A 115,343-nucleotide genomic window follows, 5' to 3' on the forward strand; every position below is an offset into this window, starting at 1 on the left:
TATCCCCTCTCTTTAGCTATGCTTTTAAAAATTAGAGACATAGCCTTAGTTGTTAATCCTCAGGATAGGGAGAGCTTTGAAAAGCTTTTTGGGGATGGTTCTCATTTAGGAATGAAGATTTCTTATATTATTCAAGAAAAGCCAAGGGGATTGGCTGAAGGATTAATCCTTGCTGAGAAGTTTTTAGATGGAAGCAGTGTTTTCTATCTTCTTGGGGATAATGTAGTTTTTGGGCATAATTTGCCTTTAGTTTTAGAAGAAGCTTTAAATGAGGTTTTAACAGAGGGTGGGGCTTTTTGCTTTGGCTATGCAGTGCCAGACCCTGAAAGGTTTGGTGTAGTTGAGTTTGATGCCTCTGGGAGAGTTCTTTCAATTGAAGAAAAGCCAAAAAAGCCAAAATCTAATTATGCGGTGATAGGAGTTTACTTCTTTGATGAGAAGGCACCTGAAGTGGCAAAAAGAGTTAAGCCCTCAAAAAGGGGAGAGTATGAGATAACTTCTGTGCTTGAAGAGTATTTAAAAGAGGGGAGTTTAAAGGTAAAGCTACTTGGAAGAGGTTTTGCCTGGTTTGATGCAGGAACTCATGATAGCTTTTTAGAAGCAGGGGAGTTTGTAGCAACGATTGAAAAGCGAACCGGACTTATGATTGGGTGTATAGAAGAGATTGCTTACAGAAACGGCTGGATTGATAGAGAAGCCTTGATTAAACTTGCAAAGCCTTTAAGCAAAACTGAGTATGGGAAGTATTTGTTGAAATTGGTTGATGAGTAGTCGCCAGGATTTTGGAATTACTTTTGAGGTTCCTTGAATTATGTTTAAATTTATGTATCTTATTACTTAGAAGCTAAATGAATATGCAAAAATGAAATCCCTCGAGGGAATTAAAAATTTTTCTAAAAAGCAACGAGATAATTTTTAAGAGAATTTAAAGCTAAAATCTCATTGATAGTTTAGGTATGAGTTAAACAAAAGAAGGAGGTGATTTGATGTTAATACGTACATTTACTGCTGTTATTTATAAAGAAGGTGATATTTACGTAGCAGAATGTCCTGAAGTTGGGACGGTAAGCCAGGGATACACAATTGAGGAAGCAATTGCTAATCTTAAAGAGGCAACTGAGCTGTATCTTGAAGAATGCTTATCAAAAGAAGGGTCATCAACTGGTTTATATATTAAAGAGTTTGTACTAAGAAAGAGCTCGAAGCCTATTATTTCTACTTTTGACACTACAATTAATGTTTAAACTAAAGAATATTTCAGGTGAAGAAGTTATAAGAAGATTAGAGAAATTAGGATTTTATAAAGTTCGTCAACGTGGCAGTCATGTAGTTTTAAAGAAGCAAACATCTGAAGGAGAAATTGTTTGTGTAGTTCCTTTGCACAAGGAGTTAGCAATAGGTACTTTACGTGGTATTTTAAGACAGGCCAAGCTTACAATTGAAGAATTTTTAAGTTGCGAATAAAATTTTTGATTAAAATCCTATGCCCTTTGAATTTATAAGACTTGAGATTCCAGATGTAGTGCTTGTTAAGCCTAAGGTTTTTGAGGATGATAGAGGCTTTTTTATGGAAACATACAAGGCTTCTGATTTCGCAAAGGCTGGGATAGATTTTTCTTTTTGCCAGGATAATCATTCTAAATCTAAAAAGGGTGTACTGAGAGGGTTACATTATCAGCTTGAGCCAAAGGCGCAAGGAAAGCTTATAAGGTGTATTAAAGGAAAGATTTGGGATGTTGCAGTTGACCTTCGCCTTGGCTCTCCTTGGTTTGGGAAATGGATTGCGGTAGAACTTTCCGAAGAAAATAAATGCATGCTGTGGATCCCAGCTGGCTTTGCCCACGGGTTTGTTGCACTTGAAGATTGTGAAATAATCTATAAATGCACTGAGGAATATGCACCAGAATTAGACCGAGGGATAATCTGGAATGATCCAGATTTAAACATTCCTTGGCCTATTAAAGATCCGATACTTTCTTCTAAAGATGCAAAGCTACCGAGGCTAAAGGATGCTGAAATAAATTTTTATTACAGAGGTTAGAAATGAAGCTACTTGTTACAGGAGGAGCAGGTTTCATTGGGAGTGAATTTGTTAGGCAAGCAGTTAGAAAGGGCTATCAGGTTGCGGTAGTTGACGCCCTTACCTACGCAGGCGACCTTGAAAGACTAAAAGAGGTTAAATCTAAGATAAACTTTTATCAAGTAGATATTAAAGATTATGCTTGTCTTGAGGAGGTATTTAAGCAGGAAAGACCTGATGCAGTAGTCCATTTTGCTGCAGAAAGTCATGTAGATAGGAGCATCCTTGAACCAAGAGCCTTTTTACAAACAAACATTGAGGGGACTTTTAATATACTTGAGCTTGCCAAGGCTTTTAAAGTTAAAAGATTTGTTAATGTGTCAACCGATGAAGTTTATGGCGAGCTTGGGGATGCCGGAAAGTTTACGGAAGATTCTCCTCTTAAGCCCAATTCTCCTTATTCGGTCAGCAAAGCAAGTCAAGACATGCTTGGAAGGGCTTATTTTAGAACCTATGGTCTTCCTGTGATTACTGTTAGACCATCAAATAACTACGGGCCTTGGCAGTATCCGGAAAAGCTAATTCCTGTAGTTATAGCTAAGGCATTAAAAGATGAGCCTATCCCAATATATGGCACAGGGCAAAACGTGAGGGAATGGTTATACGTTTCTGATTGTGCAGAGGCTATTTTAATGGTTTTGGAAAGGGGTATTCCAGGTGAGGTCTACAACATCGCAAGCGGGATTGAAAAGAGAAACATAGAGGTGGTAAAGGCAATACTTAAGCTCCTTGGAAAACCTGAAAGTTTGATCGAGTTCGTAAAGGATAGACCAGGACATGACTATAGATACGCGATGGATGCAAGTAAAATTAATAGGGAGCTTGGCTGGAAGGCAAAGACTGATTTTGAAACTGGACTGGCTCTAACAGTTAGGTGGTATTTGGAACACAGAGATTGGCTTGAAAGAAAGGTAGCTGAGCTTAAAGATTTCTGGAAGAAAGTTTACAAAAAATGAAATTTCTTATTACTGGGGCACGAGGACAGCTTGCAAGAGAATTTATATCCTATTTTCAAGAAAAAGGCTATGGTTTTGCTGCTTTCCCTAAGGACGAGCTTGATGTTTCCGACTTTGAGAAAGTTTATCAAACAATCAAAGAGATTAAACCAGATATTATTATTAATTGTTCAGCTTACAATCAGGTAGATTTAGCTGAAAAGGAAAAACATCTTGCCTATAAAGTAAATACTATCGGGGTTTATAACTTAGCCATCTCTGCAAGAGAAATTAAGGCAAAGCTTGTTCATTACTCAACGGATTATGTGTTTGACGGGACAAAGACAGGATTTTATACGGAGGAAGATCAGCCTAATCCCCTAAATGAATATGGAAAAAGTAAACTTTTTGGGGAATTCTTTATACAAGAAGTACTTGAAAATTATCTAATCTTTCGGGTAAGCTGGGTTTATGGAAAGGGTACTCAAAACTTTCTTTATAAGCTTGAAGAATGGGCTAAGAAACAGGAAGTATTAAAAATAGCGGTTGATGAGTTTTCGGTGCCAACATCTACCAGAACGATCGTTGAAGTAACCCTTAAGGCTCTTGATGAGGGATTGACCGGGCTTTCTCATCTAACAAATTCTGGCTATGCCTCTCGCTATGAGTGGGCAAAAGAGTATTTTAAGTTAAAAGGGATAAATAAGCTTATTTATCCTGCTTTGCAAGCTGATTTTAATCTTCCTGCTAAAAGACCAAAGTGGTCGGTGATGAGTAATGAAAAAATTAGCAAAGCCTTAGGGATCACTATAAGAGACTGGAGGGAGGAGTTAAAAAGTTTAATTAGATGAGTACAGGATTAGAGGGAAACTTAAGTGATTGGGAGCTCATAAATTTATTAAAAGTAAGCTTTATCTTATGAAAAAACAAGGAGATATTTAAACTTAATAGGTCTAAAGTTTAAACTCTTTTAATATATCTTCTGGGGTCTTACGACCTCTTTTTGTGCGATCAAAATCACTGTCAAAACTGACAATCTTAAGATCATAAAGTTCAGCTATGGTGTATTGATATGCATCATCAAAATCAAGATTAAATTGTTTAGCAACTTCTACCAATTGTTTAATATCTTTTGGAGCTAATTTCACTAAATGAATTCCATAAGTAAAGATAAGATCATCTACAAATCTTATAAATATGTCATATAATTTTTGTCTAAACAGTATAATGCCTACAGAATAAAGAGAGAATTCAGAAATATAAAGTTTTTCTTTTTGAGCAGAACGCAAAAATTTTTCAACATCATCAGCTTTTTCTTGATCAAGAATTAATTCCAAAAAGATATTAGTATCAAGAAGATACATCAATCATTCCACCATTCAAGAATTTTATGTTGTAAATCCACTGAAGTATATTTAGTACGCAAATCACGAAGAGCTCCTCTCCAATCGAGTTTTAATTTTTTTCTTTTCTCTTTCTTAAATTTAATTACCTTTTTTTCTAAAAGAAATTCTACAAAGTCTTGTACTTCTTGCTGAAGTTCAGGAGGTAATTGATCGATTAAATCTTTTAAATTGTTTTTAATAGTAGACATATTTTACTCCTTATTTTTGTATTATTTTCCTGCAAATTAAATTTGCTTTTATATTATCTTTTTTAAAAATAATACCACATGTTGCCCAATTTTCATCTAAAATATATATAAACATTTACCAAAACCCTTAATTTCAATTAAAAACTTCCAAAATTTTTTAAATTTAAGCAAAAAACTAAATTAAGAAAAAACTTTAGAACTTAATAAAATTCATAAGTAAAATAGAGTTTAATTCCTTTGCTTTCAGCATATTTCCTTATCTGAGGAGATGTTTGATGAGTTACACAAATAAGGACCTTTTCTTCAGGAAAGAATTTGCTTATTTTTTCAACTTTTTTAAGGAAATTATCTATATCTGACTTTTTAAGCTGACTTTTAGCTTCACCTAAAATTACTACAGATTTTCCGTTAATTTTGCCTTTGCCATAAATGTTTATCTCCTCATATTTATTAAGTGCAACTTCTATATAGTCTCTTATTAGTCTTCCTTCTATTTTTATATTAAAATCTCTTTGAAGAAGTGCAGGAAGATATTTATAAGCCTCATTTTCTATAAAATATCCAATACTATGAGCTAAACCACCAAGCTGTTCTCTTGTCTTTCTATGTTCATCTATAAGCTTTTCTAATTTTTCTTCGGTTCTTTTTTGAGCCTCGGCAAGTTCTGCAACTGTTTTTTTAAGCCTTGTTAATCTTTCTTCTGCTGATTTTTGAGCCTCAGCGAGTTCTGCAACTGTTTTTTCAAGTCTTGTTAATCTTTCTTCTGCTGATTTTTGAGCCTCGGCAAGTTCTGCAACTGTTTTTGTAAGTTTTTTAACTTCTTCATTTAGATCTAAAAAATCTTCCCTTCTTACAATCTCTCCCCAGTATTTTATTAACTTAAGAATAACAGCTTTTGTTTTGGGGTCTAACTCTTCTAAACTTTCGTAAAGGTCTATCGGAATAACTTGCATCGCCCTTTATCCCAAGATTTTTTATTTTTCAATTATACATCTTTTTTGCAAAAATTAAAAGAGTTCCAATTTTATAAACATACCCCTGAAAGGAGAAGATATTTGACTAAAGTTTAAGAATTATGTATAATATTTTACTTTAAAAATTAAGATTACATAGATAAAAAGGTGAAAAGATATTTCATATTTAAGAGACTTTTTGATATATTTTTAGCATCTATTGGGCTTATTCTTTCTTTACCACTTTGGCTTATTATTGCTATCGCAATTAAATTAGAAGATGGTGGCCCTATTTTTTATTCTCAAGAGAGAGTAGGTAAAGATGGTAAAATATTTCGGATTTTAAAATTTCGCTCAATGATACCTGATGCTGAGAAACAAGCTTCAGTGGCGTGGACATTTGAGAATGATCCTCGAATAACTAAAGTTGGGAGATTTCTTCGTCGCACTGCCTTAGATGAATTGCCAAGTTTACTAAGTATACTCAAAGGAGATATGAGTTTTGTTGGACCAAGAGCTCTGGCAGTTGAGGAGCAAAAGTTTCTTGAAAAAAAGATACCAGGCTTTGAAAAAAGACTTGCAGTTTGCCCTGGACTTACCGGTCTTTCCCAAGTTTACAACCCAGAAGATGATCCTTATAAAAAATTAAAATACGACTTAGAATACATAGAGAAAATGAGTTTTTGGCTTGATATAAAACTAATTTTACTTTCTTTTTATAATACCTTTACGCTTCGCTGGGATAAAAGGATTGGTAAGAAAAGACAAGAATAATTTTTCTAAAAATTCATACTGAGGAGAAAGGGAAATGAAGGAAGTAAGAAAGATATATGATGTAATTGTTATAGGAGGAGGACCTGCAGGTCTTTATACTGCTAAAATTCTTGGAGAAGCTGGATTAGATGTTTTAGTTTTAGAAGAAAAAGAAGAAATTGGGAAAAATATATTATGCACAGGGATAGTTAGCAAAGAATTTTTCGAAAAATTTGATATCTCAAAAGATTCAATTATAAGGGAAATTAGAACTGTTAAATTAATTTCTCCCTTTGGGACCTCAATCCTTTATACTCACTCATCACCCCTTGCTTATGTTATAGATAGAGGAAAATTTGATACCACCCTTTTTATAGATGCTAAATCAAAGGGAGTAGAATTTAGATTTTCTTACAAAGTATTTGATATAAATATTTTAAGAAACGGAGTAGAAGTAATTACCCAAAATTTGAAAGATTTTCAAGTTGAAAAATTTAAAGGCAAAATGATAATACTTGCAACAGGTTTTAGAATAAGGCTTTGTAAAAAACTTGGACTTGATTATCCTGTTAATTTTTTAAAAGGTGCTCAAAAGAAGGTAAAGTTAAAAGAAGATTTTGTTACCATAATAACTGGTTCTTCAATTTCTAAAGGAGGTTTTGGGTGGATTGTTCCTGAAAAAGAAAATTTTGCTCGAGTTGGGCTTATAACAGAGGGTTCTCCGAGAGAGGGGTTTAAAAATCTGGCAAAAAGTTATTTATTTACTGAAGATTTAGAAGAAGTCAGATATAAACCTATTGCACAAGGACTTGTTTCTAAAACTTTTGGTGAGAGAATAATTTCAGTTGGAGAATGTGCAGGACAAGTTAAAACAACTACGGGAGGAGGGATTTATTTTGGACTAATTTGTGCAGAGATTGCAGGAGAAGAGGTGTTAAAAGCTTTTAAAAAAGGAGATTTTAGCTCTGAAAGACTAAGTTCATATGATAAAAAATGGAAAAGCAAAATCGGAAATGAAATAAAAAGAGGCTACTTTTTAAGAAAAATGTGGGGAAAACTCACAGATGAGCAAATTGAAAAGCTATTTACTATGGTAAAATCAGATGGTTTTATAGATTACATCAGTAAAAAATTAAAATTTGACTGGCATTCTTTAACACTCATAAAGATACTCCAAAGAAAAGAGATAAGAGAAGTCTTTTTTCAACTTTTCAACTCTTATTAAAAATCTTTCTCTTAAAATTAATTTTCTTAAAATTAAAGCTAAAATTAAGGTAATTTTTTATTGTTTCAATCTTTTGCTTTTGTTCTGGGTCTTGGTTTATCTTTTCTATATATTCTTTAAAAAAGGCAATAAAAATAGAGAAAAAGAAGGCTGAAATAGTTGCAACAAGAACCATAATAGTTCTTTTAGGTTTAGCTTTTCTTTCAGGTGGGGTTGCTTTATCAATAACTGCAATTACTGGTGCATCTTTTGCTTCATCAAGTTTTGCTGCTTCATAAGCTTTTAAAAGAAATCCATATAGGTCTTCATAAAATTTTAAATCTCTCATTTTTCTTAAATATTCTTTACTTACTTCTGGAAACCTTTGAGTTGGTATAAGTGGATTTGGATTGCTTCCACCTTTAGCTTCAAGTCTTGAAAGTTCAGCTCTTAATGTTTTTAAAGCTTCTTCTGCTCTTTTTAGTTCAGGATTATTAGGTGTTGCATATGTTTTCATTGCTTTTATTTCAGCCTCCTTTGCTGCTATTTGAGCCCTCAAATTTGCTATTGAACCTATTACTGCTTTTGCCTGCTCTTCAACACTTACGGTACCAGTCTTTTCTTGGAATCTTTTCATATCTTCTTCTGCCTTTGCAAGTTCTTCCTTTACTTCTTTTAATCGCTCTTCAAAATAAATTCTTCTCTTCGATGCCTCAGTTATTCCTAAATTTTTAGTCAAATTTTTTAATTCTTCTACAAAAGCATTTGCCATATCAGCTGCTCTCTTTGGATCTTTATCATATACAGAAAGTTTAATAATACCGCTTTTTTTATCAACTGATACTTCAATATTGCTAAGAAGTTTTTTTCTTGCATCAACCCTGTAACTAACATCATAAACCTTCATTAGATCAAATTTATCAATTATTCCGTCAAGGATTGTATTACTTTTAAGAATCTCTGCATAAAGATCAGAAATACTCTTTACCCCTAACATTTCAGGAGCAATTCCAGTCATTTGCTCTACTGTTTGAGAAAGTAATTGAGAAGCAGTTAAACTTGATTGTTGAGGAGGGAGAAATTTTGTTTCTGCTTTATAGATAGGTGGGATTATAAGACTTATAATAGCTGTAATAATGGCAACTGTTAAGGTAATCCCTATTATAAGAGATTTTCTTTTAGCAAGAACTAAAAATAAATCAATAAGGTTTATTTCATCTTCTTCAATTTTTTTTATTTCTTCATTCATCTCTGTGCCCCTTTTTGTATCTTTTTATTATATCGAGCTTTTTATTATATCAAAAATTATATTTTATGCCAAAATTTAAAAGTTCTCCATTTTTAACAGGAATTTCTTCAAACCGAGCTTTAGTATATTTTAGATTAAAATCAAATTTTTTTATCCTTACGCTAAAATTTAATCCTACTTCAGTTTTTTTACTATTTGTAATATTATATTTTTCTCTATCATAAAAAATGGAAAATTTACCAATATCAGGAGAAAGGTAAGTTAATTCAAGATAAAGATCATTTGAGTCTCTTCCCATATGATGGCCGATAATCCATCCTTTATAAGTGTATCCACTTGTATAAATATGATGTATATACCAAACTGGGGAAGTTTTTGCATATTCTAATCTCAAACTTAATTCTTCAATATTTCCTATTCTTGGTAAGTAAATTCCATAAAGATATGCCCATTTATAAGGAAGTCCTCCTGCCTCATCTTCTCCATCTGCAGAAAAATAAGCTTGAAAAGGCTGTCTTTTCCAGGGAATAGTTATTTTAATATCACCCCCTGCTCTTTGATCGCCAGCTTCAACACCTGCAACATTTTCACCTTTTCCTGTAAAACTATAAAACCATGTTCTTAAACTTTCAGATCTTCCCTTTCCTCCAAGAAGTGCTGTTCTTTCAAAAGAAATTTCAGTATAAGGAGTAGGTTTAAAATTAATTCTTAAGCCCCACAAATAAGGTTCTGGTATATCTCTATCTTCTTCAAGTCTTGTTACAAAAAAATTAAACTTAAAAGGCCCAAGATATTTTAAAAAAGACGGAAGAAGAGTTGGCATAGGATTTGTAATATTTATCATAGTAAAAGGTGGAGCATTATTTGATAAAAGAATACTTCCATGAACACCAGGTCCCCACCATTGTGAATCCTTCCCAACTCTGATATCAATTCCATCAAAACCTAAAACCAAATAACCTCTTTTTATAATTAAACAATCTTTACTGTCTGAAGTTCTTAATTCAGGATTAAGATAATATGAAATATTATCTAATTTAGCCCTTGTTTCAAATCCTATTCTTAAGTTTGAACCTTTCTCTAATTTATCACCATCATTATTATAATTAAGTGATTGTAGATTTATGTCTTGGTAAAAATATTTTGTATATATTGAATCGACTGGTTTAATAAAATCAACTTTTCTGAATTCTTCATTAAATCTTTCTTTAAGTTTTTTTACAATCGATTTTATATATAAACTTTTATCTTTTGAATTTTCTTCAGCTTCTTTTATAAGTCTTGCAATTTCTTTTCTGCTCAATGGTTTTGTTGAAAGGAGCCCACTTTGAATTATACCTTCTGCCTCAAGCCTTTGAAGAAAAAAATAGGCTTCATCATCAATAGGGAGATATTCTTCTGCAAAGGAGTTTGAAACAATAATAAAGCTAATAAAAATCGCAAGGACGATTTTACTTACCAGCAGCAATCAACACTCCTGCTGTAACTGCCATGTGGAAGATTATTTCGGTAATATCTTTTATTTCTCTTAACCAGGCAATTCTTACAAGTTTTTCAGGAACAACTATTGTATCACCTGGTTCAAGTTCTAAATTATATTCCCATCTATAAAGAGATTTGCTCCATTTTAAACCAAAAAGACCTTTATTAGGTCTTACTGCAGAACCATCTACTTTAAGAACAAATACATTTTTCTTATCGGCATTTTGTGTATAGCTACCAGCAAGTTCAATATAATCTGAAAGTGTTTTATTTTTATCGTAGATAAAAGCCCCTTGATTAAAAACTGAACCTATTACCTGAATTGTTGCAGGTTTTTGAGGTATATAAATATAATCTCCGTCTTCAAGTTCTATATCAAAAGGGGTGCCTTTTAATTTCTCAGGTTCATCAATTTTAACAACCATTCTTCCTAAGGCTCTGAGTTGTCTTAATCTTTGTATAAATTGTCTTTTTTGTTCTGTCTCAACTTGCAAAATTTTTGCCTCTTCAGCTGTTAAAGCTCCTGCAATTGATGCAGAACTTATACTTAAAAGTTCTCGCTCAAGCCTATCAATCATTTCATCTATTTGTCTTTGTTGAATTTCTTTTACAGATGGTCTTATAAAAATAGCACCTCTTAAATAAGCTTTATCAGTAAATCCACCTGCTCTTTCAATAAGACTTGAAAGTTTTTCACCTTTTTTGATTGTATAGGTTCCGGGGAATTTAACTTCTCCTGCTATAGTAACAGTTTTATAAAGTTCCCATTCAGGAACAGTTCTTATAAAGATATAATCATCTTGTTGAAGTTTAATGTTATGTTCTGGATCTTCCTTAAGAGCTTTTTCTGGTGAAAAAATAATTTTTTCTGTTTTTGGACCTTGTGGGGTAGGGGTAACCCTTGTAAGTTCAGCTTTTTCTGTATAGGCATAATATTTAAATCCACCTGCCATCATTATAAGTTCACGAACTGTCATTCCTTCTTTAAATCCGTACTCACCTGGTCTTTGAATAGCTCCATAAATTCTTACAAACCTTTTATCTGGGAAAATTGGGAAAACTTTTACTATATCTCCTTTTTTAAGTTCATAATTTAAAGCTGATTCAAGGTCAGCTTCAAAAACTATTTGTCTTATATTATCAATAACTCTTTCTATTTGGACTCTCCCTTTAAATGCTATTTCAGTTAACCCACCTGCAAGCTTTATAAGATCTCCTACTGTTTTTTCATCTTTTAATTCATATATAGCTGGTACTTTTACACTTCCTGCTATTGCTACAAGCGGTCCAGCAGGTGGAATGAAAATAACATCCTCTGGCATAAGCCTAATATCTTTAGTTTTATCACCTTTAAGAAGAAATTCATACATATCAAAATGAACAATTGTTTTTCCGTTTCTTTTTACCTGTATATCTCTCATTGAACCTGTTTTACTTGGTCCTCCTGCTTCAAAAAGGGCATTTATAAGAGTAGAAAGAGATGAAACTGAATAAGCCCCTGGAGCTTTTGCATTCCCAACTACGTATACCTTTATTGTTTTGAGTTGTCCCATACTTATATTCATTTCAAAATTTTTAAAATATTTTGAAAATTCTCTATTAAGAACTTCTTTTAATTCTTTAAATGTAAGACCAGCAACATAAATAGTACCTACTTTTGGAAGATTAATATTTCCATCTCTATCAACTACAGAAACAAAATTACCTTCAATACTTCCCCATAAAGATACCCTTATTTCGTCACCCGGACCAATTACATACTCTGGTGAGACAGGAATTTTATCAACAGGAGCAAATGTTGAAGGCGGTTGTCTAAAAAAGTCATAACCAAATTGTTTAAGATCAGTAGAAATTACTACAGAATTTTTAATTCCTAAGGTTTTAAATGCAGTAGTTATTGCTTGTGAAGTTCCAATTAAAAATCCTGCATCTATTTCTAATGGAGTCAAAATTCCTTGTCTATCAACATATTTAACAACCTTTACTGGAACTGCAATTTTGCCAGATGGAGGTGTTGAGGTGTGAGAAAAACTGATATCATCCCATTTTTTAAGAACCTCCAATTGAGTATCAGTAATTATTATTTTTTCAGAAACATATTGTTCAAAATCTGAAGCTTCTTCAGGTAATTGGTAGGGTTGTAATACCTGAGGTTGTGTTAAACTTGTTTGAAAAAAAAGTTGAGGTGTCAATTGGTTTTGTGTTGATGTTTGAGGTAATGTTTGTTGTATTTGAGGTAATGTTTGTTGGGTTTGTAGTTGCTGATTTTGAATAAATGGATAAGATGTTAACGGAAATATTTGAATACCTTGTGCAAATGTAATACTTTGGGAAATTAAAAATATTAAATTTATTAATAAAGTTAAAAGATTGAAATATTTTGCTTTTCTCATAAAAATAGCTCCCCTTTCAAAATTATTGCTATCAGGTTACATATTAAAAAATTATATTAATAAAAAAAAAGTTGACAAGTAATTTTAAAAGTTTTTAATTTTTTTAATGTTATGAAAATATTGGAATAAAACCTCTCTAAGGATAAAAGGGAAAATAAGGGGGCTGAGGTAAAGGAAGATAATCTAAAATATGTTTTATTTCTTAGGCATAGATATAGCTGGGAGTAAAAATACCTGGGTTATAGCTTTAAAAAATGAGGATAAGATTTTAAAATTATGTCCTTTGCTATCTTTAGAAACACCCTCTTTCCCTTCTTATATTGAGGATTTTTCTTTAATAATAAATTTTTGTAAAAAAAACAAGGTTTTAGCAGTAAGTATTGATGCACCTTTAAGTTTTTCTTTTAAAGATAAAAAGGGACTTAGAATCTCGGATAAAGCTTTAAAAGAGCTTCTCCCGAAAAAGGCAAGATCCTGGGTAGTTTCTTATCATACCCTTATGGCTGTTCCTATAAGAGCACTTCTCCTTAGTGAAGCTTTATCTCCCTTTTGTGGAACTATTATAGAAACTCATCCAAGAGCAAGTTTTTATTTTTGTCTGCCTGAAAATAAAAAAGAACTTGCCTTTATTTATAAAAAAAGTTTACCAGAAGATGAAAAAAACTTTTTAATTGAATGGTTAAAAGAAAAATTTAACTTAAGCATAGATTTTGAATTTAATTTAACAGAAGGGATTTTAGATGCTATAATGTGTGCTTTAGCTTGTTACTTTTATCATAGAATGCCGGAAAAACTTATATTTCTTCCTGGAGAAGAAGCTCTTAAAGGTTTTGGGCCTTTTGTGGTTATATCCTTTTAAAATTTCAAAAGTAATTTAAAATTATTTATTAAAAATTACAATCTTTAGAGGTTAGAAAATATGTTATCTAAAATTTTTAATTGGCTTTCTAAGGATTTAGCTATAGATCTTGGGACAGCAAATACTTCAATTTATTTAAAAGGAAAGGGGATAATTCTTACTGAGCCTTCGGTAGTAACTGTAAAAGAAGATGGGAGATATAAAAGAGTTCTTGCTGTAGGAGAAGAAGCAAAAAGAATGCTTGGGAAAACCCCGGGGAACATTAAAGCTATAAGACCCTTAAGAGAAGGGGTTATTGCTGATTTTGAAGTTACTGAAGCTATGATAAAGTATTTTATCCAGAAGGTTTACAATAGAGGATATTTTCTTAAACCAAGAGTGATTATAAGTGTTCCCTCTGGAACTACTCAAGTTGAAAGAAGAGCAGTTAAAGAAAGTGCTGAAGGAGCTGGAGCAAGAGAGGTTTATTTAATTGAAGAACCCATGGCTGCAGCTATAGGTGCAGGGCTTCCTATTACAGAACCTGTAGCAAATATGATTGTAGATATTGGTGGTGGGACAACTGAGGTTGCTGTTATTTCCTTAGGTGGAATTGTAGTGAGCCATTCTATAAAGGTCGCTGGAGATAAAATAGATGAAGCTATCTGTCATTATATTAAAAGAAAATACAGTCTTCTTATTGGAGAAGCAACTGCTGAACAAATAAAAATCGCTATAGGTAATGTTTTACCAGAGGAACCTTATGAAACTATGGAAATAAAAGGAAGAGACTTAGTTACAGGAATTCCTAAAACTATTACTATAAATTCTAAAGAAGTTCAAGAAGCTATAAAAGAACCTGTAGATTTAATTTTACAAGCAATCAAACAAGTACTTGAAGAAACTCCTCCTGAATTAGCTGCAGACATAGTTGATAGAGGAATAGTTCTTTCAGGAGGAGGAGCCCTTCTTAGAAATCTTGATAAATTAATTGCCAAAGAAACAGGATTAGAAGTAAAAGTAACAGAAAATCCTTTATTTTGTGTAGCACTTGGAGCAGGAAAAGCCCTTGATGAAATTGATATTTTTAAAGAAGTTATGGCTGAGGTTTAGAAGTTTTCTGTAAAAATTCATATAAACATTTCTTTGAGCAAAAATAGTAGTCTTTTCCTTCAAATTCTACTTTTATTGCGGAATCTTTTTTCACATAGGTCTGACAATTCTCATCAAAAACAAATTCTTCATAAAGTTCCTTAGATTTATTGTAAGAAAGTTTTTTCTTTCTCTTTGAAAAATACCAGTAAACAAAAATTAAAAAAGCTATAAAAATTAAATATTTCATAACTTATCCTTTATAGTTTTGTATTCTTCATAAAGTTCTGCTATAGATTTTTTAAAAATTGGATGAAGAAAGGAGGGAGCAATTTCTAAAGAAGGTAGCATTACAAATTCCCTTTTATGCATATGAGGATGAGGAATAGTAAGGCTTTCTGAGCTTATTACCAGATTTTCATAAAAAATTATGTCTATATCTATAATTCTGTCTTCGTATAATTTTTCTTTTCTCAATTTTCTTCCCATTTTAGCCTCTATTTTTTTAATTTCTAAAATTAAAGCCCAAGGAGAAAGAGGGGTCTCTCCAAGTAAAACCATATTTAAAAATAAATTAGAGCTTTCAAATCCCCAGGGTTTAGTTTCGTAGATTTTAGAAGATTTTATTATTCTAAGAGGTAGCTTTTTTAAAGCTTGGCAGGCTTTTTTCAAATTTTTTTCTCTATTACCTAAGTTACTTCCTAAACTTAAAATAACTTTATTTAAAGTTGCAGGATAGAAAATCTTTGAATTGCTTCCTTTAATCTTTCCTCCTCTACAGTTAAAGCAATTCTGAAATAACCTTCTCCAGCTTTTCCAAATCCTGCTCCAGGAGTAATAACTACTCCCACATCTTGAAGAACCTTTTTGCAGAACTCTTGAGAAGAAAATCCTTTAGGAGTTTTCACCCAAAGATAAAAGGTAGCTGAGGGTTTTATAAATTGATATCCCAATTTTTCAAGTTCTAAAGATACAAGATCTCTTCTTTTTTTGAATACTTTTATTAAAGAAGGGACAATGTTTTCTAAATTATTTAAAGCATAAGCTCCTGCCTCTTGAATAGCGGTAAAAACTCCTGAATCAATATTGCTTTTTACTTTAGCCAGAGTTGAAACTAAAAAGCTATTCCCAACAGCAAAACCAATTCTCCATCCTGTCATACAAAAGGTTTTCGATAAACTGTGAAACTCTATAGCAACGTCTTTAGCTCCATCAATTTCAAAAATACTTATAGGTGGTTCTTCATAATACATCTCAATATAAGCTGCATCATGAGCAACTATTATATTATATTTTTTAGCAAATTTTATTACTTCTTTAAAAAAATCTTTTTTTGCAACAGCCCCTGTAGGATTATTAGGATAATTTAGCCAAATAATTTTTGCTTTTTCTAATATTTCTTGAGGAATTTTACCAAGATCAGGCAAAAACTCATTTTCCCAAGTAAGTGGCATATAATAAGGTATACCATCTGCAAATATGGTTCCTAAATAATAAACAGGATAGGCAGGATCAGGGCACAAAACCACATCTCCCGGATTTACAAAACCTATAGGAAAATGGGCAATTCCTTCTTTTGATCCTATAAGGGCTAAGATTTCCTTTTCTGGATCAAAGATTACACCAAATCTTTTCTTCATATAATCGGCTACTGCTTTTCTAAAAAATAAACTTCCTAAATTGGAAGGATATCTATGATATTCCTTTTTTTCTAAAGCCTTTTTAGCTACTTCTACTATTTCTGAGGGAGTAGGTATATCTGGATCTCCTATTCCAAGGTCTATAACATCAACTCCTTGCTCTTTTTTTTCGTTTTTAAGACGATCAAGTTCTACAAAAAGATAAGGTGGAACTTTTTTGAGCCTTTCACTAATTTTCATTCTTATCTCTCCCTTTTTCCTTCAATGAATTCTAAAACCATTTGTTTAGCAATATGATCTGGGAATTGCTTAGGGGGATGTTTCATAGTGTAAGCAGAGATAGAAATTAAAGGCCCCCCTATATTTCTGTCTTTAGCAAGTTTAGCACACCTAATAGCATCTATAGCTGAACCTGCAGAATTGGGAGAATCTTCAACTTCCAATTTTACTTCTACAGACATAGGAACACCACCAAAATGTTCTCCCTCAATTCTTATGTAAGCAATTTTTTTATCCTTAAGCCAAGGGACCCAATCAGAAGGTCCTATATGAATGTTTTCCCATCCTATATCATAGGGAATTAAACTTGTTACTGCTTCTGTTTTTGATATCTTTTTTGTTTTTAGTCTATCCCTTTCGAGCATATTTAGAAAATCTGTATTTCCTCCGAAATTAAGTTGATAGCTTCTTCTAATGGGGATACCTCTATCTACAAAAAGTTGAATCAAAGTTCTATGGAGTATTGTAGCCCCTAACTGAGATTTTATATCATCTCCAACTGCAGGAATACCCTCCTTTTCAAATTTCTCTCCCCAGAGAGGGTCAGAAACAATAAAAGTAGGCATAGCATTAACAAAAGCAACCCCAGCTTTTAAACAGGCTTCAGCATAAAATCTTGCTGCCATTTCTGAACCTACAGGAACATAGTTAATTAAAACATCAGCTCCTACATCTTTTAGAACTGCAACTACATCTTCTAATTCATCTTCTTTTTCAGAAGAGATTAAAAAAGTTTTATCTTGTGGGAAATTTTTCATATGATTTGCTACTCCATCAAGAATTTTTCCTTTTCTAACCTTTACTCCGAGCTTAGGAACATCTTTATAAAAAATGGTTGTACAATTAGGCAAACTAAAAATCGCTTCACTTACATCTTTCCCCACTTTTCTTTCATCTATATCCCATGCAGCAACAATTTCAATGTCAAAAGGTTTATATCCTCCTATATCAGAAAACATAATTCCTTCAATATTATCAAGCCCCTTTTCCTTATAATAGTAAATACCCTGAACCAAAGAACTAGCACAATTACCTACTCCTACAATAGCAAGACGCACTTTCTTAGACATAAATCCCTCCTAAGAGGCTTCTTTATTCTTAAAATTTTAAACAAAATAACATAAAAATTAATTATATCAATTTGTTTTTCTTTGAATTACTGAAATTCCTGTTATATATTCGCCAGGTAAAAGAGAAATTAATCTTACACCTCTGGTAGCTCTTTTTTGTTCTGGTATTTCTTTATCTTCAATCCTTATCGCTTTTCCTGAACTTGAAAAAATAATTATATCCTCTTCCTCTGTTAACCCTTTTGCTCCTGCAATATAACCACTTTTTTCAGTGATACTATGTCCAATTATTCCTTTTCCTCCTCTTCCTTGTATTCTAAATTCTTCAATAGGTGTCTTCTTCCCAAATCCCCTTTCAGTAATAGTAAATAAGTATTTTTTTTCTTTAGTTCCGATAATTTCTACCACTTCATCTTCCTTTTCTAATTTTATCCCTAATACACCTTCTGATTGTTTTTTAGTTATTCCTATACTTTTTTCAGAAAAATGAATAGTTAATCCCTTTTTAGTAACAATCAATAAATTTTCATCTCCATTGGTAACTATGCCACTTTTTAAATAATCATCCTTTCTCAATTTTATTACTAAAGAACCACTTTTTCTAAGATTTTTCATTTCTGAAATTTTTATTCTTTTTATTATTCCTTTAGCAGTGACAAGAACAAGAAAGGCATCTTCTTTATAAGGTAAAACAAAAGAAATATCTTCTTCAAGATAGGGAATAAAATTTTTTATATGGGTGCCCTTAGCTGTCTTTGTAGAAAAACCTATGTTTTCCAAATTTAAAGGGTATACTTTCCCTTTTTTGGTAAACACCCACAATTGAGAATCAGAGGGTACCTGTAGAGCTAATTTTAATGTTTCTTCAAGAGAAAAGGTAAGAGCCCCTTTACCACCTCTTTTTTGAGAAGAAAAAGCATCTAAACTTAATTTTCTAATATAACCTTCTTTACTTATTAAAACTAAAACAAACTCCTTAGGAACTCTTTCTTCTAAACTTAGATCTTCCTCTTTATCTTCTTCAATAATTTGTGTTTTTCTTGTATCTCCATATTTTTCCTTTATTTCCTTCAATTCCTCTTCAATTACTGTTAGTAATGTAGGTTCATGAGTAAGTATTTTTTTATAGTGACTTATAGCTCTTTTTAATTCCTCATATTCTAATATTATTTTTTCTCTTTCTAAGGCTGTTAATCTTTGGAGTCTTAAATTTAAAATTTCTTGAGCTTGTATAGGTGAGAATTCAAACTTTTTAATAAGTTTTTCTTTTGCTTCCTGAGGTGTTTCGGATTTTTTAATAAGATCTATTATTTCATCTATGTGAGATAGAGCTTTTAAAAAGCCTTCTAAGATATGAGCTCTTTCTTCAGCTTTTCTTAAATCATACTGAGTTCTTCTAATTATGACTGTTTTTCTCCAATTGAGAAAATTTTGAAGGATTTCTTTTAAATTTAAAATTTCAGGTTTTCCATTAACTAAGGCTAATAAAATAATTCCAAAGGTTGTTTGTAGAGGTGTTAATTCATAAAGTTTTTTAATAATAGTATGAGGACTCTCTGCCCACTCCCTTTTCAATTCCACAACAATTCTTATTCCCTCTCTATCAGATTCGTCTCTAACTTCAGATATTCCATCAATTTTTTTATCCCTTATAAGAGAAGCAATTTTTTCCACAATTTTAGCTTTACTTGTTTGATAGGGAATTTCAGTGAAAACAATTTTTAATTTATCCTTTTCTTTTTCTAACTTATATTTTGCTTTTAGCCTTATTAATCCCTTTCCTGTGGTGTAAGCAGATTTAATCCCCTCTTTACCTACAATAAAAGCACCTGTAGGGAAATCTGGTCCTTTTATGTATTCCATAAGTTCTTCAATGTTTAGGTCAGGATTTTTTAAAAGGGCAAGAAGTCCATCTATTACTTCAGAAAGATTATGAGGAGGTATGTTTGTTGCCATACCTACTGCAATTCCAGAAGAGCCATTAATTAAAAGATTAGGTATTTTTGAGGGTAAAACCACTGGTTCTTTTAAGGTGTTATCGTAATTGGGAATAAATTCTACAGTTTCTTTTTCTATATCAGCTAAGAGTTCATGAGCAATCTTTGCAAGTCTAACTTCAGTATATCTCATGGCTGCTGGAGCATCACCATCAACAGAACCAAAATTTCCCTGTCCATCAATCAAAGGATATCTCATAGTAAAATCTTGAGCCATTCTAACCAAAGCTTCATAAACAGGAATATCTCCATGGGGATGATATTTTCCTATGACTTCTCCTACAATTCTTGCACTCTTTTTATATGGTTTATTCCAGTCACTACCTGTTTCATACATAGCGTAAAGAATTCTTCTTTGAACAGGTTTTAATCCGTCCCTTACATCAGGAAGTGCTCTACCTACAATAACGCTCATTGCATAATCTAAATAGGACTCCTTTAATTCTTCCTCTAAAGGCACAACCACGATTTCTCCCATATTTATTCAACCTCCTCTTCTTTTTTAATTATTTCAAGTCCCCTTAAAATTCTTTCTCTTACTAATTGAGCCAACCTTTCTTTATCCTTTCCACTCAAATCCTTTGTCTCTATAGGTTCATCTATGTAAACTTTCACTTTTTTTCTTGAAGAGATTCTAAACCAAAGAGCACCCTTAGGTAAAATATCTCTGGTCCCCCAAATAGAAACAGCAACAACAGGGATCTTGCTTTTTAATGGAATTATAAAACCTCCCAGTTTGAAGGGGAGAAGTTCTCCTGTTGGACTTCTTGTCCCCTCTGGGAAAATTACAAGAGAAAATCCCTTTTTAATTCTTTCTATGCAAGCCAATACACTTTTTAATCCTTCTCTTGGGTCCTCCCTTTCAACAGGAACATACCCTAAAGCTTTTATCCCCCATCCAAAAAAAGGAATTTTAAAAAGGCTTTTTTTAGCTAAAAATCTTATATTATAAGGTTTTAAAACTTTTTCTAAAACTGGGATATCAAGCTGGCTTTGATGATTACTCATAAATATATAAATACCCTTAGGAAGTTCCTTATTTTTGATAACTTCTACCTTTATTCCAAGAATCTTTAGTAATCCTTTGCACCAGATATATGCCCAAAAATGTTTTCTTATTATAAGAGAAAATAAACCAAAAGTTGGGACTGTTAAAATAACATAAAGCCAAACTAAAAAATTTCTAAAAAATTCTTTTCCTTTCTTAAACATCTCCTTAATAGAGACTTAGAAAATTTCTTAAAAGAATAACCCCTTCTGGAAGGTTATTACTTTCAAAATCCCAATCCTTAGGAGGTGTTTTAAAAAATTGCCATCTTTCAAGAGAAGTTCCTATGGATTCTGGATGAAATTGTACTCCCTCTATCGGAAGTTCTTTATGTCTTATTCCCATAATTTCTCCATCTTCAGCTTTAGCTGAAATTTCAAAAAAAGGAGGTAAGGTTTCAAAATCTACTGCTAAGGAATGATACCTCATACCTGAAAAAGGATTAGGAAGTCCTGAAAAAATACCTTTTCCATCGTGAAAAATTTTGGAAGTTTTACCATGCATAAGTCTTTTAGCTTTAACAATTTTTGCTCCAAAAGCAGAACCTATACATTGATGCCCTAAGCAAACTCCTAAAATTGGAAATATTCCCTTTACTTTTTTAATAAGTTCTACAGAAATACCTGCTTCCTTAGGAGTACATGGGCCAGGAGAAATAATTATATGAGTTGGTTTTAAAGATAAAACTTCATCAGGAGTTATAGCATCATTTCTAAAAACTAAAACCTCTCCACCCCAGAGTTTCTCAAGCATAATACCCACTAATTGTACAAGATTATAGGTAAATGAATCGTAATTATCAATTACTAAAACCCTTTTCATTTTTAAGAAAACTCCTTAATTATTTCTACAGCTTTAAATAAAGCTTTAGCCTTATTTATAGTTTCTTCATATTCTCTTTCTGGGTCAGAATCTGCAACAATTCCTGCCCCTGCTTGAACATAAAGCTTTTTACCTTTTTGGAAAAAGGTTCTAATAGTTATACAAAAATCCATATTTCCAGAAAAGGAAAAATATCCTACTGCTCCAGCATAAGGGCCTCTTACTTTTTTTTCAAGCTCAGTTATAATTTCCATAGCACGTATTTTAGGAGCTCCTGAGACGGTTCCTGCAGGGAAAGTAGCTGAAAAAGTATCAAACATATCTGCCCCATCTTTTGCTTTTCCTCTAACACCAGATACCAAATGCATAACATGGGAATATCTTTCTACTACCATAAGTTCATAAACTTCAACACTTCCATATTTACAAACTCTACCAATATCGTTTCTTCCTAAGTCAACAAGCATTATATGTTCTGCTAATTCTTTTTCATCTCTTTTAAGTTCTTCTTCTAATTTTTTATCTTCCTCTTCTGTTTTGCCTCTTCTTCGAGTTCCTGCAATAGGTCTTGTTTCAATAACATCTTCTTCCATTCTTACAAGAATTTCAGGAGAAGAGCCTATTAAAATTTCATCCTCCAATTTTAGGTAAAAAAGATATGGTGAGGGGTTTACTTTCCTCAAAGCACGGTATATAAGAAAGGAGGGTAATTCTTCTTCAAGAAAAAATCTTTGAGAGAGAACAACTTGAATTACATCTCCATTTTCTATATACTCTTTTGCCTTTTTTACCATGGATAAAAATTCTTCCTTTGGAATTTCAGGGATAAAGTTAAGGGAGTAATTTGTAGGAACCGTTTCTTCTGGAACCTTTTCTTTTAAAATTTTATTTTTTAGACTAATTAAGGTTTCTACAGCAAGATCATAAAGATTTTCAGGATTTTCAAAGCTTTCTTTTATCCAGAGGTTATAAATAAGTTTTAAGGTATGAGCTAATCTATCGTGTACTAAAAGTATTTCTGGGAACATAAAATGTAAGTCTGAAAAAAAAAGACTATCTTCTCCACATGGGATATTTTCAAAAAATCTTACACTTTCATAACTTACAAAACCTACAGCACCTCCTGAAAATCTTGGAAGGTTTTTAAACACAGGGGATTTAAATTGATTTACAAGCTTTTTTAATTCTAAAAAGGCATTTTCAGATTCAAATATTCTATTGCTAAACCCATTTTTTTCTTTTTCTATTATATTAACTTTCTTTCCTTTACTTCTAAAAATTAAAAAGGGATCAATCCCTATGAAACTATATCTTGCCCATTTTTCAGCACCTTCAACACTTTCAAGTAAAAAGCCATAATCATTTTTAAAAACCTTGTAAAATAAAGATATAGGAGTATCAAGGTCGCAGGGAAGATCAAGTGAAATAGGAATGAGATTATAATGTTTACTAAGTTTTAAAAATTCGTTTTTTAATGGGTGTATATTAGGATTCATTTTTTATTTTTTTTAAAACTTTTGTAGAAAGATCTTCCCAATTTTTAAATTCTACTTCTTCTTGAATACTCTTTTTCATATTTCTTAATATAGCAGATTTTTTTTTAAGTTCTTCATCTCCTAATATGAGGGAATATTTTGCTAAAAGTTTATCAGCGTTTTTAAGCTGTGCTTTTAAAGATTTTTCTTCATAGGTTATTTCGCAACGTATTCCTTTTTTTCTTAAAAGTGTTGCTAACTCAAAACCCTTATTTAAAAGTTCTTTGCCTAAAAGAATGATAAAAAGATCTGGATTAAGTTTTTCTAAAATTTTTTTAGATTCTAAAATCCCTTTATTTTCTTCATCTCCAAAAATAGAAATAGCCCATCTTTCAAGCCCTATAGCAAATCCTATAGCAGGTAATTCCGGACCTCCCAATTCTTTTAGAAGATAATCGTATCTTCCTCCTGCAGCTACTGTATCTTGAGCTCCAAGCCCTTTGGCTTTAATTTCAAAAATTGTCCTTACATAATAATCAAGCCCTCTAACAAGCCTTGGATTTTCTATATATTTAATTCCAATAAAATCTAAAACTTCTTTAAGACTTATAAAATGATCTTTACACTCTTTACAAAGATATTCTGTAATAATAGGGCTTTTTGATACTACTTCTTTACAAGTTTCGTTTTTGCAATCAAGTACTCTTAAGGGATTCCTGGTAATTCTTTCTTTACAAGTTTCACATAAATTTTCTTTATTTTCCTCTAAAAATTTTAGTAAATCTTCTTTATACTTGATTCTACAGTTTGGGCAACCTAAAGTATTCAATTCTAAGGTATAAATATTTTTTTCTTGGGAGGAGAAGGGAGCTTTTAATATTTCCATAGCTAAAAAAATTAATTCAGCCTCTATATGAGGATTTAAAGGAGAGAATAATTCTACATCAATTTGATAAAATTCACGGAGTCTTCCTTTTTGAGGTCTTTCATGTCTAAACATGGGTCCAATAGTAAAGAATTTCAAAGGTTTTGGATTTACAAATAATCCTTTTTCTATAATCATTCTACAAATTCCTGCAGTTGCTTCAGGTCGTAAAGTTAAAAATTCTTTGTTTCTGTCCTGAAAGGTATAAGTTTCCTTTTGTACAATATCTGTGAATTCTCCTATAGATCTTACAAAAAGTTCTGTTTTTTCAAGAATAGGAATTTTAATTTCTTTATAATTGTAAGTTTTTAAAATATTTTTAGCTAATTTTATAAGGTACTCGTATTTAGCAAAATCTTCAGGAAGCCAATCTTTAAATCCTCTGACAGCTTGAATTTTCATTAAAATCTTTCTCCCCAACTTTTTGGAAGAACTATTCCTCCTAAAGCTACATAAACTCTTTCAAAACCTTCAGCAGAAAGCCATCTTGCAACTTCATAAGCTCTTGCTCCTACACTACAAACTACTATTAAATCTTTATCTTTCGGTAAATCCTTTATTTTATTCCTTGCAAATTGATAGGGGATATTTATCCAGTTAGGATATCTTTCGGTTATGTCTTTTAGTTCATTGGGGGTTCTTACATCTAAAATTAACATACTTTCATCCCTTTCTTTTAATCTTTTAATCACAGTTTCCCAATCTATAGGTTTAAATCTTTCATAAATAATATTTTCAGCAATGAAAGAGGTTACATGGATAGGATCTAAAGCTGTGTTAAAAGGTGGTGAATAGGGAAGTTCTAAGGAAGCAATTTCTTCTATAGTGGGTTTTAAAGGTAAAATGCTTGAAATAGCGTGAACCCTTGCTAAGGTTCCATCTGTAAAAGGTCCTATAGCTTGAAACCCCAGCACCTTAGTTGTTCTCTTATCAAAAACTAAGGAATAATAGGAACATCCTGTAGAGAAAAAATGAGCTCTTTCATGTTGTATATTTAAAGCATAAGTCGCATCTTTAAAACCTTCAGATTTTGCAGTTTCTAAACTTAAACCACATCCTCCTATAGCCATATCAAAACATTTAAGAATGAAAGCACCTACTGTTCCCTTAAAAATTGCATTTCCACCAGCAATATTTGTAGCAATGACCCTTCCTTGTCTATTAGCAAGAGAACCCATAGGCATGACAACTCCTTTACCACTAATCAAATGTCTTATTTCTACACAATCTCCACCTGCATAAATATCAGGATCTGAGGTTTGCATTCTTTCATTTACTACAATACCTTCTGTGGTTGGAGAAACTATTAATCCAGCTTTTTTAGCTAGTTCTGTGTTTGGTCTTACTCCAGTTGCTAACAAAACAAGATCTGCTGGATAAAAGTTATCTTCGGTTCTAACCCCTATTACTTTCCCATTTTCTCCAACAATTTCTTTTATCCTTACATTTAAAACTACATTTACTCCCTTTTCTTTCAAATGGTTTTCTATTATTCGTGACATAAAAGGATCTATAAGTCTTGGTAATACTTGAGGAAAATATTCTAAAAGTGTTACAGGAAGCTCCCAAGATTCTCCAAAAGCTTCAACTACCTCAAGCCCTATAAAACCTGCTCCAATGACTAATGGTCTTTCTACTTTTTTATTTACTAATCTTTCTTTTATTTTTATAGCATCATGTAAATTTGAAAGGGTAAAAACTCCATCAAGATGAGTTCCGGGAATAGGAGGAATTTTAGGAATAGAACCTGTTGCTATTACAAGTTTGTCATAAGGTATTTCTTCTTTTTTACCACTTTCTAAATATTTAACTTTAACTACTTTCTTTTTTCTATCTATCTCTTCTGCAAGAGTTTTAGTTAAAGTAATAATTCCTTTTATATTTTCAAAAAATTTTTTATCCCTTAAGATGTAGAAAGTAGTTCTTCTTAGTTCATCTATATGAGAAACATCTCCAGTAAGATAATAGGGCATTCCACATCCGCCATAAGAAATAAATTCATCTTTATCAATAAGAATTATTTCAGCATCAGGTCTTAATCTTTTAAGTCTACAAGCAGTTTTAGTTCCACAAGCAACTGCTCCAATGATAACAACTCTCATTAAATTAAGCTTCCTCCCAAAGATTAAAAAAATAATTTTCCTGAAATTTTACCACAAAAGATAAATTTAGAAATTTTAAAAAAGCTTAAAATTTATAAAAGATATAAGCCAAGCCAAAATAAAACTATATAACCAAAAGCCTAAAGCAAATTTCAAGTTCCCCTCTTTTGCCATTATTACAACTGTTGCAAAACAGGAATTATAAATCAAAACAAATAAAAGGAAAGATAATGCCTGTTTAGGAGTTAAAAGTTCTTTTATCTTAGCTTTTAATTCCCTATCTTCTAAATTTTGGTTAGTTTCTAAAGTATCTTTTTTTTCTTGCGTCATAATAACTCCCAAATTACTTATTATGGCTTCTCTTGCTAAAAAACCAGAAAGTATTGAGGTTGAAATTCTCCAATCCCCTAATCCTATAGGTTCAAAAATATAACTTAAGGTTTTACCTATTTTTCCTGCAAAGGTGTTTTCTAAATTTTCTTCTCCAAAAGGCAAATTTAAAAGAAGCCACATAACTACAGAAACTGTGAATATAATTGTTCCAGCTCTATAAACAAAATCTTTTAAATAAGCCTTGGTGATATTAAAAACTATTTTTAAGGAAGGGATTCTATAAGGAGGGAGATCCATAACAAAGTGGGATAATTTCTTTTCTAATAAAGTTTTTCTTAATACTAAACTGGTTAAAATAGAAAGAATTATTCCTATAAGATAAAGAATAAAAATTATTAAAGCAGGTTTTTCAAAAAAAATAGAAACAATAAATGAAAAAACTATTAATCTTGCTGGACAGGAAATAAAAGGAATCATAGAGATAACAAGAAGTTTATCTTTGGTATCTTGAAAAGTTCTTGTAGCAATAACTGCTGGAACATTACAGCCAAATCCAAGTATTAAAGGAATAACACTTTGACCGTGAAGTCCTATTTTATGAGTAAAGCTATCCATTAAAAAGGCTACCCTTGGTAAATAACCTGAAGTCTCAAGAAGAGTTAAGAGAAAGTACATAGTAAAAATAAGGGGGACAAAAGACAAAACTATACCTACCCCACCTATTAGTGCTCCTACAATAAAACTAATCAAAAAATGAGGAGCCCCTATATTTTCTAAGTTTTTAGTTATTATAGGTCCTAAAAAATTTTGTAAAAAATTATCAATCCAATCAATAAAAGGGAAGGAAAAATCAAAAGAAATCTTAAAAAAGAGATACATTATTAAAATAAAAAAGAAGATTCCTAAAAGAGGATGAAGAAAGAGGCTGTCTAAGGTTTCTGTTAAAGTTTTTTTATATAAAATTTTCTTACGAACTACCTCTTTGGTTAGACCTTTTGAAAAACTAAGTTGTTTTTCTTTTATAATTTTATATAATTCAGGATTTTCTTTTATTATTTCTTGAAGTTTCAGCCATTTAAAAGTGTTTTTTTCTTTAATTTTATTTTCAATCTCTTTGGGGTAATTTATAGTTATAGGTTTTGTATTTTTTTTGTAAACTTCTACTATAGCTGGTAGAATTTCCTTTATACCTTCTCCTGTTCTTCCATTAGTTTTAAAAACTTTCACATTTAAAAGCTCAGACAATCTTTCTACGTTAACTTCCATACCGTAACTTTCTGCCTCATCTATCATATTAAGTACCAAAATAAGAGGTTTTTCTATATCAAGGAGCTGGCAGGTTAAATAAAGATCTCTTTCTATTCTCGGAGTTTCTATAATATTTAATATGAGATCATAGTCTCTACTAACAATAAAGTCAAAAGCTATTTTTTCATCTTCAGAAATTATTTCTTCTAAGGTGTAAATTCCAGGAAGATCAATAAAGGTAATTTTATATCCATTAAAAAAAACATGCCCTTCTTTTTTTTCTACAGTAACTCCTGGCCAATTTCCAATCCTTAAATTTCCCTTAACTAAATGATTGAGAATACTTGTTTTGCCAACATTAGGATTACCAACCAGAACTACTTTTATTTCTTTATATTCTTTCATTTTTAATCCAAAATTTTTAGCTCCAAATCAATTTCTGAATAAATCTCCCCTCTTCCATTTTCTACAAATACTATATTTTCAAGTCTTATACCAAATTCATTAGGAAAATAAAGTCCTGGTTCTATAGTAAAAACCATACCATCCTCTATTACAGTGATATCATTTTTTCTTTTTTTATTATTAATCTTTTGATAATAAATTCTTGGAGGTTCATGGACTTCAATTCCTATTCCGTGTCCTGTAGCATGAAGGAAGAAATTGTCAACTTCTTTTGTTTTAAAATATTCTCTTATTGTTTTATCTATTTCAGAAACTAAAACTCCGCTCTTTACTTTTTCAAAACCTTTATACCAGGCAGTTTTTACAATTTCATACATTTTTTTAAATTCGGAAGCAGGGTTTCCTATGTATAAAGTTCTTGTAAAATCAGTACAATAACCTTTCCAGATCATACCCATATCTATTAAAAGTGGAGCATTCATTTGGATTTTGTTATTTGAGCTTTGCCAGTGGGGTAGAGCAGAGTTTTTCCCGCTTGCTACTATAGCAGGAAAACTTTCTCCTTCTCCTCCAAGTTCAAAAATTTTAGAAACTAAAAAACCTCTAAGATTTAACTCTGTTAAATTAAAAATTTCTTTATTTTTAAGAAGGTCTAATGCGTATTTATAAACTTCATCAGTTTTTTTAATACCTTCTTTTAAAAGCTTGAGTTCCTCTTCATCCTTAATTATTCTTAAGTGTTTAAGAACTTTACTAAAACCTTTGGTTTTTACTTTTTTTATTCTTAGCTTTTCTTTGAACTCATAGGTAATGGCATCTTTTTCAAATCCCAAGGTTTCAATTTTTAATCCCCGAATAAATTTTCTTAAAAAAGAGAGAGTATCATTTTTTATAAGAACCACTTCCCAATCTTTTAATTCTTCTTTTGCTTTTTTAAAATATCTTGCGTCTGTTAGAAAAAAGTTCTTTTCTTTGGTGATAATGATAAAGGCGTTGGAAGATTTAAAGCGAGTTAAATAAAAAATATTTGAAGGGGAGGTAAAAAGAAAGGCTGAAAGTTTGTTTCTTTCTAAAAAATCTCTTATCCACTCTAATTTTTTTATCAAATTCATATATTTACCTTATTTAGATATTTTTCAAATATAACCAAATTTTTTTGATTTTCAATCTCAATTGTAAGGGTTCAGGAAATTTTTTTAATTTTCTATCTTCTTAAAACTATATTCTTTTTTTGAGTAAAATGAAAGCTGTTTTAAAAACGCTTTATTTTTATTTGAGCTCTTTAATAAACTTATCCCAGCCAAGTTTTTCAATAATTGCCCCGAGTCTTTCTCCCTTTTGATTATATTTTTTATAAAGTTCTAAAATTTTATAAAAAAGTTTAGGTATTTCTTCTGCTTGAAAATAACCCAAAAAGGTTGCGAGCCGAGGATGGCGACCAAGCTTACCTCCCAAGTAAACTTTATATCCTTTAAACTCCTCATTTAAAGCTGATTCTGGGCACACCTTAATGCAATGACCACAGCCAACGCAAAGCTCCTCTTTTATCATCGGACCAAACTCGGTAAGCTCAATAGCACCTTCTTCACAGGCTTCAACGCAGGACCCACAAAAACTACAAGCCTTAGGATTGACGGAAATTTTTACCACCCCATGGAGAGCAAAATCGCAGATATGGATTTGGGAACAAGCGTTTGGACATTCAGAAAGGCCAACCTTAAACTTATGATGAGCCTTCAACTTTGGTCCAACCTTAGAGATCAAAAATTGGGTAAGCTTTTCTTCTTCTAAAATCTTTTCTAAGGAAGACAAAAGATGGCTTGAATCTGTTAGAGCGTTAGGGCAGGAATCAAAGCCAAAACACCCAGATACTTCATAGCCCTTTTCTGCTTCAGACATTTTACTGAGCAGAGCTTTCTTTGCCTCTAAAAGGTCTTCAAGGGTAACCCTGTTCTTCCCCCTTTCCTGAAGATACTTTTCTACCTCCCTTTTTACCTTTTTTCTGACAAAGAAAGGAACCTTCTTAAGGTAGGCTTCGGCATCAGGCGTCCACTCCATTAAGCTTCCTCCGTCCTAAGGATTTCACCCTTAACTCCTATGGTGTGAACTTTAAATTTAAAATCTTTATTGGCAAGCCTCCGCGCTTGGTCAAGAATAAAAAGAAGCCCTCGACAGCAGGGAACCTCCATTATGGCAAGCTCAAGCGACCTCAGAGGCACTTTGCTAAAGATTTCCGCGAATTTTTCGATGTAAAGGTCTGCTGGGTCAAACTTTGGACAACCTATCATGATCTTTTTCCCGGGAAGAAGCTTGGTATGAAGCTCAGGATAGGCAACGGCTACGCAGTCGGCACAGACTAAAAGCCGTGCATCCCTCAAGAAGGGGGCACTGCTTGGGATAAGCCTTATCTGGACCGGCCAATGGGTAAGCGACGATGCTATATCATGAGGATAAGGAGCAGGCTTTTCCTCTGTTTCAAGGTTTCTTACCTGGGTTGATGGACAACCGCAAGCAAGAGTAGGATGAAATGTTTCCTCGCTTTTCTTCATGCGATGCAGATGGTCTTCCACAGCCTCTTCATCAAAGGGCTCAGCTTCCTTTTCTACGATGCGAAGGACACCGGTTGGACACTCCCCAATGCAAGCCCCTAAACCATCGCAAAGGACTTCGCTAACAAGCCTTGCCTTACCATCTATGATGGCTATCGCACCTTCTTGACAGGCAAGTACGCATTTGCCGCAGCCGTTACAAAGCTCTTCATCGATCTCGATGATTTTCCTTAGAACCTTCGGCATGTTTTACTCCTCCTCTTTTAAGGTTAAAGCTTCAAATAATTCCTTTGGGTTTAGCCCTTCTTTAAGCTCCTTAAGCTTAAGCCTTATGTCATCAAACACAGGCTCTGGCAGACGAACCTTCTCCGCAACTTCCTTTGAATCATCCTTTGGCAGATAATAAAAATAGAGAAGTAAAAGTTTTAAGCCTGGGGACTTCCCCACATCTTTAGCTTTTGCTTCCATTTCTATTACTAAACTTGAGATTTCTTTAAAAAGCTCTTTGGGAAGCCTTTTTTCAACCTCAACTGCTATGCGCTCTTTAAGGAGGTTACTCCTTTCTCTCAAAACCTCCTTTGGCAGTTCACCAAAGCAAAGCTCAGCGTATTGGCAATAGAGGGCGCACCCAAAATCCATCCTTGGATTGACAAGCACTCGCTTACAGCTTGGACATTTCCTTGAGGTATCATCCTTGAAGAACTCAACAAGCGCCCCGCAATGGGGACATTTAACCTCAAAGATGGCATCTTCCTTCCAATAATGTGTATCTTGCCCTGGACATCTCATTTTTTACTAAATTCTTAGCCTTTTGTATTTAGAAAATAAATTAGTTGTTGTGGTGTAATAAAAAATAGGCTTCAAGTTCACAGATAAGTTTATGATATTGCTCATGAGAATCACCACCTATTTGTTCTTGTTCGTAGCTTTCAAAGCTTTTCTCTAATTCCATATCATCCGACTTATTTAATATCTGCTTTGCCATTTGAAAAAGTACATTATCTTCCTTCCAAATATGCTGGCTTAATAAAGTGATATATTCCCGAGCAGATGACACAAAATTTTGTCTGGCTTTAGCTTCTAAAAAATCACTAAGGGCTTGACGCATCTGTTCTTGCAATGTTCGTCCTTTTTCATGTTCATTTAACATTACGCCAATAGGACCACCTTCACGGGGGATTCCTCTTGTTTCTAATTTAGGGAATAATGCTTTTTCTTCTTTAATATGATGACACTTGTCAGCAAATACACGGAAAAAATCTAATAATGAGATTACTTTTTCTATTGAGACCGACTCACCTCGCTCAAGTCTGTCAGCAATGTTTTTCAACAGTGCTAATCCACGCTCAATGAGACGATGTTCTTGCATCAATAATTCTAATGATTTCATTGTTAACTTCCTTGTTAATTTAAAATTTCTTAGGTTTAAACTTCACCCAATAGAAAAGAATTTAGCTTCTTTTAATCCTCTACATACATTGCAACAGAAGAGTGGAGTAATTAATTTTTAAATATTTAGTTAATCTTAATTTTTAAAGAAAATTCAGGTTCTATCAAAAAGAGCTATTTTTTTACTCTTTTTTTCACCTTTAATTTTTCAGCTTCATCTTTAATCTTTTGAAGGGTTTGCTTCATTGGTGCCCAGCCATACCAATGTGTGTAATCGGGATTCATATGAAAGGCACCTTGGAATGTTCTCATCCTATACTCAAGGAACATCAAATAAAGATCTTGTTCTATAGAACTTTTTGCTTCATATAATTGAAGAAGGTCTGGCGCAAAAGTCCAGCCTTTAGGTTTTTTAAGTATACCTTCCTCATAGAGAGCCTTTACTTCTTTTATAGCCTCTGCAAATATTTTATCTACTTCCTTTATCACCTGATCTGCAGCAGAGAGCTGTTTGTGAGCAAAATTTTCGCTATGACAATTGGCACATATTTTTATCATCTTTTCCCTTTCTGCTTGAAATTCCTCCTTTGTTAATCTTGCAACCTTACCAACCTTTACAATTTCAATTCTTGGGGTTGGTTTCCCTTTGTTATCAAGAATACCCAAGGCCTGAAGTATGGTAATTCTATATTGAAGCCATTCTTTGTCATCCTCAGGGAGCCTTAGAGCAAGAAAGCCCCAAGCTGTCATTACCCTGTGATTTCCATTACTCATATGACACGTTTGACAGGTTGGTACTCTTTTTGATTCCTTTCCTTCGATCTGCCATATAATACCATGTTTTGATGAAGACCACATCTCCCACTGAGGATGGTCAAATCCCATATGGCATATTTGGCATGTCCTTGGATCTTGTGCTTCAGATTTTTTAAAGGAATGTCTTGTATGACAGTTATCGCATTGGGCATTACTATAACGAAAAGATTTCTTTTCTTCTTGCGATTTTTCTCCAATTTTATGACAATAAGAACAAGCTTTAATTCCTTCACCTATAATTACATTTGGTTGATGAGCCCACATAGGCATAGCTTTGGCAGCAACCCAGGCGAGATTGTGTTTTCCTTCTCTGAATTGTTTTACTTGATTTGGATGGCAATTTGCGCATGTTTCAGGAGTTGGCAATATAGCCTTTTGGCTATCGTTCATGCTTTTATGTTCCGAACCGTGACAGGTAGAGCAGTCTAATCCTGCTTTTGACATTTTTCCTTCAAAATATTGTTCAACTATACCCGGTGTGATCTTTTGGTGGCACTCAATACAGGTTGATTTATTAATTGCCCAAGTTTTAATGTTCCAGAGAAATATCCCTAACAGTATAAAAACTAATAAATAAATTCGATACATAAGAATTTCTTCCTTTTCAATTTTTAATTTTAAAGGATTAATGATTATTTATAATTATATTATATTATTTTATAAAGTCAAGAAATTTTGTAAGAAATTATTAGGGATAACAGAAAAAGTACGGATTTTTTACTCTTGCCTATACTTTTTATTCAGTCTAAAATAGTTTTAATTATATTTAGGAGGAAAAAGCTATGAATGGAGGGTTATCAACTCCTAAACTATTAGGAGGGATTGGTTCAATTCTTTTGGTTTTAACAGTAACTCCCTATTTAGGTAGTATAGCGGGATTGGTAGGCATAATTCTTATTCTCATTTCTCTTAACATGTTTTCTAAAATTTTTAATGATCCTCAAATATTTCGTAACGCTCTTATTTCATTTATTCTTGCCATAATCGGAGTTTTTGTAATTATGTTAACCATAGGAATAACCTTTTTTTCATTTTTTACTATGATGGGATCTTACCACCTTCATATGTTTTCAAGTATAGGTATAGGAACCATTTTTTCTTTTATAGTAACTTATCTTTTATTAATAATTAGTGCCCACTATTTAAAATCTTCTTTTTATTTACTTTCTTCTTATACAGGAATTAATCTTTATAAAACCGGGGGCTTTTGGTATTTTATAGGGACTTTATTAATCATTGTAGTAATTGGTTTTTTAATAAATTTAGTTGCTTGGGTATTAATTGCGGTAGCTTTTTTCACTACCCCTGAAGAAATAAAAAGCACTGCTTAAAATTTTTAGAATTTGAACCTCCATTTCTAAGATTTTAAGAGAAGCCAAAAATCTTAAAGTTTGAAATAATTTTATTTATAAGATATAATTAATTTAAAACCAAAAGAGTGGAGTAAAAAATGGATGCTATTACTAATTTAAGAGGATTAGACAAAATAATTGTTCCTATTAGACTTACTTCCAGTTCTAAAATTAGATTTCAATGTTATCCAGGGGTTCCTTGTTTTAAACTTTGTTGTTCAGACCTATTTTTACCACTTACCCCTTATGACATTATAAGAATTCGAGATAGACTTGGACTAACAACTGATGAATTTTTACTTCTTTATACAGAACCATTTATATTACCTAAGTCAGGATTACCTATTGTTAGACTTAAGATGAGAGAAGATGAGGAAAAGACTTGTCCATTTTTAGGTGAAGGGGGTTGCACAATTTATGAAGTAAGACCTCTTGCTTGTAGATATTATCCTCTTGGTTTTGGAATGTTTAGAAATAGAGACGAAGGAAAAAATGAAGATATTTATTACCTTGTAAAGGAGGGGTTTTGTCAAGGTCTTGATTCAGGAGAAGAAATGACTGTAGAGGAATATAGAATTTCTCAAGGTATCCCAGAACTTGAAGAACCCATTAAAGAATGGGGAGAAATTATAATGAGAAAAGAATCTTTTGGTCCTATGGAGGTTCCTGAAAAAAGTTTGCAACTTTTTTTTATGGTAAGTAGCAACCCAGAAAGATTTAGAGCTTTTGTTTTTGAATCAAAATTTTTAGATATGTTTGAAGTTCCAGAGGAAACCTTAGAAGAAATTAAAAAAGATGATTTAAAACTTTTACAGTTTGGTTTTAAATGGCTTAAAACAGTTCTTTTTGGAGACAAATTAGTTAAGCGGAAAAAAGAAGGTCCTTCAGTTAAAAAGATAAAACCCTTTTAATTTTTCAAATTAAATGTTTCCCAAAATCAAAAGAAAAAAGACCAAAGTTGTTAAAGTAGGTAGCGTCTTAATAGGTGGGGAAAATCCTATTCGTGTTCAAAGCATGACAAATACAGATACAAGAGATGTAAAAGCAACCTTAGAACAAATATATAAACTTCATTATGCAGGATGTGAAATAATTAGAGTAACAATCCCCGATGAAAAAGCAGTTTCAGCTTTAAAAGAAATAACAAAAAAAAGCCCTATGCCTGTTATTGCAGATTTACATTTTGTTACTTCTCTTGGTGAAAAAGCAGTGAAAGCAGGAATTGCAGGAATAAGAATTAATCCTGGGACCTTTAAAAATCTTAAAAATCTTGATAGACTGATTGAGGTTTGTAAAGATTATGGAGTTTGTATAAGAATAGGGATAAACGCAGGATCTTTAGAAACAAAAATTTTAAAAAAATATAAAACTCCTACTCCTTCTGCAATGGTTGAAAGCGCTATAAATTGGGTTAATTATATAGTAGAAAAATTTGATTATCAGAATATTAAAGTTTCTTTAAAATCTTCTAATTGGTGGGACACTGTTAAGGCTTATGAACTTTTTTCTAAAAAATCTGATTTTCCTTTACATATAGGTGTTACAGAAGCAGGAGGACTCATTCCAGGAACTATTAAAAATACCATGGCTATTACTTATCTGCTTTTAAAAGGGATTGGAGATACTTTGAGAGTATCTTTAACTGCGGATCCAGTAGAGGAGGTATATGTAGCTTATGAGATTTTGAGAAATCTTGGTTTAAGAACTCTTCATCCTGATATAATAGCTTGTCCTATGTGTGGAAGATGTGAAATAGATCTGATGAAACTTTATAGGGAAGTTGAAAATTGGGCTAAAAATGTTAAAGCAAATCTTAGACTTGCTGTTATGGGATGTATAGTTAATGGACCTGGAGAAGCAAAACATGCAGATCTTGGAATAACAGGAGGGAAAGGGGTAGGAATAATTTTTAGAGAGGGGAAAATCATTAAAAAAGTTCCTGAGGATCAGCTACTTAATGAATTTTTTAAAGAGATTGAAACCTTTTTAAAAGAACACCCTGAAAGATTGATTAATCTTTAGTGATAAGTTTATAAATATCTTTAGCAGAAAGCTTATATTCTTCTGCTAAGATTTTAGCTATTTCTTTAGGTTTAAGCCCACTATTTTTAAGTTCTTCTATCTTCTTTTTAAGATCAGAAATCTCTTTTTTTATTGGTAATTTTTCAATTTTAGGTTTAGGAAGGATTATAAGAGTAATTTCTCCTAAAAAGTTTTCTCTTTTAGCTAAAGTTTCTAAATCTGTCCATAGGAGCTCTTCGTGAAGTTTAGTTAATTCACGAGCTAAAAAACATTCACAATTTCCAAGAATTTCAAGAAGATTTTTGGCAGTTTTTACCATTCTGTGAGGGCTTTCAAAAATAACAATAGGTAGATTTCTGGGTAGATTTTCTAATACCCTTTTCTGTTCTGTTTTTTTCCGAGGTAAAAAACCAAGAAAAATAAACCCAGAGCTAAGATTAACCCCAGAAACGCTAAGAGCACAAGTAAGGGCAGAAACCCCAGGAACAGGAACAACTTTAATTCCTTTTTTGTAGGCTTCTCTTACTAAGTAAGCTCCTGGATCTGAAATAAGGGGACAACCAGCTTCACTGGTGAGAACTACATCCTCTCCTTCCTCTAAAAACTTAAGCACTTTATGACTTCTTTCTATCTCTACATCTTTATAAAGACTTATTAATTTTTTGGAGCCACATCTATAATGGTTAAGAAGTTTTTTAACAGACCTTGTATCCTCAGAAGCTATGATTTTTACGTTTTTTAAAACTTCTAAGGCTCTTAAGGTGATGTCTTCAAGGTTACCTATAGGAACCCCAACTACATAAAGCTTCCCTTTTGTTTTTTCCATCTTTAAAAACACCTTTATTTGAACTAATTTTTAGCACAAACCAGAAAAAAGGACAACCAATTGTTAGAAGATATTGTAAAAATAGAAAGACCCAAGAGGGATAAACCCTCTGGGTTTCATCCAAAGGATATACTCAGCATAATTTAGTAATTAAATTTTATGCCAGCATAAAAAGATCTATCAGGGGTTCCATAGTCTTTTACTTCTTCATAATTAGCGTTAAAAAGATTTTCTACCTTGAGATAAAACTTAATTTTGGGATTGAAAGAATAATTAGTAGATAGATTAAAAAGAGAGTAGGATTTTAACTTCTGAGTATTTAAAGGATTTGCAAATCTTTCTCCAGTATAAACATAATCAGCAATAACAGAAAGGTTTTTGAGAGAGTACTCTAAGGTAGCTTCAGCTTTATGAGAAGGCTTATAAATAAGATATTTTTCTTTATCCCTGTCTTCTGAATCTAAATAGGTATAATTAGCTTTTAGGCTTAAGTTTTGAGTAAGTTTTAGGGTAAGATAGACTTCAGCCCCTTTTATAACAGCTTTTCCGATGTTTTGGGGTTGCCAGGTTTGAAGGTCAAACTGGATAAGATCTTTATATCTTTGGTAAAAAACAGAACCACCTAAAATTAGCTTATTTTCTAAAAAAGTCTTTTCAAATCCAAGATCCCACCCTTTTGATTCTTCAGGTTTAAGGTTAGGATTGCTAAAGATGGGATAATAAAGGTCATCAAAAGTAGGAACTCTAAAACTTGTCCCATAGTTAGCTTTAAGCTTTACATCAATCTTAGGAATTATATAGCTAATTCCTAATCTGTAAGTAGTTTTTTCTCCAAGATTTTTATAATTATCATATCTTAACCCTGCAGTTAAAAGAAGTTCATTTTCTAAAAGGTAAAGCTTGTTGTTAAGAAAAATCCCAGTATATTCCCTTTTTTTATCATAGCTTGAAGATCCCCAGCTACTTTCAGAGAGCATTTCTACTTCCTCTCTTTTAAAGTCTAAACCAAAAACCAAAGAATAAGTCTTCCCTAAGTTTAAAAAATTTTCCCAAGAAAAACCCTCTGTAGAAGGTGTATATCGGGTATAAGGAGACCAACTAATAGGTTCATAATATTTTCTTTGGGAGTAATTCTTATAGATAGAGAAAGTTTGCTTAAATTGTTCAAAAAGGTCTAAGTTAAGTTTGGCACCAACAAGGTAATTATAGTCTTTTCTAAGGTTTTCTGCATCTTCATCCCAGCCGTCATACTCTATCCTTCCGTAGTTATATCTTCCCAAAAATTCAAATCTTACCTTAGGTAAAAGATTAAGCCCTATCTTAGCAGAAGCAAAGGAATTCTTAAACCCGTCTTTTTCCTTTCCATAACGATAGGCAGAAAAGCCATCTGTATAGTAATAAAAGGTATTTAACCTAAAGTCAATATTTTTAAGTTCTCCTGATAGTTCAAAAGAGGGTTTATAGGTTCCGTAAGAACCACCTTCAAGGTAAAGACCGATTTTTGGTCTTCCTTTACCCTTTTTAGTAATAATATTTATTACCCCGGCTACAGCCTCAGACCCATAAAGTGTGCTTTGAGGTCCTTCAATGATTTCAATCCTTTCTATGTCATCAACCGTTAAACTTCCAAGGTCAACTTGTCCAGAAGAAGGATCGTTGATTTTAAATCCATCTATCAAAACTAAGGTGTGAGCTGATTTAACTCCTCTTGGAAGAATAGCTCCTGCTGTCTGACCAGGACCGCCGTTTGCTCTAATGTATAGTTGAGGAAGGGTTCGTAAAACATCAGTGAGAAAGATAAAATTTTTCTTTTCAAGCTCCTCTTTGGTTATAACGGTTACTTGTGAAGTTACCTCTTTTAAGGGCTCTTCAATTCTGTCTGCTGAAACTACTACTTCAGGAATTTCTTTAACCTCTTTACTTTCTTCTGCACCAAAAGAAGGAGAAACCAAAGTTCCTAATAAAAAAAGAAAGCTGAGTTTGTGGAAGACCTTTTTGCTCATGACTCACCCCCTCGGGTTTTTTGGGGCTGGAGCGGTCTTCCGGCTTCCGGATCGTCCTACTCGCCGCACCTTCCCGGTGCCTTTCGGCACCAGTGGTCTGTCGGCTAAGAGCTTTAAAAAAGAAAAGCTCTTAGCCCAAGAAAGGAAGCCTCCTTTCGGGGAATACCCTACTTGGGACCTCCTTTCCCATCCGCATAAAAGCGGACAAGCGGCTTTCGTCCCCGGTCACGGCTGCGGGGCAGCGGGGGATTTTCACCCCACTTCCACAACTCCGGCCCACAACCTAATATATCATCCCTCTTTAAAAAATCAATCTAATTTTTTCTTTTTTTAAATTGTTTAGAGATTGTATATATGTTGTTTATTGTAGGTAGTGTCTCATTAATTGTGTAAATACTTGAAAAGTAAAATGGGCATGGTAGCTTCCCCAATGCTTAATAACCAAAACTACCAGAAAGGAGTGGAAGCTACCATGAAAGAAAAAACTAAAACTTTAACAAAACAACCTATGGAAGAAATTTTAAACTTTTTTTTCAGCAGGAAGTCAATAATCTTATTAAAAACCTTTTAGAAAAGCTTATGCTTGAAAAAAGAAAAATTTATTTAGAAGAGATAGAAGATTATGCAAACGGTTTTTATATCAGAGATTTACTTACAAAGTATGGGAAGGTTCAAGACTTAAAAGTGCCTCGGGTCAGGAATGGTGGTTTTCGTCCTGCTATACTTGTATTCACCCCAAAGCGTTTCTCGGTTAATAAAGGTGACCGAAGATGAAGTAAGGAGTTGGAAAGAAAAAGCACTTTCAGAGGAATATTTGGCAATATTTTTAGATGGAACTTATTTACCTATTCGTCGAAATGAGGTAGCAAAGGAACCAGTTTATTTAGCTTTGAGGATAAAGCTTGATGGAAGAAGGGAAATACTTGGATTTTGATTATTTGGATCTGAAGGGGAATGATTTACCTGGGATAGAAAATGCCATAAAGATGGTTTATCCGTCTTCAGAATGGCAACTTTGTGTATTACATACTGTAAGGAATTCTTTAAATAAGGTGCGGGTAAAAGATAGAGGTTTATTTGCAGAAGATTTAAAAAGGATATACAGAGCAGAAACAAAAGAAAAAGCTAAGGAGGGGATATTAAGATTAAAGGAAAGATGGGGTAAGATATATCCTAAGGTAGTGAAAAAATGGGAGGATAAAGCGTATGCATTATTAACCTTTTTGAGGTATCCGAAGGAGATAAGGCAGTTTATTTATACAACTAATCAGCTTAAAAGATTAGCAAAGGAGATAAAAAGGAGGATAAAGGTAATTTCCGGATGAAGGATCAGCTGAAAGATTGTTATATTTGATCTTGAAAGAGATGAATGAGAGGTTAAACTCAAAGAGGTTAAGGGGATTTAACGAGATTGAATTGGGGAACTACCATGCCCTTCCCGGAGAAATTTTTACACAATAAAAAAGACACTGTGTTTAAATCTAACTTGGGATGACATTTTCTTTGAACATAATCTTATCAGAATTAGAAAAGCAAAAAGAATAAAGAAAGATTTGTTCCTATGAGTAAGATGCTGAAAAAAGCTCTCTTACATTTAAAAACAACAAGAACTGATGACAACCCATTTGTTTTCCCATCACCTAAGACAGGAAAACCTTTAAACGATATCAGAAGAGTAATTTTGAAAATAGCAAAAAGAGCAGGAATTGAAAGGAAAATAACACCACATCAGTTAAGGCTTAGCTTTGCAACTCATCTTTTAGAAGCTGGAGTTGACTTGAGAACCATTCAAGCACTTTTGGGGCATGAAGATATTAAAACAACTCAAATTTATACAAAAGTTGCAATGCCAGTTCTTTACAGAGCTATTAATTAAAATTCTTGAAGCTCAAACATGTCGTCACTATGTCGTCACTAATGACCCCCTACCCCTATCAAAAGCTTGAAAATAAGCCGGCGATGGGATTCGAACCCATGGCCTGCTGATTACGAATCAGCTGCTCTACCCCTGAGCTACGCCGGCTTAAATAAATTATAAATTCTTATTTTAAAAATTTCAAATATTTGAACTTACTTAGTTTTATGTTGAAAGATATTTTTCTTTTATTCTTTTGATTACTATATGAGCTGAATTAAAAGCTTTCATTATACTTCCTTGTTTAAAGGCTATATCCCCAACTAAAAAAATCTTTGGTAAATTGGTTTCAAAAAATTCATCTATCAGGGGATTCCCTTTTTCATCAAAATTAATTCCTATTCTTCTTAAAAAACTCTCCGGGGTTGTTCCTCCTAAACAATAATAAATTAAATCATAAAAATCTTCCTTTCCGTCTTTAAAATAAACCCTTACTTTTTCATTATAGGGTTCTATTTTTTCTATATCTGTTGCCATGAGAAGCTTTAATTTACCTTGTTTTTCTTTTTCTTCTAAATTTTTTAAATTAATCTCATTTATTCTAAAAAATTGGGGTCTCCTATAAGAAAGATAAACATCGTTTACTTCACAGAGACAACAAGCAACCTCTGCTGCGGTATTTCCTCCACCAACCACTAAAATTTTTTTATTTTCTGGTATCTCAAGAGGAGGTTCAAAAAATACCTTATTTTTTAATTCCTCAGGAATAGAATATGATGGTTTATTAGGTTTACCAAAAATACCAATAGCTATGATCACAAATTCAGCTAAATATTCTGGCTTATCTTTTACAAAAATTTCGTATTCTTCATCTGTTTTTCTTATTTCTGTAACCTCTGAATTTAACCTTATATCTAATTTCCATTTATTAATCCAATCTTCTATCCTTTTAAGAAACTCTTCTTTAGTTTCAGTTTCAAAGGAGCATATTCCAATAGGTTTTATATCTTTCTCTCTATAATTAGCATCTACTCTTTTACCAGGTTTATAAAATTTTACTATAGTACTACAGACAGTTTCTCCTTTTTCCAAAACTACAACAGGTTCTATATTATTTGCTTTTGCTTCTATAGCTGAAGCAATCCCAGCTGGTCCTGCTCCTATAATAGCAATTTTAACTTTTTCCATTTTTAAAATTCCTTTAATTTAGATTGTAAAAAAATTAAGCACCTATTTCTATAAGGGCAAAAACCTTGAAAATGTTTACATCCTTCTTCTATATTTACATATTCTTTAAACTTTTCACACCAAATTTTTTTATTTTCTCCTTTTTCTTTTTTATTTTTATATTCTTTCAATTTTTATTATTTCAAACTTCAAGCCAAGATTCAGAAAATATAATTTCTCCTGTTAAAACTTTTACAGTTTTATATATTTCAAGTTCTTTAGAAGAAAGTGACTGGATATCTATTTTTTCTCCATCCATTATTTTATGAACTAAAGAGACCCATTCAGGATGTTTACCTTTTGCAATTTCTACTAATTCTTTATCGTATATATCAAGTATTGCACTGTAAAGATTATATTTCATAAGCATCATAAGCATTACTCTATTTAAATAAGGTCTTAAATGGGAGGCTACACCATTTGAAACATTTGAAAGACCTACAATTGTTTTAACTCCTGGTGTAATTTCTTGAAGTATAGAAAGAAATTTAAGTACCTCTTTAATTTGTTGCACATCAAGGGTTATAGGAGTAAGAACTGGATCTACCCAAATTTTTTCATTGGGTATACCATATTCATTGAGTTTATTTACAAGATCCAATGCAAGATCAGCTCTTTCATTAGCATCTCTAAGAAGCCCTTTTTCTCCCCAAAGAAGTGCTACCACATCACAACCAATTTCAGCAGCAAAAGGAGCAAGTTTATCCAATTTATCTTTATGAATGGTAACTGAATTTATAAGTGCCTTTGAAGGTTGTTTAGAAGCTTTTATTCCTGCAATCATTGCTTCTGGATTTGTAGTATCAAGAGAAATAGGAATATCTACTACCTCTTCTACAATTTTAACTATCCAAGGAGCAAGTTCTAAAGCATCCTTTTTTGCAGGTCCAATATTAAGATCTAAATAATCTGCTCCTAACTTAACTCCATCCTTAGCCATTTGTTGAATAGGTTGAGGATTGCGTTCTTTTATAGCTTTACCTATCCTTTTTGACATTATGTTTATATTTTCAGCAATACAAATTACTTTATAACCGCTTTCTTCTTTTTCCTTTTCAAGTTTTTCCTTTTTTTCTTTTATAGTTTTTTCTTCTTTTAAAATTTCTATTTTTTCGAATGTCTTTTTCTCTTCTTTTATTTCCCTCTTCTCAGAAACCTTTTCCTCTTTTTTTAATTCTTCTTTCAATTCTTCATAAAATTTTTTAAAAAATGAAGGAATCCCGCTTGCCTCTCTTGGCCCAACAATGATTTTCCAGTCAGGAAGTTCATCTTCAAGTTCTCCCTTTATTCCTGCTAAATAACCAGGAATTATAAGATTTCTATGTTTAACTTTTTCTTCAATCCCACACTTTTTAACAAAAGGGGCAATGGTATCAGCACCAAATTTACCTGCTGCCCAAGCTGTAAGAACTGATAAACCATCAGTATCTTTTATGAGAAGCCAAGTAGGAACTCTACTTGCCTCTATTTCCCCACTTACGATAAAATAAGTAAGGGCAAAATTGCAGGTTATAGCTACCAGCGAATTTTCATCAGGACCATTAATAGGATAAATCCCCTCTTCAACAACCATAGGTTTTTGAGGATCTGTATAAATATTCATTCTTTCTATTAAAAGATTAAATAAAGCTTCTGGCTTAAGATCTGAAAGAATAATAATACTTCCATATTTGCAGATAATCATACTTGCAATAAGAATTTCTAATAAATCAGAATCTGTATATCGATAAGGAAAAGTTATAACAGGAAATCCTAAGAGTTTAAATCTACTTTTAATAGCTGATTTTCTTATAATTACTAAATCTTCAAACAACTCTCTTAATACTTGAGAACCTGGATCAAGAACTAATTCTTTTAAACCTTTTTTAAAAGCCTTTTCAGAAAGACTACAAACTTCATCTAAGGATTCTCCAATTATAGTAAGAGGAACCTTTGTTGAAAGAGAGAAATTAGCAAAATCTTCAAAATTTTGAGAATTTGCACCATAAATTAAAGGTTTAAAATTATTACATATTTCTATTGCTTTTTTTAGGGTTCCCACATCTGAAGAAGCTAAAACTAAGGCTACCCAAGGAAGTTCATTTCTTACTTTTTTCACAATCTCTATAAATCTTTCCTCAGAGCCTTCATCTTGCAAAAACAGAGTATCTAATCTTAAAATAGTTCCTACCCTTTCCCATTGAAGTTTTTTATACAATCCTATTCTTCTTGAAATTTCCTCATCCTTCATATTAGTGGAAATGAGAGTTCCTATAAGAGGAGGATTTTCAAAACGTTTGTCATGCCTAAATAGAACACTTTCCCCACCCAAAAAATAGACGTAATTACCTCCTCCCAATTCTACTTTTCTAATAGGAGGTGCTAAAGCTTCAGCTATTTCTTCTTTAATCTTTGGATCAATATAGGGACAAGCATCTATCTCTGCCTGACCAGAAGCTACTTTCATAGCAAAGGCCATACAAGTAGAAAAACCACATTCTTTACAATTTGTTTTAGGTAAATACTTTAGTATTTGAATTCCTGTAAGAGCCACCTTAATTCTCCTTTTTTATGAAATTTAGGTAAGGGGAGGTAATTTTAAAACCGGATGATTCACTTTTTTTACCCAATTAAAAAGTTCTTCCTCTGTATTGACTACACTTTCATCGGCTATTTTTTCAAGAAAATCAGGAACTCCTAACTCTTCTGCCCTTTTTTGAAGTTTTTCCTTTAACTCTTCTTTAAGTATTTTAGGCATCCAAACAATTCTCAAAAATCCATCTTCTGCGGATATAAATTTTTTAGAAATAATATATTGCTTAGAAATACCTAAAAACCCTGGAGTAACTTGTCCTCCTCCTATCATTCCTGCAAGGGTAGAGAATTTAAGTCCTATTGGAGTTTCTTTATCAAATTCTCGATTTACTATAATGATTCCATTTACTGGTGCAGAAATTGCTGCAATAGCCTCCATACAACCGCATACAGTCATAGGATCATTCATAATACTATATAAACTTACCCTTTCTACTTTCCCTTTTGAGGCTTTTTTAACGAATTCATTTACTCCTTTAAATTGTCCTAATTTTAAATCTATAATCTCTCCTTTTAAAATGGGCTGATTTGGACCAGCTGGATTAATCTGATAATAAGCTTTTCCATCAAGCCAGCTATAAGCACCACAAGGCCCTCCTCTTTCAGGAGTAATTACACAAACATGAGTAGGGGCAAAACTTTGACAAAGGGTACAAGAATAAAATTCTTCTACATTTTCATCTACCATCCCAGCGAGTCTTGCATCTCTTTTCTCATATATACTTTTTGCTTTTTCTATTAATTTTTTTACCATTTCTTCATCTGTAAAAATCTCTACTTCACATTTATCTACAATGCTACTAAATTCTTGTTTTATTCTGTTATATAAAATCTCTCCTATATGTTTCAAAAGGAATCCCTTTTCTACTGCCTGTTTACTAATTCTTATCCATACTATATTTCTTTGTCCTATATGCATAATACCCTGGGCATAATTGATAAAATAATGAATTTGTCTTTCCATAATAGGTTCAAAATCTTCTTGCATATTAGTGCCAGCTACTTTTATTACAATAGCAAGCGGAAGTCTATAAGGTGGACCTTTTTTATCTATTTTGGGAAGATCAGAAATTTCCGGCCCTATCACCCTTATTTCTCCATCTTTAACTTCCTCAAAAGATGAAGATATTAATAATTCTAAGGCTGATGTTCTCCCTCCTCCACATTCTAAATAAAGATCTTCTTTTCTTACTCTTTCTCCCTCAAAAGCAGGGGCATAAGAAACTGGGATATTAAGTTTTGTTTTGGTAATTTTTAATCCCCTTACTTCTAAAGCCTTTTCTATTAATTCTTGAGAAGCAATTTCTGGAACGGAACTCCTGTAAAACTCTTGATTTTCCATTATTACCTGAAAATAGCAATGAGTAGGTTTGGAAATTAAAGCTTCATAAATACAAATCCCAGGAATTTTGATTTCAGGTACAGCCCAATCACAAATTATAGGAATCCCCCAATTTAAAGCTCCTAAACCATTAGCTACCCATTCCTCTGTAGGTGGACCAAAGGTTATTACAAAAGCAAAGGTTTTATATTTATTAAAAAGTAAATTATTTATATAATCCCCCGGCTTTACCCCACCAAAAGACATAGCAACTCTACAAGCAAAACCAATAGCAAAAACTATACTAGTATAGTGAGGACCAAAAGGTACTAATCTTACTGGCCAACCAAGTTGTAATCCTGCCTCTCTTAAAAGATAGGGCATATAAACACCATTGGTTTGATCATGCATAAATACATAAAGTCCTTTTTCAAGAAGGTCTTGAACAATATTTTTAGCTGTTTCTTTATCTGGAGGTGAACCAAGTAAAACTGCAAAACCAGGAGAACTTCCATCAACAAATTCTACCCCTCTCTTTCTAAAGATAACATCATCTGCTGCTCCAAGCCAAATATTATCTTCTGTAGGCTCTTCTGTTTTTGTATATAAATTAGGCTCTTCCAAATATCTTATAGCTTCAACTACTTCTTCAGCAAAAAGAGTTGCCATTCCTGCATCAAGTGCTAACCCTAAATAAAGAAGACCATTTTTAGATGAAGATAAATCAGGCAGAAGTTTTTTTGCCTCTTGTAAAACTTCTTCACAATCTCCAAGTTTTTTAACAGGATATCCTAATATGGCATAAATAATAGGTAAATAATAGGCTGTGTTTGGAAATCCTACATTTACTTCTTTACCAAAATTTTTAATAGCCCTTTCATACCTTTCCCAGGCTTTTTCTAAAATTTTATATGCTCCTTTAATAGCTAAATCAAAAATTATTTTTGACATATAATTATCACCTCTTTAACTCATGCTTAAAATATTAAAAAAAGATTTACAGAGTTCTATAGCTTTTGGATGCCTCATTATTAATAAATTCCCTCCTGCTAAAGCTAATACTACAGCTGTAATTGCCTCCATTAATATACCCCTTCCTTCTTGATCTCCAAAAATTTCATCTGTAGGAAGTTGAACTTCTTTTGTACCCCAAACTTCTCTTCCAATAGCACAAACAAAAGGAGACTGTAAAGCTGTATCTTTATAATAAAGCGCAGCAATTCTTATTCTTTCCATAACAGAATAGGCATATTCAATTCCATATCCCAAAGCACCTATTGAGGGATCTATAATTATCTTATCTAACGGAACCCCCATATTTTCAAGAAGTATATTAAGTTGCTTAGCTAAATTTACATCAATAGGAGTTGAAGCAATTATTGGCAAATTATATCCCATAGCAATAGCTCCTAAGGTTCTGTAATTAGTATCTAAGACAGGACCTATAACTGCACCTCTTTCTCCTATTAGTTCTGCAACTTCTTTTAAAATCTCTACATCTTTTTCTGAATTTCCAGAACCCCAAATAATAAGTGGGACCTCTATAGCATCCCTTACTTTTTTCACTACCTCCTTTGCATGATTTACATCAAGATCTAAATAATTAGGATCTGTTCCCTGTAAATAAAGACAAATTGCTTCTGCTTTATAAACTTCAACACACTTTTTCGCCCACAAAGCTGGATCATGAAAAACATCAGAAAAATATTTAGCTAAACTTTGAGGCCACTCTTCTGGTTTTACATCTAAAATTTCCATAGCAATCTTTATTTCATTTCCCATAGAACCTTCGAAAAAATAAAAAGGCAAAATGTTTTCTCCACCTATCTTTATAGCTTTTTCTCCTTTTCCAATGACTACTTCTCTTATTTTTTCTGTAGAAATATCTTTATATAAATTTTCAGGAATATTTTTTGCCCTCTCTGATAAAGGTCTATATTTAGTTTTAATTTCAATTTTAGGAACTTCAATTTTTACTTTTTCAGGCTTTACAATTAATGGTTTTTCCTCTTCTTTTTTCTCTATTATTAAAAGTTTTTTACTAAAAATTTCTGTTTCGAGTTTTTCTATCCCTTCCTCTAAATTTTTAATTCCTTCGCTAATACTTTTTAAACTGGACTTCAAATCTGACAAAATATCTATTAAGATTTTCAAAAGTTCTTTTTCATTTTGCATTCTTTCCCCCAATTTTTATAACACTGGTCTGGGATAAAGTTTTGCTCTTTTAATTATTTCAGGAACAATATATTCCCAGCCTATTGCCATTATGTGAACTCCTTTAATACCTGACATTTCTTTAACTCTTTCTATAATCTCTACTGCAATATTTATTCCTTCTTCTTTTTCATCTTTTGCAGAATCCATTCTTTTTATCAATTCATCTGGAACTTCAATTCCAGGCACTTTGTTTTCTTTTATAAATTTAAGCATCTTTGAAGATTTGGGTGGCATTATACCAGCAAGTATATTAACCTTTTCCAAGATGCCTAATTCTTCGCATAAATTTAAAAATTTTTTAAATCTTTCTAAATTATAAACTATTTGAGTTTGAATAAATTTTGCCCCAGCTTTTATTTTTTTTGCCAATCTAAGGGGCCTAAATTCTAAAGGGTCTGCAAAAGGATTTTCTACTGCCCCTATAAAAAAACAGGGTTTTTTTCCTTTTATCTCATCCCCATTAAAAAATTTTCCTTCATTTAGAGTTTTTACTAAACTTAAAAGCTGAATTGAGTCTAAATCAAAAACGGGTTTTGCTTGTGGATGATTACCTAAACTTATATGATCTCCAGTTAAACATAAAACATTCCTTATTCCAAGGGCATAAGCCCCTAAAAGATCGGATTGAATAGCTAATCTATTTCTGTCTCTACAGGTAATATGCATTATAGGTTCTATACCTTCTTTTATCAAAATAATTGCTCCTGCAAAACTTGACATTTTTACAGTTGCTCTTGGGTTATCTGTAATATTTACTGCATCTACATAACCTTTTAACCATTTTGCCTTTTCCTTTATGATTTCAGGATCTGCATTTTTAGGAGGTCCAATTTCTGCTGTAACTGCGAATTCCCCTGATTCAAGAATTTTTTGAAGATTGGTCTTATTTTCCAATCTTTACTCCTCTCTTAGCTCTCTTACACCCTCACCACCAGCTAATCTCCAATCTTTTGCTTCCCAAATTTTCATTAAATTTTCTAATTTACCTCTGTTTTTAAGCCTCATTACTATTTTATACCATATACAGGGTAAAGTTTTTTTCACTTCACATATACCATTTTTAACCCCTCCGCAAGGACCATTAAGTAAATTTTTTGGACATCTGGTAATTGGACAAAGACCTGCTGTATATCCGATTATACAATCCCCACAGGCTCTACATTTCTCAACCCAGTATCCTTCTTTTATCTTTGCTCCTAAAAAAAAGGTGTTAACTCCTGGATATACTTCCATTTTAGGGTATAAATCTGCTATTAAGTTCACTCCTACCCCACAACCTAAACTTATTATTGCTGAAACTTTATCCTTAAAATCCTCAATAGGCTTAAGTGCAGATGAATCACATTGCTTAGTTAGGATTTTTTTTAATATTTTTACTGGTTTCCCAAGTTTTTCTCTTTCCTCTTTTATTTTTTTCGCAAACTTTTTTACTTCTTTCTCAACACCGGTTGAACATCCAAAATCACATTCACTACACCCAAGCAAAAGAATTTTATCATAGCTTTCTATATATTCCAAAATTTCATCTAAAGGCTTAATTTTAGTTATTACCATTTTCTTTTAAATTCCTAATCTGTGAATTATGGGAATGTATATTTTTTCATCAAGAGCTCTTCTCATAGCCATATCATAGAAAATTCTTGGTTTAGGCTTATCAATACCATGCTCCTTTCTTTTCTGCCAAATTCTATCTATTACCATATTTACAAAATCACTTGCTTTAGATGCTATTTTAAAAGTTCCTCCAAAATAATTTTCCATCTCATTAAATAGAAAATTGGTAGTTTTTTTACTTTCTATGAATGGAAAATCTGCTCCAAAAATAACCTGTACCCCACTTGCGGAAAAATACATTCCTACAGATAGTGCTTTTTTATTTATCCACTGAGGAATACATACTACAACAGGTAGATCACTTATATCTTTCCCTAAATCCCCTGTATTAATTAATTCTATTAAGGTTTGAAGAACTCTTGAGTTATCTACCAAAGAACCCATGTGTAAAACTGGGGGACAACCTATCCCTTCTATAACTTCTCTCAATCCTTCTCCTGCCAATTTTGTAGCTTCTTCTGTTAATAGACCTGCCATCCCTAATTTTATGGCTGAACAACCTGTAGTTAAGACTAATATATTATTAGCTATAAGTTCCTTAGTAAGTTCTACTTCAATATTTTCTTTTGTTCCAAAATAATCACATCCTGTGATAACTGCTATTCCTAAAATTTTACCATTAACAAGATTTTCCTTTAAAATCTCTAACCCTGCCCTAAATCTACCACCCATAATATACATAAGTGCTTCCAAACTAAATCCTGATATCACTTCTATGCTATCCTCAGGGATATATATTTCTGAATTTTTTCTTTCTTTATATTTTGAAAGGGCGATTTTTAAAATTTCTTTTGCACTTTCTAAAGGATAATTTTTATTAAACTCAACATAAATAGCCCCTTCTATAAGAGATTGAGGATTAGTAGTAATAATTGTTGTATGGAATTGATTAGCTATTTGAACTATATTTGGTACCACACATTCTCCATCTATTACTATTGCTTCTATAGCTCCAGTTGCTATAACTGCTTCTTGATGAATAAATGTTCCTAAAACTGGAATTCCTCTTCTCATAAGAAGTTCATTACCTGTATCACAAAGACCTACAAGGTTAATCCCTTTAGCTCCAATTTCTTTAGTAAGCTCAATTATTTCTGAATTAAAAGAAGCCTCTCTTAATAAATCCGCCATTATAAAATCTTGCCCATGAACTATAACATTTACCATATCCTTAAAAATTACGTTTTCCCCAATATTAATGAAAGATCTAACAGGTTGGGGGGTTCCGAAAAGAATATCCTGTAAGTCTGTTGCTATTAATGAACTCCCCCAACCATCAGAAAGAGAACATCTTACTGCAGAAAGCAATATATTTTTATAATAGAGATCAACTATAGTAGAGGTTTTATAAAAAAGCTCTAAAATTTCTTTCTCTATGCCTCTTGGTATAACTTTATATTTTCTCCATTTTTCAATTAAATTTTGTGGAGCCCTATGAATTGAAATTAATTCTCCTTCTTGTTGGGAAAATATTTGAAATATTTTTTTTACAGTTTCTTCAAGAATTTTTTCTTCTGGAAGATTTAAATCTATTCCTAAGCTATAGGCAAATAATTTAAGTTTCTTTTTATCTTTTATTTGAAAGGGTATCTCTTTTGTAACAGCTCCTCTAAAAATTTCTGCTATTTTTCTTGCATGTTCTAAATTTGTAGCTGCACCTTCTGCAATTAATCTTGCAAAATCTTTTGCAGAAACTGCACTTACATCTATCCCACAAATTCCTTTTAAATCTTCTCTATTTTCTATTATTTCACAAGGTCCTAAATTACAAAGTGTACAAGTTGTTTCTTCTTTTCTGATTTTAACAGACCCTCTTTTTTCTATTCCTTTAGGAATAGTATAAAGGGTAGGCTTTTCTTTATGAATTTTTTCATAAAGACTTTCTAAAGTTTTGTTTGAAAGTTCAAAAGTTATTTCTTTCAGAGGTCTTTTATGAATTTTTTCTAAACTTTCTATTTCTTCAGGTTCCTTTTCCCTTTCAATCTTTTCTACCTTTATCTCTACTTTTACAACCTCTTTAGTGATCTCTAAAATCTTTTCTTCTAATTTTTTGATCCCACTTTCTAACAATTCCATTCCTGATTTTAAAGCCTTTGTACCGGTTTTAAGATTTAAAAATATTTCTTTTAGTTTTTCTTCTGAACTTTCTATCATCTTTTCCTCTGATTTTAAAATTATTTAATTTGAATCCTTTATTCTATTTCATTTGGAAGACCATTCCACATTTTCGCAGATTCTAAAGTATTTTTCATTAACATAGTAACTGTCATTGGACCAACTCCACCTGGAACAGGAGTAATTGCCCCTGCTTTTTGTTTTACATTTTCAAAATCAACATCTCCACAAAGAATAGCCTTTCCTTCAGGGGTAATTCCTATTCTATTTATTCCTACATCAATTACTACAGCACCTTCTTTTATCATATCTGCAGTAATAAATTTGGGTTTTCCTATTGCAACAATTAAAATATCTGCTCTTTTGGTATGAAAAACTATATCCCGGGTTCCTGTATGACATACTGTAACAGTTGCATTTCCTATAAATTTTCTTTTTTGCATAAGAAGGTTAGCAATGGGCTTCCCAACAATATTACTTCTTCCTAAGACAACCACCTCTGCTCCTTCAACTGGACAGCCAATTTTTTCTAAAAGTACAAGTATTCCGTAGGGAGTACAAGGTAAAAAACAGGGTTCTCCCATAACCATTTTACCTACATTAATTGGATGAAAACCATCTACATCTTTTTTAGGGTCTATAGCGTTTATAATCTTTCTCTCATTTATATGTTTTGGTAAAGGAAGTTGAACTAATATACCATGAATTTTGGGATCCTTATTATATTTTTCAATTAGTTTTAATAATTCATTTTCTGAAACATTTTCTGGAAGCTTTTCTTCAATAGAATAAAACCCAAGACTTTGAGAGACTTTTTGTTTTCCTTTAACATAGGAAATGGAAGCAGGATCTTCTCCTACTAAGATAGTAACTAATCCAGGAACAATATTGTATTTTTCTTTCAATTCTTGAACTTCCCTTTTGATATTCTCTCTTATTTCCTGAGCTATAGCTTTACCATCTATTATTTTGGCTGACATTTTAACTCCTAAAGCTAAAATAGACCTTTTACTCTTCCTGTATTTACATCCACATCAATTCTTCTATAAGCTGGATCTGAACCAGTACCAGGCATAAGTTTTATCTCCCCTGCAACAGGTACTATAAAACCTGAGCCTTTATATATAAGAATATCTCTAATTCTAAGATTCCATCCCTTAGGAACTCCCTTTTTGCCTGGATCATCAGAAAGGGAAAGATGTGTTTTTACCATACATATAGGAAATTTTTTAATTTCTTCATTAGCTTCTATTAATTTAATTTTTTCCTCTGCGGTAGCGGAATAAATAACTTCATCTGCTTTATAAACTTCTTTTGCTATCTTTTCAATTCTTTCTTTAACCGGTTCATTTAAATCATAAAGATGTTTAAATTCATTTTTTTCTTCACAAGCTTCGATCACTGCATCTGCAAGTTCTAAAGCTCCTTCCCCTCCTTTTAGCCAATGATCAGATATAGCAACCCTTACTTTTGCATTTTCACATATTTTTTTTACAAGGTTTAGTTCATTTTTAGTATCTGTATAAAATCTATTAATACACACTACTGGAATAGTACCACTTTTCTTTACAATCTCTATGCAATGTAAAAGATTTTCACATCCTCTTTCTACCCAAGAAAGATTTTCTTCATAGTATTCTTTTGGGATAGAAGCACCAGGTTTAAGCTCAGGTGCCCCTCCGTGATATTTAAGTGCTTTTATAGTTACTACTATTACTGCTGCATTAGGCTTAAGCCCAGAAATTCTACATTTAACATTCCAAAATTTTTCAAAACCTATCTCTGCACCAAATCCAGACTCAGTAATTACATAGTCTGCAAGTTTTAAAGCTGTATAGTCAGCTATAATAGAAGATTGTCCTAAAGCAATATTACCAAAAGGAGAGGTATGAACCAAAATAGGATTCCCTTCTATAGTTTGTACAAGATTAGGATTAAGGGCATCAACCAGTAAAACTGTCATAGCTCCTGCAACTTCTAAATCTTCTGTAGTAATTGGATTACCGCGTTTATCAAAGGCAACTACAATTTTCCCTATTCTTTCTCTTAAATCTTTTAAATCCTTAGCTACTGATAATATAGCCATTACTTCTGAAGCTCCAGAAATATAAAATTTGCTTTCCATTAGATATCCATCCATTTTACCACCAAGCCCAATAACTATATTTCTTAATGCTTGGGCACAAAAATCCATTACCCATCCCATTTCAACTCTTTTAGGATCTATATTAAGCCTTTTTAATCCTTTTTTGATCAAAATTTCATCATCATAATTTGCTTCATGTTGCATTCTTGCTGTAAGAGCAACCATAGCAAGATTATGAGCATTCATCACTGCATTTATATCTCCTGTAAGTCCCAAAGAAATTTTATCTAAGGGAATAATTTGAGAAAGCCCTCCACCTCCTGCACTTCCTTTAATATTAAAAACAGGTCCGCTTGAAGGTTGTCTTATAGTACCTATAACTTTTTTACCTCTTCTCCCAAACCCCTGAACTAAACCAATTAAGGTGGTAGTTTTTCCTTCACCTAAGGGAGTTGGAGTTATAGCTGTGATATCTATGTATTTCCCATTAGATTTGTTTTTAAATCTTTCCAAAACCTTTTTATAATCAATTTTACCAATATAATGCCCATAAGGTATAAGTTCTTCTTTTATTAAACCTATTTCTTCAGCTAATTCATATAGAGTTTTCATATTTTTTTCTGCTTCATAGGCTATTTCCCAGTCTTTCATTTTTGTAGGATCAAGTTTTATTTTTGTTTTAGCTCCCATTTCCAAGAATCCTTTATAATAGTTTCAAGGGAATCATATTTGGGTTCCCACTTTAATATCTTTTTAATCCTTGTATTATCAGCAATTAAAATAGGTGGATCTCCTGCTCTTCTTTTGGTCTCTATCACCTTAAAATCAATTCCTGTTACTTTTTTAACTACAGAAATTACTTCTCTTACTGAAAATCCCCTTCCATAACCACAATTTAAAACAATACTTTCACCTTTAGAAAGAAGATACTCTAAAGCTAAAAGGTGAGCAGTTGCTAAATCCATTACATGAATATAATCTCTTATGCAAGTTCCATCAGGTGTGGGATAATCGGTTCCATAGATTTCTAAATAGGGAATTTCCCCTTTTGCTACTTTTAAAGCTCTTATTATTAAATGAGTTGGTTGTTTGTAGTTAGGACCTATTTCTCCTTCTGGATCAGCTCCTGCTACATTAAAATATCTTAAAGAGATATAATTTATCTCTCCAGCTTCTGCCATATCTCTTAAGATTTTTTCTATTATAGCTTTAGTTTCTCCGTAGGGATTAATGGGTTTAAGCTCAGCTGTTTCTGGGACAGGAATAATATCAGGAATACCATATACAGCAGCTGAGGAAGAAAAAAGAAAATTTTTAACCCCAGCCTTTTTCATAGCTGAAAGTAGCTTAATTGTATTCCCTACATTATTTTCATAATACAAAAAGGGCTTTTCTATACTTTCAGGTACACTTATAAAACTTGCAAAATGTAAAACTATATCTGGTTTTTCTTTTTTAATTATTTCTAAAAGCTTTCCTTCCTCTCTTAAATCTGATTTATAAAACCTTCCGTAAACTTTTTGAGGTTGAGAAGAAAATAAGTTATCTATTATAATTACCTCATAGTCGTATTTAGTTAAAAGTTTTGCTACATGAGAACCTATGTAGCCTGCCCCACCAGTAAGTAATACCTTTACTTTTGAGCTTATCATTTTTGTTTAATTTAATTTACTTTTGAGCTTGATATGATACAATAAAATTTATATGACGTCAACCAAGCTTTGGATTAATAAGGTCCCTAATCAAGAACTCTTTCAAGAATTTGTTACTCAAGGCTTCTTTACTCCTCTTTTAGCAAAGATTCTTATTAATAAAGGATTTTCAGATATAAAATCTGCCTATTCTTTTCTTTATCCTCAACTTTCTGACTTTTCCAATCCTTTTATAATTCCTGATATGAAGCTTGCAGTTGAAAGGATCTTTAAAGCTATTAAAGCTAAAGAAAAAATAGTTATTTACGGAGATTCTGATGCAGATGGGATTATAGGAACTTTCATCCTTTATGATTTTCTTAAAAATTTTACTCCCTATGTAGATTGGTTAATTCCAAGTAAAACTGAAGAAGGATACGGATTTCATGCTAAATTCCTACCCTATTTTAAAGCTAAGGGTATAAGTTTAATTATAACTGTTGATGTGGGAATATCTGCTTATCACACAGTAAATTCAGCTAAAGCTTTAAACATAGATGTAATTGTAACTGATCATCATGAAATAATCTCTAAACCAGAAACTATTACTATAAGTGGTAAACTTACACAGCCTTCTTCTCCTCTTTATTATTTATGCGGTGCTGGAGTTGTTTTTGCCTTAATAAGAGCTTTAAGATCTTATCTTTTGTCTCAAGGATTCTTTGTAGATAAAGAACCACCTTTTTTAAGAAAATATTTGGAACTTGTTTCCCTTGCAACTTTAGCAGATATGGTACCTTTAATTGGAGAAAATCGTCTTATTACTTTTTTTGGATTTAGAGACCTTTTAAATCCTTATTTCCCCTGTACAAAAATTTTACTTGAAAGAGAAAATCTAAAATATGGTTTATCTGAAGAGGATCTCTATTATAAAATCATTCCTAAATTCAATTCTGCTGGAAGGCTTGGCAAACCTGAGATAGTTTTCGAATTCCTTTCATCAGTAGATAAGGTTTCTGCAGAAAAAACCCTTTCTCAAATCGAAAACTTAAATCAAGAAAGACAAACTCTGGAAGAAGAAATTCTAAAAACTCTTAATTTCCAGCTTAATAATGTTTGTGAAGATTCTAAATTTTTATTTTTAACTTTTGAAAACATTCCCAAAGGTTTACTTGGGCTCATTGCTAATAGATTTAAAAATTTATATAATTTGCCCACCATAGTTATTTCTCAAGAAGATGAAATAGCTCATGGTTCAATACGCTCACCCTCTGAAATAAATTTTCTAAAAATTTTATCTCAATGTGAAGATCTTTTAATCCAATTTGGTGGACATAAATATGCTTTAGGTTTCAAAATACACAAAAATCTTATTCCTGAATTTAAAATACGCCTTGAAAAAATTTTAAAATCTAATCATATCCCCTCTTCTTCTAATTTAATTTATATTGATGCTGAGACAAATTTATCAGAGCTTTTATATAGGGAAAATCTTTTTGCCTTTGAAGCATTTCATCCTTATGGAGAAGGACATTCACCTCCTGCTCTTCTTCTTAAAAATTTTGAAATAAAAGAAATAAAAATTTTAAAGGAAAAACATTCAAAACTCATTTTGCAAAAAGAGGATAAAGAACTTTCTGCCATATTTTTTAATAAGCTTTTAGAAAAGAAAGAAATAAATTTAATTGTAGGAACTCCTTTTATAAATAGTTTTACGGGAAATTTGGAGTTAAAAATAGAAGATGTTAAATGATTCTATAAGAAAGGAAAAGGAAGATTTGGAAGAAAAGCTTCTTTCTCCTTTTGCTGCGAAAGCTAAATATTCAAAAGGAAGACTTCGTCCTGAAGAGGAATGTGAAATTAGAACTTGTTTTGAAAGGGATAGAGATCGAATTATCCATTCCAAAGCATTTAGAAGACTTAAACACAAAACCCAAGTTTTTTTAGCTCCTAAAGGAGATCATTATAGAACAAGGCTTACTCATACTTTAGAGGTTTCTCAAATCGCAAGAACTATTGCAAAAGCTTTAAAATTAAATGAGGATTTAACTGAAGCTATAGCTCTTGGACATGACCTTGGGCACACACCTTTTGGGCATGCAGGAGAAGAAGTATTAAATGAACTTTTGCCAGAAGGATTTAGACACAATGAACAAAGTTTAAGAGTAGTTGATCTTTTAGAAAAAGATGGGAAAGGACTTAATTTAACTTTAGAAGTTAGAGACGGAATTTTAAATCATTCAAAGGGTAAAGGACCAATTCTTTTTGAAAAAGAAAGACCTCTTACCTTAGAAGCTGAAGTAGTTAGAATCTCTGATATCATTGCTTATGTTAATCATGATGTAGATGATGCTATAAGAGCTGGTTTAATAACTATCGATGACCTTCCTTCCTTAGTTAAAAAAAAATTAGGACTTTCTCATTCTGAAAGAATAAATAATTTAGTAAAAAATGTAATTTTAACTACTAAATCTGCTAATAAAAATGCTATTTTAATGGATGAAAAATGTTTAGAAGCCCTTACTCTTTTAAGAGATTTTCTTTTTGAGAAGATATATTTTTCTCCTGTAGTAAGGAAAGAATTTGAAAAGGCAAAGAAAATTTTGTCTTCACTTTTTGAATTTTATTATAAAAATTTTGAAAAAATAGAGTATTTTCAAAAGGCAAGCCAGATTTTTACTAATGCTTCAAAAGAAAGAATTATCGCAGATTACATTTCAGGAATGACTGATAGGTTTGCACTTTATCAGTATTTTGAATTTTTTATTCCTAAACCTGTTGGGATAAACTTTGAAATTGGGAGTTTTCTCTATGAAATTTAAAAAAATAGGCTGGTTTACTACAGGAGGAGATTCTGCAGCTATAGATCTTTTAAAAATTGTATATTCAGAAATAAAATCTGGTTTTTTACCCTTAAAAATAGCTTATGTTTTTATAAGTAAGGAGCCTGGAGAAGGTTTTTTTTCAGATAAGTTAATACAAATTGCAAAAGAAGAGATGGGCCTTAACGTTATTTCCTTTTCTGCTTTAAAATTTGAACCTGAATTAAGGAAAAAAGATAAGGAAACCTGGAGAGAAATTTATCATGAAGAAATTTTAAAAAGGCTTGATGAAGATATCGATTTTGGTGTTCTTGCAGGTTATATGTGGATTACATCTTCAAAATTTTGTAATTCTCTAAAACTTATTAATCTTCATCCTGCTCTTCCCGGAGGTCCAAAAGGTTCTTGGCAAGAGGTTATGTGGCAACTTATTAGCGCAAGAGCTGCAGAAACTGGAGCAATGATGCATCTTGTTACTCCTGAGCTTGATGAAGGTCCACCTATTAGTTATTTTAGATTTTCCTTAAGAACTCCTGAATTTATACCACTCTGGGAAGAAACAGAAAAGAAACTTCTAAAATATCACCTAACTGGTCTTAAAAAACTTGAAGGAGAAGAAAATAAACTTTTTAAAAAAATAAGAGAAGAGGAAGTAAAAAGGGAATTGCCTTTAATTGTTTACACCTTAAAATATTTGGGAGAAGATAAAATAGTTTTCGGAAGCGATGATCTACCCTTAGATTTAACAAGGGAAATAGAAAATTATATAAAGACAGGAGGCTATCATGAATAGATTTTTTCTTTTATTTTTATTACCCTTTATATTATTTGGTTGTATAGCAAGCCAAGATGAAATTCAAACCCTTAAAATAAAAGTTATCAATCTTGAAACTACCCTAAATAAACAAAGTCAAAAATCTGAAGAATTAGAAAAAAAATTGGATGAATTAAATAAAAAGATAATTTCTTTAGAAAACAAATTGTCTAAGGATTTGATGGTAGAAATGAAAACCCAAGTTCTTTCTGAATTAGATGAAATTAAAAAGGAACAAGCTCAATTGTCCTCTCAAATAGAAGAAATTAAATTTTCACAAGAGGAGAGTGAAAAAAACTTTAAAACTCAATTAGAAAATTTAGCTACCCAAACCCAAGCTTTAGAATTAAAAATAAAAGAGTTAGAAAAAAAATTAGAGGTAGCTCCAAAGGAACTTCCTAAGGAAACACCTCCTCCTTCCAATGCTACTTTAATCTATACTGAGAATGCTACAAAAACTTCAGCTATAAAACCTGAAGAGAAACGCGAAGAGAAACCTGAGGAAAAACCTTTAAATGAAGCTCAACTTTATGAAAAGGCTTATTCTTATTATCAAAAAGGTGATCTTAAAAATGCTAAAAAGTTCTTTGAAGAATATATTAAAAATTTCCCCAAAGGAAAGTGGATAGGGCAAGCTTACTTCTGGATTGGAGAGATTTATTTTAAAGAAAAAAACTATGAAGAAGCTATTTTAAACTATCAAAAATTAATTGAACTTCCGGGATTGCATCCTTTAAAACCAAGTGCTATGCTTAAACAAGCCCAAGCTTTTAAAGCACTTGGTGATATAGAGGCTTATAAAATCCTTTTGAAAAAATTAATTAATCAATATCCTCAGAGTAAAGAAGCTGAGGTAGCTAAAAAATTGTTGAAATAACTTTATTTTTCTTTTATCCTGTAAGGATTTATAGTTACTACTGGAATAGGTGAATATTTTACTATTCCCTCTGCTACGCTTCCAAAAATGATTTTATCCAAACCTTTTTTCCCGTGGGTCCCCATTACAATAAGGTCTGCTTTATTTTCTTTAGCAACTTCTATTATTTTTTCTACTATCTTTCCTTTTACGATAATTGGTTTTACATTTGGGAAATCAGAAAAATGTTTATTTAAAAGGCTTTGCATGTATTCTCTTGCTCCTTCAAAAAGTGTCTTTTCTAACTCCTGTAAGGTTTTAGCATCTATAGACATATCTCCAAATGTGAATATTTCTTCTATCACGTTAATAAGAATTATCTGAGCACCTAATTTTTTTGCTAACGCTTTCCCCCATTCTACAATAATCGGGGTTGCTTCAGAAAAATCAACAGGAATAGCTATGGTTTTAATCTCTATCATTTGTATCTCCTACAATTTTTAATTTTACTGCACATTAATCTTATCCAAGCTCTGATGTTGAGTTCTTCTTTTAAATATTCTATTTTTAATAAACTTTTATTTTCAAGTCAAGTTAAATTTTATTAAAATTTACTTTTATATTGATTTTTTTAAATTTTCGTCTAATTTTAATAAGCAAATGAAAGCACTTCTTATTATAGATATGTTAAATGATTTTATTAAACCTGATGGAGCCTTATATTGTGGTAAAAAAGCTGAAGAAATCATTCCAGAAATAGAAAGACTTAAAAAGGAATTTAAAGAAAAAGGTTATCCAATAATTTATTTGTGTGATGCCCACGATCAAAATGATGAAGAATTTTCTGCTTTTACACCACACTGTATAAAAGGCACTAAAGGCGCCCAAGTAGTTGATGAACTTTCTCCAGCAGGAGATGATCTTGTAATTTATAAAACCCGTTTTTCGGGATTTTATAGGACTAATCTTGAAGCTGTTTTAAGAAGTCTTGGTGTAAAAGAATTATACTTAACTGGGGTTTGTACAAGTATTTGTGTAATGGATACAGCTGCTGATGCTTTTTATAGAGGATTTAAAATTAAAATACCAGTTAAAGCTGTTGCTGATTTTGATGAAGAATTTCATAATTTCGCTCTTAAACGTTTAGAAAAAGTTTATAAAGCTGAATTAATTTATTAGTCTCATGCTCTTTAATACATCAATAGGGCTTTTCTTAGATCTCTATGAACTAACCATGGCTCAGGTTTATTTTGAAAAAAATCTTTTTGGGAAAGCAACTTTTTCCCTTTCTATAAGAAATCGTCCCAAGAATAGACCCTTTTTTCTTTTTGCAGGGTTAGATCCTTTTTTAAAACTTCTTAAAAATTTTAAATTTAATGAATCTGATCTTGAATATTTAGAAAGCCTAAAAATTTTTAAACCCTTCTTTCTTGATTATCTTAAGAATTTTTCTTTTAAAGGTTCTATAAGATGTTTACCTGAGGGGACTATCTTTTTTGAAAATGAACCTATATGCGAAGTTGAAAGTGATCTTATCTCTGCTCAAATTATAGAAACTCTTATAATAAATACTTTACATATAGAAACTCTTATAGCAACTAAAGCTCTTCTTTGCGTAAAATCTGCTAAAGGCATTCCTATATTTGATTTTTCTGCCAGAAGAACTCATGGAATTGATAGTAGTCTTCATGTGGCAAGAGCTTCTTATATAGCTGGTTTTTCCGGAACAAGTAATGTTCTTGCAGGAAAATTGTGGAATATACCAGTTGTAGGAACTATGGCTCATTCTTTTGTTGAAGTTTTTCCTTCAGAAGAAGAGGCTTTTAAGGCTTTTTCTGAAACATACCCTGATAGAGCTATCCTTCTTATTGATACTTATGATACTATTGGTGCTGCCCAAAAGATTGTAAAATTAAAAAACTTCTTTGAAGAAAACAAAATATCCTTAAAAGGGGTAAGAATCGACAGTGGAGACCTTGCAGAATTTTCTAAAAAAGTGAGGAAAATATTAGATAAAGGTAACTTAAAAGAGGTTCAAATCTTTTTAAGCGGAAGTTTGGATGAAAAAGAAATCAAAAAACTTTTAAAAGCAAAGGTCCCAGTTTCTGGATTTGGGGTAGGAACAAGAATGGGGGTTTCTGAGGATGCTCCCTACTTTGAAATGGGCTATAAATTAGTAGAGTATGAAGGTAAACCTTGTTTTAAACTTTCTCCAAAAAAAGAACTTTTACCAGGATCTAAAAACCTTTATAGAATTTGGGATGAAAAAGATCAGTTTCTTTTTGATTTAATCACACTCAAAAATGAACCTGTAGATCTCTCTTCTTATCCAAAAAGTACAAATCTCTTAAAGCTGGTATATGAAGAGGATAAAATCCTTTATCAAGAATCTTTAGAAGATATAAGAGCAAGAGTAAAAGAGGAATTAAAAAGAAAATATAAAAGGCATATTAAAATTTCTAAAACTATAAAGGAGCTTTACAGAGATTTAAAAAGAAAATTTTTATATTCTAAATAGCATCATATGTTTTTTTCCTCTTGACAATCCTTAAAATATTAAATATTATTTATTATAGCTCTTGGGGGATCGTCTAATTGGCAGGACAGTGGACTCTGGATCCACGAGTGGAGGTTCGAGTCCTCCTCCCCCAGCCATTTAAATTTAAAAAAATCTATTCTATAGCTCATATTATTTCTATATGTCTAAATTTTTAACTTCTTTTATTTTTGCCTTTGTCTTTTTCTTTACATATTTTATTTTTTTCTCCTTAGGGGGCTTTTCTATGGAAAATAGGAACCAAACTTTAGAGCTTTTAGTCTCTAAAGTGAAAGAAAAGAAACTTCAAAATGGGCTTACAGTTCTTTTTTACCCTTATAAAAGAGAAGATGTAGTTACTGTAAAACTTTGTGTCAAAGTAGGAAGTGCCTATGAAAAGGAATCTGAAGCTGGAATAACCCATCTAATTGAACATATGATTTTTAAAGGAACCGAAACCAAAAAACCAGAAGATATTGTAGGAGTTATTGAAGCTTTAGGTGGTTATATGAATGCCTTTACTTCTTATGATTATACCTGTTATTATGTAGCTGGTCCTTCTACAGTTGCTGAAAAAGCATTGGATATTCTTTCAGATGTAGTTTTTCATCCCTATTTTGATCCATTAGAATTAGAAAGAGAAAAAGAAGTTGTTATAGAAGAAATGAAAATGCGGCTTGATAACCCCTTTGTCGTTCTCTTTGAGAATTTAATGAAAGCTTCTTATAAAAAATATCCCTACAGAAGACCGATAATTGGTTATGAAAATACAGTAAAATCTTTTAAAAGGGAAGATCTTTTAAATTTTCTCAATCATTTTTATACTCCTAAAAATATGATCCTTATTGTGGTAGGAAATTTAGAAGAAAATAAACTTTTTTCTCTTATTAACAAGTATTTTTCTTTTTTACCAAAAAGAAAACTTAAAAAAGTTATTTTTCCGAAAGAGACTTATACTGAAGAACCTTCTCTTATATGGATAGAAAGACCTGTCAAGGAAGGCTATTTTGCTTTTACTTTGCCTGGAGCCTCTTTTAGGGATGAAGATGCACCTTATTTAGATTTGCTTTCAGAAATTCTTGGCGGTGGAGAATCTTCAAGATTATATAAAAGACTAAAAAGGGATTTAAATTTAGTAAAAACTATTTCTGCTTCTTCTTACACTCCTTACGGACCTGGGCTTTTTGAAATATATGGAACTGCTGATCCTCAAAATTTTAAAGAAATTATTAAAGAGACTCTTTTAGAACTTGAAAAAATTAAACTTTTGGGTGTTAGTAGTGAAGAATTAAATAAAGCAAAAACTCAAATTCTTTCTGATTTTGTCTTTTCATCAGAAACTTCGGAAGGACTTTCAAGTACCTTAGGTAGTTTTCAACTTGTCCGTGGCTCTTATAAAGATATTCTTTGGTATCAGAAAAAAATAGAAACCGCAACAATCGAAGATTTGATAAGGGTTTCAAAAAAATATTTTAATCCTCAAAAATTGGTTGTTTCTTTTCTTTCAGAAAAAAAGCTTTTTGATAATACTGAACTTAAAAAAATAATTTCAACCTTTGGACATAACATTCAATTACCTGAAATATTTACTTTAAACAATAATTTAAAAGTAATTTTGTATCCTCAAAATGATATCCCTTCAGTAGGGGTGACCCTTGCTTTCCCAGGTGGTTTAAGATTTGAAACTAAAGAGACTAATGGAGTTTTTCAAGCACTTTCTCTTTTATGGACGAGAGGAACTAAAAATTATACAGCTGAAGAGCTTGCAGAAAAACTTGAATCTATTGGAACAACTATTAAGGGTTTTACAGGAAGAAACACTTTTGGATTAAAAATGCTCTCTTTATCTTCAAAATTAGATGAATCTTTAGAATATTTTAAAGAGATACTTATTTATCCTTCCTTTGAAGAAAAAGAATGTGAGAAAGCTAAACCTGAATTATATTCCCTATTATTAAGACAGCAAGATCAACCTATATCCTTAGCAGTGAATGAATTTTTGAAAGTCCTTTTCCCAGATCATCCTTATGGTTTGAATTCTGCGGGAAGTTTAGAATTTTATCAAAAATTTACTTGTGAAGATTTAAAAACTATTTATAAAAAGTTTGTAAGACCTGAAAGGGGTGTTTTAGTAATTACAGGAAATTTTGAACTAACCTCTGTTAAAGAAAAAATTAAAAATCTTTTTAACGATTGGAAATCTGAAACCCAAGAAACTATTCTGGAAGAACCAGAACCAATCTTCCCTAAAAATCTTTTTACTCGTATAGAAAAAGAAACTTTCCAAACTCAAATTTTGCTTGGATTTCAAACTCCGGGATTAAATGCTAAAGAAAAGGTCGCTTTAGAAATATTAAATAGTGCCCTTTCAGGGCAAAACGGAAGACTTTTTAGAATACTTAGAGATGAAAAATCTTTAGCCTATTCAGTAACCTCCTTTTTAATTTTCTATCCTAAAAAATCTGCTTTTGTTTTATATATAGGTTGTTCTCCTAAAAAGGAAAAATCTGCTATTACAGGTTTTTGGGAAATTTTAGAAGAAATTAAAACCCATGGTCTTTTACCTGAAGAAATAGAAAGGGCAAAAAATAGATTAATAGGTAGTTTGAAATTGGAATTACAAAGCAATCTATCTATATCTGAAGAAATGGCAATAAATGAAGTTTTAGGGTTGGGATGGAATTATAGTCTTCTCTATGAAAATTTAGTAAAATCTGTTACCGATGAAGATATTAAAAACTTAATTGAAACTTTTTTTAAAAGGGAAAATGCTGTATTATTTATCTTAGGAAAAAATGAAAATAGAAACCATAAGTAACTCTGAAGAAGACACCATTAATTTTGGAAAAAAATTAGGATTTCTTCTTAAACCTGGAGACTTAATTCTCCTTTATGGAGATTTAGGTTCTGGAAAAACTACTTTTGTAAAGGGCTTAGCTGAAAGCTTAGAAGTTAATCAAGATTTTTATATAACCAGTCCCTCATTTTCCCTTATAAATGTTTATGAAGGAAAATATACTATTTATCATGTAGATCTTTATAGACTTGATACTTTAGAAGTTGAGGATTTAGGTCTTTGGGAATACTTAAATGAGGGCATAGTAATTATTGAATGGGCTGATAGATTAAAAACACCTCTTAAAGACGATTATATAGAGATTTTTTTTGAATTTTTAGATTATTCAAAAAGAAAAATCACTTTTGTTGGTTATGGAGAATGGCAAGAGCTCCTAAAAGGCTTGGATTGGGATGAAGAATCACATTAAGAGAAAATTTATCTAAAAGTCCTTTTAATTTTTCATTTTTAAAATAACCCCTTAAAAGTACCTCTTTAAATTCTTGCTCTTCTAAAAACTCTTTTAAGGCTTGAATGACTCCTCCTGTTATATAAATTCCTCCTTCTGGTAAGCTGTAAAGTGCAAGTTGGGAAATCTTTCTTCCTAAAAGCTCAAAAAATTTTTTAATTACTTTTAATGCCTTTGGATCTTTTTTTCTTGCAAGTTCTGTAACTTTTTCAGGAGGAAGAACTTCATTAAAATAGTATTCATACCAATAACTAATAGCTTTTCCTGAAAGCGCCTTCTCCCAACTTAATTCTTCTTCTTTATTTTCTAAAAATTTTAAATATTTAAACTCTTCTTCATTTAAAGGAGAAAAAAATATATGCCCTCCTTCTGTAGGAAGTATCGTTAAAGGTTTTTCTTTTACCAGAATAGCTTCTCCTAATCCTGTTCCAGGAGCAATAAATGCCTTTGGCTCCTTTTTTAAAGTTTTTTTACCTTTTATATTTAAAATTTCACTTTTTTTTAAAAGCAATATACTTGCAGATAAAGCTTGTAAATCATTTAACAGAATAACTTCTTTAAACCCAAAAAATTTTTTTAATTTATACTTTGAAACCTCCCAATTTAGATTTGTTAAATAGGCTCGATCCTTAATAACAGGACCTGCTAAAGCAAATACTGCTACATTTGGAATTTTTTTTAAATCTAAATCTGAAAAATAACTTCCAACTACTTCATAAATATTTCTAAAATTTTTACTTTTATAAATTTTTAGATTTATAAAATTTTTACTTTTTTTTCTAACTAAAGCTAATCTTGAGTTTGTTCCCCCTATATCTGCAATTAAAATCATTAAATTATTTTTTTGGTTGTTTTATCGTAGCATAATGCTCATCAAAAAGTTTAATTATCTTTTGAGTAATATCTATTTCAGGAGAAGCATAATAGATACCTGGTTGATTTTTTTCTAAAATAAGATCGTATTTTTCTGTACTAACAAACTTGTCTATAACCTTTTCTAATTCTTTAAAAACTGGATCTAACATCTTTTTTTCATATTCTTTCATTTCATATTGTGCATCTTCTTGCATACTTTTAAGTTCTCTAAGTAATTTTTGATATTCTGATTGTTTCTTTTCTTTTACTTCTTGAGACCAAAGGGAGCTTTTTTTCTCTATTTCATCTTTTAAAGCTTGTAATTCTTCTGCCTTTTTTTGTATCTTAGCTGATAACTCATCATATTTTTGCTGTAACTGAGCCATTACTTCTTGACCATATTTTGAAGTATTAATTACTTTTTTAATATCTATAACCCCTATTTTAAAAGTATTAACACTTTGAGCATATCCATATTTTATCATCCCCAAAAAAATAATCATAATCAAAAATGCTCTTATATGAATTTTATCCATTTTTTATAACCCCCTCACGATTTTATTTTATAATTACAAAATCAACCCTTCTATTTATTGCCCAACATTTTTCATTGCTTTCTTTACAAAGTGGTTTTTCTTCACCAAAACTTACAGTACTAATTCTATTTTCTTCTATCCCAAGTTTTACAAGAACTTTTTTAACTTCTAAAGCTCTTTTTGCTCCTAATGCCATATTATATTCGTTTGTCCCTCTTTCATCACAATTTCCTTGAAGTTCAATTTTTACTTCAGGATGATTTAAAAGATATTTAACATTTTCTTTTAATCTATCCCACATATCCTCTCTAATAGAGTATTCATCAAAATCAAAAAATATAGCTAAAAGCGGTGCAGAACCTCTTCCATAAAGTTTCCAATATTCTTTATCTTCTTTTTGAGAAGGAATTTCTTCAGGTTTAAAAACTTCTTCAGTTGCTTTAGAAATCTCCTCTTTTTCTTTAACAGCTTTTTCTACTTTTTCAGGTTTTTTAACTTCCTCTTTTGGTTTTTCTACAACAGGTGGTGGAATTTCAACCACAGGTGGAACTTCTTTTTTTGCACAGCTAAATAAAAAAACACAAATTATACTTAAATATAAAATTTTTTTCATAAAGCCTCCTAACTATATCCTGCTATATCTAACTCTAAAAGAAAATCTCCTAATAAATATTCAAGTTCCTTTCTAATATATACACAAATCTTATAAAGTAAAGTTAATTCATATGAAATAGTTTGAGTTAGTAAAGCATATTCTTCTGGAGAAAAAAGTCTTAAAAGTCTATTACAAAAAAATTCTCTACATAAATAAGGTCTTGCAAAAATTTTACAACCCCTTGGACCAACAAAAAAACATCTTCCAGGAACTTCTCTCTCTTGAGGAATGAGTGTTTTAAAAAACATATTAATTAGTAATATATTGATAGTTACTTCATTTTCTAATCCTATCTTACAACAACCTTTATTTTCTTCTACAGAACATCTATAGCATTCTTTAAAGGAACCTAAATTTTCCATTAATTCATTTGATTTAAGTATAGCAATTTTATAATCCTCTAAAAGATTAATAAACTTTTCATCTCCTAAAAAATATTCTCCCCAGTCTTTAAAAAGATTTTCTGCAATTCTTATTTTTTCTAAAATAAGCGCTGTAGGATCAGGATCTATAACTCTTAAATACTTTAAATTTTTTAACATAAATTTTTAATAAATTAGTTGTGTATAGTAAGTAAAGTAAAATTAAACAAAATACTCATAAACAAAAAATCGCCTTATTTTAAAGGTTTAAAAGTTTTATTAAAAATTCTGAAATAATATATTAAAAATCAGATTTAAAATTTTAAAAGTTTTCTACATAAAATTCTACATAGTTTTTAATATTTTAAAATTTTTAAGAATCCATAGAGCATGATAGGTACTTTCTAAAAAGGAGACTCCTTGTGAATTCCTCCCAAATCCTCCATCAGAATTCCAACAAGACAAAATAAAATCTTTTAATTTAGTTAAATTTTTTGGTTTTAAATTAGAATGATAAAGAATGTAGCAGGCATAATAAGTAGAATCCATATAAGAGGTAGTATCTTTAAGGATCCCAAATCCTCCATCAGGATTTTGAGCTTCTAAGATAACATTTATAAATTCTGAAGGGAAATTATTTCTAAGAATTTTGTAAAGATAATAATAAGCTTCAAGGGATTTTAAATTAAAAGATGAGAAATTATTCGAAACAAAATTCTTTATTGATAAAGTAGAGTCATTTTCATTTAGTATTTCAAATATTTCCATAATAAAACATAATTTTTCAAGATTATTTGAACTTTTAGTTAAGTTTTTTCTTAAATTGTTTTTATAAATATTTATAGTTTGTGGAGAAAGAGAATTAAGAAGGTTTAAATACTTTAATAATTTAGAAAATTTAGCTAAGGGTTTAAGGGAAAGTTCTAAAGGATTTTGATGGAGAAGAAAATTTTTAAGCTTTTCTTTGTTTTTGTTTAAAGAGAACTCACATAAATAAAGGATTTTTACAGCATAATAAGTATCTTCTATAGTTGGAGGAAGTAAGTGTGTTGCTCCAAAGCCTCCTTCATCTTTTTCTTTTTTTAAAACAAAATCTATTACTTTATTTAGATCAATTTCAGAGAGCATTATTTAATCAGGTAATATAGCTGAAACAAAGGAATTTTTATCAAAAGGAATAAGATCTTCTGGTTTTTCTCCCAAACCTATAAATCTTATTGGTAAATTATATTTATGGGATACAGCTATAGCTATTCCTCCTTTTGCAGTTCCATCCATTTTAGTAATAATTACACTATGAATAGGTATTGCAGAAGAAAAGTGTTGAGCTTGACTTAAAGCATTTTGTCCTGTAGTTGCATCAAGAACCAAAATATTTTCTTGAGATTCTTGAGGAACAAGTTTATTTATAACTTTTACCATTTTCTTTAGTTCCTCAATAAGATTATATTTAGTGTGGAGTCTTCCTGCAGTATCAATAAGGACTACATCTATTTTATTTTTTTGTGCATAGCTAATTCCTTGATAAATTACAGCTCCAGGGTCAGCTCCTTCTTGAAGAGCACAAACAGGTGCCTCTATTCTTTCTCCCCAAGTTTTTAATTGATCTATAGCAGCAGCTCTAAAGGTATCTGCAGCAACTAATAAAACTGAATAACCATTATTTTTCAATATTTTCCCCAATTTAGCAATAGTAGTAGTTTTACCAACACCATTAACCCCTAAAAAAAAGAGAACAGAAGGGTTTCCAGGTGGAGGGAAGGGCTTATTTGTATCTTTGAGAAAAGAAATTAATTGCTCTTTTAAGAAGGATTTTAACTCTTTAACAGTAAGTGTTTCTCCTTGAAGAATTTTTGTTTTAATAGGATCGAGTAAGGCTAAGGTTGTTTCAACTCCTACATCTGCTAAAATGAGAGTTTCTTCTAATTCTTCTATAGTTTTAAGATCAACGATTTTGTCAATTTCAAAGATTTCTGAAAATTTTTCAGATAAAAATTTTTTAGTCTTAGAAAGTCCTGATTTAAACTTATCTAAAAGGTTTTCTTTTTTAAAGAAATTGAACACTTTTTAAGAACCTGATAAAAATACGGAGGAGGAGGGATTCGAACCCCCGGAGGGAGAGCGAGCTCCCTCAACGGCTTTCAAGGCCGCCCCCTTCGTCCACTCGGGCACTCCTCCGAATATAAAATATACTACAAAACTTAACAAATGTAAAGATTAAAGCTATTATCGTAAAAAATAAAAAACTTGACTTTATAAAAGTGGTTCGATAAAATTCTTAAAAAATTAAAAATTAAAATCGGGAGATTGAAATGAAAAAAATAAAAAATTTAAAATCCTTAGGAATGTTAATTTTATTAGGGTTTTTATTTGGGATAATAGGCTTTTTAAATAAAGGTATTACTCAGGAAACTAAAACTGAAAGGTCCTTTTATGAATCAAGTTTACACTATTATGCTCACGGGATGGCCTATTGGTATAGTAAAGAAAATGGAGGTTTAGAAACCCTTACAGGGATACCCTATGATAACCTTGCCTGTAATCAATGTCATGCAAAAACCTGTGATAGATGTCATAAAGTAGAGATGGACGGGAAATTAGCTTATTCAGTTAAAAAAGCAAAATCTACGGAAAATTGCCTTAGTTGCCATGGAAGACATAAAACAATGTTAAGTATATTAAAAAGTGAAGAAGTTAAAGATGTACACTTTTCAAAAGGAATGGAATGTATGAATTGTCATACTCAAAAAGACATTCATGGAGATGGCAAAAGATATATATCTATGAGAGAAAAAGGAGCAATGGATATAAAATGTGAAAATTGTCATCCAGAAAGACCTGAAACAATCTCTCATAAAATTCATAAAGACAAACTTGACTGTACAGCCTGCCATGTTCGTCAGGTTATAACCTGTGCAAGTTGTCATATGGATACATTTATAAAAACAGGTAAAAGAGTTTCTATACCTCTTAAGAATTGGGTTTTCCTTATAAATTACGATGGAAAGGTTGTCTCTGGGAATATTCAAACCTTTGTAGTTAACAAAAATAAAACCTTTATAATCTTTGCTCCCTATTATAGTCATGATGCAGTTAAACAAGGAAGAAAATGTGAAGAATGCCATGCAACAGATATAGTAAAAAAAGTTAATACTGGAGAAATAGAAATTACTTGGATTGAAAATGGGAACCTAACTAATTTAAAAGGTGTTATTCCTATAGTAGAAGGTGTTGAATATAAAAATGCCTATATGGAATATGTAGATGGAAAATGGATTCCTTTAAAGGATCCAGAAAAGCCTTTATCTCAATTTGTAGTTTTTGGGAAGCCACTAACAAAAGATCAATTAAAAAAATTAATGCTTCCCTTTAAAAGTGAAAAGTAGAACTTACTTTTAAATTGATTTTCTTTCAACTTTATAAACCCTAAATCCGGTATTATTATATAAAAAATATGAAGAGGCATTTTAATATAAGAGTTAATGGTATTGTCCAAGGAGTAGGTTTTCGTCCATTTATTTATCGTCTTGCTCTTGAAAATAATATAAAGGGTTATGTTTTAAATGATACAGAAGGGGTTACTATAGAGGCAGAAGGAGAAGAAAAAGAATTAGAAAAATTTATAAAAGCAATTAGAGAAAACTTTCCTCCACTTGCTATTGTTCAAGAAATAAAAATAGAAGAAAAAGAAGTAAATAATTTTAAAAGTTTTTGGATAGAAAAAAGCAGAAAAACAGAAAAAAAGATAACCTTTATTCCTCCAGATACAAATATATGTAAAGATTGTTTGAAAGAGTTTTTTGATCCCCAAAATAGACGCTATCATTATCCATTTATAGTTTGCACTCATTGTGGACCAAGATTTAGTATAGTTAAAGATATTCCCTATGATAGGCACAATACTTCTATGGCCGAATTTCCTATGTGTGAAGACTGTAAGAAAGAATATGAAGACCCCCTTGATAGAAGATTTCATACACAACCTACAGCTTGTCCAGTGTGTGGTCCAAAGCTCTTTTTATATAAAAATGACAAAACTCTTATTTCTGAAAATATAAATGAGATAGTAGAAAAAGTTTATCAATATTTAAAAGAGGGGCATATTGTTGCTATAAAAGGAGTTGGCGGATATCATTTAGCGTGTGATGCAACAAAAGATGAACCTGTTTTAAAGTTAAGAGAAAGAAAAAGAAGACCCTTTAAACCTTTTGCTTTAATGGCAGGCTCTATAGAAAAAGTAGAAGAATTTTTATATTTATCTCCGAAAGAAAAAGAGATTCTTCTTTCAAAAGAAAGACCTATATTAATTTTAAAAGAAAAAAAATCTATAATTAGTAAATACGTAGCTCCTTATCTTTCTTATATTGGCATAATGCTTCCTTATACACCCTTTCAATATCTCCTTTTTTCTTTGGATAGGGATTTAATTCTTGTAATGACAAGTGGGAATTTATCCGAAGAACCTATTTGTTTTAAAGATAATGAAGCCTTTGAACGTCTTTCTCATATTGCAGATTATTTTGTAACTTATAACCGAGAAATAATTGCTCACAGTGATGATAGTGTAATGTTTGTTATTAAGGAAAAACCCTTTTTTATAAGAAGATCCAAGGGGTTTGTTCCAGCTCCAATTCTTCTTAAAAAAACTTTTCCAGTTCATCTTTTTGCTTCAGGGGGAGACTTAAAAAATTCTTTTGCCATTGCTAAAGATAAAGTGGTTATCTTGAGCCAGTATTTAGGAGATTTAGAATCACCTATTACCCAGAGGGTTTATCAATCCACTGTAGAACACTTTTTAAAAGTTTTTGATGTTAATCCAGAAGTATATATATCTGACATGCACCCTCATTATTTTACTACAGCAATAACAGATAAACTTGCAGGAGGGAAACCAAGAATTAAGGTTCAGCATCACCATGCTCATATTGTAGCTGTTATGGCTGAGTATGAAATTGAAGAGCCAGTAATTGGAGTTTCCTTTGATGGAACAGGATTTGGGACAGATCATAAAATTTGGGGAAGTGAGTTTTTAATTGCAGATAGAAAAGAATTTAAAAGAATGGGGCATTTTTCTTATTTTATGCTTCCTGGAGGAGAAAAAGCTATAAAAGAAGTTTGGCGTATAGGACTTTCCCTTCTTTATCAAGCAGAACTTTCTATAGATTATTTACCCTTTAAAGAAGGCAAACCTTTGAATATTATTTTGCAAATGTTAGAAAAAAAGCTCAATTGTCCTTTTGCTTGTAGCATAGGAAGAATTTTTGACGGTGTTTCAGCTCTTTTAGGTATTTGTGAAACTATTAGTACAGAAGCAGAGGCAGCACAAAAACTTGAAGAGAAAGCATTAAAAACAGAAAAATTTCATAAAATAGAATTAGAAATTGAAGAAAGAGAAAACCAAATTATTGTTTCAACAGAAGATCTTATAAGAAAAATTATAGAATTAAAAGAAAAAAAAATACCTATTCCAGAAATAGCTCTTTCTTTTCATTGGGCAATCATAGAGGCAAGCTTTAAAGTTGTAGAAAGAATAAAAGAAAAAAGTGGTATTAAAAAAGTAATTTTAAATGGCGGGGCCTTTCAAAATAGAATCCTTTTAAAAGGTCTCTGGGAAAAACTTGAAAAAGCAGGTTTTGAAGTGTTTTTACCTCAAAAAACCCCTTTAAATGATGGTGGAATAGCTTTAGGACAAATAATCATAGGTAGAGAAAATCTATCCTTTTGATATGCTCTGGTTCATTTTAACCTTTTTCCTTATCTATTCTCTTATGCATTTTTATATATTTTATACAAAAATTAGTCCCCTTATTTCAGAAAAAAAATTAAAAAAAATTCTCTTTGTAGTAATACTAATTTTAATTTCCTCTCCAATCTTTTTGAGGTATGCTGATAAATATGCCTCTTCACAAGTTTCTTATTTAGTTGCTCTATTTGTTTTATTTTGGATGGGGATTTTAATTTATTTAGTCTTTTTTAGTTTAATTTGGGATGCTTTTAAGTGGTTTATTAAAAAAATTTTTAATTGTCATTTTTCCAAAAATAAAGAAATTTTCTTTTTATTTTTTCTTTCTTTAGGTTTTTCAATTTATAGCTATTTGGAAACTAAAAATTTAGAACTAATTCATATTAAAATTAGGAGCTGTAAATTACCAAAAAGTGTTAAGAAAATTAAAATTCTTCAAATATCAGATTTGCATTTAGGGCCCTTGATGGGCATGGATAAAATAAATTTAGTAAAAGAAGTATGGGAAAAAGAAAAACCAGACTTAGTGGTTTCTACAGGAGATCTTGTGGATGGAAATATGAGGAAAAAGGATGAATTTGCTGAAAAGCTTAAAGAATTAAAAGCGCCCTTAGGTAAATATGCAATTTTAGGTAACCATGAATATTATAGAGGATGGAAACAGGCTATAGATTTTACCCAAAAAGCAGGCTTTAGATTATTGAAAGATGAATTTATAGATGTGGAAAATATTTTATATATAGTGGGGATGGATGATAAGACCTGTAAATATTTTAATGCCTGTGATTCTAATTTTGATGAAGTAAGCTTTTTAAGAGAAATTCCTAAAGACAAATTTATTTTACTTTTAAAGCATCAACCAGAGATTAAAAAAGAAGCTATTGGACTTTTTGATATTATGCTTTCTGGACATACTCATGGTGGGCTTTATAAACCCTTAGGTGCTATTATTATGAAAAAAATATATGAAACAGATAGAGGATTAAAATATCTTGGGAAGGGTTCTTATCTTTTTGTTTCAAAAGGAGTAGGAACAGGAGGGCCACCAATGAGATTTTTGACTCCTCCAGATGTAGGTATAATAGAACTTATAAATTGTAAAAATTATGAAAATAAGGTAGAATAGAAACTTATGAAAATTGGAAAGTTTCTTTGCAAGAAAAAAATCTTTTTTGGAATTTTTAAAGAGGATAAAATTTTAGAAATAAAAAATCCCTTTAACTTAGAAAAACTCACTGGAAAGGAATATAAATTAGAGGAGGTAAAAATTCTTTCCCCTTGTCTACCTTCAAAAATTATAGCTGTTGGGCTTAATTATAGAGACCATGCAAAAGAACTTAACATGAAAATACCAGAGGAGCCTATTATTTTTTTAAAGCCTCCCACTGCAGTTATAGGACCTGAAGAGAATATAATATTGCCTCCTGAAAGTAAAGAAGTACACTACGAAGGAGAATTAGCAGTAGTTATAGGGAAAACTATTTATCGACCTAAAAATTTTAAAGACATAGAATCTGCTATATTAGGCTATACATGTTTTAATGATGTTACAGCAAGAGATTTACAAAGAAAAGATGGACAGTGGACAAGAAGTAAAAGTTTTAATACTTTTGCACCTTTAGGTCCATTTATTGAAACTGAAATTGATCCAAGTAACTTGAAAATAGAAACTAAGGTTAATGGAGAAATAAGACAAAGTAGTTCAACTAAAGAATTGATTTTTAATGTTTTTGAACTTGTAAAATTCGTTTCCAATATAATGACTCTTTTTCCGGGAGATGTTATAGCAACAGGAACCCCACCAGGAGTAGGAATATTAAAAGAAGGAGACGTAGTTGAAATTTTTATTGAGAAAATAGGAGTTTTAAGAAATGGGGTTAAAAGAAATGAATATTAAAGAAGATAAATTTTTGCCAAGGTTAATAGCTTTTGAAGTAACAAGAACTTGTAATCTCGATTGTATTCATTGTAGAGCTGCAGCATCAAAAGGACCTTATGAAGGGGAACTTACAACTGAAGAAATATTTAGAATACTTGAAGAAATAAGAGAAGTTTCCCAACCTATAATAATATTAACAGGAGGAGAACCCCTTTTAAGAGAAGATATTTTTGATATAGCAAAAAAATGTATAGAACTGAAATTAAAGCCAGTTTTAGCAACAAATGGGACCCTTATTACTGAAAAGATAGCTCAAAAAATTAAAAACTCCAAGATAGCAAGGGTGAGTATAAGTCTTGATGGGGCAACCAAAGAAACTCATGATAATTTTAGAAAAATGCCAGGTGCTTTTGAAGGGGCTATAAGAGGTATAGAAATATTAAAAAAACAGGGTATTCCCTTTCAAATTAATACCACTATCACAGGGATAAATGTTGAAGAACTTCCTAAAATTCATGAACTGGTGATTAATTTAGGTGCGATTGCCCATCATATTTTTGTTCTTGTTCCTGTAGGAAGAGGAAAAGAGATAAGTAAAGAAAGCATAACCCCAGAAAAATATGAAGAAATTCTTACCTGGTTTTATGGAAGAAGAGAAAAATCCCATCTTCAGCTAAAAGCTACCTGTGCTCCCACTTATTATAGAATTTTAAGAGAAAAAGCAAAGGCAGAAGGGAAAAAAGTTACCTTTGAAACCTTTGGGCTTGATGCTATAACAAGAGGGTGTCTTGCTGGTACAGGATTTTGTTTTATTTCCCATATTGGTATAGTTCAACCTTGCGGGTATTTAGAAATATCTTGCGGAGATTTAAGGAAACAAACTTTTAAAGAAGTTTGGGAAAGTTCAGAGATATTTAATAATTTAAGAGATTTTACAAAATATAAAGGAAAATGCGGAAAATGTGAATATATAAGAATTTGTGGTGGTTGTAGAGCAAGGGCTTATGAAGCAACTGGAGACTATTTGGAAGAAGAGCCACTCTGTCTTTATGAACCAATAAGATCAAAAATAATCTTTGCCAATTGAGCTTTTGGTAGATTTTCAAATTCAAGTACTTCCTTAGGAGTAAAAATTATATAATCACTTTGATCTTTACCTGCAGAACTTAAAGGGTTAGCAATTAAAATATCAAAAAATTTTTCCTTTTTCTTTGCTTTTCCATAATTTAAAAGCTTTTCTTTTTCCTCTAAAGCAAAACCTATGGTAAATTGCCATTCAGATTTGTAAGAATTCAATGTTTTAGCAATATCCTCTGTAAGTTCTAACTCTATAGTTAATTCTTCCTTTTTCTTAAGTTTTCCTTTAAAAGGTGCTTTTGGTCTAAAATCACATGGAGCTCCTGCAAAAATAGAAATTTCACATTGAGGGAAAAGGGATTTAGCAGTTTCAAACATCTCTCTTGTGGTTTTTACAAAATAAATGTTAGGAAAGGGAATATTGGAAAAATAATTTAACTTAGGGAGTACATAAGGAAAAGCATCTAATCCCCATATAAGATGAACTTCAGCCCCTCTATAATAAGCCTCTTTAGCAAGAAAGAAGGCTGTTTTTCCAGAAGAGGCATTAGTAATAAATCTAACCTCATCTATGTATTCTCTTGTTGGTCCTCCTGTTATTAAAACTCTTTTTCCTAAGAGATTTTTTTCTGTAAAATGAGCCTTAATTACTTCTAAAATTTCTTCAACTTCAGGAAGTCTTCCTTTACCAAATTCTCCGCAGGCAAGAGTTCCTTCAGCTGGCTCATAAATAAGGTATCCGTATTTCCTTAATTTCTCAACATTTTCTTTAGTTGCAGGATGTTCCCACATAGAAGCATTCATAGAAGGAAAAATATAAACAGGGGCTTTGGTTGAGAGTAAAATAGCAAGTAATAGTTCACTTGCTGATCCAACTGCTAATTTAGAAATAAAAGAAGCAGTTGCTGGGATAATTAAAATTAAATCAGGATATTTACTAAGTTCAATATGAAGAATGCTTCCTTCAGATTTAAAAAAATCTTCATTAGTATAAGTTTTATTTTCACTTAAAGAAGAGAAAAGTAAGGGATTTATAAACTTTTCTGCTCCAGTGGTTAAAACAACTTTTACCTCCGCTTCTTCTTTTTTAAGACCCCTTATCAATTCACAAACTTTATAAAGCGCTATACCTCCACAAACACCTATAAGTATTTTTTTTTCTTTTAAGATTCCTGAAAAAGACATAAGGCACTTTTAAATCTTTATTTGAGATAGCATTACCACAATTCTTAATTCAGTATAATACCATCCTTCAGAAATACTTATAAAAGCTGTTCCTTCAGGTCTTTTGTAAGCTAAAAAGGTAATTTTTGAGGAAAAAGACCCTATTTCTTCCCACCCTTGATTCACCATTTGGACCTTATAAAATTCTACCAGGGATTTAGGACTATAATTTCCTCTAAAAACAAGCATTCCTGTAAGAACATTACCTGTGCGCAAAAGAGCACTTTTTTCTGATTGATAATCTAAATCTTTTAATACAGGAATAAAAGGAACTGGGAAATAGGTTAAATCTTTTTTTTCTTGCGATTTAACTTCTTCTGCCTGAGGAGTTACTACTTCAACTTTTGGTTTTTCTTGAGCAAAAGCAAATGAAATAATTAAAAAATTAATAAATAAAATAATTAAAAAATTTTTCATATCTTTACCCCCTTATAAAAAGTTTGAATCCATTATTCAATGTAAAGAAAACCTACTAAAAGTCAAGATATTAAGTCTTATTAAAAGAAATTATTCTTGCTGAGATCTAAGTCTTTGTCTATTAAAACAGGCAAAATTCTTTTTTGTCTTCTCAATTTTAAAAGTTCAAGCCCATTTTTAAGGATAATTAAAATACTTTCTATTTTTGGTTCTATTTTGGGGTCTATTTTTGATGGATCGTAAGACACAATACTTACATAAGAAGAAGGTGTTTTTTTATATTGTTTATAAAGGATATTTTCTATAATTTTTAAAATTCTTCTTGCAACAACTATAGCTCCAGATAAGGATGTTTCAGGCAATATAATAGCAAAATGTTCTGGTTTAGAAAGTTTAGCCAATATATCAACCCTTCTTAAGTTTTTACGAAGTTCTTGAGCTAAAAGATAGAGAAGCTTTTCTTCCTCTTCTAAACCATAAAGTTCTACTATTTGTGAAAAGTTATTTATTTCCATTAAAAGAATACTTAAAATTCTTTTGTATCTTTTAGCTCTTAAAAGTTCTTCCTTTAATCTTTTTAAAAAATAATCTTCATTATAAAGTCCAGTTAAGGGATCTAAAATAGAACTTTCTTTAAGCTTTTTCTTTAAAACTTCTATCTCTTCAATAAGAGCTTCTTTTTCTCTGATAACTTTTATCAACTCATTTTTATATAACTCTATAAGAGTTTCTTCTTTTTCTTTTTTTTCTTCAAGGGTTTTTAAGGTTTCTTTTAGTTTCTCTTCATGAGTTTTAACACTTTGGCTATAGGGAGTAAGAGAATAGTTTTGATAGTTTAAAAATTCATAAAGAGGATTTGTATACTGGGGAAGAGTATCTAACATAGATTCTACTTGGGGCTCTTCTAAATTAAAATAAAGTTTTGCTATAGTTTTAAATTCTTTAAATTTTATCTCTTTTTCTGTACTAAAGTAGCATCCCACTCCAAGATCTATAAAATTTAAAATTTTAATATCTTCAAAAACTTGAGGAGGAATATCTTCAGGTAAATCTGGAATTTGGTGGTGATGTTGAATATTAAGAATAAATCTACGAGGGAAATTGTAAGTTTCAAAATATTCTCCACCTATAACTGCATGATCAACTCCAAAAACTTCTCTTTCAGCCTGATAGGTAGACAAACCTAAATTTTTAAGTTTTAAAACTTTTAAATACCCTTCAGGAAAAAGAGAATATAGAATAATGATACCAAAATCCATAAGATAAGAAGATATAGGTAAATGAGGAGGAAAGGTTTCTAAATAGGAAGCACAAATAAAGGAAAAGCATAAGTTAGCAATGGCTCTTGCCCAAAAATAATGAAAATTAAATTCATTAAAAGTAACTTTACAAAGTTTTGTAGAAATAAAACTTAAGACCAAAATTTTTACTAAGTCTTCTCCAAGAATTAGCAAAGCTAATCTTACATCTTGGACAGGGGGATTATCTTTTCTATATCTTGGGTGATTAGCTACAGAAATAATAAGTGAGGAAATCTCCTTATTATTAGTGATAAGTTCTGTAAATTCTCTATCACTTTTTAACAAAAGAGTTTCTAAAATATCTTTACCTACTTTTGGTAAAGGAACTAAATTTCTTGAAGAAAGTTTTAAGAGTCTATCTAACTCTCCCATTTTTTCTTGTTTAAGTTAAAATATTAAGTTAATATTAGCAGAAGTTTTTATTTTGGAAAGGCGTTAATTTTCGAATATTTTTAATTAGGAGGGTAGAATGGGAGAGGGAAGGTTTAAGGAGATGATCTTAGAAATAGCAAAAAAGGCTAAAATAGCCTCAAAAAATTTAGTAACTCTTTCTTCTAATACCAAAAATGAAGTTTTAAAAAGAGTTGCCCAAAAATTGAGAGAAAGAAAAGAAGAATTAAAAAGGATAAATGAAAAGGATGTGAATCAAGCCCTAATTCAAGGACATACCAAAGCTTTCATTGATCGCTTAACCTTAACAGATAAAATAATAGAAGGAATGGCTAAAGGATTAGAAGAAGTTGCAGCTTTACCTGATCCAGTTGGAGAAGTAGTTAAAATGTGGAAAAGACCTAATGGACTTTGGGTAGGAAGGATGAGAATACCTTTAGGAGTAATAGCTATAATTTATGAGAGTAGACCTAATGTGACTATTGATGCAGCAGGACTTTGTTTTAAAAGCGGGAATGCAGTGATTTTAAGAGGAGGAAAAGAAGCCCTAAATTCAAATATAGCTCTTGGTGAAATCTTTAGAGAAACTTTAAAAGAATTTAATGTTCCAGAAGATGCAGTACAAGTTATTCCTACTCCAGAAAGAAAATTAATGGAATACATGTTAGAACTTGAAGAATATATAGATCTTGTAATTCCAAGAGGTGGAGAAGGTCTTATAAGATTTGTTACTGAAAAAGCAAGAATGCCAGTTATAAAGCACTATAAGGGTGTATGTCATGTATATGTGGATAATGAAGCCGATTTGGAGATGGCTAAAATTATAGCTATAAATGCTAAGTGTCAAAGGCCAGGAGTTTGTAATGCCATGGAAACCTTGCTTGTTCATAAAGATATTGCAGAAAAGTTTTTACCAGATTTGGCAGAGGAATATAAAAAATATGGAGTAGAGTTAAGAGGATGTCCAGAAACTTTAAAATATATACCTTGGGCAAAGGAAGCAACTGAGGAAGACTGGTATGCAGAATATTTAGATTTAATCTTAGCTATAAAAGTGGTTAATTCTTTAGAAGAAGCAATAGAGCATATTTCTAAATATGGAAGCAATCATACAGAAGCAATAGTTACAGAAAACTATTCAAAGGCTATGAAATTTTTAAAAGAGGTTGATGCAAGTGTAGTTTTAGTGAATGCCTCAACAAGGTTTAATGATGGTGGAGAATTAGGGCTTGGAGCTGAAATTGGTATTTCTACAACTAAAATTCATGCTTACGGTCCTATGGGGCTTGAGGAATTAACTACAACTAAATTTATTGTATTTGGTAATGGACAAATCCGAACTTAAAAAATTTGGAATATTAGGAGGAACTTTTGATCCACCCCATTTAGCCCATTTAAGAATAGCTGAAGAAGTAAGAGAAAATTGGGAACTTGATAAAGTTTTTTTCATCCCTGCAGGGATTCCTCCTCATAAAAAAGAGGGGTCTTTTTCTTCTTTTGAAGATAGATTACAAATGGTTAAACTTGCGATTGAGGGGAATCCCTATTTTGAAGTTCTTGACATAGAAAGGGTTATTATTCCTTCTTATACCTTAAAAACTCTTCAAAGATTAAAAGAAATCTATCCAGAAAGTGAGAAATATCTAATTATTGGGTGGGATAGTTTTTGTGAATTTGAAACTTGGTGGAATTATGAGGAATTTTTAGATTATACAAATATTATAGTTGTACCAAGAGGGATAAAAGACTGGGACTCAGCTTTAGGATACTTCCATAATAAAATTAGAGAACTTTGGAAAGATAACGACAAAGCGCTTAAGAAAGTATTTTTTGGTAAAACCACATTATTTGATATTTCAAGTACTTTAATAAGAAAATTGGTAAGTCAAAAAAGATCGATTAGATATTTAGTTCCTGAAAAGGTATATTGGTATATCAAAGAAAAGGGGCTTTATAGGTAATGAGAGGAAGTATAAAAGTAGAAATAACTCCTATGTTTAAGCAGTATTTTGAAATCAAAAGTAAATATCCTGATACTATTCTCTTTTTTAGATTAGGTGATTTTTATGAGATGTTTTTTGAAGATGCAGAAACAGTTGCTCCACTCTTAGGGCTTGTTCTTACAAAAAGGGAAGCAGGCAAAGATTTGATAGCACCTATGTGTGGTGTCCCTGCAGATAAAAGTTCAATTTACATACAGAAATTGGTTGATATGGGATTTAAAGTAGCTATTTGTGAACAAATAGAAGAGACAACCACAAAAGGATTATTTAAAAGAGAAGTAGTAAAAATATATACTCCAGGACTTCTTACAGATCTTTCCGCTTTATCAGAAAAAGAGAAAAATTATTTGGCAAGTCTATTTATAGAAAAAAAAGCAGGGTTGAGTTTTTTAGAACTTTCTTGTGGAGAATACATTTTTACAGAACTTAAAAAAGATGAAATACTTTCTGAAATTTTAAAAAGAGAACCTAAGGAAATAATATTAAGTAAAAAATTAGAAAATTCAGAATTAGTAAAAATAATTAAACAGAATATTCCTAAAACCCATTTAAGTTTTGTAGAAGAAAATTTTTTCAAAAAAGAGGGGTTAAAAAATTTTAATTTAGAAATTTTTGAATTTAAAAAATATGAAGAAGGTTTAAAAGCAGCTAATGCAATTTTAGAATACTTAAAAATCTACCAACCCTATTTGGTAGATAAAATTTCTGCGCCTCAGTTTTATTATCCAGAAGAATTCCTATTTTTGGATGAATCTACTAAAAGGAACTTAGAGCTTATAAGAAATCTTTGGGATGGAAGCGAAAAATACTCCTTATTCTGGGTTCTTGACAAAACCCAAACTCCAATGGGGGCAAGACTTCTAAAAGAGTGGATACTATATCCTTTAAAGGATATTAAAAAAATCCAAGAAAGGCAAGAAGTAGTAAAGTTTTTTGTGGAAAATAAGACTTTAAGAGAGGAATTAAAAAAAATTTTAAGAAAGATTTCTGATCTTGAAAGATTAAGTACAAGATGCGCACTAAAATTAGCTAATCCCAAAGAAATGGGATTGCTAAGAGAAAGTTTAAAATATCTTCCTGAAATAAAAGATATTTTAGAAAAGGAAAACCCCTTATTTTTTCCTAAAAAACTTGAGGAACTTTTAAAAGCTATAGAAGATTTTTCAGAACTTTATGAGCTTTTAAATGCTTGGCTTGTTGAAGATCCACCTACAACTTTAAAGGAGGGAGGAATAATAAAAAAAGGGGTTAGCCAAGAGCTTGATGAACTTTTAGATTTGAAAGAAAATGCAGTTTATTATCTTTCTGAGTTAGAGAAAAGGGAAAAAGAAAAAACAGGGATTCCTAATTTAAGAATAGGTTATAATAAAGTTTTTGGATATTATTTTGAAGTTTCTAAAAGTTATCTAAAAAGAGTTCCTGTATATTTTGAAAGAAAACAAACTTTAACTAATGTAGAAAGATTTGTTACTCCTGAATTAAAAGAACTTGAAAATAAAATTCTTTCTTCAGAAGAAAAAATAAGAAATTTGGAATATGAGTTATTTTTGGAATTAAGAGAAAAGGTGGCTTTATATAAAGAAAAACTTAAAACCACAGCTAAGGCATTAGCAGAACTTGATGTTTTTCTTTCTTTAGCATCCGTTGCTATAGAAAATGATTACACTATGCCAGAAATAACAGAAGAACCAATATTTATAGTAGAAGAGGGAAGGCATCCTGTTTTAGAACAAATCCAAGGTAAGGAAAAATTTGTTCCTAATTCTTTAGAAATGAATAAAGAGGATGCTACAGTTTTAATTGTTACCGGGCCAAATATGGGTGGGAAATCTACATTTTTAAGACAAAATGCCTTAATAGCTATAATGGCACAAATGGGAAGTTTTGTTCCTGCAAAATCAGCAAAAGTAGGTATTTTTGACAAAATTTTTAGTCGTATAGGAGCAGGAGATGAACTCATAAAAGGAAGAAGTACATTTATGGTTGAAATGAGCGAATGTGCATACATTTTAAAAAATGCAACCTCTAAAAGTTTAGTTATTCTTGATGAAGTTGGGAGAGGAACAAGCACCTTTGACGGTATGTCTCTTGCTTGGGCTATAGCTGAAAATTTATATAAAAAAAGAGTTTTTACTCTTCTTGCTACTCACTACATTGAACTTACAGAACTTGCTAAGCTCTATTCAGGGATTAAAAATTATCGTGTAACTGTAAAGGAATGGAATGGAGAAGTAATATTTTTATATAAGGTTTTACCAGGGGTTGCTAATCAATCTTATGGAATAGAAGTTGCCAAATTAGCAGGAATTCCTCAAGAAGTTGTTGACAGAGCAAAAGAAATACTTTATAAATTAGAGAGTAAAAGTTTAAAAGAAACTAAAGAATTAACCTTAGCTCCTAAAAAGGTTTTACAATTGTCTATATTTGAAATGACAAATCCTATAATTGAAAAGATTAAAAATCTAAATATAGAGGAAATGACACCCATTTCAGCTCTAAATTTTCTCTGGGAATTAAAAAAAGAAATTTTAGAAAAAGAAAAAAGAGAAAAATAATGAAAAATATTTTAAAAATTCTATTTTTGATATTATTTTTGGGTTATTTTTTTGTTTTTAATTCTTCAATTTTATTAGCTAAAACTAAATCTTCAAATCTATCAAAAAATCCTTCCCAAGAATACATTTATCATACTGTTAGAAGAGGTGAGACTTTAGAGAGTATAGCAAAGAGATATGGTGTTAGTGTAAGTGAGATAAGGAGGTGGAACAAATTAAGGAGGGGGAAAGTTAAGGTAGGTCAGAGATTGATAGTAGGGGTTAAGGAGGCAAAGGAGGAAGAAAAAGCAAAAAAAGAGGCAATAAAAAAAGAAGAAGCTAAAGAAGAGGCTATTTATCACATAGTAAAAAGAGGTGAAACCTTAGATAAGATTGCTAAAAAATATGGAATTTCTGTAAAGGAATTAAAAGAATTAAATAATTTAAAATCAAATAAAGTTTATGTAGGACAAAAACTAATTATTAAAAAGGAAGAAAAAATAGAGGTAAAAAAAACAAAAACTGAAAAAATTTCAGAAAAAGAATACATTTATCATACTGTTAGAAGAGGTGAGACTTTAGAGAGTATAGCAAAGAGATATGGTGTTAGTGTAAGTGAGATAAGGAGGTGGAACAAATTAAGGAGGGGGAAAGTTAAGGTAGGTCAGAGATTGATAGTAGGGGTTAAGGAGGCAAAGGAGGAAGAAAAAGCAAAAAAAGAGGCAATTGCTGTTTCAGATATAGAAAAAGCTTTTTCAGAGCTTGAAAGAAAATATGAATCATTCCTTTCAAATCCGCAGACTACAAGAACAGATTGGTTAAAGCTTTTAAGTGAATATAGAAGACTTTATTTATTATATCCAAGTAGTTATGTTGCACCGAAAGCTATATTAAAAACCGCAAATATTTATTTTCATCTTTATAAAAATTTTTCAGATTCAGAGTCACTTAATAAAGCAATAGAAAGATATAGGTTTTTAATAAGAAATCATCCCAGATCTTCAGAAGCAGAAGAAGCTTATTATAGACTAATCCAAATTTATAGAGAAGAAGTAAAAGATAAAGAGAAGGAAAAAAGTCTTACAGAAGAATTCAAAGCAAAATATCTAAAAAGTGTATATATTTCTAAACTTGAAGAAAGGGTAGAAGCAAAAGAGAAAGAATCTAAAAAAATAGAAAAAAAGTTAAAGACTAAAAAACCTCAAAAAGAGCTAGTAAAAAAGATAGCAAGAGAACCCCCAAAAGAAATACCTAAAGAAACAGCAAAAGAAAAAATAGCTTTATTAACTGTTACTCCTAAAAAGGTATTAGAAGTTCATCCAATTACAGGAGAGGATTATAGCAGAGTTATTATAAATGTTTCTGATAATTTTGAATACCAGGCTAATATATTAAAAGGAGATAAAGAGAGACCACCAAGGATATATGTAGATATCTATCCAGCTATTCTTGATAGCAAGGTCTCTAAGGAGATAGACATAAAGGATGCCCTTTTAACAGGTATAAGGGTAGCTCAATTTGATGAAAAAACAGTAAGAGTAGTGTTAGATTTAAATAGTTTAACTTCCTATAAAATTTTTAAGTTAAGAGAGCCTTATCAATTAGTTTTAGATCTTATAGGAAAAGAAAAGATTCAAAAAAGTTATGCCAAAGAAGTTCCTAAAAAAGGAGAACCTAAAAAAGAGGAATATATTAATTTAGCCCGTCAATTTGGGTTAGGTATAAAAAGAATAGTTGTAGATCCAGGACATGGCGGAGAAGACCCAGGAGCAGTGGGTCCTTCAGGATTAAAAGAAAAAGAGGTGACCCTTACTTTAGCTAAAATGTTAGCGCAAAAATTAAGAAATCAATTAGGAATTGAAGTGATTTTAACCAGAGAAGAAGATAAATTTATTCCACTTATTCAAAGACCAGCTATAGCTAACAGCAAAAAAGCAGATCTTTTTATTTCTATCCATACAAATGCTTCTCCAGATTCTAAGGGTCGTGGGATTGAAACTTATTATCTTAATTTTACCACAGACCCTGAGGCAATGAGAGTTGCAGCTTTAGAAAATGCTGCCTCAGATAAATCCTTAAGTGATCTGCAAGATCTAATAAAAGCAATATTAGTAAATACTAAACTTTCAGAATCAAGAATGCTTGCAGAAAAAGTACAAAAAGAACTGGTAAAAACTTTAAGTAGATACTATCCAGATACTATAGATAGAGGAGTAAAATCTGCACCTTTTCTTGTTCTTGTAGGAACGAGGATGCCTGCCATATTAGTAGAAGTAGGATTTATAAGCAATCCTGTAGAAGAAAAAAGATTGAAAGATCAGCAGTATTTAGAAATGGTTGTAGAGGGAATAGCAAAGGGAATAGAAATATATATGCAAAGTCTTAAATTTTCCCAAACTTATTATGAGAAAAAATCCTAAGGTAATATATGGTGTAGAAAGATTTTTTAAAGAGGAGATCTTTAAAAAATATAAGGGAAAAAGGGTTGCTCTTCTTTGTAATCAGGCTTCTGTAGATTATAACTTTACTCCGGTATTTATTCTTTTTAAAAAGCAATTTAAAGGGGATTTTAAACTTATTTTTTCTCCTCAGCATGGTCTTTTTTCTGAAAAACAGGCAAATATGATATTTTCTGAAGATGAAATAGAACCGATTACTCAAACTCCTGTAATAAGTTTGTATGGAAAAAGATTAAAACCAGAAAAGGAGCATTTGGATGAAGTAGATATAGTTTTTGTAGATTTACAAGATGTGGGTTGTAGAGTTTATACCTATATATGGACTTTATACCTTTTAATGGAAGCCTGTGAGGAAAATGGTAAAAAAGTGGTAATATTTGATAGACCTAATCCAATTGGTGCTCAAATTGAGGGTCCTCTTTTAGAACCAAAATATTTTTCCTTTGTGGGAATGGATACATTACCTTTGAGACATGGCTTAACTATAGGAGAAATAGCAAATTTATTTAAAAAAAGAAAATTTAAAAATCTTGACTTAGAAGTTATAAAAATGAAAGGATATAAAAAAAATTTTTTATATCCTGAAACTGGTCGTTCTTGGGTTTTTCCATCTCCTAACATACCTACTTGGGAAACAGCCTTAGTTTATCCAGGGCAAGTGTTATTAGAAGGAACCAATCTTTCTGAAGGAAGAGGAACTACTAATCCCTTTTTAATTTTTGGTGCTCCCTATTTAGAGCTAAAAAATCTTTTTACTTTATTTAAAAAAATTTTTTCACCAGCAAAAGACGGTTTTATTCTCAGACCTGTTGTTTTTGAGCCAACTTTTGATAAATGGAAAGGAGAAAAATGTTATGGTTTCCAATTTCATATAGTAAATTATCATAAATTTAAACCAGTTAAAACAGCACTTTTAATAATTAAAACAATTAAAGAAAATTTTGAGAGCTTTAAATTTATTGAGGGTCCCTATGAGTTCGAAGAAAGAAAAAAGCCTATAGAGATTCTTATTGGGAATTCAAAAATTCTTAAATGGTTAGAAGGAAAGGACGAAATTGACCTTGATTTTTACTTGTATTATAATTTAAAAAATTATGAGGAGGAAATAGAGGGGTGTAAATTTTACTAACTTAATGTATAAAACCAATAATTATAAAAAATTAAAATTTAGGTCTAATAAAGAAAGAATTAATTATTTTTTAAAACTTTTTAATAAAGAAGACAGAGTTTTAGTCCTTATTTGGGCAGATCCTGATGCATTAGCCTGTGCTTTTGCTTTAAAGAGAATTTTACAAAACAGAGTAGAAAGAATAGACATTTCTAATGTAAATGAAATTGTAAGGCTAAATAATCAATTAATGGTTGAGGTTTTGAAAATACCATTGGTTAAATTTTCTTCAGAGCTTCTCGGAATGTATAATAAATTTATTCTTGTTGATTCTCAACCCTCTCATAGAGAAGAATTTAAAAACATAAAATTTACTGCAGTTATAGATCATCATCCTTTTACAGAAGGATGGGAAGCAGAATATGTTGATATTCGTCCAGATTATGGAGCTGTTTCAACTATACTTTTTGAATATTTAAAAACTTTAAAAATAAAACCTTCTGTTTATTTAGCTACAGCTTTAATTTATGGGATAAAAGTAGATACTGATAATTTTTTGAGAAGTGCAAATCTTCACGATGTAATAGCATTTCAAAAATTATATAAATATATGAATAAGTATTTATTAAACAAAATAGAAGGACATCATATAAAAAGGTCTGAGCTTAAATATTTTAAGATAGCATTAGATCAAATGAAATTTCAAAAAGGGAAAATTTTTGTATATATAGGTAAGGTATTAAATACAGATATTCTTGTAATAATAGCAGACTTTTTAAGTAGAGTTTATGAAACTTCTTGGGTTTTTGTAGGAGGAGAATTTAAGAAAAACTTAATAATTATAATTAGATGTGATGGATATAAAAAAGATGCAGGCAAATTAGCTAAAAAACTTTTTAAGAGTATAGGATTTGCTGGTGGGCATAGAGAAAAGGCAAGAGCAGAGATTCCATTTTCTAATCTAAATATAGAAAGTGAAAAATTTGATACCAAAAGTTTAATTAAATTATTTGAAAAATATTTTAAATATAAAGATGAAAGAAAAAAAAGCTAAATATGGCAAGATTTGTAGATCAAGTCAAAATTCATGTAAAAGCTGGAGATGGAGGTCCAGGGTGTATAAGTTTTAGAAGGGAGAAGTACGTCCCTAAGGGCGGTCCTGATGGAGGAGATGGAGGAGACGGTGGAGATGTTATTTTAGTTGCAGATCCACAAGTTCATACTCTTTACGATTTTCATCATCAAGTTCATTTTCGTGCAGAAAATGGAAAACCCGGAATGGGTAAAAAAATGAAAGGAAAGGATGGAGAAGATTTAATATTAAGAGTTCCTGTAGGAACAGTAGTTAAAGATTTAGAAACAGGAGAAATACTTGGTGATTTAACAGAACCTGGTCAAACTTTGGTGGTTGCTCGAGGTGGTAAAGGAGGTAGAGGTAATGCTCATTTTGCAACACCAACAAGGCAGGCACCAAGAATTGCAGAACCAGGAACAAAAGGAGAGGAAAGATGGCTTGTTTTAGAATTAAAGCTTATCGCTGATGTAGGCTTAGTTGGATTTCCTAATGTAGGGAAATCAACTTTACTTAGTAGAATTTCAGCTGCTAAACCTAAAATAGCTGATTATCCTTTTACAACCCTTGAACCTAATTTAGGAGTTGTAAGACTTTATGATGGAAATACCTTTATTGTAGCAGATATACCAGGATTAATAGAAGGAGCTCATAAAGGAATAGGATTGGGACATGAATTTTTAAGACATATAGAAAGAACAAGAATAATTTTATATATGCTTGATATTTCTAAAGAAAAAGAAGTAATAAGAGATTACAAAATCTTAAAAGAGGAACTAAAACATTTTAATCCAGAACTTTTAAAAAAGGAATATTTAATAGCTTTAAACAAAATAGATCTAATGCCTGATCCTGAAAAAATCAGAAGTATTGTTGAACTTTTTGAAAAAGAAGATCAAAATAAAATATATCCAATTTCAGCTGTTACAGGACAAGGTGTTGTTGAGCTGGTTTATGCATTGTGGAGAAAACTTGAAAAAAAATAAAAAAAAGAACAAATATAGTTTAATATGGAAAGAAAGGAAAAAATTCAAAAATTACTGAATAAAGTAAAAAAAATAGTTTTGAAAGTAGGAAGTGCTGTTATTACAAAAGAAGATGAAGGACTTGATTATCAAGTTCTTCATAATTTGTCTTATGAAATTAATAGACTTTGTAAATCAGGCTATAAGGTAGTTTTAGTTTCCTCTGGAGCTATTGCTTGTGGGAGGGCTAAATTAAAATATTATAAGAAACCTATTTCATTAACAGAAAAGCAAGCATTAGCTGCAGTAGGTCAGGCAGCTTTAATTCAAGCTTATGAAAACATGTTTCAGCAATATGGAATCCAAGTTGCTCAGGTTTTATTGACTAATGAAGATTTGTCTCAAAGAGAAAGATATTTAAATGCTAAAAAAACTTTAGAAACACTTCTAAATTGGAAGATTATTCCCATTGTAAATGAAAATGATACAGTTACTACAGAAGGGATAAGATTTAGTGACAATGATATTTTATCAGCATTAGTAGCAGGGACTATAGAAGCTGATATTTTAATAGTTTTATCTGATGTAGATTCACTTTATAAAGAGGATCCAAGAATTAATCCTCAAGCTGAAAGAATTAGCGAGGTTGAAGAAATAACCCCAGAAATAATGAATATGGCGGGAAAAAATCCAGGAAGATTAGGAAGAGGAGGTATGTATTCTAAGCTTCTTTCTGCTCAAATGGTAAATTCAATGGGAATACCGATGGTTATTCTTCCAGGAAGAACCCCTCTTGTTATAGAAAAATTTTGGAGCGGAGAAGATATTGGGACCATATTTTGGGCAAAAGAAAGAAAACTCAATATGAGAAAACTTTGGATAAAATATTATATAAAACCAGAGGGTAAACTTTATATTGATCAAGGAGCAGAAAAAGCTATCTTAGAAAATGGAAAAAGTTTATTAATTGGAGGAATTGTAAGTGTGGAAGGTAATTTTCCCAAAGGTGCCTGTGTAGAATGTGTTAATCTTAAAGGAAAACCTTTAGCTAAGGGTTTAACCAATTTTTCAGCTCAAGAGCTTATCAATTTGAGAATAAATGAAGCTAAAATAAATAGAGAAGTTATTCATAGAGATAATCTAGTTATCTTAGATTAATAATAGAATAATTCTTAAGGGGGTGTTTCTTTTATGTCTGATTTTGTTCATCTCCATCTTCATACAGAATGGAGTCTCCTTGATGGAGCTATAAGAATAGAAGATCTTACTAAAAGACTCATAGAATATGGAATGCCAGGGTGTGCTGTAACTGATCATGGAACTTTATATGGAATTATTCATTTTTATACCAAGTTAAAAGAAGTAGGTCTTAAGCCCATTATAGGTTGCGAATTTTATGTAGCTGAGGGGTCTCGTTTTGAAAAAAAAGCATCAAAAAGAGGAGAAGCCGGGACACATTTAGTTTTGCTTGCCAAAAATAAAGAGGGTTATCAAAACCTTTTAAAATTAGCCTCAATTGCATATTTAGAAGGATTTTACTATAGACCTCGCATAGATAAAGAAGTTCTTAAGCAATATCATCAAGGGCTTATAGCAATGAGTGCCTGTTTGGAAGGGGAAATTCCGAGACTTCTTTTAGCAGGAAATTTAAATAAGGCTATAGAAGTAGCCAAATGGTACAAAGAGTTATTTAAGGATGATTTTTATTTAGAACTTCAAAAAAATGATTTACCCGAACAAGACAAAGTTAACGAGGGGATTTTAGAGATAGCTGAAAAATTGAGAATTAAATGTGTTGCTACTGCAGATTGTCATTACTTAGATAAAGAGGATGCTCTTGCTCATGAAGTCCTTTTATGTATTCAAACAGGACATAAACTTTCTGATCCCGATAGATTTAGGTTTAATACAGATAAGCTTTATTTTGCAAGTGCTGAAGAAATGAGAGAAAGATTCAAAAATTATCCTTTAGAAATTATTACTAATTCTATGGAAATTTTTGAAAAAATAGATTTAGAAATCAAAACTGATGAAATTTTATTTCCTAAGGCGAAAATTCCAGAAGGTGAAACTGTAGAAAGTTATTTTATTAAAAAAGCAAGAGAGGGTTTAGAAAGGAAACTTAAAGAACTTAAAGCCAAAGGTCAACTTGCAGAAGATGAAGAAAAATATTGGCAAAGATTAGAATATGAGATAGATACTATAATTGAAAAAGGGTATGCAAGTTATTTTTTAATTGTGGCGGACTTTGTAAATTGGGCAAAATCTCGTGGAATTCCTGTTGGTCCAGGAAGAGGTTCTGCTGCAGGTGCACTTACATCATATGCTCTTGGAATTACAAATTTAGATCCTTTGAGATGGGGACTTCTTTTTGAAAGATTCTTAAATAAAGAAAGGCCAAGTCTTCCTGATATAGATGTAGATTTTTGCATGGAAAGAAGAGATGAGGTTATAGAATATGTAGCTAATACTTACGGAAAGGAATATATTGCTAAAATTGCAACCTTCGGGCAACTGAAAGCAAGACAAGTAGTAAGAGATGTAGGAAGGGTACTTGGATTTAAACCTAAGGAAATAGATCCTATAGCAAAGATGATAAGTCCTGGAATAAATGTAACCTTAGAAAAGGAATTACAAAGAGAGGAGTTTAAAGAATTAATTAAAAGATCTGAAAAAATAAAAAAACTTTTTGAACTTGCCAAAAAACTTGAAAGATTACCAAGGCATGTAAGTCAACATGCAGCAGGAGTTATTATAGCAGGAAAACCAATTACAGAAGTTGCGCCTTTAATGAAAGGAGATGAAGGGGAAATTCTTGTTCAATTTGATATGAAAGCTTGTGAAGCTGTAGGACTAATAAAATTTGACTTTTTAGGTTTAAAAACCCTCACCATCATTGATCATACCTTAAAGCTTATAGAAAGATATGAAGGAATAAAAATAAATATTGATGATATCCCCTTAAATGATGAAAAAACTTATGAACTTTTAAGGAAAGGAGAAACTGATGGAGTATTTCAATTAGAATCAGACGGAATGAAAGAGTTATTAAGGAGGCTTAAACCTACAGATTTTAACGATCTTATTGCAGTATTAGCTTTATATAGACCAGGCCCCTTAGAAGGAGGATTAGTTGATCAGTATATAGAAACAAAACATGGAAAAAGAAAACCAGAATATTTGCATCCACTTTTAGAGCCTATTTTAAAAGAAACCTATGGAGTAATAGTATATCAGGAACAGGTAATGGAAATAGCAAGAGCATTTGCAGGTTATACCTTGGGAGAGGCAGATTTATTAAGAAGGGCTATAGGTAAAAAAGAAAAAGAACTTATGGAAAATCTAAAAAAAGAATTTATTTCTCGTTCTGTTGAAAGAAATATACCTCTTGAAATAGCTGAAAAGGTATATGATTTAATTGAAAAATTTGCAGATTATGGATTCAATAAAAGTCATTCAGCAGCCTATGCTCTTCTATCCTATCAAACTGCTTATTTAAAAGCACATTACCCCGTATACTTCATTGCAGGAATTCTTACCTATTCTGCTAACAAAAGCGAAGAAGTTAGTAAATATATAGCTTTAGCAAATGAGATGGGAATAAAAATTTTACCACCAGACATAAATAAAAGTGAAGCAGGATTTACAGTAGAAGGTTCAGCCATTAGAATAGGACTTTATGCCATTAAAAATGTAGGAGAAGAAGCTGTAAATGAAATTTTAAAGAAAAGACCTTATGAGTCTTTTATAGATTTTTGTAGTAAAGTGGATACTAAAAAGGTAAATAGAAAAACTATAGAAGCCCTTATTAAAGCAGGTGCTTTTGACAGTTTAGAACCTAATAGAGCTAAACTTATGCATAATCTTCCTTCAGTTCTTTCTATTTCTAACCAAGCTAAATTTTCTATTCTTTTTAAACAAGGTTCTTTACTAAGCTTAGATAAAACCTTTAATTTGGAAGAGGTTCCTCCTTGGGATTTAGATGAAACATTAAATTTTGAAAAATCCGCTTTGGGATTTTATCTTACTGATCATCCAATGAGAAGATTTAGAAAATGGATCAATATTTTTTCTTCTTATTATGTGGAAAAAATAAAAGAAATTGAGGAAGGAACAAAAATTATTGTAGCTGGAGTTATTTCAGAAATAAAAGTAAAAAGCACCAGAAACGGAGAAAAAATGGCTATTATAAAAATAGAAGATGAAAAGTCATCTTTAAAAGCTCTTGTTTTCCCCGATTTGTATAATCAGTATATGCACCTTTTAAAAGAAGGAGCAATGCTTTGGTTTAAAGGGGAAGTAGATAAAGAGGAAGAAAACAAGGTTCTTTTAATAGAAGATTTGGCAGAGTTAAAAGATTTAAAATTTTTTAAAGATGGGAAATTAAATATTCTATTTTCTTCTGAAAATTTTAAAGAAGAAAAATTAGAATATTTTAAGAATTTTTTGATAAAAGAAGAAGATTTAAAATCAGGATTACCTATCCAACTTTATTTAAAATATCCAGACTATTTAGTATGTTTTGAAATAAACGGATATAAAATAGACCCCTCTTATGAACATTTATCTTTATTATTGGACACCTTTGAAGAAATTCATTTAAAAGTGATTTTTTCATAAAAATTTTAAAGTTTTTACTTGAAAATTAAATTTCTATAGGCTACAATAAAATTTTAAAAACTCTAAAGGAGGAAGATATGCTTTCCAAAATTCCCTTTGATCTTTCAAAAATTGAAGATGAAGATCTTGACAAACAAATCCTTAGAGTAGCAATTATTGCAGAACTTGATGCCATTAATCTTTATGAACAATTGGCAGCTATGACTGAGGATGAAAATTTAAAAGCTGTTTTTCTTGACATAGCAAGAGAAGAAAAAACCCATGTAGGAGAATTTTTGACTATGCTTCTTATGAAAGATGAAGAACAAGAAGAGGAATTGTCAGCTGGAGAAGAAGAAGTAGAAGAAATTTTAGAAGGTGAAGAAGAGGAAGAATAAATTTTTAAAATAAGTGAATGCTTTATTTATGTAATTTTATTATAATTATTCTTTTCTTCTTTTCTTTTATCATATCTTCTTGTTTTTCAGCTTATAAAAAAACTTTTGAAATTACAGCACAAAAGATAGAGGTTTTTCATAAACCAGAAATTGTCATTGCAAAAGGAGATGTAGTTATAAATAGCAAAGAATTTCTAATCTGGGCTCAAACTGCTAAATATGAAGTTGAAACAGAATATTTAATTTTGGAAAATTTTAAAATTTTTGATTTTCAAAAAAATGCAACTACTGAAGGAAATAAAGGGTTTTTAGATTTAAGAAATGAGGAAATTTGGGCAGATAGAGCCTTTATTTTTTTAAAAAAGGAACAAATAAGAATAAAAGCTATAGATTTTCATAAAAATGCTTTAAATGAATATTTTGCTAAAAAAGCACTTATCACTACTTGTGAACTTGATTGTGAAAATGAAAAAGATTTTCCTCCTTGGAGTTTAGAAGTTGATAATTTTTTATTAACACCAGAAGGTATAAGTAGTGGAGAAGCAACCAAATTTAAAATTAAAAATGTTCCTATAGGATATTTCCCTAAAGCTGCCTATATTCCTAAAGTTAATTTGCCTATAACTATTCCCAGAAAAACTGGATTTTTAACTCCAAAATTTTTTCAAGGAAGTAGATTGGGATTTGGGATACAGATACCCCTTTTTTGGGCTTTTACAGATCAAATAGATTTTACTATATCTCCCTTTTATCTTACTAAAAGAGGAATGTTAATGGATATAGAAAACCAATTTAAATTTGAAAAAGAATTTCAAGGGCTAATAAAAATTAGATACTTAAAAGATATAGCGAAAGAAGGATATGCTATTGAAGAAAAACCAGAAAAAAATAAATGGTGGGTTGTTGGAAAAATAGATTACGGAATGAAACCTAATTTAGATGCCCATTTAGATTTTGATGTGGTATCAGAGAGAGGATTTTTAGAAGAATTTGATGTAGGAGAAGGGGGTTACTCAAACACAAGGGCACAAATTTTAGGAAGATTTAATAGAGATATAGAAGATAAGGCACAGGAATATAGAACTTCAAAATTTTGGATTCAATATTATAGAAATAGTTTATATACAAGACTTGAAAATACCTATTTAAATTATCATGGAGCAATTGATAGTGATACCATTTTACAGCCCCTTTTTAATTTTAATTTTAACTTTTTACCTACAAGTATTTTAAATATCTTATTTCCTGAAGCATCTTTAAAATATCTTTATACTTACAGAAAAGAAGGATATTATGGAGACAAAATTGATACCAAAGTGGGTATTACTTATCCTTTTAAAATTGGTATGTTTTTTAATTCTGCAAGCTTTAATTATAATTTTAGTTTCTATAACCTAAGAGAAAAAGAGAGTTTTAAAGAAAGTAGTATAAACCGAAATTATTATGAATTTTTGATAAATTCTTATGTTTTGCTTTATAAATATTATGATTTTTTAACTATTTTTGATAAAAATTTAAGATTTTTACATACTTTAAAGCCCTATGCTACTTATTTTTATCGTTCTAAACCAAGTGAAACTAACATTCCCCAATTTGATTATGAAGACTTAATTAGTAATAAAACTCACACCTTAGAATATGGACTTTGGCAATATTTTAGTTTCCCCTCTCGTAAAAATTTTTTAATAATCAGAGCCTATCAGCAATATGATTTTGTAAAGGGAGAGCGCTCAGCTACGGCTACCAAACCTGAAGAAAAACCCTTTTCTGACATATTCTTACAAGTCCTACTTAATTACAGTCCCTTTATTTATGCAAGATATGATACAGCTTATAATTTTTATGGACTTGGATTAAAAAAACATTCTCTTAGTTTAAGCTTAAGAGATGTATATCTTGATTATATAGATTTAATTTATCAAGAAGATTCTGCATGGAATACAAAACAACTTACTCTTGATTTAAAATCTAAAATTTTAAATCACTTCTTAGCAGAATTTTATATAAGCAGAAATCTTATAAGAGATGAAACTACAGAAATGAAACTTATAGGAACTTATTTACAGGACTGTTATACACTCAGTTTGGGATTTTCTGTTACTCCGAAAGATACAAAATTTTATTTTCATTTTCAATTAAAAGGATTAGGAGGTTATGGAATAGAAAAGTAGCATTAAGAATGCTTCAGAAAATAAAAATTTTAATGCCAGGTCCAATAAAATTTAACTTTGTTAAAGAAGGATTAGGGTATTATCTAAATAAATTAGAAAAATTTGTTGAAATTTCCGCTCTATTTCCAAAAGTAAAAATCAAAGAATCTGAAAAAAATATAAGAATAAAAAAAGAAGGAGAGGTATTAAAAAGATACATTTCAGATAAAGAATATTTGATAGTTCTTGATGAGAAAGGAAAAGCGTTTAAAAGCTTTGAGTTAGCTAAAAAGTTGGAAAATTTAATGCAAAATCAAACTTTTATTACCTTTGTTATAGGTGGACCAGAGGGATTATCTGAAGAATTAAAAAAGGATGCTAAAGAGATTTGGAGTATTTCTTCTCTAACCTTAAATCACGAAATAACTCTTTTAGTTTTAGTTGAAGCGCTTTATAGAAGTTTTACAATTATAAAAGGTATTCCCTATCATAAGGAGTGAAAAGATGAAAAAATTTGCAATAATCTATGATGAGATATTTTTAAAACATAATCCAGGAGCTTTTCACCCAGAATCTCCTCAAAGACTCCAGGCTATTTGGGAAAGATTACAAAAAGAAGATATAGCGCCTTATATTGAAGTTTTCCCCCCTGATATAGCAACAAAAGAAGAAATTTTATGGAATCATAGTGAATATCTTTATAATTTAATTGAACACACTAAAGGAAAACCTTATACTCAACTTGATCCAGATACAGCTACCAATGAATATTCCTTTTTTGCAGCCTTAAAAGCAGTAGGAGCACAAAAAACAGCTTTAAAACTACTTTTTGAAGAAGGTTATAGAGGAACCTTTGCTCTTGTTAGACCACCTGGTCATCATGCTGAGAAAGATCGTGCTATGGGATTTTGTTTATTTAACAATGTTGCTATAGCAGCCTATTATGCCAAAAATTACTATGGACTAAAAAAAATTTTAATAGTGGATTGGGATTTACATCATGGAAATGGAACACAAAAGAGTTTTTATTCTGATCCAGAAGTTCTTTATTTTTCAGTTCATCAATATCCCTATTATCCTGGGACAGGACATTATTCTGAAATCGGTGAAGGTAAAGGAATAGGTTTTACTTTGAATGTTCCTCTCCCTGCTTATTGTGGAGATGAGGAATATATCTATATCTTTAAAGAATTTTTAGGACCTATAGCTTTGCAATTTGAACCAGAAATTATTATGGTTTCAGCAGGATTTGATCTCTGTGAGGGAGACCCTTTGGGGAATATGGAAGTTACTCCACACTTTGGAATTCCCATGTTAACTTTAATTTTAAAAAACATTGCAGAAAAAACTTGTCAAGGGAGAATCCTTTTTACTTTAGAAGGTGGTTATAATGCAGTTAATCTTCAAGAGAGTGTAGCTAACTTAATTTTAACTTTTCTGGGATTAAAAGATCTTCCAGAAAAAATAACCTTTTCAGAAAGAGCTGAAAGAATAGAAGCAAAAATTCTTAAACCACTTAAGGAGCTTTTAAGATATGCAACCAGCTGGCTTATTTAGAATAAATGTAAAGAAAATTTTTATTGTAGCTTTATTATGGTTAATTCTTTTTGGAGCTGGATATTTTTATTTTTTTAAATATAAAAAGCTCCCCAAAGGGGTTCTTATTTTACATGGGAGAATTGAAGGGAAAGAAATAAACATATCCTCTAAGGTTCAGGGCAGGATTATAAAGCTTTATAAAAGAGAAAGTGACAGAGTTAAAGCAGGAGAAATACTTGCTGAACTTCGTCCAGATGAATTTTTGGCTCAATTCAAAAGTGCTAAAGAAGAGGTCGAAGCAACTTATCAAAACAAACTTCTTGCAGAAAGTTATCTTTTAAAATCAAGAGTTAAATTAGAACAAGCTAAAAGAGATTTAGAAAGATTTGAAAAATTGTATAAAGAGGGGGTAATTTCTAAAAGAGATTTAGAATTAGCAGAACTTAATTATAAATCAGCTCTTGCTGAATTTAGAGTTAATGAGAGATTTATTGCCCAAACCGAAGCAAAATATAAATCAGCTTTACAAAAATTAAAAGAGGTAGAAGTTATTTATAAAGAGACAAAAATTTATGCACCCACTCACGGGGTTATTTTATCAAGACCTGCAGAAGAAGGAGAAATAGTAAATCCAGGGCAAACAATTTATACCATGGTTGATCTTCAAAAACTTTATGTAAAAGTTTACATACCTGAACCTGATCTTGGTAAAATTAAATTAGGTCAAATAGCAAGGATATATGTAGATGCTTATAAAGATCGCTATTTTAATGGTACAATTACCAGAATTTATGAACAAGCTGAATTTACACCTAAAAATGTGGAAACTAAAGAAGAAAGAGTAAAGCTTGTTTTTGGTGCTGAGGTCTTTGTAGATAATAAAGAAGAACTTCTTAAACCAGGTATGCCTGCAGATGTGGTGATAAAAATTGATCCTAAAGCAGAATGGATAAGACCTTAGGTTCTCCTGTTATCACGGTTAAAAATTTATCAAAAGTCTACGGAAAATTAAAAGCTGTAGAAGGGGTTTCTTTTGAAGTAGAAAAAGGTGAAGTTTTTGGGCTTATCGGTCCTGATGGAGCAGGTAAAACAACCCTTATACATGTTTTGGCAGGAGTTTTAGAACCTTCTTCGGGGGAGGCTTATATAAATGGAATTAATGTGGTTAAAGAACCTGAAAAAATAAAAAAACTTATTGGATATATGCCTCAAGGGCTTGGGCTTAATCTTTATGACAACCTTACAGTAGAAGAAAATATGAATTTTTTTAAAGATTTAAGACTTATCTCTGAAGATACCTTTCAAAAAAATAAAGAAATACTTCTTGAGATAACAAGACTAAAACCTTTTCTTTCAAGACCTGCAAAAGCTCTTTCAGGAGGTATGAGACAAAAGCTTGCCCTTATATGTACCCTTCTTCATCTTCCTGAAGTGATACTTCTTGATGAACCTACTACAGGTGTTGACCCATTATCAAGACAGGATTTTTGGGAGATTATTCATACCTTGGTTCAGGAAAGAGAAATAACTGTTCTTTTGACTACTGCTTATATGGATGAAGCAGAAAGATGTAATAGAATTGCGCTTATTCATAAGGGGAAGCTTCTTCTTCAAGATAAACCTGAAAATATACCCGATTTAGAGGGTGCATTTATATCCGCTGTTTCTGGAGAAAGACCTAAGTCCTTTTTGAAAAAAAGTTCATCCTTTTCTGAAAAAGAAACTAATATTCTCATTTGTAATAGAGTAAGCAAACTTTTTGGAAAATTTAGAGCAGTTGATAGAGTAAGTTTGGAAGTAAAGAAAGGGGAAATTTTGGGGCTCCTTGGTCCAAATGGAGCGGGTAAAACAACCCTTATAAAAATGATGTGCGGACTTCTTCCTCCCTCAGAAGGTGAAATTTTTATTTCAGGAAATAATGTAGAAAAAGAAAAGGCGAAGGTCTGGAGATTAATAGGATATATGTCTCAAAAATTCTCCCTTTACAAAGATTTAACTGTTTTAGAAAATATTAAACTTTATGCAGGACTATATGGAGTAAAAAATAAAAATTTTGGAGAACTTTTAGAAAAGCTTGGTTTATTAGGCTGGGAAGGAAGATTAGTTAAAGATATTCCCTTTGGGATAAAACAAAGGTTAGCCCTTTCTTGTGCAGTTTTACACAAACCCTTAATAGTATTTTTAGATGAACCTACCTCAGGAGTTGACCCAGTTGCAAGAAGATCTTTTTGGGAGATGATACATTTTCTCTCAAGAGAAGAAGGGATAACAGTAATTCTTTCAACTCACTATATGGATGAAGCAGAAAATTGTGACAGGATTGGACTTATGAATAAAGGAAGACTTATTGCCCTTGGAACACCTGAAGAACTTAAAATGACTTCAGAAAAGATTTCAGGAAAACTTTTACAAATAAGAACCTCAGAATTTAGAGAAGTTTTTAAAAAGCTTAAGAGTGATTTTCCCAATTTATCTCTTTATGGGAATAAAATTTTATTAAGAACCTTTTCTCCAGAAAAAGATAAAGAAAAAATAGAAAAAATTTTAATTAAAGAAGGAAAATTTAAAATAGAAATTTCTCAGACTTTACCATCTTTACAAGAAACTTTTATAGATTTTATAAAGAAAGATTTAGAAGAAAATCCAGAAAACTATGTTTAAAAGACTTTTAGGTATTGTTAAGAAAGAATTTAAAGAGCTTATAAAAGATAAACTTTATCTTACATTTGTATTTGTAATACCTATGGTGGTAATGTTTCTTTTAGGATATGGATTAAATCTTGATGTAAAACATTTACCTGTAGCCTTTCTTGATTACGATAAAAGCAAATTAAGCAGAGAATATGTAGATAGATTTATTAACAACGAATATTTTGAAATTTATGCTTTTGTAGAAGATTATAAAATTGCAGAACATCTTATAAATTTGGGAGAAATAAGAGCTCTAATTGTTATACCTCAGGATTTTTCAAGAAAACTCTATAAAGGAGAAAGAGCAGAGGTTCAGATTTTAATAGATGGAACCTATCCAAGTAGAGCAGAAGTTGTTAAAGGATATGTTACTGCCATAAATACTATGTTTAATCAAAAATTGCTTGAAAAGTATAAGACTTTAAAATTTCCTGTAGAGGTTGAGGTAAGAGCTTGGTATAATCCAGCATTGGAAAGTAAAAATTTTATTATGCCAGGTATGTTAGTTACTACACTTTGTTTTTATCCTGTTTTTCTTACCTCACTTGTTGTAGTTAGAGAAAGAGAATTTGGAAGTATTTTTAATTATTATACTTCACCTGCAAGACCATGGGAAATTATTTTTGGTAAAGCTCTTCCCTATGTATTTGTTTCTTTTATAACTTATCTTATGCTTTTTTTTATAACAGTTTTTATTTTTAAGGCTAAATTTATAGGAAGTTTTTTAGTTTTATCCTTGGCAAGTTTACTCTATCTTTTTTGTACTGTAGGAGTGGGGCTTTTAATTTCAACCTTTACTAAAACCCAGATTACTGCTATGTTAATTGCCTTTATCACTACAGTTATTCCTACCTACCTTTATTCAGGATTTCTTTATCCTGTTAGTAGTATGGAACTTAGCGGAAGGATTATAAGTAGATTTATTCCTGCTACCTACTTTTTAGGAGTAGTAAGAGGAATTTATTTAAAAGGTCTTCCAGGAACCTACTTTTCAGAGAATTTATTTAATCTTTTCCTTTATGCCTTTATAGTTTACTCTACCACTATATTTAAATTTAAAAAGAAACTTTAAAAATTTATGAGATTATTTTCTCTTCTCAAAAAGGAGTTTTTACAGTTTTTTAGAGATAGGGTTTTGATTTTCATTTTAATTTATGCCTTTACTGTAGTTGTTTATACAGGAGGAAGAGGAATAAGCTTAGAAGTTAAAAGGTTTCCAGTTATTATCCAAGACCAAAGTAATAGCAGAGCAAGCAGAGAATTTATAGCCAAAATAAGGCTTCCCTATTTTAAAATTCTTGGATTTGTTAATTCTGACAAAGAGCTAATTGAATGGCTTGACAGAGGTAAAGCCTCTATGGCAATAATTATTCCTCCTGATTTTGAAAGAAAACTTAAAAAAGGAAAGGCAAAAATTCAGGTTATAATTGATGGAACCATGTCTATGACCTCAACTATGGCAATTTCTTATATTTCAGACATTACTTACAATTATTCTTTAGAAATTTTGGAATATGATCTTTATAAAAAAAATTACTCAATTCCTATGACTGAAGAAAAACTTAGGGTTCTTTTTAATCCCAATGTTCTTAGTACTTGGTTTATGAGTCTTTTAGAGCTTTTTAATATGATAACCATGACCTCTCTTCTTATTACTGCTGCAGCCCTTATAAGAGAAAAGGAATATGGGACAATTGAACAACTTCTTATAACACCAGTTAAAAGCTGGGAAGTTTTTCTAGCTAAAATTATTCTTACTATAATAGTGATTAGTATTTTATCCCTTATTAGTCTTTTTATAATGGTTAAAGGTGTTTTTGGAGTCCCTGTGAGAGGTAATATATTTTTATTTTTTACAGTAACCTGTATTTATGTTTTCAGTATGGCCTCCATTGGTATTGCTATTGCAACAATGGTTAATAATCTTCCTCAAGCTATGATGGTAATAATTGCAATTCTTGTTCCTATGCTTATGATTTCAGGTGCATGGAGCCCTCCTGAAGCAATGCATCCAGTTATTAAATATATTAGTCTTCTTTCCCCTATGAGATATTTCTTAGACTTTGGATATGGAGTTTTATTAAAAGGAAATAACTTAGAATATGTATGGAAAGATATTTTAGGAATTATATTAATTGGAATTCTTCTTTTAATCTTTTCAGCATTAAGATTTAGACAAAGTTTTGCTAAATAGGAGGGAAAAAATGAGAATAAAGCTTATTTTTGATGAAAAAGAGGAGGTTTTGGCAGAACTTTTTGATACAGGTTGTGCAAAAGCTATTTATGACATTTTGCCTATTGAAGCAAATCTAAATACTTGGGGAGATGAATTTTATTTTTCTATCCCTTTAGAATATCCTCTTGATGAAACAGCCACCCTTAAAGTTAAAGCAGGAGATATTGGATATTGGCCTCCTGGAAAAGCAATGGCTATCTTTTTTGGTCCTACCCCAGCTTCAGTAGATGAAAATCCAGTTCCTGCAAGTGAAGTTAATATAATAGGTAGACTTTTAGAGGATCCAGCTAAGCTTAAGAAATTTAAGAAATTTAAGAAAATAAAAATAGTTTCTCTTTAAAAGTAATTTTGGAAATAACTAAAAACTTTGGAGGATAAAATGAAAGGTCAGGAGAAGGAAAAGGTTTGGAAGATTGCTAAATTTATGAGGGAGAAAGATAAAGTTGCTGTTTGGCTAAATGTAGATTTAATAGAAGTAGACTTAGGCTATGCCTTAATAGGTATGAAAGTAAGAGAAGATATGCTTAATGCAGCTAAGGTGTGTCAAGGAGGTGCTATTTTCTCTTTTGCAGATTTTGCTTTTGCTATTGCTTCAAACTCTCATGGAAGGTTAGCTTTAGCTATTTCATCAACTATCTATTTTTCTTCTTCTGCCAAGGAAGGAGAATATCTTTATGCTGAGGCTAAAGAATTAGGTCTTACTAAAAGAACAGGGCTTTATGAAGTAAAAGTTTTTGAAAAGGAAAGCAAAAGATTAATTGCTCATTTTACTGGGCAAGTTTATCGAAAAGAAGAAACTTTAATTGGTGATTTTTCATGAATTTAATAAGCAGTTTTTGTCAAAACTTAATCTTTATAAGACATGGTTTTATTGCTGAAGAATATAGAAAGATATTTTATGGACAGCTTGATGTCCCCCTCTCTGAGGAAGGTAAGATAAAATCTCTAAAGGTAGTTGATGAGCTTTCCAATTATTCTATAAAAGCAATTTTTTCAAGCCCTCTTCAAAGGGCTTTTTTTCCTGCAAAGATTTTATCAGAAAGAAAAAAAATTCCTTTAATTATAAAGGAGGAATTAAAAGAGATAAATTATGGAATTTGGACAGGTAGACCAAGAGAGGAAATTTATAAAGAGCCTCTTTTTTGGGAAAGATTTAAAAATGATACTATTTCTCCTCCAGAAGGGGAATCTATTAGAGATTTAAGAAAAAGAGCAAAAAGTTTTTGGGAAGGTTTAAAAGATTTAGAAGAAGGATTATATGTAATTTTTACTCATGGAGGATTTATAAGGGCGCTTCTCTGTGAACTTTTAAATTTGGAGAGTCGTTTTCTTTTTACTTTTGAGATATATCATTTAAGAGGAGTTCTTATAACCCATTTTGAAGATAATCAAATTCTTGTTCGTGGAATTAATATAGATGTAAAGGATCTTGGGGTATTGCTTGAGAGTGCTTATTGGTAAATTTTTTGAAAAAAGTTAAAAAGGTATTATAATTTTAAATAAGGCTATTGGGACCTGTGCGACGGATCCTGGTGAACCCCGCCAGGCCCGAAAGGGAGCAACGGTAGCCAGGCTCTCCGGGTGCCACAGGTATCCCAATAGCCCCATTTTATAATTGGAAGCGTAAGGGGGCTGGTGTCCCTCCCGGGCTTCAAACCCGGTGCACCCCAAAATAAAAGGGGTGGGTGGGTTCAATTCCCACACGCTTCCGCCAAAAAATAAAAATTTTAAACTTTTTTAAAATATCTTACAAATTGAAAAAAATATTATTAAAAATTTTTCTTTATTTTCTTGCTTTTCTTCTTTTAACTAATCAATTAAGCTATGCCTTAATAACTCTTCCTGAAGAAGAAAAAATAGGAAAACAGGTTCTTCAAGAACTATCCTCAAAGGTTGAGTTTATTCAGGATATGGAATTAGTAGCCTATATAAATAGTATAGGAAATTTATTAACTAAAAGGGGATTAGATTTTTCTCCCTTTAATTTTAGATTTTACCTTATAAAAGAAGATTCTTTTAATGCCTTTTCTGTTCCCGGAGGATATATTTTTTTAAACTCTGGTATTTTTGAAAGTATAGAATCAGAGGATGAACTTGCTGGGATAATGGCTCATGAAATGGCACATAATATATGTAGACACATAGCAAGAAGATTGGAAGATATAAAAAAAATGCAAATAACAATTACAGCTGCGACTTTAGCTGCGATTTTATTAGGTGGAGGTAAAGCTGGAGAAGCTGTAAATATAACTTCTTTAGCTCTTGCAGAAACTAAACTTTTGTCTTATAGCAGAGCTGATGAAGAAGAAGCTGATAGAACAGGATTTCAAATTTTAACTAAAACTGGATATAATCCCTGGGGAATGGTTAAAATAATGGAAAAACTTTCTCAAAAAAGTAATTTGGCTATAGAACTTAGTTATAGATATTTACTTACCCATCCTTTACCTCAAGAAAGAATGAGTTATTTAATTGATTTAGCTAATAAATATGGATCTTCTAATTATTCTTCAGCCATTATAAGTTCAGACCTCTATTATTTTAAAAGAATAGCTATCAAAGCTAATGTAATGTCTAAGGATCCTGCAGATTTAGTATTAAGGTATAGAGAAGAATTAAAAACTAAAGAAGATCCTTGGCTTAAATATTCTTTAGCCCTTGCTTTAGCACAACAAAGATTTTTTAAAGAGGGAATTTCTGAAATGGAAGAAGCCTTGAAGGAACTTCCATGTAAACCATATTTTTTATTAGATCTTGCTGAAATGTATTTTAATTCAGGAGATTATCAGAATGCGTTGGTTATTCTTGAAAAGGTTGAAAACTTAGTAGGAACTGATAAACCCTTTGAAAAAATAGTTTATTTAAAACAGCAATATCTAAAAGCAAGAGCATTAGCAGAAACTCTTCAAACTTTTCAGGCTTATGAAATCTTTAATAAATTAAAAGAAGAAAAAATATTAGAAAATGACCCTTATTTTTATTTTTATTTTGGAAAAGTTTGTTCTAAAATTAATAAAGATGGAGAAGCCCATTTTTATTTTGGCAAATATTTTGAATTAAAAGGTGATTATAAGACAGCTTATTTTCATTATAAAAAAGCCCTTTCTTTTTTATCTGAAAAAGATAAAATGTATAATGAGGCAAAAAAAATTATAGAAACTATAGAGAAAAAGGAATAATTTTGAGGGAGGAAGTTTTAATATGGCAGAAAAGAATGTTTCTTCAATAAGAACCCATAAAATAAAAATTAGAAAACCCTTTAGTATAGAATATAAAGAAAAAATAGTTTGCCCCTATTGTAATAATAGTGAGGATTTTTATGAAGTAATAGAAAATGCAACTATCTTTATTACTTATATTCAAAATCCAGATGGCACCTTAGAACCTATAGAAGAAGAATTGGAAGTTTTAGGTCCTATAAAATTCTTTTGCGGAATATGTAATGCTGACCTTACAAGACTAAAAAGATAACAAAATTGGTAAATAGATTTGCGTCCCTATTATATAGTTCTTAGTTACCAAGCTTTTAAAAAATATTTTCAAGAACTTAAAGAAGGGGATCTTATAGGGATAAGATTACCTTTAAAAAAAGAAGAAATAGGATTAATAATAGATTTATTAAATAGAAAGGTAGAAGCCTTTCCATCATTTTTATCTCAAGTTTTAAGTACCTCTAAAACTTTACAAGCAGAAATCTTAAAAGATTTTATTCTTCCTCATACTTTTGCCATTCGTGATAAAACTACATTACTTTCAGCTATTTCAGAATTGTCTAAATTAGAAAGTACCTTTAAAAAATTTGTCACAAAAGATGATAGAGCAAATTGTGGATTAGGAGTAAGACTCTGGAATTCTTTGGAAGAGATTTTTAATATTGCAGGGAGTCCAGTTTTACCTTATCCCTTTGTATTACAACCCTTTTTTGAAAATGTAAGAGATATAAGAGTTGTGGTTTTAGGAGAATATTATATAGAAGCTTATGAAAGAGTGAACCCCTATAATTTTAGAAAAAACTTATTTATGGGAGGAAAAGCAAATTCTTATGAATTAAATAAAAAGGAGATAGAATTCTGTAAAAAAGTTATGGAAAGAGGCAAATTTCCTTATGCCCATTTAGATTTAATTTATATTGGAGATAAAGGACCTTATATCTCAGAAATAAGTCTTAAAGGAGGAATAAAAGGAGCTAAAATAAATCATAAAGAATATGAAGAAATTATTAAAAAGATACATCAAGAATTTTACAAAAAATGGGAAGAAAAATATAGTCCTGTTGAATATCTTACTCCCTAAAGATTATTTTTAAGACAGGTTTTTAATTTGTGGGATAAGATAGTTTTCAATTACATAGTCCCAATTAAGTTTATGACCTACTTTTGCAATTTCTTCTAAAAATTTCTCTTTATCTTTTAAGGTTTTTGGTATCTTTTCAAAGATTTTAGAAATATTGTTAGTTATATAGTATTCTTCCAAAGCGTATCTTTTTTCTTCAGTTAAGTTTTTAAGGGAATCGATTGAGAAATTTTTTCCTGCAGAAATAAAATCTAAACTAAAGTAGGGTTTAAAAGTGTTTTCAAAGGTTTTTTCTAAGAAAAAGGAAACCCCACAAGAGGTAGAATGGATAGAAAAACCTCCAAAAGGTAAAGTTTCTATGTGAGCAATACCAAAGGGTTCATAAATAGACATCCCCAGCTCTATATCAGAGCCAACTCTTAAATCAAGAGTATCAATATCTTCAGTAAATAGAGTAGGACATTTTCTTTTAGAAAGTCCAAATTGATTAATGAAAAGGGCTTTTATATTTTTTGATCTTAGATTAAAGGTTTTTACATATTTATATATTTCTATTTCATAACCTATCAAATCAGGCCAGCCAACTCTATGTTCAAAGGGCCAACAATATTCTTTTACCATTTTTTCTACCTCTTGAGGAGATCTACCAGTTGCAACTAAAGAAGAAAGAAGGATATAAATTCCATATAAATTGTTTTTTTCAAAAAGATTATCTAAATAAGGTAAAAGAATAAAATCACGCCATATTCCTTTACTTTTAACTAATCTACAAACATGGGTAATAATAAGGTCTATTTCAGGAAAGCCGAATCTACTTTTTAAATTCCTTTTAATTTTTTCTTGGGATTTTAATTTTGCTTCTAAGCTATAATGATCTGAAGAGGTAGCATTATAAACAATAGCAATTTTATCTTGAGAAATATCGGGGCATAAAAATTTGTATTCTTCAACTATCCAATCTCCAACTGCAAATATTTTATCAAATCTTTTAGCAAGTTTTACCAAGGGAGTACGATACCAATCATCTTGAGGACCAAAAATATCTTCTAAAGAAAGCCCTCTTTCTTTCCCAAACTTAAGAATATTATAAAAACTTATATCTGAACCTCCCAAATTTTCTACAATTCTTCTAACAGGAGCAACTTCATGGGCATAAAAGATTCTTTTGTGATTTTGTGCTTTAAAAGAGGGGTTTAATTCAAGGCTTAACAAAGAAGGTATTCCCATGTATTCATGAGCAAAATGATAGAATTCTTTTGCAGAAGGATATAAAAGGGAAATTAATTCAAAATAGGGAATCCCAATTCTAAAGTATTGTTCATAATCCCAATCTTGTTCATATCTATCTGAAGGAAGTCCAAAATTTTCCCAAAATAGATATTTAAAAAAGTTTATCACCTCTTTATTCATATGGGTTATATCAATTAACAAAACTTCTACAGTAGAAGTTTTGTTAGGATTTAGCTCATTAACAATTTTTCTTTCTCCATAAACTATATCAATGTTATATTTTTCAAGAAGAAACTTAAAAAGCTGGTTAAAATTTTTAGTATCGTAATGATCTTTACTTGAAAAAAAGACTGTTCCGTCTTTTCCAAGCCTTGTACTTGGAGAACCTATATATTCAAAAAGGGGTCCATATAAAAGAGTTTTATCAAAAAAGGAAAGATAAGAAGAAGAGATACACAATTGATTTATCACCTCTCCTATTCCACCAATTTTATATAAAGCTTCATGAGTTATGTGTATAGCAACTCTCATGTTTTTACTCTATCATAAAGAATTAAATTTAAAAGCAATTATTTTAATTTTTCGGCAAATTGTTATTTAAATCTTAATATAAGAACTTGCTTAAATTGGAAATGGTTTTATATTGGAAAATGTTATGAAACTTCCTAATAAAAGGGGTTATTTTGGAAAATTTGGTGGACGTTTTGTTCCGGAAACACTTATCCCAGCTTTGTATGAGTTAGAAAGGGCTTATTTTCAAATTAAAAAAGATAAATCCTTTTGGAAAGAGTGGAAAACTTTACTTCAAGAATACGCAGGTAGACCAACTCCTCTTTATTATGCCGAAAATTTTTCCAAATACTTAGGGGGACATATAAAAGTTTATCTCAAAAGAGAAGATCTTTTACACACAGGGGCTCACAAGCTCAATAATACAATTGGTCAAGTTCTTCTTGCAAAAAGAATGGGTAAGGAACGTATTATTGCTGAAACTGGAGCAGGTCAACATGGAGTAGCTACTGCTACAGCTTGCGCTCTTCTCAATATGAAATGTGTTGTTTATATGGGTGCCAAAGATACTGAAAGACAAGCTTTAAATGTTTTTAGAATGAAACTTTTAGGAGCAGAAGTTATACCTGTTTATTCTGGAACACAGACCTTAAAAGATGCTATAAATGAAGCATTAAGAGATTGGGTTACAAATGTTAGAAATACTTTATATGTAATAGGTTCTGTAGTGGGCCCCCATCCTTATCCCACAATAGTTAGAGATTTTCAAAGCATTATAGGTATAGAAACAAAAAGACAAATACTTAAAAAAGAAGGAAAACTTCCTGATATAATTATAGCATGTGTAGGTGGTGGTTCTAATGCTATGGGCATTTTTTATCCCTTTTTTAAAAATAAAAAAGTAAAATTTATAGGAGTTGAGGCAGCAGGACACGGATTAAATACAGATTATCATTCAGCAACACTCTCTGTTGGAGAGCCAGGAGTGCTTCATGGTATGTTAAGCTATCTTTTACAGGATAAGGTAGGACAAATAAAGGGAGCTCATTCTATTGCTCCGGGTCTTGATTATCCAGGTGTAGGGCCTGAACATTCCTATTTTAAAGAAATTAAAAGGGCAGAATACGTTGCAGTAACAGATGAAGAGGCTTTATCTGCTTTCCAAATTCTTTCCGAAACAGAGGGTATAATCCCTGCACTTGAACCAGCTCATGCTATAGCTTATCTAATAAAAATTGCTAAAGAAATTCCTAAGGGAAGTATAGTAGTTGTAAATCTTTCAGGAAGAGGAGATAAAGATGTAATGGCTGTAAAAGAATATTTTGAAAAAAATAAAAAATCCTATGAAAAAGGGAGCTAAATTAATAGAAAAACGTATAAGAGATTTAAAAGAAAAGGGAGATATTCCTTTTATCCCTTATATAACTTGCTGGGATCCAGATTTAGAAACTACATCTGCTATTCTCTGGGAACTTGCAGAAATAGAACCTGCTTGTATAGAACTTGGATTTCCTTTTTCTGATCCTGTTGCAGATGGTCCAACTATTCAAAAAGCTGTAGTTAGAGCTTTAAAAAATAAGCCTGATTTTTCCGCATTTTTTGAATTTATAGAAAAACTAAATCAAAATAAATATCCCATCCCTATAGTTTGTATGACCTATTATAATATTATTTATCGTTTTGGCTTAGAAAAAACAGTTGAAAGTGCTTTAGCTTCTGGTCTTTCAGGTTTTATAATAGCTGATCTTCCTATTGAAGAAGCTGGTCCCTGGCTTAAAGCAAATAAAGGGAAAGGTCTTGCTACCATCTTTTTGGCTGCACCTACTTCCCCAGAAGAAAGGATTAAAAAAATTGCTAAAAAATCTTCTGGATTTTTATATTATGTTTCTTTAACAGGAATTACTGGAGCAAGAGATAAACTTCCTGATGATGTAGTAGAAAGATTAAAAATGGTTAAAAACCAGTCTTTGATTCCTGTTGCTGTAGGATTTGGCATTTCAAAGCCAGAACATGTAAAAATGCTTTCTCCTTATACAGATGCCATTATTATAGGAAGTGCTATTGTAAAAATTGTAGAAGATAAAGAAAAAAAGGCACCTAAGGAAATCAAGAAATTTCTTAAATCTCTAAAATGAAAATTCTTAAAGTAAAAACTAAACCTTCTTACGAAATTATAATTAAAGAAAATGTTTTTGAAGATATTCCTAATGACTTAAAGAAAAATTTTAATTTTGGTAAAATTGCCATAGTTACAGATCATATAGTTGAAGACCTTTATGCTAAAAGGTTATATGAAAACCTTAAAAAAAACCAAATAAAAGCAGAAATTTTTTCTTTTCCTGCAGGAGAGGCTTCAAAAAATATAGATACAGTTATTTCTCTTGCAAGAGCACTTATTCAAAAGAATTTTGATAGAAAAGATATAATTATAGCTTTGGGAGGGGGTGTAGTTGGTGATGTAGCTGGTTTTCTTGCAAGTATTTATCTAAGAGGTATCCCTTATATTCAGATTCCTACTACCCTTCTTGCTCAAGTTGACTCCTCTGTTGGAGGGAAAACCGGGGTTGATCTCCCTGAAGGCAAAAATTTAATAGGCACTTTTTATCAACCAGCAAAGGTTTATATAGATCCTTTAGTTTTAAAAAGTCTCCCCATAGAAGAAATAAAAAATGGGCTTGCAGAGGTTATTAAGTATGGATGTATTTTGAAAAGGAGGCTATTTAGTTTTCTTTCAAAAAAGGGTAAAGAGCTTTATAATTTAAATTCTCAGGATCTTGAATACATAATTTTTGAAAGTACTTCAGCTAAAGCTTATGTAGTTTCTAAGGATGAGAAAGAAAAGGACTTAAGAAGAATTCTTAATTTTGGGCATACCATAGGACATGCTATAGAGACTGAGCTTAATTATAGTATACCTCACGGGCTTGCTGTAGCTGTAGGAATGGTTATAGAAGCAAAAATTTCAGAAATTTTAGGAATTGCTGAAGAAAGCGTTTCAGAACCATTGATCAAACTTCTTAAAAGTCTTGATATGCCCTATGAAATTTCTCATCTATCTTCTAATTTAGATCCTTCAAAGCTAATTTCTCATTTTTCTAAAGATAAAAAGGTATGGAAAGGGAAATTAACCATGGTTCTTTTAAAAAAAATTGGTAAAGCTCAATTTTACGAATTTTCTTCTTTTGAAGAGGCAAAGGAAGTTTTTTTAAAGTGTTTTTAGAAATATAATTTTGAAAAATTTGAAAGGTTTGCTAAATTTTAATTTTGATGGATGAAAAATTAGACCGTTTATTTAAAAAGATAAAAGATCAGACTTTTTATAAACTTTCTGCTTCAGGAAATGACTTTATAATCTTCTTAAATTTTGATGAAAAAATAACCTCAGAAGAAGGAAAGATCCTTGCTAAAAAACTTTGTAGACCAAAATTTTCAATTTCAGCAGATGGTCTTATTTTATTAGAAAAGCCGAGTACTTCTTCTGCAAGCTTTTCTTGGAAATTTTTTAATTCAGATGGAAGTGAAGCTGAAATGTGTGGGAATGGAGCAAGATGTGTTGCAAGATTGGTTGAAGAACTTGGGCTTTTTAAAAGTCCCTTTTATTTTGAAACCAAAGCTGGACTTATTTATGCTGAAGTAAAAGGGGAAAGGGTAAAAGTAGCTTTAACTTCACCAAAGGATTTAAAGCTTAATTTGGTTATAAGAACTGATTATGATTGGTTTATGGCACATTTTGTTAATACCGGGGTTCCTCATGTGGTTATTTTTTGGGATGATATAGAGTCAGCACCAGTAGAAAAAATAGGTCTTAAGATAAGATATCATGAAATTTTTAAGCCTGCAGGAACAAATGTAAATTTTGTAGAATTAGTAGAAGGTGATAAAAAATATTTAAAAATTAGAACTTATGAAAGAGGAGTTGAAGCAGAGACTTTAGCCTGTGGAACAGGTGCAAGCGCATCAGCTTATATCTCTTATAAACTTGGTTTGGTTGATAAAAAAGTTGATCTTTTAACTAAAAGCGGAGAAATTCTTACAGTTTATATTGAAGATGAGGAAAACAAAATATATCTTGAGGGAGATACAAGATTTGTCTTTGAAGGAAAAATAAAAAAAGAGGCTATACTATAATAAAAGGAGGTAAGAGGATATGAAACTACAAGGCTCTATAGTAGCATTAGTAACACCATTTAAAGATGGAAAAGTAGATGAAGCCTCATTAAGAAATCTTATAAAATGGCATCTTCAAGAGGGAACTCACGGAATTTTAGTTCTTGGAACAACTGGTGAGGCAGTGACCATAGATTTAGAGGAAAGAAAAAGGGTAATGGAGATAGCTTTAGAAGAGGCAAAGGGGAAAGTCCCTTTAATTGTTGGGACAGGAACAAATGATACTCAGAAAGTTCTCAAATATACTAAACTTGCAGAAGAAATGGGTTTTGATGCAGCTTTGATAGTAACTCCCTATTATAATAAGCCAACTCAAAATGGTCTTTATGAGCATTATAGTTATATTGCTAAAAATACTAATATTCCCATTATTCTTTACAATGTGCCTGGAAGAACCTCTGTTAATTTATTACCTGAAACAACTGCTAAACTTTCTCAAATTGAAAATATTGTGGCTATAAAAGAGGCTTGCGGTGATATTAAACAGGTAACTGAGCTTTTACTTAAATGCCCTAAGGATTTTACTATTCTTTCGGGAGATGATTTTACTGCTTATGCAACAGTTATGCTTGGTGGAAAAGGAGTTATTTCTGTTGCAGCAAATGTTATGCCAAGAGAAATGTCTCAACTTATGGAAAGTGCTTTAAATGGAGAGGTAGCTAAAGCTCAAGAATTAAATTTAAAACTTTATCCTCTTTATAAAGCTATGTTTGTTGAAACCAATCCAGTTCCAGCTAAGGCTGCACTTTGGCTTATGGGTAAAATTGAAACTCCAGAGGTAAGGCTTCCTTTGTCTCAACTTTCAGAAAAGTCCTTAGAAACTCTAAAGACTATTTTAAAAGAAAATTATGGCTTAATTTAATGTTCCACGTGGAACATTAAATTTTTTAAAATAAAAATTAGGAGGGGATTATGGAAAACTTTGAATTTTATGTGCCTACAAAAATAATTTTTGGTAAAAAAACTGAAGAAAAAATTGGAGAGATTTTAAAGAAAGATGGGATTAAGAAAGTGTTATTTGTTTATGGTAGAGAATCAATTAAAAAGATTGGTCTATATGATAGAGTAGTAAAAGCTTTAAAAGAATCTGGTATTGATTTTAT

Annotated in this window: 105 protein-coding genes, 4 tRNA genes, 1 other RNA gene, 1 pseudogene and 1 riboswitch (2 of these 112 running past the window's edge); of the genes and pseudogenes, 62 read left to right on the plus strand and 49 right to left on the minus strand. The window is 31.1% G+C overall.

Going from position 1 to position 115,343, the window contains the following annotated elements; translation table 11 throughout:
• From rfbA to rfbD, 6 genes are all read left to right on the plus strand, one after another.
• Positions 1 to 771 carry the 3' portion of a glucose-1-phosphate thymidylyltransferase RfbA gene (rfbA, locus tag TOPB45_RS01825; RefSeq protein ID WP_041430452.1) on the plus strand. It extends 105 nt beyond the left edge of the window, so the window shows 771 of its 876 coding nt (coding positions 106-876); the start codon falls outside the window, past its left edge; it ends in the stop codon at positions 769 to 771.
• A 221-nt stretch (positions 772 to 992) separates the two neighbouring features.
• A complete protein-coding gene (locus tag TOPB45_RS01830; RefSeq protein WP_144011510.1) occupies positions 993 to 1,244 on the plus strand; it encodes a type II toxin-antitoxin system HicB family antitoxin in 252 nt (83 codons plus the stop codon).
• Positions 1,237 to 1,464 (plus strand): type II toxin-antitoxin system HicA family toxin, encoded by a 228-nt coding sequence (locus tag TOPB45_RS01835; RefSeq protein ID WP_013909159.1) that lies wholly within the window; start codon positions 1,237 to 1,239, stop codon positions 1,462 to 1,464. Before TOPB45_RS01830 ends, TOPB45_RS01835 begins: the two co-directional genes overlap by 8 nt.
• Positions 1,465 to 1,483: 19 nt before the next feature.
• The gene (gene rfbC / locus TOPB45_RS01840) at positions 1,484 to 2,041 is read left to right on the plus strand and encodes a dTDP-4-dehydrorhamnose 3,5-epimerase (protein WP_013909160.1); all 558 of its coding nucleotides are present in this window, start codon (positions 1,484 to 1,486) and stop codon (positions 2,039 to 2,041) included.
• 2 nt (positions 2,042 to 2,043) lie between these two features.
• Positions 2,044 to 3,036, plus strand: a complete 993-nt coding sequence (rfbB, locus tag TOPB45_RS01845) for a dTDP-glucose 4,6-dehydratase (RefSeq protein WP_013909161.1) — start codon at positions 2,044 to 2,046, stop codon at positions 3,034 to 3,036.
• Positions 3,033 to 3,866, plus strand: a complete 834-nt coding sequence (rfbD, locus tag TOPB45_RS01850; RefSeq protein WP_013909162.1) for a dTDP-4-dehydrorhamnose reductase — start codon at positions 3,033 to 3,035, stop codon at positions 3,864 to 3,866. Before rfbB ends, rfbD begins: the two co-directional genes overlap by 4 nt.
• A gap of 102 nt (positions 3,867 to 3,968) precedes the next feature.
• On the opposite strand, the gene TOPB45_RS01855 is transcribed toward rfbD, so the two are convergent.
• From TOPB45_RS01855 to TOPB45_RS01865, 3 genes are all read right to left on the minus strand, one after another.
• Positions 3,969 to 4,379 (minus strand): type II toxin-antitoxin system VapC family toxin, encoded by a 411-nt coding sequence (locus TOPB45_RS01855; protein ID WP_013909163.1) that lies wholly within the window; start codon positions 4,377 to 4,379, stop codon positions 3,969 to 3,971.
• Positions 4,379 to 4,609, minus strand: a complete 231-nt coding sequence (locus TOPB45_RS01860; protein ID WP_013909164.1) for a DUF2281 domain-containing protein — start codon at positions 4,607 to 4,609, stop codon at positions 4,379 to 4,381. Before TOPB45_RS01860 ends, TOPB45_RS01855 begins: the two co-directional genes overlap by 1 nt.
• Positions 4,610 to 4,809: 200 nt before the next feature.
• Positions 4,810 to 5,562 carry a coiled-coil domain-containing protein gene (locus TOPB45_RS01865; protein ID WP_013909166.1) on the minus strand — a complete coding sequence of 251 codons (753 nt, stop codon included), beginning with the start codon at positions 5,560 to 5,562 and terminating at the stop codon, positions 4,810 to 4,812.
• Positions 5,563 to 5,730: 168 nt separating this feature from the next.
• On the opposite strand from TOPB45_RS01865, the gene TOPB45_RS01870 reads away from it, so the two are divergent.
• Both TOPB45_RS01870 and TOPB45_RS01875 read left to right on the plus strand, forming a co-directional pair.
• The gene (locus tag TOPB45_RS01870; protein WP_013909167.1) at positions 5,731 to 6,336 is read left to right on the plus strand and encodes a sugar transferase; all 606 of its coding nucleotides are present in this window, start codon (positions 5,731 to 5,733) and stop codon (positions 6,334 to 6,336) included.
• 34 nt (positions 6,337 to 6,370) lie between these two features.
• A complete protein-coding gene (locus tag TOPB45_RS01875; protein ID WP_013909168.1) occupies positions 6,371 to 7,540 on the plus strand; it encodes a geranylgeranyl reductase family protein in 1,170 nt (389 codons plus the stop codon).
• On the opposite strand, the gene TOPB45_RS01880 is transcribed toward TOPB45_RS01875, so the two are convergent.
• The 3 genes from TOPB45_RS01880 to TOPB45_RS01890 are packed head-to-tail and all read right to left on the minus strand — an operon-like array spanning position 7,527 to position 12,643.
• Positions 7,527 to 8,768, minus strand: a complete 1,242-nt coding sequence (locus tag TOPB45_RS01880) for a GumC family protein (protein ID WP_013909169.1) — start codon at positions 8,766 to 8,768, stop codon at positions 7,527 to 7,529. The two genes, TOPB45_RS01875 and TOPB45_RS01880, sit on opposite strands and share 14 nt — an antisense overlap.
• Before the next feature lie 49 nt (positions 8,769 to 8,817).
• Positions 8,818 to 10,236, minus strand: coding sequence for a capsule assembly Wzi family protein (locus TOPB45_RS01885; RefSeq protein ID WP_013909170.1), 1,419 nt, complete (start codon positions 10,234 to 10,236; stop codon positions 8,818 to 8,820).
• The gene (locus TOPB45_RS01890) at positions 10,220 to 12,643 is read right to left on the minus strand and encodes an SLBB domain-containing protein (RefSeq protein ID WP_013909171.1); all 2,424 of its coding nucleotides are present in this window, start codon (positions 12,641 to 12,643) and stop codon (positions 10,220 to 10,222) included. Before TOPB45_RS01890 ends, TOPB45_RS01885 begins: the two co-directional genes overlap by 17 nt.
• A 190-nt stretch (positions 12,644 to 12,833) precedes the next feature.
• Here TOPB45_RS01890 and TOPB45_RS01895 point away from each other — a divergent pair, with 190 nt between their 5' ends.
• Together TOPB45_RS01895 and TOPB45_RS01900 are read left to right on the plus strand one after the other, a co-directional pair.
• On the plus strand, positions 12,834 to 13,502 hold the full coding sequence (locus TOPB45_RS01895) for a DUF429 domain-containing protein (protein ID WP_013909172.1): 669 nt from the start codon (positions 12,834 to 12,836) through the stop codon (positions 13,500 to 13,502).
• A 60-nt stretch (positions 13,503 to 13,562) separates the two neighbouring features.
• Positions 13,563 to 14,594 carry a rod shape-determining protein gene (locus TOPB45_RS01900; protein WP_013909173.1) on the plus strand — a complete coding sequence of 344 codons (1,032 nt, stop codon included), beginning with the start codon at positions 13,563 to 13,565 and terminating at the stop codon, positions 14,592 to 14,594.
• Here TOPB45_RS01900 and TOPB45_RS01905 read toward each other — a convergent pair.
• The 17 genes from TOPB45_RS01905 to TOPB45_RS01985 form a co-directional block, all read right to left on the minus strand.
• Entirely contained in the window at positions 14,578 to 14,823 is a 246-nt protein-coding gene (locus TOPB45_RS01905) for a YHS domain-containing protein (RefSeq protein ID WP_013909174.1), read from the minus strand. The genes TOPB45_RS01900 and TOPB45_RS01905 overlap by 17 nt on opposite strands.
• Positions 14,820 to 15,338 carry a 2-amino-4-hydroxy-6-hydroxymethyldihydropteridine diphosphokinase gene (folK, locus tag TOPB45_RS01910; RefSeq protein WP_408033205.1) on the minus strand — a complete coding sequence of 173 codons (519 nt, stop codon included), beginning with the start codon at positions 15,336 to 15,338 and terminating at the stop codon, positions 14,820 to 14,822. The genes TOPB45_RS01905 and folK overlap by 4 nt, the downstream gene beginning before the upstream one ends.
• Entirely contained in the window at positions 15,296 to 16,453 is a 1,158-nt protein-coding gene (locus TOPB45_RS01915; protein WP_013909176.1) for an LL-diaminopimelate aminotransferase, read from the minus strand. The genes folK and TOPB45_RS01915 overlap by 43 nt, the downstream gene beginning before the upstream one ends.
• 2 nt (positions 16,454 to 16,455) lie before the next feature.
• Positions 16,456 to 17,562, minus strand: a complete 1,107-nt coding sequence (locus TOPB45_RS01920) for an inositol-3-phosphate synthase (protein ID WP_013909177.1) — start codon at positions 17,560 to 17,562, stop codon at positions 16,456 to 16,458.
• A gap of 66 nt (positions 17,563 to 17,628) precedes the next feature.
• Positions 17,629 to 20,037, minus strand: a complete 2,409-nt coding sequence (gyrA, locus tag TOPB45_RS01925) for a DNA gyrase subunit A (RefSeq protein ID WP_013909178.1) — start codon at positions 20,035 to 20,037, stop codon at positions 17,629 to 17,631.
• Between the two features lie 2 nt (positions 20,038 to 20,039).
• Positions 20,040 to 20,771: a lysophospholipid acyltransferase family protein gene (locus tag TOPB45_RS01930; RefSeq protein ID WP_013909179.1), complete on the minus strand. Its 732-nt coding sequence runs from the start codon at positions 20,769 to 20,771 to the stop codon at positions 20,040 to 20,042.
• A 4-nt stretch (positions 20,772 to 20,775) separates the two neighbouring features.
• Positions 20,776 to 21,429 (minus strand): anthranilate synthase component II, encoded by a 654-nt coding sequence (locus TOPB45_RS01935; protein ID WP_013909180.1) that lies wholly within the window; start codon positions 21,427 to 21,429, stop codon positions 20,776 to 20,778.
• Between the two features lie 2 nt (positions 21,430 to 21,431).
• Positions 21,432 to 22,925, minus strand: a complete 1,494-nt coding sequence (gene trpE, locus TOPB45_RS01940; protein ID WP_013909181.1) for an anthranilate synthase component I — start codon at positions 22,923 to 22,925, stop codon at positions 21,432 to 21,434.
• Positions 22,915 to 24,231 carry a histidine--tRNA ligase gene (gene hisS, locus TOPB45_RS01945; protein WP_013909182.1) on the minus strand — a complete coding sequence of 439 codons (1,317 nt, stop codon included), beginning with the start codon at positions 24,229 to 24,231 and terminating at the stop codon, positions 22,915 to 22,917. Before hisS ends, trpE begins: the two co-directional genes overlap by 11 nt.
• Positions 24,231 to 25,931 (minus strand): FAD-dependent oxidoreductase, encoded by a 1,701-nt coding sequence (locus TOPB45_RS01950; RefSeq protein WP_013909183.1) that lies wholly within the window; start codon positions 25,929 to 25,931, stop codon positions 24,231 to 24,233. The genes hisS and TOPB45_RS01950 overlap by 1 nt, the downstream gene beginning before the upstream one ends.
• Positions 25,932 to 26,006: 75 nt before the next feature.
• Positions 26,007 to 27,917, minus strand: coding sequence for a ferrous iron transport protein B (gene feoB, locus TOPB45_RS01955; protein ID WP_013909184.1), 1,911 nt, complete (start codon positions 27,915 to 27,917; stop codon positions 26,007 to 26,009).
• A gap of 2 nt (positions 27,918 to 27,919) precedes the next feature.
• Entirely contained in the window at positions 27,920 to 29,029 is a 1,110-nt protein-coding gene (locus TOPB45_RS01960) for a M24 family metallopeptidase (protein WP_013909185.1), read from the minus strand.
• 157 nt (positions 29,030 to 29,186) lie between these two features.
• Positions 29,187 to 29,975 carry a 4Fe-4S binding protein gene (locus TOPB45_RS01965; RefSeq protein ID WP_013909186.1) on the minus strand — a complete coding sequence of 263 codons (789 nt, stop codon included), beginning with the start codon at positions 29,973 to 29,975 and terminating at the stop codon, positions 29,187 to 29,189.
• Positions 29,975 to 30,712 (minus strand): ATP-binding protein, encoded by a 738-nt coding sequence (locus TOPB45_RS01970; protein WP_013909187.1) that lies wholly within the window; start codon positions 30,710 to 30,712, stop codon positions 29,975 to 29,977. Before TOPB45_RS01970 ends, TOPB45_RS01965 begins: the two co-directional genes overlap by 1 nt.
• Positions 30,713 to 30,715: 3 nt before the next feature.
• Complete coding sequence (locus TOPB45_RS08490; RefSeq protein WP_013909188.1) at positions 30,716 to 31,255, minus strand: hypothetical protein; 540 nt, start codon at positions 31,253 to 31,255, stop codon at positions 30,716 to 30,718.
• A 40-nt stretch (positions 31,256 to 31,295) separates the two neighbouring features.
• The gene (locus TOPB45_RS01980) at positions 31,296 to 31,856 is read right to left on the minus strand and encodes a hemerythrin domain-containing protein (RefSeq protein ID WP_013909189.1); all 561 of its coding nucleotides are present in this window, start codon (positions 31,854 to 31,856) and stop codon (positions 31,296 to 31,298) included.
• Positions 31,857 to 32,029: 173 nt separating this feature from the next.
• Positions 32,030 to 33,259: a multiheme c-type cytochrome gene (locus tag TOPB45_RS01985; protein ID WP_013909190.1), complete on the minus strand. Its 1,230-nt coding sequence runs from the start codon at positions 33,257 to 33,259 to the stop codon at positions 32,030 to 32,032.
• Positions 33,260 to 33,453: 194 nt separating this feature from the next.
• On the opposite strand from TOPB45_RS01985, the gene TOPB45_RS01990 reads away from it, so the two are divergent.
• The 3 genes from TOPB45_RS01990 (at position 33,454) to ispG (ending at position 36,045) form a co-directional block, all read left to right on the plus strand.
• Positions 33,454 to 34,002: a DUF996 domain-containing protein gene (locus TOPB45_RS01990; RefSeq protein ID WP_013909191.1), complete on the plus strand. Its 549-nt coding sequence runs from the start codon at positions 33,454 to 33,456 to the stop codon at positions 34,000 to 34,002.
• A 119-nt stretch (positions 34,003 to 34,121) separates the two neighbouring features.
• Complete coding sequence (locus TOPB45_RS01995; RefSeq protein ID WP_013909192.1) at positions 34,122 to 34,934, plus strand: YkgJ family cysteine cluster protein; 813 nt, start codon at positions 34,122 to 34,124, stop codon at positions 34,932 to 34,934.
• Between the two features lie 13 nt (positions 34,935 to 34,947).
• Positions 34,948 to 36,045, plus strand: a complete 1,098-nt coding sequence (gene ispG / locus TOPB45_RS02000) for a flavodoxin-dependent (E)-4-hydroxy-3-methylbut-2-enyl-diphosphate synthase (protein WP_013909193.1) — start codon at positions 34,948 to 34,950, stop codon at positions 36,043 to 36,045.
• Here the strand turns inward: ispG and rsmI are convergent.
• Together rsmI and TOPB45_RS02010 are read right to left on the minus strand one after the other, a co-directional pair.
• On the minus strand, positions 36,035 to 36,871 hold the full coding sequence (gene rsmI / locus TOPB45_RS02005) for a 16S rRNA (cytidine(1402)-2'-O)-methyltransferase (protein ID WP_013909194.1): 837 nt from the start codon (positions 36,869 to 36,871) through the stop codon (positions 36,035 to 36,037). The two genes, ispG and rsmI, sit on opposite strands and share 11 nt — an antisense overlap.
• 143 nt (positions 36,872 to 37,014) lie before the next feature.
• Positions 37,015 to 38,874, minus strand: a complete 1,860-nt coding sequence (locus TOPB45_RS02010; RefSeq protein WP_013909195.1) for a TonB-dependent receptor plug domain-containing protein — start codon at positions 38,872 to 38,874, stop codon at positions 37,015 to 37,017.
• 13 nt (positions 38,875 to 38,887) lie between these two features.
• A riboswitch (cobalamin riboswitch) is annotated at positions 38,888 to 39,163 on the minus strand.
• Between the two features lie 266 nt (positions 39,164 to 39,429).
• Between TOPB45_RS02010 and TOPB45_RS09225 the strand changes: the two genes are divergently transcribed.
• The 4 genes and pseudogenes from TOPB45_RS09225 to TOPB45_RS08740 form a co-directional block, all read left to right on the plus strand.
• Complete coding sequence (locus tag TOPB45_RS09225; RefSeq protein WP_408033206.1) at positions 39,430 to 39,648, plus strand: transposase; 219 nt, start codon at positions 39,430 to 39,432, stop codon at positions 39,646 to 39,648.
• On the plus strand, positions 39,635 to 39,808 hold the full coding sequence (locus tag TOPB45_RS09145; RefSeq protein ID WP_172632668.1) for a transposase: 174 nt from the start codon (positions 39,635 to 39,637) through the stop codon (positions 39,806 to 39,808). The genes TOPB45_RS09225 and TOPB45_RS09145 overlap by 14 nt, the downstream gene beginning before the upstream one ends.
• Positions 39,780 to 40,199, plus strand: coding sequence for a transposase (locus tag TOPB45_RS09150; protein WP_081460663.1), 420 nt, complete (start codon positions 39,780 to 39,782; stop codon positions 40,197 to 40,199). Before TOPB45_RS09145 ends, TOPB45_RS09150 begins: the two co-directional genes overlap by 29 nt.
• A 218-nt stretch (positions 40,200 to 40,417) precedes the next feature.
• Positions 40,418 to 40,750: pseudogene (locus TOPB45_RS08740) on the plus strand (tyrosine-type recombinase/integrase); the annotation flags it as partial.
• A gap of 75 nt (positions 40,751 to 40,825) precedes the next feature.
• Here TOPB45_RS08740 and TOPB45_RS02035 read toward each other — a convergent pair.
• From TOPB45_RS02035 to galE, 12 genes are all read right to left on the minus strand, one after another.
• Positions 40,826 to 40,897, minus strand: a tRNA-Thr gene (locus TOPB45_RS02035).
• A gap of 57 nt (positions 40,898 to 40,954) precedes the next feature.
• Positions 40,955 to 41,917, minus strand: a complete 963-nt coding sequence (locus TOPB45_RS02040) for an NAD(P)-binding domain-containing protein (RefSeq protein ID WP_013909196.1) — start codon at positions 41,915 to 41,917, stop codon at positions 40,955 to 40,957.
• 2 nt (positions 41,918 to 41,919) lie between these two features.
• A complete protein-coding gene (locus TOPB45_RS08920; RefSeq protein WP_154645417.1) occupies positions 41,920 to 42,087 on the minus strand; it encodes a hypothetical protein in 168 nt (55 codons plus the stop codon).
• 11 nt (positions 42,088 to 42,098) lie between these two features.
• Entirely contained in the window at positions 42,099 to 44,489 is a 2,391-nt protein-coding gene (gene acsC, locus TOPB45_RS09085) for an acetyl-CoA decarbonylase/synthase complex subunit gamma (RefSeq protein ID WP_013909197.1), read from the minus strand.
• A 24-nt stretch (positions 44,490 to 44,513) separates the two neighbouring features.
• Positions 44,514 to 46,802, minus strand: a complete 2,289-nt coding sequence (acsB, locus tag TOPB45_RS02050; RefSeq protein ID WP_013909198.1) for an acetyl-CoA decarbonylase/synthase complex subunit alpha/beta — start codon at positions 46,800 to 46,802, stop codon at positions 44,514 to 44,516.
• A gap of 15 nt (positions 46,803 to 46,817) precedes the next feature.
• A complete protein-coding gene (locus TOPB45_RS02055; protein ID WP_013909199.1) occupies positions 46,818 to 48,026 on the minus strand; it encodes an acetyl-CoA decarbonylase/synthase complex subunit delta in 1,209 nt (402 codons plus the stop codon).
• 15 nt (positions 48,027 to 48,041) lie between these two features.
• A complete protein-coding gene (locus TOPB45_RS02060; protein ID WP_013909200.1) occupies positions 48,042 to 48,962 on the minus strand; it encodes a methylenetetrahydrofolate reductase in 921 nt (306 codons plus the stop codon).
• A gap of 3 nt (positions 48,963 to 48,965) precedes the next feature.
• A complete protein-coding gene (locus TOPB45_RS02065) occupies positions 48,966 to 49,622 on the minus strand; it encodes a methylenetetrahydrofolate reductase C-terminal domain-containing protein (RefSeq protein WP_013909201.1) in 657 nt (218 codons plus the stop codon).
• 6 nt (positions 49,623 to 49,628) lie between these two features.
• Entirely contained in the window at positions 49,629 to 51,836 is a 2,208-nt protein-coding gene (locus tag TOPB45_RS02070; protein WP_013909202.1) for an anaerobic carbon-monoxide dehydrogenase catalytic subunit, read from the minus strand.
• A gap of 38 nt (positions 51,837 to 51,874) precedes the next feature.
• Positions 51,875 to 52,777: a bifunctional methylenetetrahydrofolate dehydrogenase/methenyltetrahydrofolate cyclohydrolase FolD gene (gene folD / locus TOPB45_RS02075; protein WP_013909203.1), complete on the minus strand. Its 903-nt coding sequence runs from the start codon at positions 52,775 to 52,777 to the stop codon at positions 51,875 to 51,877.
• Between the two features lie 14 nt (positions 52,778 to 52,791).
• On the minus strand, positions 52,792 to 54,573 hold the full coding sequence (locus TOPB45_RS02080; RefSeq protein ID WP_013909204.1) for a formate--tetrahydrofolate ligase: 1,782 nt from the start codon (positions 54,571 to 54,573) through the stop codon (positions 52,792 to 52,794).
• Positions 54,552 to 55,535 (minus strand): UDP-glucose 4-epimerase GalE, encoded by a 984-nt coding sequence (gene galE / locus TOPB45_RS02085; protein WP_013909205.1) that lies wholly within the window; start codon positions 55,533 to 55,535, stop codon positions 54,552 to 54,554. Before galE ends, TOPB45_RS02080 begins: the two co-directional genes overlap by 22 nt.
• Positions 55,536 to 55,587: 52 nt before the next feature.
• Between galE and recJ the strand changes: the two genes are divergently transcribed.
• The 4 genes from recJ to TOPB45_RS08495 are packed head-to-tail and all read left to right on the plus strand — an operon-like array spanning position 55,588 to position 60,027.
• Entirely contained in the window at positions 55,588 to 57,267 is a 1,680-nt protein-coding gene (gene recJ, locus TOPB45_RS02090; RefSeq protein ID WP_013909206.1) for a single-stranded-DNA-specific exonuclease RecJ, read from the plus strand.
• Positions 57,257 to 58,336: a deoxyguanosinetriphosphate triphosphohydrolase gene (locus TOPB45_RS02095; RefSeq protein WP_013909207.1), complete on the plus strand. Its 1,080-nt coding sequence runs from the start codon at positions 57,257 to 57,259 to the stop codon at positions 58,334 to 58,336. Before recJ ends, TOPB45_RS02095 begins: the two co-directional genes overlap by 11 nt.
• Complete coding sequence (locus TOPB45_RS02100; RefSeq protein WP_013909208.1) at positions 58,326 to 59,129, plus strand: formyltransferase family protein; 804 nt, start codon at positions 58,326 to 58,328, stop codon at positions 59,127 to 59,129. Before TOPB45_RS02095 ends, TOPB45_RS02100 begins: the two co-directional genes overlap by 11 nt.
• The gene (locus tag TOPB45_RS08495; RefSeq protein ID WP_013909209.1) at positions 59,122 to 60,027 is read left to right on the plus strand and encodes a tetratricopeptide repeat protein; all 906 of its coding nucleotides are present in this window, start codon (positions 59,122 to 59,124) and stop codon (positions 60,025 to 60,027) included. Before TOPB45_RS02100 ends, TOPB45_RS08495 begins: the two co-directional genes overlap by 8 nt.
• A 2-nt stretch (positions 60,028 to 60,029) precedes the next feature.
• Here the strand turns inward: TOPB45_RS08495 and TOPB45_RS02110 are convergent, their stop codons facing one another.
• Positions 60,030 to 60,488 (minus strand): universal stress protein, encoded by a 459-nt coding sequence (locus TOPB45_RS02110; RefSeq protein ID WP_013909210.1) that lies wholly within the window; start codon positions 60,486 to 60,488, stop codon positions 60,030 to 60,032.
• A gap of 178 nt (positions 60,489 to 60,666) precedes the next feature.
• On the opposite strand from TOPB45_RS02110, the gene TOPB45_RS02115 reads away from it, so the two are divergent.
• The 5 genes from TOPB45_RS02115 to tsaE all read left to right on the plus strand — a co-directional run bounded on the left by TOPB45_RS02115 (position 60,667) and on the right by tsaE (position 65,808).
• On the plus strand, positions 60,667 to 61,185 hold the full coding sequence (locus tag TOPB45_RS02115) for a cysteine hydrolase family protein (protein WP_013909211.1): 519 nt from the start codon (positions 60,667 to 60,669) through the stop codon (positions 61,183 to 61,185).
• 4 nt (positions 61,186 to 61,189) lie between these two features.
• Entirely contained in the window at positions 61,190 to 62,524 is a 1,335-nt protein-coding gene (locus TOPB45_RS02120) for a nicotinate phosphoribosyltransferase (RefSeq protein ID WP_013909212.1), read from the plus strand.
• Between the two features lie 62 nt (positions 62,525 to 62,586).
• Positions 62,587 to 62,661, plus strand: a tRNA-Gln gene (locus TOPB45_RS02125).
• A gap of 128 nt (positions 62,662 to 62,789) precedes the next feature.
• Positions 62,790 to 65,360, plus strand: coding sequence for a M16 family metallopeptidase (locus TOPB45_RS02130; protein ID WP_013909213.1), 2,571 nt, complete (start codon positions 62,790 to 62,792; stop codon positions 65,358 to 65,360).
• The gene (gene tsaE, locus TOPB45_RS02135; protein WP_013909214.1) at positions 65,338 to 65,808 is read left to right on the plus strand and encodes a tRNA (adenosine(37)-N6)-threonylcarbamoyltransferase complex ATPase subunit type 1 TsaE; all 471 of its coding nucleotides are present in this window, start codon (positions 65,338 to 65,340) and stop codon (positions 65,806 to 65,808) included. The genes TOPB45_RS02130 and tsaE overlap by 23 nt, the downstream gene beginning before the upstream one ends.
• Here tsaE and TOPB45_RS02140 read toward each other — a convergent pair.
• The 7 genes from TOPB45_RS02140 to TOPB45_RS02170 form a co-directional block, all read right to left on the minus strand.
• Positions 65,738 to 66,679, minus strand: a complete 942-nt coding sequence (locus tag TOPB45_RS02140) for a glucokinase (protein ID WP_013909215.1) — start codon at positions 66,677 to 66,679, stop codon at positions 65,738 to 65,740. The two genes, tsaE and TOPB45_RS02140, sit on opposite strands and share 71 nt — an antisense overlap.
• Before the next feature lie 4 nt (positions 66,680 to 66,683).
• Positions 66,684 to 67,238, minus strand: coding sequence for an OmpH family outer membrane protein (locus TOPB45_RS02145; protein WP_013909216.1), 555 nt, complete (start codon positions 67,236 to 67,238; stop codon positions 66,684 to 66,686).
• 22 nt (positions 67,239 to 67,260) lie between these two features.
• On the minus strand, positions 67,261 to 67,851 hold the full coding sequence (gene pal / locus TOPB45_RS08925) for a peptidoglycan-associated lipoprotein Pal (protein WP_013909217.1): 591 nt from the start codon (positions 67,849 to 67,851) through the stop codon (positions 67,261 to 67,263).
• A gap of 8 nt (positions 67,852 to 67,859) precedes the next feature.
• A complete protein-coding gene (locus TOPB45_RS02155; protein WP_013909218.1) occupies positions 67,860 to 68,435 on the minus strand; it encodes a hypothetical protein in 576 nt (191 codons plus the stop codon).
• A 165-nt stretch (positions 68,436 to 68,600) separates the two neighbouring features.
• Entirely contained in the window at positions 68,601 to 69,383 is a 783-nt protein-coding gene (locus TOPB45_RS02160; protein ID WP_013909219.1) for a prenyltransferase/squalene oxidase repeat-containing protein, read from the minus strand.
• Between the two features lie 3 nt (positions 69,384 to 69,386).
• Entirely contained in the window at positions 69,387 to 70,319 is a 933-nt protein-coding gene (ftsY, locus tag TOPB45_RS02165; RefSeq protein ID WP_013909220.1) for a signal recognition particle-docking protein FtsY, read from the minus strand.
• 23 nt (positions 70,320 to 70,342) lie between these two features.
• Positions 70,343 to 70,433: transfer RNA gene (locus TOPB45_RS02170), tRNA-Ser, on the minus strand.
• A gap of 134 nt (positions 70,434 to 70,567) precedes the next feature.
• On the opposite strand from TOPB45_RS02170, the gene TOPB45_RS02175 reads away from it, so the two are divergent.
• The 5 genes from TOPB45_RS02175 to ahbD all read left to right on the plus strand — a co-directional run bounded on the left by TOPB45_RS02175 (position 70,568) and on the right by ahbD (position 76,964).
• Positions 70,568 to 71,641, plus strand: coding sequence for a cytochrome c3 family protein (locus TOPB45_RS02175; protein ID WP_013909221.1), 1,074 nt, complete (start codon positions 70,568 to 70,570; stop codon positions 71,639 to 71,641).
• 68 nt (positions 71,642 to 71,709) lie between these two features.
• On the plus strand, positions 71,710 to 73,980 hold the full coding sequence (gene hypF / locus TOPB45_RS02180) for a carbamoyltransferase HypF (protein WP_013909222.1): 2,271 nt from the start codon (positions 71,710 to 71,712) through the stop codon (positions 73,978 to 73,980).
• 1 nt (position 73,981) lies between these two features.
• Positions 73,982 to 75,124 (plus strand): metallophosphoesterase, encoded by a 1,143-nt coding sequence (locus TOPB45_RS02185; RefSeq protein ID WP_013909223.1) that lies wholly within the window; start codon positions 73,982 to 73,984, stop codon positions 75,122 to 75,124.
• Between the two features lie 6 nt (positions 75,125 to 75,130).
• Positions 75,131 to 75,895, plus strand: a complete 765-nt coding sequence (locus tag TOPB45_RS02190) for a fumarylacetoacetate hydrolase family protein (RefSeq protein WP_013909224.1) — start codon at positions 75,131 to 75,133, stop codon at positions 75,893 to 75,895.
• Entirely contained in the window at positions 75,870 to 76,964 is a 1,095-nt protein-coding gene (gene ahbD, locus TOPB45_RS02195; RefSeq protein ID WP_013909225.1) for a heme b synthase, read from the plus strand. Before TOPB45_RS02190 ends, ahbD begins: the two co-directional genes overlap by 26 nt.
• On the opposite strand, the gene coaBC is transcribed toward ahbD, so the two are convergent.
• The 3 genes from coaBC to TOPB45_RS08500 form a co-directional block, all read right to left on the minus strand.
• Positions 76,925 to 78,139: a bifunctional phosphopantothenoylcysteine decarboxylase/phosphopantothenate--cysteine ligase CoaBC gene (gene coaBC, locus TOPB45_RS02200; RefSeq protein ID WP_013909226.1), complete on the minus strand. Its 1,215-nt coding sequence runs from the start codon at positions 78,137 to 78,139 to the stop codon at positions 76,925 to 76,927. The two genes, ahbD and coaBC, sit on opposite strands and share 40 nt — an antisense overlap.
• A gap of 9 nt (positions 78,140 to 78,148) precedes the next feature.
• Positions 78,149 to 78,595, minus strand: coding sequence for a hypothetical protein (locus tag TOPB45_RS02205; protein WP_013909227.1), 447 nt, complete (start codon positions 78,593 to 78,595; stop codon positions 78,149 to 78,151).
• Positions 78,596 to 78,675: 80 nt separating this feature from the next.
• Positions 78,676 to 80,268 (minus strand): sensor domain-containing diguanylate cyclase, encoded by a 1,593-nt coding sequence (locus TOPB45_RS08500; protein ID WP_013909228.1) that lies wholly within the window; start codon positions 80,266 to 80,268, stop codon positions 78,676 to 78,678.
• Positions 80,269 to 80,365: 97 nt separating this feature from the next.
• Between TOPB45_RS08500 and TOPB45_RS02215 the strand changes: the two genes are divergently transcribed.
• The 25 genes from TOPB45_RS02215 to TOPB45_RS02330 all read left to right on the plus strand — a co-directional run bounded on the left by TOPB45_RS02215 (position 80,366) and on the right by TOPB45_RS02330 (position 108,333).
• Positions 80,366 to 81,631, plus strand: coding sequence for a glutamate-5-semialdehyde dehydrogenase (locus tag TOPB45_RS02215; protein ID WP_013909229.1), 1,266 nt, complete (start codon positions 80,366 to 80,368; stop codon positions 81,629 to 81,631).
• On the plus strand, positions 81,612 to 82,247 hold the full coding sequence (gene nadD / locus TOPB45_RS02220; protein WP_013909230.1) for a nicotinate-nucleotide adenylyltransferase: 636 nt from the start codon (positions 81,612 to 81,614) through the stop codon (positions 82,245 to 82,247). Before TOPB45_RS02215 ends, nadD begins: the two co-directional genes overlap by 20 nt.
• Positions 82,247 to 84,844 (plus strand): DNA mismatch repair protein MutS, encoded by a 2,598-nt coding sequence (gene mutS, locus TOPB45_RS02225; RefSeq protein WP_013909231.1) that lies wholly within the window; start codon positions 82,247 to 82,249, stop codon positions 84,842 to 84,844. Before nadD ends, mutS begins: the two co-directional genes overlap by 1 nt.
• Positions 84,844 to 87,243, plus strand: coding sequence for an N-acetylmuramoyl-L-alanine amidase (locus TOPB45_RS08505; protein ID WP_013909232.1), 2,400 nt, complete (start codon positions 84,844 to 84,846; stop codon positions 87,241 to 87,243). The genes mutS and TOPB45_RS08505 overlap by 1 nt, the downstream gene beginning before the upstream one ends.
• On the plus strand, positions 87,227 to 88,411 hold the full coding sequence (locus TOPB45_RS02235; protein ID WP_013909233.1) for an exo-beta-N-acetylmuramidase NamZ family protein: 1,185 nt from the start codon (positions 87,227 to 87,229) through the stop codon (positions 88,409 to 88,411). The genes TOPB45_RS08505 and TOPB45_RS02235 overlap by 17 nt, the downstream gene beginning before the upstream one ends.
• Before the next feature lie 4 nt (positions 88,412 to 88,415).
• Positions 88,416 to 89,444 (plus strand): DHH family phosphoesterase, encoded by a 1,029-nt coding sequence (locus tag TOPB45_RS02240; protein WP_013909234.1) that lies wholly within the window; start codon positions 88,416 to 88,418, stop codon positions 89,442 to 89,444.
• A 2-nt stretch (positions 89,445 to 89,446) separates the two neighbouring features.
• Positions 89,447 to 90,448: a GTPase ObgE gene (gene obgE / locus TOPB45_RS02245; RefSeq protein WP_013909235.1), complete on the plus strand. Its 1,002-nt coding sequence runs from the start codon at positions 89,447 to 89,449 to the stop codon at positions 90,446 to 90,448.
• A gap of 24 nt (positions 90,449 to 90,472) precedes the next feature.
• Positions 90,473 to 91,585: a glutamate 5-kinase gene (proB, locus tag TOPB45_RS02250; protein WP_013909236.1), complete on the plus strand. Its 1,113-nt coding sequence runs from the start codon at positions 90,473 to 90,475 to the stop codon at positions 91,583 to 91,585.
• A 33-nt stretch (positions 91,586 to 91,618) separates the two neighbouring features.
• Positions 91,619 to 95,047 (plus strand): DNA polymerase III subunit alpha, encoded by a 3,429-nt coding sequence (gene dnaE / locus TOPB45_RS02255; protein ID WP_013909237.1) that lies wholly within the window; start codon positions 91,619 to 91,621, stop codon positions 95,045 to 95,047.
• Positions 95,048 to 95,124: 77 nt separating this feature from the next.
• Positions 95,125 to 95,424, plus strand: a complete 300-nt coding sequence (locus TOPB45_RS02260; RefSeq protein ID WP_013909238.1) for a ferritin family protein — start codon at positions 95,125 to 95,127, stop codon at positions 95,422 to 95,424.
• Positions 95,425 to 95,441: 17 nt separating this feature from the next.
• The gene (locus TOPB45_RS02265) at positions 95,442 to 97,595 is read left to right on the plus strand and encodes an LPS-assembly protein LptD (protein WP_013909239.1); all 2,154 of its coding nucleotides are present in this window, start codon (positions 95,442 to 95,444) and stop codon (positions 97,593 to 97,595) included.
• Positions 97,596 to 97,603: 8 nt separating this feature from the next.
• Complete coding sequence (locus TOPB45_RS02270) at positions 97,604 to 98,074, plus strand: 23S rRNA (pseudouridine(1915)-N(3))-methyltransferase RlmH (RefSeq protein ID WP_013909240.1); 471 nt, start codon at positions 97,604 to 97,606, stop codon at positions 98,072 to 98,074.
• A 4-nt stretch (positions 98,075 to 98,078) separates the two neighbouring features.
• Positions 98,079 to 99,131, plus strand: a complete 1,053-nt coding sequence (locus TOPB45_RS02275) for a histone deacetylase family protein (protein WP_013909241.1) — start codon at positions 98,079 to 98,081, stop codon at positions 99,129 to 99,131.
• Positions 99,109 to 100,074, plus strand: coding sequence for an HlyD family secretion protein (locus TOPB45_RS02280; protein WP_013909242.1), 966 nt, complete (start codon positions 99,109 to 99,111; stop codon positions 100,072 to 100,074). Before TOPB45_RS02275 ends, TOPB45_RS02280 begins: the two co-directional genes overlap by 23 nt.
• Positions 100,059 to 101,774: an ATP-binding cassette domain-containing protein gene (locus TOPB45_RS02285; RefSeq protein WP_013909243.1), complete on the plus strand. Its 1,716-nt coding sequence runs from the start codon at positions 100,059 to 100,061 to the stop codon at positions 101,772 to 101,774. The genes TOPB45_RS02280 and TOPB45_RS02285 overlap by 16 nt, the downstream gene beginning before the upstream one ends.
• Positions 101,767 to 102,876, plus strand: coding sequence for an ABC transporter permease (locus TOPB45_RS02290; protein ID WP_013909244.1), 1,110 nt, complete (start codon positions 101,767 to 101,769; stop codon positions 102,874 to 102,876). The genes TOPB45_RS02285 and TOPB45_RS02290 overlap by 8 nt, the downstream gene beginning before the upstream one ends.
• A 6-nt stretch (positions 102,877 to 102,882) precedes the next feature.
• On the plus strand, positions 102,883 to 103,998 hold the full coding sequence (locus TOPB45_RS02295) for an ABC transporter permease (RefSeq protein WP_013909245.1): 1,116 nt from the start codon (positions 102,883 to 102,885) through the stop codon (positions 103,996 to 103,998).
• Positions 103,999 to 104,008: 10 nt separating this feature from the next.
• Positions 104,009 to 104,380, plus strand: coding sequence for a cyclophilin-like fold protein (locus tag TOPB45_RS02300; RefSeq protein WP_013909246.1), 372 nt, complete (start codon positions 104,009 to 104,011; stop codon positions 104,378 to 104,380).
• Positions 104,381 to 104,419: 39 nt separating this feature from the next.
• Positions 104,420 to 104,860 carry a hotdog fold thioesterase gene (locus TOPB45_RS02305; protein ID WP_013909247.1) on the plus strand — a complete coding sequence of 147 codons (441 nt, stop codon included), beginning with the start codon at positions 104,420 to 104,422 and terminating at the stop codon, positions 104,858 to 104,860.
• Positions 104,857 to 105,501 carry a histidine phosphatase family protein gene (locus tag TOPB45_RS02310; RefSeq protein WP_013909248.1) on the plus strand — a complete coding sequence of 215 codons (645 nt, stop codon included), beginning with the start codon at positions 104,857 to 104,859 and terminating at the stop codon, positions 105,499 to 105,501. Before TOPB45_RS02305 ends, TOPB45_RS02310 begins: the two co-directional genes overlap by 4 nt.
• Before the next feature lie 45 nt (positions 105,502 to 105,546).
• Positions 105,547 to 105,644, plus strand: an RNA gene (gene ffs / locus TOPB45_RS08750) — signal recognition particle sRNA small type.
• Positions 105,645 to 105,657: 13 nt separating this feature from the next.
• Positions 105,658 to 105,754: transfer RNA gene (locus tag TOPB45_RS02315), tRNA-Sec, on the plus strand.
• Between the two features lie 40 nt (positions 105,755 to 105,794).
• Positions 105,795 to 107,219: a beta-barrel assembly-enhancing protease gene (locus TOPB45_RS08755; RefSeq protein ID WP_013909249.1), complete on the plus strand. Its 1,425-nt coding sequence runs from the start codon at positions 105,795 to 105,797 to the stop codon at positions 107,217 to 107,219.
• A gap of 22 nt (positions 107,220 to 107,241) precedes the next feature.
• Positions 107,242 to 107,511, plus strand: coding sequence for a hypothetical protein (locus TOPB45_RS02325; protein WP_013909250.1), 270 nt, complete (start codon positions 107,242 to 107,244; stop codon positions 107,509 to 107,511).
• 18 nt (positions 107,512 to 107,529) lie between these two features.
• A complete protein-coding gene (locus TOPB45_RS02330) occupies positions 107,530 to 108,333 on the plus strand; it encodes an ATP-grasp domain-containing protein (RefSeq protein WP_013909251.1) in 804 nt (267 codons plus the stop codon).
• Positions 108,334 to 108,342: 9 nt separating this feature from the next.
• On the opposite strand, the gene TOPB45_RS02335 is transcribed toward TOPB45_RS02330, so the two are convergent.
• Positions 108,343 to 110,094, minus strand: a complete 1,752-nt coding sequence (locus TOPB45_RS02335) for a hypothetical protein (protein WP_013909252.1) — start codon at positions 110,092 to 110,094, stop codon at positions 108,343 to 108,345.
• 124 nt (positions 110,095 to 110,218) lie between these two features.
• Here TOPB45_RS02335 and trpB point away from each other — a divergent pair, with 124 nt between their 5' ends.
• The 6 genes in view from trpB to TOPB45_RS02365 are tightly spaced (at most 50 nt apart) and all read left to right on the plus strand, a layout consistent with a single transcriptional unit that may run on beyond the window.
• Complete coding sequence (gene trpB / locus TOPB45_RS02340; protein WP_013909253.1) at positions 110,219 to 111,433, plus strand: tryptophan synthase subunit beta; 1,215 nt, start codon at positions 110,219 to 110,221, stop codon at positions 111,431 to 111,433.
• The gene (gene trpA, locus TOPB45_RS02345; protein ID WP_236608021.1) at positions 111,396 to 112,208 is read left to right on the plus strand and encodes a tryptophan synthase subunit alpha; all 813 of its coding nucleotides are present in this window, start codon (positions 111,396 to 111,398) and stop codon (positions 112,206 to 112,208) included. The genes trpB and trpA overlap by 38 nt, the downstream gene beginning before the upstream one ends.
• Positions 112,205 to 113,293 carry a 3-dehydroquinate synthase gene (gene aroB / locus TOPB45_RS02350; RefSeq protein WP_013909255.1) on the plus strand — a complete coding sequence of 363 codons (1,089 nt, stop codon included), beginning with the start codon at positions 112,205 to 112,207 and terminating at the stop codon, positions 113,291 to 113,293. The genes trpA and aroB overlap by 4 nt, the downstream gene beginning before the upstream one ends.
• Positions 113,294 to 113,340: 47 nt before the next feature.
• Positions 113,341 to 114,201: a diaminopimelate epimerase gene (gene dapF / locus TOPB45_RS02355; protein ID WP_013909256.1), complete on the plus strand. Its 861-nt coding sequence runs from the start codon at positions 113,341 to 113,343 to the stop codon at positions 114,199 to 114,201.
• A gap of 19 nt (positions 114,202 to 114,220) precedes the next feature.
• On the plus strand, positions 114,221 to 115,102 hold the full coding sequence (gene dapA / locus TOPB45_RS02360) for a 4-hydroxy-tetrahydrodipicolinate synthase (protein ID WP_013909257.1): 882 nt from the start codon (positions 114,221 to 114,223) through the stop codon (positions 115,100 to 115,102).
• A 50-nt stretch (positions 115,103 to 115,152) separates the two neighbouring features.
• Positions 115,153 to 115,343, plus strand: the start of a protein-coding gene (locus TOPB45_RS02365) for an iron-containing alcohol dehydrogenase (RefSeq protein WP_013909258.1). Its footprint extends 961 nt past the window's final position; the window shows 191 of its 1,152 coding nt (coding positions 1-191); it begins with the start codon at positions 115,153 to 115,155; the stop codon falls past the right edge of the window.

Source organism: Thermodesulfobacterium geofontis OPF15 (assembly GCF_000215975.1).
Lineage (GTDB): Bacteria > Desulfobacterota > Thermodesulfobacteria > Thermodesulfobacteriales > Thermodesulfobacteriaceae > Thermodesulfobacterium > Thermodesulfobacterium geofontis.

What these genes read in the sequence shown, in the direction of transcription:
- TOPB45_RS01835 (WP_013909159.1), top strand. Translation starts at nt 1,237, where the DNA reads ATGTTTAAACTAAAGAATATTTCAGGTGAAGAAGTTATAAGAAGATTA.
- rfbC (WP_013909160.1), top strand. Translation starts at nt 1,484, where the DNA reads ATGCCCTTTGAATTTATAAGACTTGAGATTCCAGATGTAGTGCTTGTT.
- rfbB (WP_013909161.1), top strand. Translation starts at nt 2,044, where the DNA reads ATGAAGCTACTTGTTACAGGAGGAGCAGGTTTCATTGGGAGTGAATTT.
- rfbD (WP_013909162.1), top strand. Translation starts at nt 3,033, where the DNA reads ATGAAATTTCTTATTACTGGGGCACGAGGACAGCTTGCAAGAGAATTT.
- TOPB45_RS01855 (WP_013909163.1), bottom strand. Translation starts at nt 4,379, where the DNA reads ATGTATCTTCTTGATACTAATATCTTTTTGGAATTAATTCTTGATCAA.
- TOPB45_RS01860 (WP_013909164.1), bottom strand. Translation starts at nt 4,609, where the DNA reads ATGTCTACTATTAAAAACAATTTAAAAGATTTAATCGATCAATTACCT.
- TOPB45_RS01865 (WP_013909166.1), bottom strand. Translation starts at nt 5,562, where the DNA reads ATGCAAGTTATTCCGATAGACCTTTACGAAAGTTTAGAAGAGTTAGAC.
- TOPB45_RS01875 (WP_013909168.1), top strand. Translation starts at nt 6,371, where the DNA reads ATGAAGGAAGTAAGAAAGATATATGATGTAATTGTTATAGGAGGAGGA.
- TOPB45_RS01880 (WP_013909169.1), bottom strand. Translation starts at nt 8,768, where the DNA reads ATGAATGAAGAAATAAAAAAAATTGAAGAAGATGAAATAAACCTTATT.
- TOPB45_RS01890 (WP_013909171.1), bottom strand. Translation starts at nt 12,643, where the DNA reads ATGAGAAAAGCAAAATATTTCAATCTTTTAACTTTATTAATAAATTTA.
- TOPB45_RS01895 (WP_013909172.1), top strand. Translation starts at nt 12,834, where the DNA reads ATGTTTTATTTCTTAGGCATAGATATAGCTGGGAGTAAAAATACCTGG.
- TOPB45_RS01900 (WP_013909173.1), top strand. Translation starts at nt 13,563, where the DNA reads ATGTTATCTAAAATTTTTAATTGGCTTTCTAAGGATTTAGCTATAGAT.
- TOPB45_RS01905 (WP_013909174.1), bottom strand. Translation starts at nt 14,823, where the DNA reads ATGAAATATTTAATTTTTATAGCTTTTTTAATTTTTGTTTACTGGTAT.
- TOPB45_RS01915 (WP_013909176.1), bottom strand. Translation starts at nt 16,453, where the DNA reads ATGAAAATTAGTGAAAGGCTCAAAAAAGTTCCACCTTATCTTTTTGTA.
- TOPB45_RS01920 (WP_013909177.1), bottom strand. Translation starts at nt 17,562, where the DNA reads ATGTCTAAGAAAGTGCGTCTTGCTATTGTAGGAGTAGGTAATTGTGCT.
- gyrA (WP_013909178.1), bottom strand. Translation starts at nt 20,037, where the DNA reads ATGGGAGAAATCGTGGTTGTGCCTTTAGAGGAAGAATTAAAGGAGTCC.
- TOPB45_RS01930 (WP_013909179.1), bottom strand. Translation starts at nt 20,771, where the DNA reads ATGTTTAAGAAAGGAAAAGAATTTTTTAGAAATTTTTTAGTTTGGCTT.
- TOPB45_RS01935 (WP_013909180.1), bottom strand. Translation starts at nt 21,429, where the DNA reads ATGAAAAGGGTTTTAGTAATTGATAATTACGATTCATTTACCTATAAT.
- trpE (WP_013909181.1), bottom strand. Translation starts at nt 22,925, where the DNA reads ATGAATCCTAATATACACCCATTAAAAAACGAATTTTTAAAACTTAGT.
- hisS (WP_013909182.1), bottom strand. Translation starts at nt 24,231, where the DNA reads ATGAAAATTCAAGCTGTCAGAGGATTTAAAGATTGGCTTCCTGAAGAT.
- TOPB45_RS01950 (WP_013909183.1), bottom strand. Translation starts at nt 25,931, where the DNA reads ATGAGAGTTGTTATCATTGGAGCAGTTGCTTGTGGAACTAAAACTGCT.
- feoB (WP_013909184.1), bottom strand. Translation starts at nt 27,917, where the DNA reads ATGAAAGAATATAAAGAAATAAAAGTAGTTCTGGTTGGTAATCCTAAT.
- TOPB45_RS01960 (WP_013909185.1), bottom strand. Translation starts at nt 29,029, where the DNA reads ATGAATTTGATAAAAAAATTAGAGTGGATAAGAGATTTTTTAGAAAGA.
- TOPB45_RS01965 (WP_013909186.1), bottom strand. Translation starts at nt 29,975, where the DNA reads ATGGAGTGGACGCCTGATGCCGAAGCCTACCTTAAGAAGGTTCCTTTC.
- TOPB45_RS01970 (WP_013909187.1), bottom strand. Translation starts at nt 30,712, where the DNA reads ATGCCGAAGGTTCTAAGGAAAATCATCGAGATCGATGAAGAGCTTTGT.
- TOPB45_RS08490 (WP_013909188.1), bottom strand. Translation starts at nt 31,255, where the DNA reads ATGAGATGTCCAGGGCAAGATACACATTATTGGAAGGAAGATGCCATC.
- TOPB45_RS01980 (WP_013909189.1), bottom strand. Translation starts at nt 31,856, where the DNA reads ATGAAATCATTAGAATTATTGATGCAAGAACATCGTCTCATTGAGCGT.
- TOPB45_RS01985 (WP_013909190.1), bottom strand. Translation starts at nt 33,259, where the DNA reads ATGTATCGAATTTATTTATTAGTTTTTATACTGTTAGGGATATTTCTC.
- TOPB45_RS01990 (WP_013909191.1), top strand. Translation starts at nt 33,454, where the DNA reads ATGAATGGAGGGTTATCAACTCCTAAACTATTAGGAGGGATTGGTTCA.
- TOPB45_RS01995 (WP_013909192.1), top strand. Translation starts at nt 34,122, where the DNA reads ATGGATGCTATTACTAATTTAAGAGGATTAGACAAAATAATTGTTCCT.
- ispG (WP_013909193.1), top strand. Translation starts at nt 34,948, where the DNA reads ATGTTTCCCAAAATCAAAAGAAAAAAGACCAAAGTTGTTAAAGTAGGT.
- rsmI (WP_013909194.1), bottom strand. Translation starts at nt 36,871, where the DNA reads ATGGAAAAAACAAAAGGGAAGCTTTATGTAGTTGGGGTTCCTATAGGT.
- TOPB45_RS02010 (WP_013909195.1), bottom strand. Translation starts at nt 38,874, where the DNA reads ATGAGCAAAAAGGTCTTCCACAAACTCAGCTTTCTTTTTTTATTAGGA.
- TOPB45_RS09150 (WP_081460663.1), top strand. Translation starts at nt 39,780, where the DNA reads ATGGAAGAAGGGAAATACTTGGATTTTGATTATTTGGATCTGAAGGGG.
- TOPB45_RS02040 (WP_013909196.1), bottom strand. Translation starts at nt 41,917, where the DNA reads ATGGAAAAAGTTAAAATTGCTATTATAGGAGCAGGACCAGCTGGGATT.
- acsB (WP_013909198.1), bottom strand. Translation starts at nt 46,802, where the DNA reads ATGTCAAAAATAATTTTTGATTTAGCTATTAAAGGAGCATATAAAATT.
- TOPB45_RS02055 (WP_013909199.1), bottom strand. Translation starts at nt 48,026, where the DNA reads ATGCAAAATGAAAAAGAACTTTTGAAAATCTTAATAGATATTTTGTCA.
- TOPB45_RS02065 (WP_013909201.1), bottom strand. Translation starts at nt 49,622, where the DNA reads ATGGTAATAACTAAAATTAAGCCTTTAGATGAAATTTTGGAATATATA.
- TOPB45_RS02070 (WP_013909202.1), bottom strand. Translation starts at nt 51,836, where the DNA reads ATGATAGAAAGTTCAGAAGAAAAACTAAAAGAAATATTTTTAAATCTT.
- folD (WP_013909203.1), bottom strand. Translation starts at nt 52,777, where the DNA reads ATGTCAGCCAAAATAATAGATGGTAAAGCTATAGCTCAGGAAATAAGA.
- TOPB45_RS02080 (WP_013909204.1), bottom strand. Translation starts at nt 54,573, where the DNA reads ATGGGAGCTAAAACAAAAATAAAACTTGATCCTACAAAAATGAAAGAC.
- galE (WP_013909205.1), bottom strand. Translation starts at nt 55,535, where the DNA reads ATGATAAGCTCAAAAGTAAAGGTATTACTTACTGGTGGGGCAGGCTAC.
- recJ (WP_013909206.1), top strand. Translation starts at nt 55,588, where the DNA reads ATGACGTCAACCAAGCTTTGGATTAATAAGGTCCCTAATCAAGAACTC.
- TOPB45_RS02095 (WP_013909207.1), top strand. Translation starts at nt 57,257, where the DNA reads ATGTTAAATGATTCTATAAGAAAGGAAAAGGAAGATTTGGAAGAAAAG.
- TOPB45_RS02100 (WP_013909208.1), top strand. Translation starts at nt 58,326, where the DNA reads ATGAAATTTAAAAAAATAGGCTGGTTTACTACAGGAGGAGATTCTGCA.
- TOPB45_RS08495 (WP_013909209.1), top strand. Translation starts at nt 59,122, where the DNA reads ATGAATAGATTTTTTCTTTTATTTTTATTACCCTTTATATTATTTGGT.
- TOPB45_RS02110 (WP_013909210.1), bottom strand. Translation starts at nt 60,488, where the DNA reads ATGATAGAGATTAAAACCATAGCTATTCCTGTTGATTTTTCTGAAGCA.
- TOPB45_RS02115 (WP_013909211.1), top strand. Translation starts at nt 60,667, where the DNA reads ATGAAAGCACTTCTTATTATAGATATGTTAAATGATTTTATTAAACCT.
- TOPB45_RS02120 (WP_013909212.1), top strand. Translation starts at nt 61,190, where the DNA reads ATGCTCTTTAATACATCAATAGGGCTTTTCTTAGATCTCTATGAACTA.
- TOPB45_RS02130 (WP_013909213.1), top strand. Translation starts at nt 62,790, where the DNA reads ATGGAAAATAGGAACCAAACTTTAGAGCTTTTAGTCTCTAAAGTGAAA.
- tsaE (WP_013909214.1), top strand. Translation starts at nt 65,338, where the DNA reads ATGAAAATAGAAACCATAAGTAACTCTGAAGAAGACACCATTAATTTT.
- TOPB45_RS02140 (WP_013909215.1), bottom strand. Translation starts at nt 66,679, where the DNA reads ATGATTTTAATTGCAGATATAGGGGGAACAAACTCAAGATTAGCTTTA.
- TOPB45_RS02145 (WP_013909216.1), bottom strand. Translation starts at nt 67,238, where the DNA reads ATGGATAAAATTCATATAAGAGCATTTTTGATTATGATTATTTTTTTG.
- pal (WP_013909217.1), bottom strand. Translation starts at nt 67,851, where the DNA reads ATGAAAAAAATTTTATATTTAAGTATAATTTGTGTTTTTTTATTTAGC.
- TOPB45_RS02155 (WP_013909218.1), bottom strand. Translation starts at nt 68,435, where the DNA reads ATGTTAAAAAATTTAAAGTATTTAAGAGTTATAGATCCTGATCCTACA.
- TOPB45_RS02160 (WP_013909219.1), bottom strand. Translation starts at nt 69,383, where the DNA reads ATGCTCTCTGAAATTGATCTAAATAAAGTAATAGATTTTGTTTTAAAA.
- TOPB45_RS02175 (WP_013909221.1), top strand. Translation starts at nt 70,568, where the DNA reads ATGAAAAAAATAAAAAATTTAAAATCCTTAGGAATGTTAATTTTATTA.
- hypF (WP_013909222.1), top strand. Translation starts at nt 71,710, where the DNA reads ATGAAGAGGCATTTTAATATAAGAGTTAATGGTATTGTCCAAGGAGTA.
- TOPB45_RS02185 (WP_013909223.1), top strand. Translation starts at nt 73,982, where the DNA reads ATGCTCTGGTTCATTTTAACCTTTTTCCTTATCTATTCTCTTATGCAT.
- TOPB45_RS02190 (WP_013909224.1), top strand. Translation starts at nt 75,131, where the DNA reads ATGAAAATTGGAAAGTTTCTTTGCAAGAAAAAAATCTTTTTTGGAATT.
- ahbD (WP_013909225.1), top strand. Translation starts at nt 75,870, where the DNA reads ATGGGGTTAAAAGAAATGAATATTAAAGAAGATAAATTTTTGCCAAGG.
- coaBC (WP_013909226.1), bottom strand. Translation starts at nt 78,139, where the DNA reads ATGTCTTTTTCAGGAATCTTAAAAGAAAAAAAAATACTTATAGGTGTT.
- TOPB45_RS02205 (WP_013909227.1), bottom strand. Translation starts at nt 78,595, where the DNA reads ATGAAAAATTTTTTAATTATTTTATTTATTAATTTTTTAATTATTTCA.
- TOPB45_RS08500 (WP_013909228.1), bottom strand. Translation starts at nt 80,268, where the DNA reads ATGGGAGAGTTAGATAGACTCTTAAAACTTTCTTCAAGAAATTTAGTT.
- TOPB45_RS02215 (WP_013909229.1), top strand. Translation starts at nt 80,366, where the DNA reads ATGGGAGAGGGAAGGTTTAAGGAGATGATCTTAGAAATAGCAAAAAAG.
- nadD (WP_013909230.1), top strand. Translation starts at nt 81,612, where the DNA reads ATGGACAAATCCGAACTTAAAAAATTTGGAATATTAGGAGGAACTTTT.
- mutS (WP_013909231.1), top strand. Translation starts at nt 82,247, where the DNA reads ATGAGAGGAAGTATAAAAGTAGAAATAACTCCTATGTTTAAGCAGTAT.
- TOPB45_RS08505 (WP_013909232.1), top strand. Translation starts at nt 84,844, where the DNA reads ATGAAAAATATTTTAAAAATTCTATTTTTGATATTATTTTTGGGTTAT.
- TOPB45_RS02235 (WP_013909233.1), top strand. Translation starts at nt 87,227, where the DNA reads ATGAGAAAAAATCCTAAGGTAATATATGGTGTAGAAAGATTTTTTAAA.
- TOPB45_RS02240 (WP_013909234.1), top strand. Translation starts at nt 88,416, where the DNA reads ATGTATAAAACCAATAATTATAAAAAATTAAAATTTAGGTCTAATAAA.
- obgE (WP_013909235.1), top strand. Translation starts at nt 89,447, where the DNA reads ATGGCAAGATTTGTAGATCAAGTCAAAATTCATGTAAAAGCTGGAGAT.
- proB (WP_013909236.1), top strand. Translation starts at nt 90,473, where the DNA reads ATGGAAAGAAAGGAAAAAATTCAAAAATTACTGAATAAAGTAAAAAAA.
- dnaE (WP_013909237.1), top strand. Translation starts at nt 91,619, where the DNA reads ATGTCTGATTTTGTTCATCTCCATCTTCATACAGAATGGAGTCTCCTT.
- TOPB45_RS02260 (WP_013909238.1), top strand. Translation starts at nt 95,125, where the DNA reads ATGCTTTCCAAAATTCCCTTTGATCTTTCAAAAATTGAAGATGAAGAT.
- TOPB45_RS02265 (WP_013909239.1), top strand. Translation starts at nt 95,442, where the DNA reads ATGCTTTATTTATGTAATTTTATTATAATTATTCTTTTCTTCTTTTCT.
- TOPB45_RS02270 (WP_013909240.1), top strand. Translation starts at nt 97,604, where the DNA reads ATGCTTCAGAAAATAAAAATTTTAATGCCAGGTCCAATAAAATTTAAC.
- TOPB45_RS02275 (WP_013909241.1), top strand. Translation starts at nt 98,079, where the DNA reads ATGAAAAAATTTGCAATAATCTATGATGAGATATTTTTAAAACATAAT.
- TOPB45_RS02280 (WP_013909242.1), top strand. Translation starts at nt 99,109, where the DNA reads ATGCAACCAGCTGGCTTATTTAGAATAAATGTAAAGAAAATTTTTATT.
- TOPB45_RS02285 (WP_013909243.1), top strand. Translation starts at nt 100,059, where the DNA reads ATGGATAAGACCTTAGGTTCTCCTGTTATCACGGTTAAAAATTTATCA.
- TOPB45_RS02290 (WP_013909244.1), top strand. Translation starts at nt 101,767, where the DNA reads ATGTTTAAAAGACTTTTAGGTATTGTTAAGAAAGAATTTAAAGAGCTT.
- TOPB45_RS02295 (WP_013909245.1), top strand. Translation starts at nt 102,883, where the DNA reads ATGAGATTATTTTCTCTTCTCAAAAAGGAGTTTTTACAGTTTTTTAGA.
- TOPB45_RS02300 (WP_013909246.1), top strand. Translation starts at nt 104,009, where the DNA reads ATGAGAATAAAGCTTATTTTTGATGAAAAAGAGGAGGTTTTGGCAGAA.
- TOPB45_RS02305 (WP_013909247.1), top strand. Translation starts at nt 104,420, where the DNA reads ATGAAAGGTCAGGAGAAGGAAAAGGTTTGGAAGATTGCTAAATTTATG.
- TOPB45_RS02310 (WP_013909248.1), top strand. Translation starts at nt 104,857, where the DNA reads ATGAATTTAATAAGCAGTTTTTGTCAAAACTTAATCTTTATAAGACAT.
- TOPB45_RS02325 (WP_013909250.1), top strand. Translation starts at nt 107,242, where the DNA reads ATGGCAGAAAAGAATGTTTCTTCAATAAGAACCCATAAAATAAAAATT.
- TOPB45_RS02335 (WP_013909252.1), bottom strand. Translation starts at nt 110,094, where the DNA reads ATGAGAGTTGCTATACACATAACTCATGAAGCTTTATATAAAATTGGT.
- trpB (WP_013909253.1), top strand. Translation starts at nt 110,219, where the DNA reads ATGAAACTTCCTAATAAAAGGGGTTATTTTGGAAAATTTGGTGGACGT.
- aroB (WP_013909255.1), top strand. Translation starts at nt 112,205, where the DNA reads ATGAAAATTCTTAAAGTAAAAACTAAACCTTCTTACGAAATTATAATT.
- dapF (WP_013909256.1), top strand. Translation starts at nt 113,341, where the DNA reads ATGGATGAAAAATTAGACCGTTTATTTAAAAAGATAAAAGATCAGACT.
- dapA (WP_013909257.1), top strand. Translation starts at nt 114,221, where the DNA reads ATGAAACTACAAGGCTCTATAGTAGCATTAGTAACACCATTTAAAGAT.